Here is a 103,161-nt window from a genome sequence, read left to right on the forward strand (position 1 = left end):
ATTCAGGAATGATTTTGATTTTCCAATATATACTTATGCAAAAGTAGTAGGAGACAGAGTTAATATATATATATATGGAGATACAAAGACAAAAAATTATAATGTAAAGATAACTCCAGAGATTATTGAAACTATTCCTCCTAAAACTGAAAAAATATATGATGCAAAATTATCACCAGGTACTACAATAGATATACAAAAAGGCAGAACAGGATATAAAGTTAAGACTTATAAATCTATAATAAAAAATGGGAAAGTAGTATCTAGAACACAGATTACTGTAGATCATTATAGGAAAAAAGATTATATATATAAAGTTGGGCCTGCCTTACCAGCTAGTACTATAATAGAGGAAGAAAAAGATATAATAGAAAGGTGAGTTGCAAATTGACAGAACAAAGTGAACTATTTGACAAAAAGGTAGAGTGCCCAATCTGTAAAAAAGAATTTTCGACTAAAAAAGTAAAGACATCTAGACTAAGGCTTTTAAAAAGAGATGAGGATTTTTTAAATCATTATAGTGCTGAAAATCCCATAAAATATAGTATATTCGTATGTCCTAACTGTGGATATGCTGCATCCGAAAATAAATTCAATGATATAAAAAAAGATCAAATTGGAATAATTATAGATAACATATCATCAAGGTGGAATAAAAGAGACTTTGGTGGAATAAGAGATTTAGACGAGGCAATAGAATCCTATAAATTAGCATTACTTGCTGGAACATTACTTAAAGCTAAAAATTTGGAACAAGGGAATATTTGCTTAAGTTTAGGTTGGCTATATCGTCTAAAGGAAGAAAAAAATGAAGAAGTTAGATTTTTAAAATTAGCTAGAGACCAGTTTATAGAAGCATATAATACAGAGTCCTTGTCAGGTACAAATATGGATGATAGTAAGCTATCTTATTTAATAGGAGAATTATCAAGAAGGTTAAGCGAAAAAGAAGAAGCTTTATCTTGGTTTAATACATGTTTAAACCTTGCTTCCACAAGGATGAATCCTGCATTAAACGATATGGCTAGAGAACAATGGAGATTAGTAAAGGAGATGTAGTGGACAAGTCAGTTATAAATAGAACAGGAAATACAATAAAAGTTACTTTTAGAGAATATAAAAGTAACTTTTATATTTATATGTTATAATAGGAGTAATCACTTTATATCATTCAAAATGGAAAGTGATATTAGGAAATACAATAAATATCGATATTAAAGAATTTTTTAGCAAGAATAAACAACAAGAAATAAGGAGAGGTAAATATGAGCCCTAAATATTACTCATTTGAATCACCCATAGGTAAATTAACAGTATATTTTACTGAAAAAGGAATAATAGCTCTTTCCTTTCAAGAAGAGGACAACCTTAAATATATAGAAAGATACTATGATACTCCTATTAAAGTAGAGGAAAAAGACTATAATTATCATGAGGAAATAATTAAATACCTAGAGGGAGAATTAAAGGAATTTACTATGCCAATTTCCTTTAAGGGAACTCCTTTCCAAGAAAGCGTGTGGAAGGAATTATTAAATATACCCTATGGAGAGACAAGAACATATAAGGAACTTGCTGAAAAAATCGGGTGTCCTAAAGGACCGAGGGCAGTTGGCGGAGCATTAAATAAAAATCCAATAGCTATTATAGTTCCGTGTCACAGGGTCATAGGTTCCAATGGAAATTTAGTAGGCTTTGCTAGTGGAGTTGAACTAAAAGATAAACTATTGAAATTAGAAATGAATAACACCATATAAGTAAATTGAATATCCTGATATAAAAGCAGAAAGGAGAATAAACATGGACTATCCTATTGTTTTTATACCAGGACTTTTTGGTTCTATGGGTGATGATATAATAAAGGGGACTGGGGATTTTTCTTTTGGATTGGCAGAAAGGGTTTATAGACCATTTATTGAAATATTAAACTCTATGGGTTATGAAGAAGGAGAAAACTTATTTATTTGCTATTATAATTGGAAAATCCCTGTATTGGAGGCAGTAGATAGGTATCTAGTTCCTAATATAGAAAAATTAAAATTGAAGACAGGTGCGAGAAAAGTAATACTCATCGGCCATAGTTTAGGGGGACTGTTAGGGAGGGCATATATTAATTATTTTAATCCTTCCTATATTGATAAGCTAATTATGTTAGGAACTCCGAATTTAGGAAGTGTAGATGCGTATTGCTTCTGGAGTGGAGGAAAGCTTCCCTATCCGAAAATAGAGGATAATATTCTTTACAATGGACTAAAGCTTGGCTTTATACTTTATTATTATTTGTTTGAAAAAATACATTATATAGAGGCTTTAAGAAACATATTTCCTGTTGCTAAGGATTTATTGCCAAGTTATAGATATGGAAATTATTTATTTTGGAAAGATAAAGGAGTAAAAAAAGAAATTTCCGTAGAAAATATGTCTATAAATAATTCATTTTTAAATACATTGGAAAAGGAATCTATAAATGAAGATAAATTATTTATTATAAGTGGAAAAGGGATTTATACAAATAAAGAATTTATAGTAGAACTAAAGGGAAAAGAAAAAATCAAATGGGCAGATGGAAAGCCCATAGAGGCATTTAAAACAAATTATGGAGATGGTACTGTAACTACAGCTAGCACATTAGGATATTTGGGCGGAAATAATATAATATTAGAAGGAAATCATACAGAAATTTTATATAAGTCAAAGGATTATCTATCATCAATTCTAAGCAAACCTATAACTAGGGAATTTAAAGACAGAGAAGTAGAAAAGGTATATATTATTTTAGCCGATAACTGTAACAAGATAAATATTAGGACTTCAATATCCAATGAGATATCCAGTGAGTATATGAAGATTAACGATAATAGAGTTCAAGCAATAAATCTATCATACAATAGATACTTAGTAATGGTTGCAGGTAATAATAATTTAGATATTAAATTAGATATAAGTCCTACTGAGGTAAAAAAGCCAAAGGTATTTATGGCAATTATCGATAAAGACGGATTTATATTTGAGGATAACCCCTTGAAATATAAATTTTAATTTGATATTATTATTTTACAAAAGAATAGATTTATAGGTGTTCCATATTAATGGAACTTAAAAGGGAAAGTGGTGAGATCCCACTACAGCCCCCGCTACTGTGATTGGGTACGAAACCAGCAAAAGCCACTGGGAAACTGGGAAGGTGCTGGGATTAGGATGATCCATGAGTCAGGATACCTGCCTATATTTAAGCCTCGGAGGGAGGGATGAGATAGATTATAAACTTATCCTTTATAAAAGGCATAAGTTTTTTTATTTATCTTTATAACTAAAAGAAAAAACGGGAGGTAAAAAATGAAGAAGTTTAGAAATATCGCATTATTTTTATCATTAATGCTAATAGCATTTACAATTGTTGGATGTACACCAAAGAAGGATTCAAATGAAGGATTAAAAGTAGAAGGTGTAGAATCACAAAATAAAGATGTAGGAGAAGAAACTCAAGAATTCCCAATAGAAATAGAAGATAACTTTGGTAATAAGGTTACTATGGAAAAAGAACCTATGAAAATAGTATCATTAGCACCAAATAATACAGAAGTTTTATTTGCCTTAGGCTTAGGAGATAGAATTGTAGGGGTGACATCTTATTGTGATTATCCAGAAGAAGCTAAGACAAAAGAAATAGTAGGTGATTTTACGGCTACTAATTTAGAGAAAATTGTAGAGTTAAATCCAGACCTAGTATTGGTATACGGTGCTGGCAATGAGGAAGATAATAAGGTATTAAAAGATGCAGGGATTAAAGTTCTTGGATTTATGCCCGAAACCATAGATGCTGTGATGGAAGATATTGAAACCGTTGGAAAAGTAACAGGAAAGAATAAAGAAGCAAAAGAACTTGTTGAAGCTATGAATAATAAGAAAAATGATATATTGGAAAAAATAAAGGGGCAAGAAGAAGTGAGAGTATTTTATGAAATATGGCATGATCCACTACAGGCAGCTGGTAAAGGTTCCTTCATGAACGAGCTTATAACATTGTCAGGTGGAATAAATATTGCAGCAGATGAAAAAGATGAAAAGGGTGTAGAAATAGCTTATCCTCAATACGATTTAGAAAAATTAATTGAAAAAGACCCAGAAGTCTATTTAGCATCTCAAGATATGCCAGATAAAACTATTGAATCTATAAAGATGAGACCAGGATTCGAGACTATATCGGCTATAAAAGATGACAGAGTATATGTATTTGAAGGTAATGAAGCAAATGTAGTGTCTAGACCTGGACCAAGAATAATTGAAGCATTGGAATTAGTGGCAAAGTCTATTCATCCAGAATTATTTAAGTAAAGTTGGGATTTTAATGAAAAAAAGCATAAATAAGGATAAATATGGTTTTATCCTAATAGTGTTGTTCTTAGTATTAATATTATCAATAGGTTTTTTTGCAGTAATAGGTACTGCCAATATTAGTTCTATAGATACCTTTAGGATTGTAGGCTCAAAACTACCTATTATAAAAAAATATATAGATGTTTCAGATATAGAGAAATCTCATCAAACTATAATCTGGTCAATAAGACTTCCTAGAGTGTTATTGGGGATTTTAGTCGGTGCTAGTTTATCTATGGCTGGTACTGCATTTCAAGGAATATTTAAAAATCCAATGGCTGATCCTTATGTAATAGGCATATCATCGGGAGCAGCCCTTGGTGCAAGTATTGCAATAATATTAGGAGTTAATATAGCATTTATAAATATATCCACTATTTCGATTTTTGCCTTTATAGGTGCCTTGGGAGCAGTATTTACAGTATATAATATTGCTAGAATAAAGAACAAGGTTCCAGTTACAACCTTACTTCTAGCAGGTATTGCCATAGGCCAATTTTTAACAGCTATAATGTCCTTTCTAATGGTTATATATAGTAAAGATATGGCAAAGATTATATATTGGACCTTAGGTAGCTTAGCAGGTAAGGGGTGGGAGCCTTTAATTAAGATATCAATTCCTGTAATTATTTCAATGATTTTTATAAATTTTTTTGCAAGAGATTTAAATATTATGCTGACTGGAGAGGAGTCAGCTCAAAGTTTAGGAGTAGACGTAGAGAAAACAAAAATATATATATTAATATTGGGAACTTTTATGGTTTCCATGGTAGTATCTATAGCAGGAATTATAGGATTTGTAGGACTTATAATTCCTCATATAGTGAGGATTATACTTGGACCTGATAATAGAATAATTCTTCCTGCATCAGCATTTGTGGGCGGAATATTTATGGTATCAGCAGATACAATAGCAAGAACGATTATCTCACCTGTTGAAATTCCAGTAGGCATTATAACGGCTTTATTTGGAGGACCATTTTTTTTATATTTACTTAGGAAGAGTAAAAGATAGTGAAAATCAATTAACAAATGACAATTAACAAAGAACAAAAATCAATTAAAAGATTAATGATTTCAATCGTTAATCGTTAACTGTTAGTTGTCAATTGAATGGAGTGTTACCATGTATGCATTAGAAGTGAAAAACTTAAAATTTGGATATGCAAAAGATCTAATACTAAAGGATGTATCCTTTAGTATAGAAAAGGGGAAATTTATAAGTATAATAGGACCCAATGGCTCTGGAAAATCAACACTTTTAAAAAATCTCAATCGGATATATACTCCAAAAGGAGGAGAGATTGTTGTAGAAAGTGTTGATATTAACATGATAAAGGCTAAGGAATTAGCTAAGAAAATTGCATTGGTACCACAAAATACCATTATTGATTATGAATTTACCGTAGAAGATATAGTATTAATGGGTAGGCATCCATATAAGGGAAGGTTTCAAAGAGAAGATGATAATGATTATGAAATTGTAAAGGAAGCCTTAGAGATGACTAATACATTTCATCTAAAAAATAGAATTATTACAGAGCTTTCTGGTGGTGAACGACAGCGAGTTATCATAGCTAAAGCTTTAGCCCAAAATCCCTCTATTATCCTTTTAGATGAGCCGACTTCTCACTTAGATATAAATCATCAAATAGAGATATTAAACCTTTTGAGAAAATTAAATAGAGAGAAAGGGACTACTATAGTGGTTGTAATCCATGATATAAATCTAGCATCTAGATACTCTGATGAGGTAATTATGTTAAATGAAGGACAAATTGTTGGCATAGGAAGTCCAGAAGAGGTCATAACAAAGGAAAATATAGAATTTGCATATAATATAAAAGTTGTTATAGAAAAAAATAAATATACTGATGCAATTTATTTAACTGCATTGTAATAATTATAATAAAGTGAAAAATCCTTTTTATTTAATTAATAGAAAGGGTTTTTTATAATTATAGGCAAGCTCTAGCTTGTTTTTAATATTTTAAAAAGAATTTTATATAAATAAATTTCAGAAAAGCTATTTCATATAGAAATTCTTTATTAACATCAAAGGAGATTTTGATATAAAATAACAATAAAGGTTGTTATTATTTAAATTTGTATTTTATTATTTTATTTTTTATGCTATATTAAGTAGTTGAGGAGTGAGAAAAATGAAATATAAATTAGTTGCTATAGATATGGATGGTACACTTTTAAATAGTAATAATCAGGTATCGGAAAGAACAAAAGTAATAATAGAAAAGGCAAAGAACAAAGGTACTCACATTGTTTTATCAACGGGAAGAGTATTAAAATCAGCTTTATCATACTCTAGGTCTTTGAATTTAAAAAATCCGATAGTTGCATGTAATGGAGCAATAATCGTAGATGAGAATGCTAATATTATATATAAAAAGCCTATAGATAATAGTTTAGTTAAAGAAATAGTAAATCTTGCTATGAAGAAAAATATCTATTATCATTTCTATGATGAGTCTAGATTTTATTCTCATGTTAAGGTTGATGAAGTGCTTCAATTTTATAATGAAGGCAATGGAAATACCATTATAGATATAAAGGTATTTCAAGATATAGAGGAAATAATCAAACTAAAGGATTTAAATGTATATAAGTTCTTATTTATTGATGATAATAGAGCGAAACTTCAAGATTTAAGAATGGATCTAGACAAGTTAGGAAATATAGGTACTTCTAGTTCCTGGGCTAATAACATAGAAGCTATGGGCTTAAATGTGTCTAAGGGAGAGGCTTTAAGGGAGTTATGCAATAGACTCAAAATTATGCCGGAAGAAGTTATAGCTATTGGAGATAGCGAGAATGATTTATCGATGTTGACATTTGCAGGATTAGGTGTGGCTATGGGAAATGGTGATGAATTCATAAAGAAAGAAGCAGACTATATTACAGACTCAAATGATGAAGATGGTGTAGCTAAAGTAATAGAGAAATTTGTATTAGAATAGGAGATGGTGACTTAATTATGGCACTACATATAGTACTTGTAGAACCAGAGATACCTTCAAATACAGGAAATATTGCTAGAACTTGTGCCCTTACAGGGACAGTGCTTCATTTAGTAAGACCTTTAGGATTTTCTGTAGATGACAAAGCTCTTAAAAGGGCAGGACTTGATTATTGGAATTTAGTAGAAATACATTATTATAATAGTTTTTTTGAAGTATTGGAAAAGTACCCTAATGGTGAATTTTATTATGCTACTACTAAAGCAAAAAATAATTATGCTGAAAATTGCTATAAGGATGAATCTTTCTTTGTATTTGGAAAGGAAACAAAGGGATTATCTAATGAAATACTAGATGGGAATCTCCAGAAGGGTATTAGAATACCAATGAAGAGCAATATAGCGAGATCACTAAATTTAGCAAATTCAGTTAATATTATATTGTATGAAGCTTTAAGACAGTTAGATTTTCCCAATATAGAATAATATTTTATTTGATGATAATAATTGAATAAAATATGATATTATGTATTTAGAATAAATAGTTCAACAAAAGAATAAATAGGTCAATAAATTTGTCTAGGAGGTTAATTATGGATATAGCACTACCAGTACTTGGTGGACTTGGATTATTTTTATATGGAATGAACTTAATGGGAACAGGTCTTCAAAAAGCTGCAGGTGAAAAACTAAAGAAATTGATAGAAGTACTTACTAACAATAGATTAATGGGTGTTATAGTTGGTACATTGGTGACTATGGTTGTTCAAAGTAGTTCTGCTACTACAGTTATGGTAATAGGATTTGTTAATGCAGGTCTTATGTCTTTATATCAGGCAGTTGGTGTTATTATGGGTGCAAATATAGGTACAACTATAACTGCCCAGTTGATTGCATTTAATTTAACAGATTATGCACCCTTAGCAGTAGCTATAGGCGTGGGAATTTGGATTGCAACTTCCAAGAAAAAAGCTAAAAACATGGCTGAAATACTTATTGGGTTTGGTATATTATTTATTGGTATGGATATGATGGGGAGTGGATTGAAACCTTTAGCTGATTTACCAGCCTTTAGTAATATTATGGTTAGTTTAGAAAATCCTGTTCTTGCTATGTTAGTAGGTTTAGGTCTTACAACTATTGTTCAAAGCAGTAGTGCCTCTATAGGTTTATTGCAAGCATTAGCTGGGCAAGGCTTACTAAATATTAATGTTGCTTTTCCAATCCTTTTCGGTGACAATATTGGTACAACTACAACTGCTATGATATCGTCAGTTGGGGCAAATAAGACAGCAAAAAGAGCAGCTATCATACATTTTTTATTTAATTTAGTTGGTACAATTATATTTATGACTGTTTTAAAGACACCAATTCAAAATATAGTAACTAAATTGTCTCCAAATGATGTTCAAAGGCAAATAGCTAATGCTCATACTTTATTTAATCTAATAAATGTATTAATTCAATTGCCTTTTGCTGGACTACTAGTTAAGGCAGCTAAAGCTATAGTTCCAGGGGATGATAAGCTAGAAGGACAGGAAGCAAAATTCCTTGATTTCAGAATCATAGAAACTCCTTCTATAGCATTAGGTCAAGTAAGAAAAGAAATTGCTAGAATGGGTAGTTATGTAGAGAATAACTTAGGAAAAGCCCGAAGAGCCTTTGTGGAAGGGAAATATGATGAAATAGAACCAGCACTAGAGCAGGAACAAAAAATAAATAAGTTGCAAAGAGAAATAACTGATTATCTAGTAAGACTTTCAAATGCACCATTATCAGATGAAGAACATAATCAGGTCAATGTATTCTTCAATAATATAAATGATATAGAGAGAGTTGGAGACCATGCTGAAAATATAATTGAACTTGCCGAAGAAAGAATGGAGGGTAATCTTCAATTTACAGAGGAAGCTATAGATGAGCTACATGAGATATTTGGTAAGTGTCAGCAGGGATTTCAGAAGGCAATGGAAGCATTTAAGACAAATGGCGAAGCTTTAGCTAAGGAAGTTTTAGTTATAGAAGATGAAGTGGATGCATTGGAAACAAAAAATAGAACTAATCATATAGATAGATTAAATAAAGGTTTATGTTCAACAGGACCTGGAATAATATTTTTAGATGCTATATCTAATCTAGAAAGAGTATCAGATCACTGCTCTAACATAGCATTATATGTACTTGATAACTATAAAACAAAGCCTAGGAATATATAAAAAATATTAATATAAAAAGGGGTTGTATAATTATATTTTATATATTATAATGTTAATGAACTGTGAAAAAAGTATCAAAATATTACATTATCTGGATGACTAATGCGGAAGAGACCATGTTATATGGCGCCGAAGGAACAAGTTGATGGGTAGCCGATCCACAATGAAACTCTCAGGCAAAAGGACCGTATTGTGACAGAACTCTGGAAAGCGAAAAGCACCGAAGGAGCAATCCAAATATTGGAGAATCTCTCAGGTAAATGAACAGAGTAAGTAGGCCTACTTAGACCTATTTATTCTGTTTTTTTTATTCTTAAATAATTAAAAGAATTATTTTAAGCTACTACAAATATTTAAATTTTATATTGATTTTCTTAAATCGTTGAGTTTATAATTAGATTTGTGTAATTGATAAAAATTATACTAGTTCTTCAATGAAAATGAATAATATTTTAAAATGGAATATTATCAATATAATTTGGCAAAAATGCCATATTAGAGAACTACATAAAAAAATATTTTCAAGGGAGGAAGACAAATGATTTATGATGTAATAATCATAGGAGCAGGTCCAGCAGGTTTAGCAGCAGGTCTATATGCATCAAGAGCAAGACTTAATACTTTGATTATCGAAAAAGAAGGCGAAGGTGGACAAATAAAGACAACTGACGAAGTTGCTAACTATCCAGGTTCTATAGAGCATGCTAGCGGACCATCTTTAATAGCTAGAATGGTAGATCAAGTTAATGAATTTGGTGCAAAAAGAATAATTGATGAAATCAAATCCGTAGAACTAGAAGGCAAAATTAAGGTTTTAAAAGGTGCAAAAGAAGAATATCAAGCAAAAACAGTTATTATTGCAACAGGTGCAACTCCAAGACCAATAGGATGTCCAGGAGAAAAGGAATTAACTGGCAGAGGAGTTTCTTACTGTGCTACATGTGATGCTGCTTTCTTCGAAGACTTAGAAGTGTTTGTAGTAGGTGGAGGAGATTCAGCAGTTGAAGAAGCTATGTATTTAACAAAATTTGCTAGAAAAGTAACTATCGTTCATAGAAGAGATGAGTTAAGAGCAGCTAAATCAATTCAAGAAAAAGCATTTAAAAATGAAAAAATGAATTTCATGTGGGATTCAGTTATCACTGAATTAAAAGGTGATGGTATACTTGAGTCAATGATAGTTAAAAATGTTAAAACTAATGAAGAAACAGAAATATTTGCAGATGAAGATGACGGTACATTTGGAGTATTCGTATTCGTAGGATATAATCCAGCAACAAAATTATTTGATGGAATAATTAATATGGAAAATGGGTATATAAAAACTGATGATGATATGAAGACTAATATACCTGGAATTTTTGCTGCTGGAGATAACAGAGTTAAGTCACTTAGACAAGTAGTTACAGCTACTGCAGATGGAGCTATAGCTGCTGTTCAAGCTGAAAAATATATAAACGAGCATTTTGAAGACTAATAAATAATGGCAGACTAGTAATGCTTAAAAATAATATTAGGAGGTATAATAAATGTTAGAACTTAATAAGGACAATTTTGAAGCAGAAGTATTACAAGCAGAAGGATATGTATTAGTAGATTACTGGGGACCAACATGTGAACCATGTAAAGCACTTATGCCACATGTTCACGCTTATGAAGAACAATATGGTGATAAAATCAAATTTACATCATTGGATATTACAAAAGCAAGAAGACTTGCAATTGGACAAAAGGTTATGGGATTACCTGTAATCGCTATCTACAAAGGTGGAGAAAGAATAGATGCAGTAGTAGCTGATGAAGCTACAAAAGAATCAGTTGAAGAATTAATTAAAAAATATATTTAATTAATTAAGGTTTTAATTCTGGGCCTTGAGCCCAGAATTGAGATATAGATACTTGCTAAAATAAGAGGAGGTGAATTTATGCGTCTGGAATTAGGCCATGTGCTAATTAAAGATGTTCAATTTGGTAATGAAACCAAAATTGAAAATGGGGTGCTAACTGTTAACAAAGAAGAGTTAATCAGTTTAATTAAAGAAGATGAGCACCTTACATCAGTAGACGTAGATATTGCAAAACCTGGTGAAAGTGTTAGAATTACACCTGTTAAGGACGTAGTAGAACCAAGAGTTAAAGTGGAAGGTCCAGGAGGTGTATTCCCAGGAATATTATCAAAGGTTGATGTTGTAGGTTCAGGAAAAACCAATGTATTAAAAGGTTGTGTTGTTATGACAACTGGTAAAATCGTTGGTTTCCAAGAAGGTATTGTGGACATGACAGGACCTGGAGCAGATTTTACTCCATTCTCTAAAACAATTAACTTAGTATTAAAATGTGAACCTGTAGAAGGATTAAAGCAACACGATCATGAGAGAGCAGTAAGATTCGCAGGATTTAAAGCAGCAGCTTATCTTGCAGAAACCGCAAAATCATTAACACCAGATACAGTAGAAGTATATGAAGTAGACCCATTCTTAAAAGGAATTGAAAAATATCCTAATCTTCCAAAGGTTGGATATGTTCAAATGCTTCAAACACAAGGATTACTTCATGACACTTATGTATATGGAGTAGATGCTAAGCAAATTGTACCAACTATAATGTATCCAACAGAAATTATGGATGGTGCAATTGTAAGTGGTAACTGTGTATCTGCTTGTGATAAGAATACAACTTACCATCAAATGAATAACCCAGTTATTCATGATCTTCTAGCTCAACACGGAAAAACGCTTAACTTTGTAGGTGTTATAATCACAAATGAAAACGTTTATTTAGCTGATAAAGAAAGATCATCAAACTGGACAGCAAAACTTGCTGAATATCTAGGACTTGATGGAGTTATAGTTTCACAAGAAGGTTTCGGTAACCCAGATACTGACCTTATAATGAACACTAAGAAGATAGAAGCAAAAGGCATTGATACTGTAATAATTACTGACGAATATGCAGGTAGAGATGGTGCCAGCCAATCTCTAGCAGATGCTGATCCTTCAGCTAATGCAGTAGTTACAGGTGGTAATGCTAATGAAATCATTGTATTACCAAAGATGGACAAAGTAATCGGGACTTTAGATTATGTTGACATTATAGCTGGTGGATTTGATGGAAGTTTAGCAGCTGATGGTACAATCACAGTTGAGATCCAAGCTATTACAGGTGCAACTAATGAAGTTGGTTTCAATAAAATGTCAGCAAAAGGTTTCTAATTTTATATAAAAATATATGCAAAAAAATTAAAATATAATACAAAAGATTAAAGAATATAACAAAGAAAGGAAGTGGCTAGATGTCAATTTTTAATGAAAACTCAAAAGTTATCATTATTGGAGACAGAGATGGTATACCAGGACCAGCTATGGAAGAATGTATAAAGACCACTCCTGCAGAAGTAGTATTTTCAGCAACAGAATGTTTTGTCTGAACGGCTGCAGGTGCAATGGACTTAGAGAATCAAAAAAGGGTTAAAGATTTAACTGAAAAATACGGTGCAGAAAATATGATCGTATTAATCGGTGGTGCAGAAGCTGAATCAGCAGGATTAGCAGCTGAGACAGTTACAGCAGGAGACCCAACTTTCGCAGGTCCATTAGCAGGAGTTCCGTTGGGACTTAAAGTATATCATGCAGTAGAACCAGAATTCAAAGAATCAGTAGATGCTGATGTATATGATGAGCAAATTGGTATGATGGAAATGGTTCTAGATGTTGATTCAATTATTGAAGAAGTTAAAGCTATGAGAGATGAATTTACAAAATTTTAATGATTAAATAAAATCCCGATACGAAATATATGAGAGGAGGGGAACAAATGGGGAAATTAAAAGTTGTTCATTATATCAACCAATTCTTCGCTGGTATAGGTGGAGAAGAAAAAGCTGACCACAGACCAGAAGTAAGAGAAGAAGTATTAGGGCCAGGTCTAGCTCTTCAAGCAGGATTCGGAGATAATGCTGAAATAGTAGCTACAGTTATTTGTGGTGATAGCTATTTTGGTGAAAATCTAGAAGAGGCTAAAAAAGAAGTATTAGCGATGGTTAAAAAATATAACCCAGACCTATTCATTGCTGGACCAGCATTTAATGCAGGTAGATATGGTGTTGCCGCAGGTACTATAACAGAGGCAGTGCAAAACGAATTAGGTATACCAGCTTTAACTGGTATGTATATAGAAAACCCAGGTGCTGATATGTTCAAGAAAGCAGTTTATGTAGTTTCCACAAGGGACTCAGCTGCTGGAATGAGAGACGCAGTTAAGAAAATGGTTCCATTAGCACTTAAACTAGCTAGAGGGGAAGAAATCGGTTCTCCAGAAGAAGAAGGATACTTAGAAAGAGGTATCAGAAAGAATTACTTCACTGATAAGAGAGGTTCTGAGAGAGCGGTAGAAATGCTTCTAAAGAAAATGGCTAAGGAAGAATACAAAACTGAATTCCCAATGCCAAACTTCGATAGAGTAGATCCTAACCCAGCAGTAAAAGATATTACTAAGGCTACTATTGCTATAGTAACATCAGGTGGGGCAGTTCCAAAAGGAAACCCAGACCATATAGAATCATCCTCAGCTCAAAAATATGGCAAGTATGATATTGAAGGTATAGATGATTTAAATGAAACAAACGGAGAAACAGCTCATGGTGGATATGACCCAGTTTATGCTAATATAGACTTAGACAGAGTTATCCCTGTTGACGTTCTACGTGACTTAGAAAAAGAAGGAAAAATTGGAAAACTACACAGATACTATTATTCAACTGTAGGTAATGGTACAGCTGTAGCGAATTCAAAGAAATTTGCTGAAGAATTCAGTAAAGAACTTAAAGCTGATGGCGTGGATGCAGTTATCTTAACTTCTACCTGAGGCACCTGTACACGTTGCGGTGCAACAATGGTAAAAGAAGTTGAGCGTGCTGGTATTCCAGTAGTTCACATGTGTACAGTAGTTCCAATTTCATTAACAGTAGGAGCTAACAGAATAGTTCCAACAATAGCTATTCCTCACCCATTAGGAGATCCAAAACTAGATCCTAAAGATGAGAAAGCTCTTAGAAGAAAATTAGTTGAAAGAGCATTAGAAGCTCTAACAACTGAAGTAACAGAGCAAACTGTATTTGATGTAAAAAAATAATTAATAAAATTTATAAAAGGGTGATTCTTCTTATCACCCTTTTATAAGCAAAGTTTCTAATAAGCATTAAAAGGAAACTTTGCTTAAAACTCATTTACGAAAAGTTTAAATTTAAAAATAATAAAGAAAAACTTTTCTATTCGTTATAAGCAAAGTTTCTAAAAAACAAAGTACATACCAAAATTTATGGAGGTGGACATATGAATTATTCAGTAGTAAAAGGAACATCTTATGTTTTGATGCAAGCACCAGATATGATTATTCACAATGGTACAACTCAGACAACAGAAAGATTATTACATCCAGATTCAGAATATTTAAAAGAGCTACCAAATCATATACGTAGTTATGAAGAATCAGTTAACTATTTACCAAACCAAGTATATATTGGAAATCATAAGCCAGAGGAACTTAAAACAGTTGAGCAACCATGGTATGATAAGGATGTAGCAGATGCAAAAAGAGATGGAAAATTTGGTGAAATAATGCCACAAGATGAATTTATAGGTCTAATTAAAATAGTAGACGTATTTGATCTTGTGTTATTATCCAAAGAATTTACAGCACAAATTAAACCAAAATTAGAAGCTCATCCATTAATTAAAGATGAGTTTGTTGCAAAATTAAAAGATGGTGCAGAATTAGCAGATATTGAAAAATATATTAACGAGCAACATGCAGAACCGCTATATAATGATAAAAAAGTAGTAGGTTGTGTAAAGAGAGCTCATGATGTAGATGTTAACTTAACAGCTCATGTTATGTTTGAAAACTTAGTTACAAAGGCGTCAGGAGTATTAGCAGCATTACATTGCTTAGCTAAAAATGATTTACAACCTGAAGAAGTCGAATATGTAATTGAGTGTTCAGAAGAAGCATGTGGAGATATGAACCAAAGAGGTGGCGGTAACTTTGCTAAAGCAGTTGCTGAAATGGCTGGTCTTACAAATGCTACAGGTTCTGACCTAAGAGGTTTCTGTGCTGCACCTGCTCATGCTATTGTGTCAGCAGCTTCATTAGTTCAAGCAGGAACTTATAAAAAGGTAATGGTAGTTGCAGGCGGATGTACAGCTAAATTAGGTATGAATGGTAAAGACCATGTGAAGAAAGGTATGCCTATATTAGAAGACGTTATAGGTGGATTTGCAGTTATAATAGCAGAAAACGATGGAGTAAACCCAGTTCTTAGAACTGACTTAGTTGGTAGACATACTGTAGGTACTGGTTCATCACCACAAGCAGTAGTTACTTCATTAGTTACAGCACCACTTGATAAAGCAGGATTAAAAGTAACTGATATAGATAAGTATTCAGTAGAAATGCAAAATCCAGATGTTACAAAACCAGCAGGAGCAGGAGACGTTCCAGCAGCTAACTATAAGATGATTGCAGCTCTAGGAGTTAAGAGAGGCGAAGTAGAAAGAACTGGTATAGATGGATTTATTCAAAAACATGGTATGGAGGGATGGGCACCAACTCAAGGACATATTCCTTCAGGAGCACCATATATTGGATTTGCTAGAGAAGCTATGTTAGCAGGTGAAATAAATAGAGCGATGATCGTAGGAAAGGGAAGCTTATTCTTAGGTAGAATGACTAACCTATTCGATGGTACATCAATAGTTATGGAAAAGAATACTGGAAAGTTAGATGAAGGTAAAGGTGTATCACAAGAAGAAGTTAGAACACTTGTAGCAGAAGCTATGAGAGATTTTGCTTCTCATCTACTTCAAGATTAGAGGTGATAATATGGCAGATAATAATATAAAAAGCATGATCGGTAAGGTATTTAACGATATCGCTGATGCTATGCAAACTGGCCAATTTGGAGAGAGAGTAAGAGTAGGTATTACCGTAGCTGGCTCAGAGCTAGGTATTGACAATATAGTTAAAGGTGCTGAAATGGCTCAAGCTAGAGACAATAGCATTGAAGTAGTACTAATTGGACCAAAGGTTGATTCTAAACTTACTCAATACAATGTTGAAGGCGAAGATGCTCAACATAAGAAAATGGAAGAATTACTTGATAGTGGAGAAATAGGAGCATGCGTTACTATGCACTATAACTTCCCAATAGGTGTATCTACTGTTGGTAGAGTAATAACTCCAGGTAGAGGTCGTGAAATGTTCTTAGCTACAACCACTGGAACATCATCACCACACAGAGTTGAAGCTATGGTTAAGAATGGTATCTATGGTATTATAGCAGCAAAAGCTATGGGAATAGAAAATCCAACTGTAGGTATCTTAAATGTAGATGGTGCAAGACAAGTAGAGAGAGCTTTTAAAGATTTAAGTAGTAAAGGATATCCAGTTAACTTTACTGAATCAGGAAGAGCAGATGGTGGCTCAGTAATGAGAGGTAATGATCTATTAACAGGTACACCAGATATAATGATAACTGATACTTTAACAGGAAATCTTTTAATGAAAGTATTCTCTTCATTTGCAACAGGTGGAAGCTATGAAGCTCAAGGCTTTGGATATGGACCTGGTATTGGAGAGGATTATGATAGAACAATCCTTATTCTTTCAAGAGCATCAGGTACTCCAGTAGTTTCTAATGCAATTGGTTATGCTGCATCATTAGTAAGAGGGAACGTAACTAAAATTGCTAAGGAAGAATTTGAAAAAGCTAACAAAGCTGGACTTAAAGATATATTAAAAGGTCTTACAAAGGACACTAAAAAGGCTGAGGCTAAGGAAGAAGAAACTGTAGAAGCACCACCAGCTGAAACCGTAACTGGTACTATTAATGGTATAGATATTATGGAATTAGAAGATGCTGTTCAAGCTTTATGGAAAGCAGGTATCTATGCTGAGTCTGGAATGGGTTGTACAGGACCAATAGTAATGGTAAACGAAGCTAAGTTAAACGAAGCTACCAAAGCATTAGCAAAAGCTGGTTATGATGTAGGCGAAGCTGATCCATGCTAGGACTAAAAGCTCCAAGGAAACTTGGAGCTTTTTCTTGCGAAATAATTGCAATTAAATAAAAATTTACTTATCAACATAAATTATCAGAAAACATTGATAAACATTTCTCAATGGACTATAATATAACACAATAGCATTAACTAATGGACAAAACATAGACTAAAAGATATAGTCTCGATTAAATTTTAAATTATAAATTGTTTACATTGAGGACATAAATAATATTCTTTGTGATTATTTAGATAGATATTTAATAATAAATAAAATTAATTGGGGAATAGTAGAAATTAGAGATTAATTATTATGGAAGTAAATATGATATAATTGAGTCCAGAACTATTAACATTTCTAGGGTAGTTTTAGTTTGATGACTTATTTATACCATAAAAAAGGATTAGAGTTTTTATTTTAAAACTATTGAAAGCTTTACAAACACAGAGTTTAAATCTATTTAATAATATAAATGGGTTTATACTAATTTAAAAAAGGGGGGATACCATGAAGAAGAATGTCAACAAGGTAATACTATGCTTAACGTTAATTGCGATACTAGCTGTAAGCTTTGCAACGTCTTCAATGTATAATGTTGTAGAGGCAGCCGCAATAAACAGTGAGGTAGAAGTAGCTTCAACTTGTAGTAAACATCTTTATTCAACAAAAGTAGTAAGAGATTATAAAGATCACTATGAAAACGGAAAGCTAGTATATACTTTGGTAACCGAATATGTATATAATCGTTGCACTAGATGCGGTTATGAAGAATTTGTTGATGCAAGAACTCATATTATTTATCCCTAGAGATTGACAAATTAATGAATTAACAAATAAATTTTGTTAGTTTTAGATTTGTGTACATGACATCAAAAAACCCTTTATATATAATTATATATAGAGGGTTTTAGTTTGTTTACGCTAGAAACTTGTAGAGTTAAATCAGACCTTTTAATGAACAGAGGTAGACTTTACTTTTACAATTAAATATATAAAATAAAAACAAATTGAATACAAAACACTTGACTTTTAGTAACTATTTTTTATATAAGAAAATCACCTTCATAGCAAGTTCAATATTTTCTATATTAAGCTATTGCTTCAGAATTAGAGGTAACCTGAAGCTTTTTATGTTGAAATAATTAATAGTATACATTATAATTATATTGTAGTTAATCTTGTTTAAAAAGGTAATTATATAGTACTATTTTTAATAATACTATATGAGTTAATAAAAATTAAGAGGGGGAATAAAAAAGTGAAGAGAAAATTATCAGTGTTATCATTAGTATTAATCTTAGTTTTATCTCTTACATTAACAGCATGTACAGGTGGAGGTAAGTCATCAGCTCTTAAAGTAGCTATGGTTACAGATGAGGGTGGAGTTAATGATCAATCATTTAACCAATCAGCTTGGGAAGGCTTACAGCAAGCAGAAAAAGATTTAGGGGTAAAAGTAAGCTACCAAGAATCAAAGCAAGATGCAGACTATGCTCCAAACTTTGAAACATTATTAGATGCGAGTAACAACATGATTTGGGGAGTAGGATATAAACTAGCAGATGCTACTTTAGCTGCTGCTAAAGCAAATCCAGAGATTAAATATGGTATCGTTGACTTCGATTATGGTGATGAGACTCCAGATAACGTAGTAGGAGTAGTATTTAAAGCTGAGCAACCTTCTTTCTTAGTTGGATATATTGCAGCTAAAATGACTGAAACTAATAAATTAGGATTTGTAGGTGGAATACCAGGAGATGTTATTTGGGGATTTGACTATGGATACCAAGCAGGAGTTCAATATGCTGCTAAGGAATTAGGAAAAGAAATTACAGTATTATCTCAATATGCCGACTCTTTCTCAGATGCAGCAAAAGGTAAATCTATAGCTTCTAATATGTATCAACAAGGCATGGATATAGTATTTCATGCAGCAGGTGGAGTAGGTGACGGTGTTATAGAAGCAGCTAAAGAACAAGATAAAAAAGTAATAGGTGTGGATAGAGACCAAAACTATCTAGCTCCAGACCATGTTATAACATCAGCTATGAAACGTGTAGACGTAGGTATTTATAATGTAGTCAAGGATTTAAAAGATGGTAAATTTGCTGGTGGTACAACTGTAAAATATGGTTTAGAAGATAATGGTGCTGTAGATATAGCTCCTACATCAAATAAACATGTGCCGCAGGAAATTCTTGATAGAGTAGAAGAACTTAAGAAAGATATCATAGATGGAAAAATCGTTGTTCCATTTAACGAAGAAACTTATAATGAATTCATGGAAGGTCTAAAATAATAAAAATTAGCAGCTCAGGCTTTAGTCTGAGCTGCTTAAGTCTAAATGGGAGGGAGACCTGTTGACCACTGGAAAAATGGATATGAAAGTAATAGAAATGAAAAACATAATTAAAAAATTCGGCAGTTTTACAGCCAATGATAATATTGATTTATCAGTCCATAAAGGTGAGATCCACGCCCTATTAGGAGAAAATGGCGCAGGGAAGAGTACGTTGATGAATATTCTCTATGGCCTTTATACACCAACTTCTGGTGAAATCTATATAAATGGCAAAAAAATAAATATTACTAATCCTAATGTAGCTATAAAGCATGGTATAGGAATGGTACATCAGCATTTCATGCTAGTAGATACCTTTACAGTAGTAGAAAATATTATATTAGGTATGGAAACAACTAATGGACCAGTATTAGATATTAAAAGAGCAACGAAAAAGGTAGAAGAATTATCTAAGAAATATGGATTATTTGTAGACCCAAATGCAAAAATACAAGATATATCTGTAGGCATGCAGCAAAGAGTTGAGATATTGAAAGCTTTATATAGGGGTGCTGATATCTTAATATTGGACGAACCAACTGCTGTACTTACACCTCAAGAGATTGATGAATTAATTAACATTATGAGATCTTTAGCTAGTCAAGGAAAGACTATTATTATAATTACTCATAAGTTGAAGGAAATAAAAGCTGTGGCGGATTACTGTACAGTTATTAGAAGAGGTAAAAAAATTGATACGGTAAAAGTTGAAAGTGTAAATGAAGAAGAACTTGCTGAAATGATGGTTGGCAGGCAGGTAAGTTTTACTGTAGATAAAAAAAATGTAAACAGAGGTAAAAAGGTATTAGATATTAAGGATATTGTTGTGAAAGATAATAGAAAATTAAATGCAGTAAATAATTTATCTTTAGATATTTATTCAGGTGAGATATTAGGTATTGCTGGAATAGATGGAAATGGTCAATCTGAATTTATAGAAGGAATTACGGGACTTAGACCTATTGAATCTGGACAAGTAATCTTTGATGAAAAGGACATAACAAATAAATCTCCTTTTGAAATTATAAATGCTGGGTTAAGTACTATTCCAGAGGATAGACAAAGAAGAGGTTTGGTATTAGATTTTACAATAGCAGAAAATATGATATTAGAAAATTACCATAAAGAGCCTTTCTCTAGAAAAGGCAGGTTGAATCATAAAGCGATAGAAGATTTTTCGGAGAAATTAATTGAGAAATTTGATGTAAGACCAAGAAATCATGGACAGAAAGCAGGAGCATTGTCTGGAGGTAATCAACAGAAGGTGATTATTGCTCGTGAAATCACGAATAATCCAGAGGTATTAATAGCAGCTCAGCCTACTAGAGGGCTAGATGTAGGTGCCATAGAATACGTTCATAAGTATCTAATTGAACAAAGAGATAATGGGAGGGCAGTTCTTTTAATATCTTTTGAGCTTGATGAAGTAATTAATCTATCCGATAGAATAGCTGTTATTTATGAAGGTAAAATTGTTGATATAATAGATGCTAAGGATGCAGATGAAAGAACGTTGGGGCTATTAATGGCCGGAGGAGGTGCAAATAATGAAGAAGATGAAGAATAGCAAATTTTTAGTTACCCTATTCTCTGTATTACTAGGTTTGGTAATAGGAGCAATAATTCTACTGATATCAGGATTTAATCCTATTGAGGCTTATTGGATAATGTTTACAGGGATATTTGGAAATATTAAATATATTTCTTGGACTATTATTAGATCTACTCCCATAATAATAACTGGTATATCAGTTGCATTTGCATTTAAAACTGGATTATTTAACATAGGTGCAGAGGGGCAGTTTATTATTGGTTCATTATTTGCAATGATGGCAGGATATTTACTAAATTTACCTCCAGTAATCCATGGATTAGTTGCTATTTTAGTTGGCGCATTAGCTGCAGGTATATGGGCGGGAATTGTTGGGATGTTAAAGGCAAAGTTTGGAGTTAATGAAGTAATTTCATCTATAATGCTCAATTGGATAGCGTTATATCTTAACAATTATTTCCTTACTTTTCCACTTTTAAGAAGACCGAATTCTGATGCTTCGTATAAAGTTTTAGATTCTGCTAAAATCAATGTTTTAGGACAATGGAAGGCATCGGAGGCAGGGCAGGCAGTTTTGAGCAATAATAAGTTTTTAAGAGATCTTCTAAATCCACCAGTAAATTACGGATTTATTTTAGCAATTTTACTAGCCATACTAATATGGTATATATTAAAAAATACTACTTTAGGTTATCAATTAAAAGCTGTGGGATATAATAAGGATGCAGCAGAATATGGTGGAATAAATATTAAGAAAAATATTGTAGTATCTATGATGATAGCAGGAGGTTTATCAGGTATTGCAGGAGCAACACAGGTCCTTGGAGTAGAACATCAGGTAGGAATTCTTGCAGCATCTCAGGGTTACGGTTTTGATGGTATGGCAGTATCCTTAATTGCAGGAAATAGTCCTTTAGCTGCTATACCAGCAGGACTTTTGTTTAGTGGATTGAAATATGGTGGTGGAAAACTTAATTCAACCATACAAGCTCCATCAGAGGTAATAAGCATAGTATTAGGTTCTATAGTATTTTTCGTAGCAATGCCAAAATTATTTGAAATGGCAAGTAGCTTATTGGCTAAAAAGAAAAGAGGTGAGAGTGTTGAATAGTATATTTGATAATATAGGTATTATAATAGGAATATCACTAATGTATTCAGCACCGCTTATATTTACAGCCTTAGGTGGAGTTATATCAGAAAATGCTGGAGTAGTAAATATTGGACTTGAGGGCATGATGACAATAGGTGCACTTATAGGTGCTACAGTAGGATATTACTCTGGGAATCCTTGGCTAGCTTTTTTAGCAGCAGGGCTTGCAGGAGGGGTTTTAGCTCTTCTTCACGGTATAGCTTGTATTACCTTTACAGCAGATCACATAGTGTCAGGTATAGCTATTAACTTTATAGGTCCCGGACTCTCCTTATTCCTTTCTAGACTTTTCTTTGAAGGAGCTGCGATGACAAAGCCTATACCTTTAGATAATAAAATGCCAAGACCATTTAATGATATTCTGCCAGAAGGAACTATATTAAATTCAATATTTAATCAATATGCCACAGTTTATATGGCATTTATTCTAGTATTTATAGTATGGTTTTTATTATATAAGACTAAATTAGGTCTAAGAATTCGTTCAGTAGGAGAACATCCAAGAGCAGCAGACACCTTAGGTGTTAATGTATACAAGATAAGATATATAGCTGTAATTCTTTCAGGAATATTTGCAGGATTTGGTGGGGCAGCCATGAGTATTGCAGTAGTTGCAAATTTTAGATCTACCTTAATATCAGGTCAAGGATTTATAGCACTTGCAGCTATGATTTTTGGAAGATGGAAACCTCAAGGTGCTATGTGGGCTTGTTTATTATTTGGTGCAGCTCAAGGATTAGCCATATATTTAGGAAGTACATCTTTAAAAGTACCATCAACATTATTAGCTATGACCCCTTATGTAATCACATTACTTGCTTTAATATTTGTAGTAGGAGAAGGTAATGGACCTAAGGCAAATGGATTATCTTACGAGAAAAATCAAGGGTAGATAAGGCAATTGACAATAAAAATCTAGTACTGATTAAATTATTATGAAAATAAAAGCTTATAATAAAATATTTGATAAAAGGCAAGGTTCACAAAAATTCCTTGTCTTTTTATTTTGTACTTTGTCGAATATTTGGTATAATATAGTTAAGACTATATATTAGGAAGGTTGAGCTGGATGAGACTTAGCTATGATTTAACTCTTGAACAGTCACAAAAATTAATAATGACACCAGAACTAAGGCAGGCTATAGAATTGCTTCAATTTAATAGTCTGGAATTAAAGGAATATATAACTAACGAAATGGAACAGAATCCTATGCTTGAGTCATTAAGTTCTTCTGAGGAATTTGAAAACTTAGATAAATATGCTAATGACAATGATGTAGACTGGAAGGAATACTTAGAGAAGTACGACGATATTAGCTATAGACCCCAAGTTGATAAAAATATAAAGGAATATAATTATGAATCCTTTGTTTCTTATGAACCCACATTAAAAGAGCATTTAATGTCACAGCTAAGTCTTATTCCTCTGGATAATAAGGAACATAAAATTGGCGAGAACATTATTCAGAATATTGATGAAAATGGTTATTTAAATATTTCAACAGAAGAAATTGCAAGCTTTATGAAATGCGAGAAAGATGAGGTTGAAATAGTATTAGATATTATTCAAACATTTGAACCAGCAGGAGTCGGTGCAAGAGATTTAAAGGAATGTTTATTAATTCAAGTAAGAAATAAAAAGGATGCTACTAACTATATTATTATAATAATTGAAGACTATTTAGAAGATCTTGGCTATAATAGAATACAAAAAATTGCTAAAGAACTGAATCTTGACTTACAGCAAGTTCAGGATGCCTGTGACTATATAAAGCGATTAGAGCCTAAGCCTGGTAGGTCTTTCAGAGGAAACAATGAAGAAGTAAGATATATTATTCCAGATGCTGAGATCCAATTAATAGATGGAGAATTTGTTGTGGTCATAAATGATGTTACAGGTCCTAGGCTTAACATAAACAATTACTATAAAGGATTAATGAAGTCAGGTGGAGATAAAAACACTATAGATTTTCTTAATGAAAAATTTAACTCTGCAATGTGGATTATTAGAAGCATAGAGCAGAGGAGAAACACGATTAAAAGGGTAATAGAATCTATATTAAAATTTCAAAAAGATTTTTTTATTGAAGGAGAAAAGGCACTAAAGCCTTTAACATTGAAAGATATAGCTGACGATATTGAGATGCATGAGTCAACCATATCTCGAGCAACCAATGGAAAATACGTGCAAACTCCTAGGGGACTGTTCGAACTAAAGTATTTCTTTTCCTCTGGGATATTAGGGGAAGAGGGAGATATATCATCCACTAGCATTAAGGTTACATTAAAAGATATTGTAGATGGTGAAGATACTAAGAAACCTTATAGTGATCAAAAGATATCAGACTTATTAAAAGAACAGGGTATAAACATTTCAAGAAGGACTGTTGCAAAATATAGAGATGAATTAGGCATACCTTCATCTTCAATGAGAAGAAGATATTAATTTGAAAAAAGGATATTTACTTATTGCATAAAAAATAAATATAATATATACTATAGGTGGTGGAATTTATATTCTACCATTTCTTTAATACAACCGGGACAAATAATACATATGTGGGTCAAAAAATGACCAGTTAAGCAATTAAAACTTCTTACTATGAGGTGATTTAATGGAAATACTAGAATTATTGAAAAAGATAACACCAGAAATTATTGAAATAATTGAAAAAAGATATCTTATTTTAAGGGCTATTTCCTATAATCAACCTATAGGGAGAAGAGCTTTGTCAGGAGAATTAGGATTTAAGGAAAGAACTATAAGGGATGAGGTAAGTATACTCAAAAATCAAGGGCTGTTAAATATAGATTTAATGGGTATGTATATCACTGATGATGGAAAAAAAATATTAGAAAATTTACACTCAATCTATGGTAACCTAAAAGGTATCCCAAAGCTAGAAGAAAGATTACAAGAGATATTAGGAATAAAGAAAATGATTATAGTACCTGGAAATTCTACGGAAAACAGTATGGTTCTGAAGGATATGGGTAAAATTACATCTAGAGTACTGAAGAATATCATTCAACCTAAGGATATAATTGGTATAACTGGTGGAAGTACAATGGCAGTAGTAGCTGAGGAGATTACTCCTGATAATAAATCCAGAGACATAATGGTTATACCTGCAAGGGGAGGTCTGGGACGTGAAGTAGAGACTCAATCCAATTCCATAGCAGCAAAATTAGGACAGCAGTTAGGTGGGTCATATAGATTATTATATGTACCAGATGGATTGGAAGAGAAAGCCCTAGAACTTATGTTAAAAAATGAAGAAATCAGAGAATCTATGGAAATGATAAATAATATGAATACTCTTGTATTTGGAATTGGCAGAGCAGATACCATGGCTAAAAGACGAAATCTATCTGAAGAAAGAATAGAAGAATTAATTAATAAGGGAGCAGTAGCAGAAGCTCTTGGTCATTATTTTGATATTAAAGGAAACGAAATTTGGGAATTTAAGACCATTGGATTATCTCTTGAAAAATTTAAATCATTAAATAATGTTATTGGAGTTGCAGGGGGAGAGGAAAAGGCAGAATCCATAATCTCTGTATCTACTTTAAACTCAAATATGACATTGATAACAGATGAATCTGCTGCAGAAAAGATATTGGAAATTGTGAATGAAGCTACAAAGTAGCTAAAAATATAAGAACTAAAAAATACAAATAAATAGGAGGAGTTTTTTATGGCAATGAAAGTTGGATTAAGTGGATTTGGTAGAATTGGTAGAGATGTATTAAGAGCTTATGCAGAAAATGGTGTGGATGAATTTGAAATAGTGGCAATAAATGCATCAGGTAGTTTAGAAGATTTAGCCCATTTATTTAAATATGATACTATGTATGGAAAATTTAATGGTACATTAGAAGTGGCAGAGGATGGATTTATTATCAATGGTAAAAAGATTAAGGTTGTAGGTCATAGGGACCCAGCTGAGATACCTTGGAAAGACTTAGGCGTTGAATTAGTAATTGACTCAACTGGAGCATTTAGGGATAGAGCGGGCTTATCTAAACATATTGAAGCAGGAGCTAAAAAAGTAATTATAACTGCTCCAGCTAAGGATGAAGATATTACTATAGTATTAGGTGTTAATGAAGATAAATATGATCCAGCTAATCATCATATTATTTCAAATGCATCTTGCACAACAAATTGCTTGGCACCAGTAGCTAAGGTAATATTAGAGAAATTTGGTATTAAAAAGGGTTTAATGACTACAATCCATGCTTATACAAATGATCAACAAATATTAGACAAGAGACACAAGGATCTTAGACGTGCAAGAACAGCAGCACAAAATATTGTTCCTACAACAACAGGAGCTGCAAAGGCTGTAGCATTAGTGCTTCCAGAACTAAAAGGAAAGCTTAATGGTTTCTCAGTAAGAGTACCAGTGCCTACAGTTTCCATGGTAGACGTAGTATTTGAAGTAGAAAAATCAGCTACAGCAGAAGAAATCAATAAAGCATTAAAAGAAGCTAGTGAAGGTGAATTAAAGGGAATATTAGGTTACTCAGATGAGCCATTAGTATCCTCAGATTATATTGCTGACCCTCGTTCATCAATAGTAGATGGTTTATCAACTATGGTTATTGACAATATGGTTAAAGTAATAGCATGGTATGATAATGAGTGGGGATATTCTGAAAGAGTAGTAGACCTTGCAAAGTTAGTAGCTAACAAATAGATATTTCACAAAATATAATAAGTAACAATAATGGTGCAACTCTAATCTCTAGCAAATTGATATGCTAGGACGGCTACCATTATTGTTATTTATTGAATAATCTTGGTGATGGGGGAATTTAAATGCTAAATAAAAAATCATTAAAAGATTTAGACTTTACAGGGAAAAAAGTATTGGTTAGATGTGATTTTAATGTGCCAATGGATGGAAATGGTAAAATTACAGATGATATAAGAATAACATCTTCACTACCAACTATAAATTATTTAATTGAAAAAGATGCTAAGATTATACTTATGTCACATTTAGGTAGACCAAAGGGAGAAGCAAATAAAAAGTATTCATTAAAAGCAGTAGCAGATAGACTGACAGAACTACTTAACAAAGAAGTCATATTTGCAGAAGATGATAATGTTGTATCTAGTGCAGTGAAAAGACAAATAGATGCTATGGAAGATGGAGATGTTTTATTACTTGAAAACACAAGATTTAGAAAAGAAGAAGAGGAGAATGAAGAAAACTTCGCAAAGGATTTAGCATCATTAGGAGATTTATATGTTAATGATGCTTTTGGAACTTCTCATAGGGCCCATGCATCTAATGTAGGTGTATCTACCTATTTACCTTCTGCTGTAGGCTTTTTAGTGGAGAAGGAGATATCTGTAATGGGTAAGGCTTTAGAGTCACCTGAAAGACCTTTTGTAGCCATATTAGGTGGTGCAAAAGTATCAGATAAAATAGGAGTAATAGAAAACCTCATAAATAAGGTAAATACCATAATAGTTGGTGGCGGAATGGCTTATACTTTCTTAAAGGCACAGGGACATGAAATTGGTAAATCCTTACTAGAAGAAGATAAGATTGAGCTAGCAAAGGAACTATTGCAAAAAGCAAAAGATAATAATGTCAAATTGATGTTGCCAGTAGATGTAGTAGCTGCAAGAGAATTTAAAAATGATACTGAATTTAAGACTGTTAAAATAGATAATATACCTGAGGATATGATGGGATTAGATATAGGTGATGAATCTATAAAATTATTCTCAAACCTAATCAAAGAAGCAAAGACAGTAATCTGGAATGGACCTATGGGAGTATTTGAAATGGAAAACTTTGCAGGGGGTACAGATGCCATTGCAAAAGCTATGGCAGAATCAGAAGGTATAACTATAGTTGGTGGTGGAGATTCAGCTTCAGCAGTTGAAAAATCAGGCTATGCAGAAAAAATGACTCATATTTCAACAGGTGGAGGAGCTTCCTTAGAATTTCTTGAAGGAAAAATTTTACCAGGAATTGAGGCAATATCAGACAATTAACAATGCACAATTAGGGAAGCAGCCGAAGGTCGCAAATAAAAGACCCAAAAGCTAGACCCCAACAATTGTGAATTGCGAACCGTGAATTGTGCATTGAATAAAGAGGGGGTAATGTTAATGCGAACTCCTATAATCGCAGGAAATTGGAAAATGAATAATACGATAAGTGAAGGACTACAATTGGTGGAAGGAATAAAATCCCACAATTTAAATCAGGACGTAGAAGCAGTTCTTTGCGTACCTTTTACTATTATCCAAGATGTAAAAAAAGCTATAGAGAACACTAATATAAAATTGGGTGCTCAAAATATGCACTGGGAAGAAAATGGAGCCTTTACAGGTGAAATCTCTCCAAAGATGTTAAAGGAACTAGGGGTTGATTATGTAATAATTGGCCATTCTGAGAGACGCCAATATTTTAATGAAACAGATATTACAGTAAATAAAAAAATAAAAGCTGCTATTTCCCATGATATTAAGCCAATAGTTTGTGTAGGAGAGACTTTAGAGGAAAGAGAAGCAAATACAGAAAAAGATGTGGTCAAATCTCAAATCTTAAAAGCTTTTGAGGAAATAGAAGAAAAAGACCTAGATAATATCGTAATTGCATATGAACCGATCTGGGCTATAGGTACAGGCAAGACTGCTTCATCAGATGATGCAAACGATATGATCCTTTTTATAAGGGAAACCATAGGGGAAAAATATGGTGAAAAGAAAAATGTAATTAGAATTCAATATGGTGGATCTGTGAAGCCAAGCAATATAAAAGAATTAATGGATAAATCTGAAATAGACGGTGCCTTAGTTGGAGGAGCTAGTCTAGTTGCTCAAGATTTTGTAGATTTAATAAATTTTTAATTGGAGGATAATATGGTTAAAGCACCAGTTATGCTAATAATACTTGATGGTTTTGGTATAGGAAAGGAATATAAAGGCAATGCCGTTACATTAGCTAATACACCAAATATAGATAGGTTATTTAGAGAATATCCAAATACTATTCTGGAAGCAAGTGGCTTAGCAGTTGGTCTCCCAGAAGGACAAATGGGTAATTCAGAGGTGGGGCATTTAAATATTGGCTCAGGGCGTATAATATATCAGGATTTAACTAAGATATCTAAGTCTGTAGCAGATGGCGATTTCTTCGAAAAAAGAGAATTCTTAGAAGCAATAGAAAATGCTAGAAAGAATAATTCTAAAGTTCATTTAATTGGATTAGTATCATCAGGCGGAGTCCATAGTCACAATACACATTTATATGCGCTGTTGAAACTAATGAAAAAACAGAATTTTAATAATGTTTATATACATGCAATATTAGATGGCAGAGATGTATCACCAACTGCAGGTAAAGCAGATATAAAAGAGCTAATGACCAAAATAGATGAAATAGGTGTAGGAAAAATAGCGACTATATCTGGTAGATACTATGCTATGGATAGAGATAAGAGATGGGATAGGACGAAGCTAGCCTATGATGCTTTTACTCTAGGCAAAGGTAATGAAAATGATAATCCAGTATCAGCCATAGAGAAATCCTATAATGAAGATATTACAGATGAATTTATTATTCCGACTATTATAAAAGAGAATGATGAGCCTGTTACAACTATAGATAATAATGATTCAATTATATTCTTTAATTTTAGACCAGATAGGGCTAGACAAATTACTAGAGCTTTTGTAGATGAGAATTTTGAGGGATTTGAAAGAGAGAAAAAAGTAAATACCTTTTATGTCACCATGACAGAATATGATAAAACCATAGAAAATGTAGAAGTGGCTTATACAGATGAATCACCTAGAAACACTTTGGGAGAATATATTAGCAATAAGGGATTATCTCAACTTAGAATTGCTGAAACTGAAAAATATGCTCATGTAACATTTTTCTTCAATGGAGGCATAGAAGAACCTTATGCAAACGAAGATAGGGCATTGATTCCATCTCCAAAGGTGGCGACCTATGATTTGCAGCCAGAAATGAGTGCCATAGAAGTAAAGAATGAAGTATTAAATAGATTAGGAATGGATAAATATGATTTAATCATATTAAACTTTGCAAATCCAGATATGGTAGGTCATACGGGAGTAGTATCTGCCACAGTAAAGGCTATAGAAACGGTAGATAGCTGTTTAGGAGAAATAATAGAGCTCCTTATAGAGAAGGGTGGTAAGGCACTAATTACAGCAGACCATGGAAATGCAGAAATGCTAATAAATGAAGATGGTAGTCCTGTAACATCTCATACAAGTAACAAGGTACCATTAATTCTTGTGGGATATAAGGATGTAGAACTACAAGAAGGTATTCTGGCAGATTTAGCACCAACTATATTAGAACTGATGGGGTTAGAAAAACCAGAAGAAATGACGGGGAAATCACTTGTAAAATAAATGCACAATTCACAGTTCACAATTCACAATTATGAAAGCGGTGAATGAAGGTCATAAAGACCCCAAAACATTCCTTAGCAATTGTGCATTGTGCATTGATAATTGTGAATTAACTAAAGGAGGAGTTAAATTTGAGTATAATAGTAGATGTTTATGCAAGAGAAGTATTAGATTCAAGGGGTAATCCTACTGTAGAGGTAGAAGTATGGACAGAAGATGGTGCTTTTGGAAGAGCTTTAGTTCCATCAGGAGCATCTACAGGTGCATTTGAAGCCGTAGAGTTAAGAGATGGAGATAAAGAAAGATTTTTAGGTAAAGGTGTTATGAATGCTGTAGATAATGTTAACAATATAATAGCAGAAGAAGTAATAGGTATGGATGTATTTGAGCAAGGTGCAATAGATAAATTGATGATTCAATTAGATGGTACACCAAACAAAGGGAAATTAGGTGCTAATGCTATCCTTGGAGTATCTTTAGCAGTAGCTAGAGCAGCGGCAGATGAACTAGGAATGCCTTTATATCAATATGTAGGTGGAGTTAATTCTAAAACATTACCAGTTCCAATGCTAAATATTTTAAATGGTGGGGAACATGCTGATAACAATGTTGATATTCAAGAATTTATGGTAATGCCTGTAGGAGCAAAAAGTTTCCGAGAGGCTCTTAGAATGGGTGCAGAGATATTTCATAGTCTAAAATCTGTTCTTAAATCTAAAGGGTTAAATACAGCAGTAGGTGATGAAGGTGGATTTGCTCCAAATTTATCTAGTAATGAAGAAGCATTAAAAACTATAGTAGAAGCTATAGAAAAAGCAGGCTATAAACCAGGAGAAGAGATAATGTTAGCCTTAGACGTAGCAGCTACAGAAATGTATGATGAAGATAAAAAGATTTATAACTTAACAGGAGAAGGTAGAACACTTACGGTAGAAGAAATGATAGATTATTATGAAGAATTAGTGAATAAATATCCAATTATTTCTATAGAGGATGGTCTAGCTGAAGACGATTGGGATGGTTGGAAACTGTTAACAGAAAGATTAGGTAGTAAGATTCAATTAGTAGGAGACGATTTATTTGTTACAAATACTGAGAGATTGAGTAAAGGTATAGAACTAGGTATTGCGAATTCAGTATTGGTTAAATTAAATCAAATAGGTACATTAACTGAAACATTAGATACAATTGAAATGGCAAAGATAAATGGATATACTGCAGTAATATCTCATAGATCAGGAGAGACAGAAGATACTACTATAGCGGATTTAGCAGTAGCAACAAATGCGGGACAAATTAAAACAGGAGCTCCTTCTAGAACAGATAGAGTAGCAAAATATAATCAATTACTTAGAATAGAAGATATGCTAGGTGAAGAATCTGTTTATAAAGGAAGAAAAACATTTTATAACATAAAGAAATAGTAGTGGGGGGCATGAATTCTTTAAGTATAGGTTTATCTATGCTATTGATTTTATGCTCCTATTATGTTAAAATAGTAATGTTTTAGGGGATATGTTACTATCTACTATATTTGTAGGAGGTGTAAATATGACAACATTCTTTTCAGTATTAGTTCTTGCGTCAAGCTTATCTTTAATAGTTTCTGTAGTATTACAAGAGGGTAGCGAACAAGGGATGGGTACTTTAGCAGGTGGTTCAGCGGATTCATTATGGGGTAAGTCAAGAGGAACAAGCCGTGAAGACATGCTTAAGAGAATAACAGTAGTGTCAGCTGTTATTTTTATAATATCTACTTTAGTTTTAGCAGCTAAATAACAAAGGAGGAATAGGAGATGAATTTGGCATTAATTGCTGCGCCAGTAGTTGGTATATTGGCGTTGTTATTTGCTTTGTATAAAGCAAGCAGTATCGATAAAGTTAGCCCTGGAAACGATAGGATGAAAGAAATATCAACCTATATTCAAGATGGTGCCATGGCTTTCTTAAGTAGGCAATACAAATCTTTAGCAATTTTCGTAGCAGTACTTTTTATTATTTTAACAATTGTTCCTGGTCTTGGTTTTAAAACAGCTATTTGTTTCTTACTTGGAGCGCTATTTTCAATATGTGCAGGTTACTTTGGTATGAAGGTAGCTACAAAAGCAAACGTAAGAACTGCAAATGCTGCAATGGAATCAGGTATGACTAAGGCATTGAATGTAGCATTCTCAGGTGGAGCAGTAATGGGAATGTGCGTTGTAGGGTTAGGGATTTTAGGAGTAGGAGTACTTTACATAATATTTGGTGATGCAAATATTATAACAGGTTTTGGATTAGGAGCTTCATCCATAGCATTATTTGCTAGAGTAGGTGGAGGTATCTATACTAAGGCAGCAGACGTAGGTGCAGACTTAGTAGGTAAAGTAGAGGCAGGAATTCCAGAAGATGATCCAAGAAATCCAGCAGTTATCGCAGATAACGTTGGAGATAACGTTGGAGACGTAGCAGGAATGGGTGCGGACTTATTTGAATCATATGTAGGAGCAATTATATCAGCTATTACCTTAGGACTTGTAGCATATGGAGAAAAGGGAGTTTATTTTGCACTTGCACTTTCAGCAGTAGGAATTATCGCTTCAATCATCGGTGTTTATTTTGTTAGAGGAGATAAAGATCCTCAAAAGGCATTAAATAATGGTACATTAGTTAGTTCATTGATTACAGTAGTTGCAGGTTTCTTCTTGAGCAATTATATATTAGCATCATATAAGCCATTTATAGCAATATTATCTGGACTTGCAGTAGGACTTATCATAGCTAGAATAACAGAATATTATACATCAGGAGATCATAAACCAGTACAAAGAATAGCAACTGAATCAGAAACGGGAGCATCAACTAATATTATTGGTGGACTTTCAGTAGGTATGATGTCAACGGCTGGACCTATTATTATAATAGCTATAGGTATTTTAGTAGCTTATTATGTATCAGGTGGATCAACAGATGCTGCTCAAGGTTTATATGGAATTGCTTTAGCAGCAGTAGGTATGCTATCAACAGCAGGTATGACTATAGCAGTAGATGCTTATGGTCCAATAGCTGATAATGCTGGTGGTATTGCAGAAATGTGTGAATTACCAGATAACGTTAGAAATATAACAGATAAATTAGACTCAGTAGGTAATACTACAGCAGCTATAGGAAAAGGATTTGCAATAGGCTCAGCAGCACTTACAGCTCTTGCATTATTTGCTTCCTATACTCAAGCAGTAGGACTTTCTAGTATAGACATGACAAAACCAACTGTTATAGCAGGTGCATTTATAGGTGGTATGCTACCATTCCTATTCTCAGCAATGACTATGGATGCAGTAGGTAAAGCAGCTTTCTCTATGATTGAAGAAGTAAGAAGACAATTTAGAGAAATTCCAGGTATCATGGAAGGAAAAACAACTCCTGAATATGCTACTTGTGTAGATATCAGTACAAAAGCAGCACTTAGAGAAATGATAATCCCTGGACTATTAGCAGTAGTTGTACCTGTAGCTGTAGGTTTATTATTAGGAGCTGAAGCTTTAGGTGGGCTATTAGCTGGTTCATTGATTACAGGAGTATTAATGGCTATATTCATGTCAAATGCTGGTGGAGCATGGGATAATGCTAAGAAGTATATTGAGGAAGGAAATCATGGTGGCAAAGGTAGCGAAGCTCATAAAGCAGCAGTTACTGGAGATACTGTAGGAGACCCATTCAAAGATACTTCAGGACCATCATTAAATATCTTAATAAAACTAATGACAATAGTAGCATTAGTATTTGCACAAATATTTGGAAATGGAATTTTATTCTAATTAAAAAGGATTCTATCGAAGAATTATACGGATTATAAAAAGTCCCTCTTTTAGAGGGATTTTTTTATGCTGGAAAAATATATAATGAATAAAAATGTTTTAGTAGAAGAGCTTGTTTTACTGTAAATATATGTGTTTATATGATATAATCATATAGTTAAGGGCATAATAATATATAAAAGAGTTGAGGTATATTAGTATGAATATTGAAGGTATAAATCTAAATTATATAGTAGAAGGTGAAGGGAAAGATGTACTCGTACTTCATGGCTGGGGTGCAAATATCAATACGGTACTTCCAATAGTTAATATACTAAAGGAAAAATTCAAAGTACATGCACTGGATTTACCGGGTTTTGGTAAATCTCAAGAACCAAAAGAACCTATTGATTCTTTTAAGTATGCAGATATAGTAAAAGCATATATGGATAGTATGGAAATTAAAAATGTGATTCTAATAGGTCATTCCTTTGGGGGAAAACTATCAATTATTTTAGGAAGCAAATATCCAGAGATGGTAGATAAGATTGTACTTGTAAATAGTGCAGGGTTAATACCAAGGAGAGGGTTTAAATACTATATAAAGGTTTATAGCTTTAAAACTTTAAAATTCTTATATAAAAGTCTTTTCTTTTGGATAAAAAATGAAGAAAAGATGGAGAAGTTTTATAAGAAATTTGGGTCAACAGATTATAAAGATTCATCAGGTATCATGAGGAAAATATTAGTTATAGTAGTCAATGAAAATTTATTACCTTTACTAAACAAAATAAAAGCACCTACGCTATTGATATGGGGAGATAAAGACACAGCTACGCCTTTATATATGGGAAAAATAATGGAAAAAGAAATAAAAGACTCAGGTTTAGTAGTACTAGAAAATACAGGACATTATTCATATCTAGATGATTATCAAAGATTTACATTAATACTAAGAAATTTTTTGCAATATGAAAATATAGTGAATAGTTAAAAGTGAATAGTGAAGAGGTAAATGCAGTGACTAGTTAATGGTGAATAGCTAATAGATGAAAAGATTAAAAAAACTAAGTTCTAAAATTGTTTACCATTAGTTATAAGTTAAGTTAAACTATTCACTTTTAATTATTAGTTATTCACTAATTTTGTGGGGGGATTATTTTGTTAATTATAGTAATTATAATAGGTATTATGGCTTTAGTTTTTATAGCAAATAGATCAAAATATTTTTTACATATGCTCCAACTTGAGGGATATAACTCAGAGCAATTTCAGAAGTGGATAAATAGCAATAAGAAAAAAGTTTTTTCTCTAAAAAATGATAATAACGAAATTAAAAAACCATTAGTATTTACTAATAGAGCAAAGAGATTATATCTAACTAATATGATATTTAATATAATATTAGTAGCATTATTTGTCTTGAAGACTCGTAATTTTCTTGAAGCTCCGCCTGCCTATGCATTCTTTGCATTAGTAATATTAATTGTCTTATTAGGGATACTCTATTATCTTCAAGCATTTCTTATGTTAATATCAAACAATTCACTGAAACCCATAGAAAAAAGAATTAATATGGGTTTTTATGAACAGGCTCAGGAAAAGATAAAAAGTAGAGCAGATTTAATCGTAGTAGGTATTACGGGAAGTTTTGGAAAGACTAGTACAAAGTTTATAGTTGGAAATATATTGGAAGAAAAATTTAAAGTACTTAATACTCCTGAATCTTATAATACTCCTATGGGACTATCAAAGGTAATAAATAATGATTTAACTCACGAACATAATGTGTTTATTGCAGAATTAGGAGCAAGAAATATTGGAGATATAAAGGAGGTAGCAGAATTAGTTCAACCTAAAATAGGAGTTATCACATCCATTGGGCCAACACATATAGAGACATTTAAAAATATAGATAATATAATGAAAACAAAATACGAATTAATTGAAGAATTGCCTACAGATGGAGTAGCCATATTTAATTACGATAATGAATATATAAAGAAATTAGCTGATAAAACATTTAAAGAAAAAATCCTTTATGGACTGGAAGATATAGAGAATCTGGATTTATATGCAGAGGATATAGAGGTATCCGAATTTGGATCTACTTTTACAATAAAAGACAAAGACGGTAATTCTATAAGATGTACTACTAAACTCCTAGGAAAGCATAATGTCTATAATATCTTAGCAGGTGTTGCAGTGGCTAGATTATTAGATTTATCCTTTGATGAAATAAAAAATGGAATAGAGAGTCTAGAACCAATACCACACAGATTAAATATAATAAATCCAGGTACGGGTGTTATCATAATAGATGATGCTTTTAATTCCAACCCAATAGGGTCTAAAGCAGCCTTAGAAGTATTATCACAGTTTAAAGAAGGGAGAAAGATAATAGTAACACCTGGCATGGTAGAATTAGGTGCAATGGAGATAGAAGCCAACAAAGAGTTTGGTACAAATATAGGGAAGGTCTGTGATTATGTAATACTTATTGGAGAAAAGAGGACTAAACCGATATATGATGGATTAATGGAAGTGAATTACAACAAGGATAACATATTTATAGTAAATACTTTAGATGAAGCGACATCTCATATTCAAAAATTGGCAAGACCAAAGGATATTGTTTTATTTGAAAATGATTTGCCAGATAATTATAGTGAGTAAAGTAAAGAATCGGAAGGGGGTTATCTCTTGTGAAAAAAATCGGGGTAATATTTGGAGGACTAAGTGTAGAGCACGAGGTATCTGTAATTACAGGAATGCAGGTAATGGAAAATATTGATAAGACAAAATATGAAGTGATACCGATTTATGTAAACAAAGATGGAAAATGGCTGACAGGAAATAGCTTAATGGATTTTAAAAACTACAAGGATGGTAATTTTAAGGATGCTAAAGAGATTATACTATCTCCTAACCATGGAGATAACAATATCTATTCACATCCTAAGACAGTAGGATTATTTGGAAAGAAGATTCTTGGAGAGATAGATATAGCGTTTCCAGCATTTCATGGAATGAATGGAGAAGATGGAACAGTGCAGGGAATATTTGAACTTATGGATATACCCTATGTAGGTTGTGGTGTATTAGGTTCATCAGTAGGTATGGATAAGATATTAATGAAAGATGTATATAAGGCTAATGAATTGCCTGTAGTAGATTATACCTGGTTCTATAGATCTAAATGGTTGAAAGATAAAGATTTAATTATAAAAGATATAGAAACAAAACTATCCTATCCATTATTTGTGAAACCAGCTAATTTAGGATCAAGTATAGGGATATCAAAGGCAAAAAATAGAGAAGACCTTGTTGATGCTATAGAGGTAGCTATTAGATATGATAGAAAGATAATAATAGAGCAAGCAGTGGAAAATTTAAGAGAAATAAATTGTGCAGTCTTAGGATTTGATGATGAAGTAATTACATCTTTATGTGAAGAACCAATTGGTTGGGAAGAGATTCTAAGTTTTGAAGATAAATATGTAAAAACTAATGAAAAAGGTGGAAAATCCAGTGGTGAAAGAAGAATAATACCAGCTGGAATTGAAGATAATATTAGACAAGAAATAGAACAATTAGCAAAGAAGGCGTTTATAACTATTGATGGTAGAGGAGTATCGAGAATAGACTTTTTATTAGATGCCAATAATAATATATATATCAATGAAATAAATACTCTGCCTGGTTCAATTGCATTTTATTTATGGGAAGGCAAAGGATATTCTTTCAAAAAATTAATAGATGAATTAATATCTATTGCAATAAAAGTTCATGAAGAAAAGAAAGAAAATATGTACTCTTACGAGGCAAATTTATTTAATAGGACACAATATGGTTCAAAAGTAAAAAAAGTGTAAGATATTTTTAATATCTTACATTATTTTTATATAATATGGGTAAATACTAATGATAAAGAAAGAATATATAAAAATATAAACCCCAGATAGGGAGGAATAAAGATGAGTATTAGAGAAATGATTATAGAGTTTATGGAAGAAAAGAAATATAAACCTATGTTAAAAGAAGAATTAGCCGTACAATTTGATATAGAACGTAGGGATTTAGAGAGTTTTTATAAGATATTAGAGGGATTAGAAAGAGAAGGTATAGTAATTAAGGCCAAGAATGATAAATATGGTTTAATTGATAATGATTACTTAGTTGCTGGTATTTTAGAAGGAAATGAAAGAGGATTTGGATTTGTTATTCCTAATGATAAAATTAGAGAAGATATATTTATTCCTGCTGAGAATATGAATGGAGCAATGCATGGAGATAGAGTAATAGCCAATATTACTAGAAGGCAAGAAACGGATAGACGAGAAGAAGGAGAAATAATCAGAATTCTAGAAAGAAATAATAAAATCATTGTAGGTACCTTTGAAGACAATAGGAATTTTGGCTTTGTGGTACCAGATGATCATAAGATTAGATACGATATATTTATCCCAAAGGCAAAGACTCGCAATGCAAAGACAAATCAAAAGGTGGTTGTGGAGATAACTACATGGCCAGAGCCTAGGAGAAATCCAGAGGGCAAAGTAATAGAAGTTCTTGGATATTTAGATGAAAAGGGAACAGATATTTTATCAATTATTAGACAATTCAATTTGCCAGAGGAATTTCCAAATAAGGTACAAGAAGCAGCCAAGAATATTGAACAAGAGGTAGATCCTAAAGAAGCGAAGCGTAGAGTTGATCTAAGACATTTAAATACTTTTACAATAGATGGAATCGATGCAAAGGATATAGATGATGCTGTATCTATTGAAATGAAGGATAATGGAAACTATTATCTTGGAGTTCATATTGCAGATGTTGCTCACTATGTAAGAGAGAAATCAACTTTAGATAAAGAGGCATTGCAAAGAGGGAACTCAGTGTATCTAATAGATAGGGTAATACCTATGTTACCAAAGGAACTATCTAATGGAATATGTTCATTAAACCCTAATGTAGATAGACTTTCATTATCTGTATTTATGGAAATAGATAAAAAAGGTAAAGTAGTAGACCATGAAATAGTTGAAGGATTAATAAATAGTAAACAAAGATTAGTATATGATGATGTTTCTGATTTCTTAGAAAATGATGATGAAGTGGCTAAGGAAAAATTGTCTAAGGTTGCAGAGGATTTAAAGCTAATGGAAGAATTATGTCATATATTATATGAAAAGAGAGAAAGAAGAGGAAGTATAGACTTTGATTTTCCTGAAGCAAAGATTATCTTAGATGAAAAAGGAGTACCTATAGAAATAAGAAAAGAAGAGAGAAGAATAGCAAATAGATTGATAGAGGAATTTATGTTAGTTTGCAATGAAACAGTGGCAGAACGATTTTTCTGGTCACAAACTCCATTTTTATATAGAATACACGAAGAACCTTCAGCCGAAAAAATAGCTACTTTTAGTAAGCTAATACACAATTTTGGATATACATTAAAAGGGCAGCAAGAAGTCCATCCAAAAGAGTTACAGCTATTGACTAAGGAAATAAGAGGCAAGAAAGAAGAAACGCTAATTAGTACATTAATGTTGAGGTCATTGAAAAAGGCTATATACAGTAATGAGCCAGGTATACACTTTGGTCTTGCTGCGCAGTATTATTCTCATTTTACAGCACCTATTAGAAGATACCCAGATTTAGTAATACACAGAATAATAAAAGCATATTTAAATGGGAAACTAAGTAACCAAGTTCAAGGAAAACTAGAAGCAAACCTACCTGAGATAGCAGAACATACTTCTATGACTGAGAGGAGAGCAGAAGAAGCGGAAAGAGAAGTTGAAGATATGAAAAAAGCTCAATATATGACTAAACATATAGGAGAAGAATTTGAAGGTATAGTATCTTCACTAACTAATTTTGGTATGTTTGTGCAGCTGGAAAATACCATAGAAGGATTAGTTCATTTTAATAATATGCTAGATGATTATTATCATTTTGATGAAGAAAAATACTATATAATAGGAGAAAGAACAAATAAAATATATAGATTAGGAGATATGGCTAAGATAAGAGTAATAGATGCTGATGTAATGAGGAGAAACATTGATTTTGAATTGCTATAGGAGATTGACATCACCATATATATTTGTTAAACTTAATCATAAGAAATTATAATGTGGTGATAGAATGAAAAAAATAGGAACTAAGGTAGTTGCAACTAATAGAAAAGCAAGATTTGAATATTTCATAGAGGATACTATGGAAGCTGGACTAGTATTAACTGGAACAGAAGTAAAGTCCATTAGACAAGGGAAGTTAAATATTAAAGATAGCTATGCTTCCATAGAAAAGGGAGAATTATTTATAAATAATCTCCATATTAGCCCATATGAGCAAGGGAATATATATAATGTAGATCCTCTTAGAAAGAGAAAATTATTATTGCATAAAAGGGAAATCAGGAAGTTAATGGCTGCCATAACGCAAAAAGGCTATACCTTGGTTCCTTTGTCTGTATATATAAAGGATGGGCTAGTTAAAGTAGAACTAGCGACTGCAAAAGGAAAGAAGCTATATGATAAGAGAGATGATATAGCGAAGAAGGATGCAGAAAGAAGAATGCAACAACATTCATCTGAGAAATACAAGTAGACAATTCACAATTAAAAGGACTAGAAGATTATAAGTTTTGTGGTATTAATTGTGCATTGATAATTGTGAACTATGCATTGGTTAATGGTTGACATAATTCAATAAATTTGCTATAATTAATTGCTAATTAAATATGGGGGCGAATTTGGTTTCGACGGGGATGTGGAATCAGGAGTAGCGAGTCGTTGTCGCCAAGCAACGCTAAAAGTGGCAAACTAAATTAAACGCAAACGATAATTACGCATTTGCAGCTTAATTAAGCTGCTCGTCCTACTCGAGTAACCCACGGCTTGAGATAGGGCGTCAATCTAGTGGGGCACCGCACTTAGCAAAGCTTTGAGCTAAGGACGGAACTTATGAAGCTACTGAAACTTGAATCCTGTCAGTAGGGGTCAAGTAGAGGGAATGTCAAATTACTGACTGCACTCGGAGAAGCTCTTGTGGAAATGTTTTCGGACGTGGGTTCGATTCGTATGGAGTCGCCCTATAGAGTGATCTATAGGTGATAATCTGGCTTTATCGGTGAAGGCTGTAAAATGCTAATACCGAGGGGTATGTGGAGAAATCCAACAGCCCTGTATCGACTTATAGGCTGCTAAGTCATATGATATGCAGTACTAGGATGGAAGGAATAAACTATAATTAACTTTCATAATACGCCAGAGGGGTTAATGACCTCAAGATATAGTCAGTGCCTTTAGGAAACTATTGGATATCATGTCCCACCGCCTCCACCATACATATTATAGAAAAAATAATAGGAGTGATCATATGAATAAAGAAGATCAGATATTTGACCTATTAGAGAGACTATATATAGAGTTACAAGATACAAAAAAAGAATTAAAAGAAGAAATTTCTAACGTAAGAACTGAACTTAAAGAAGAGATTTCTAACGTAAGAACTGAACTTAAAGAAGAGATTTCCAATGTAAGAACTGAACTTAAAGAAGAGATTTCCAATGTAAGAACTGGGCTAAAAGAAGAAATTTCTAATGTAAGGACTGAATTAAAAGAGGATATAGGAGTTCTTAATGATAATCAAATGATTATATTTGATAAGCTAGAGAAAATGGGATCGGATATAGAGGGTATAAAAGAAGATATGTCAGATGTCCAGATGATTACTGCCAATAATTATAAAGATATAGTTAGACTTAAATCAGTCAGATAAAATAAAACTCTAATGAATAAAATCATTAGAGTTTTTATAATGAAATAGTTTTAGCACTATATTCACGATAACTAAATTGTAAGAAGCCTACTAAAAATCTTTAATTGACTTTTCGTAGTACATAATATAAAATCTTCATTAATTAATAAAATTGGAAATTCTAGGAAGAGAAAAGTAGCCATTTAAATTTCTAACAGCGAGCGAGAACAGAGTGAGAGTCTTGTAAGAAAGCTGATGGTGAAGAGGGCCTCGGAGAATATGTCTGAGCAATTGCGAGGATAATACGTTAACTGCGTTAAAGTATTTAAGTGGACTTATGTCAATTTGAGTGGTACCGCGGATTTAAACCCGTCTCAGTTTATGAGGCGGGTTTTTTATCATTATGTATATTTTGATGTTTTAGTAATAGTATAATTTACTGAAAGATCCAATATAGTTGAATTTAAGGAGGGAATCCATGGAAAAATTAATTAAAATATTAAGTAGGATAGTTGAGGATGCTTTTGGGCAATGTGGATATGAAAGAAATTTTGGTAATGTTACTATATCCAATCGTCCTGATTTATGTCAATTTCAATGTAATGGAGCTCTACCTGCATCTAAGAAGTATAAGAAGTCACCTATACAAATTGCTAATGAGATATTAGAAATATTGAAGAATACTAATGTTTTTAAAGATGTTTCTTCTGCTGGACCTGGTTTTATAAACATAAATATAAAGGATAACTTCTTGGTTGATTACCTAAATGATATGAGTAAAGATAAGAAATATGGTTGTTCTGAGCCAGCAAAACCTATGACAATTATAGTAGATTATGGTGGAGCAAATGTTGCGAAGCCTCTTCATGTTGGTCATCTTAGAGCTGCAATTATTGGTGAAGCAATAAAGAGAATTTCTAGATTTCTAGGGCATAATGTCATAGGTGATGTTCATTTAGGTGATTGGGGCTTGCAAATAGGAATGGTAATATCTGAGCTTAGAAGACGTATGCCTAGGCTGCCTTATTTTGCTGAGGATTATAAAGGGGAACATCCTGAAGAAGCCCCTTTTACAATAGATGAACTTGAAGAAATATATCCAGCGGCAAGCTCCCTAGCAAAAAGCAATATTGAAGCGATGGAAGAAGCTAGAAAAGCTACCTTCGAGTTACAAAGCGGGAGAAAAGGATATATAGCACTTTGGAAGCACATTTTAAATGTTTCTGTAGAGGATTTGAAGAAAAATTATAGCGCTTTAAATGTAGAGTTTGACCTTTGGATGGGTGAAAGCGATAGTCAGAAGTATATTGATGAAATGATAAATTATCTAAAGGAAAACAACTATACCTATGAAAGCAAAGGAGCATTGGTTATAGATGTTGCCAAGGAAATTGATACTTATACGATTCCCCCAATAATAATATTAAAATCAGATGGTGCTATATTATATAGTACTACGGACCTTGCTACTATTTGGCAAAGAGTAAAGGATTATAATCCAGATCAGATAATATATGTTGTTGATAAAAGACAGGGGTTACATTTTGAGCAGGTTTTTAGATGTGCTAAAAAAACAAGAATTGTAAATGAAAATCTATTTTTTGATTTTATTGGCTTTGGGACAATGAATGGTAAAGATGGGAAACCTTTCAAGACTAGAGAAGGTGGTGTTATGAGACTACAGGATTTGATTAGAATAATTCAAGATAATGTAGTGAATAAACTCGATGACAATAAAGGTTTTAGTGAATCTGAAATATATGATATAGTAAGAAAGGTCGGACTGTCTGCATTAAAATATGGTGATTTATCTAATCAGGTTACTAAAGACTATATATTTGATATGGAAAAATTCTCATCCTTTGAAGGAAATACAGGGCCATATATTTTATATACTATTGTAAGAATTAAATCTATTTTGAGAAAAGCTAGTGAGGAAAAAATGAACAATATGGATGCAATACATGAGCCATATAGCCAAAGTGAAAGAGATTTAATGCTAAAGCTTTCAAAGTTTAATGAGGTCATAGAGTTTAGTTTCTTAGAAAAGGCACCAAACAAATTATGTGAATATATTTATGATTTATCTAATCTATTCAACAAATTTTATCATGAAAATAAAATTATAAGTGAGGAAAATATTGAAAAGAAAAATTCTTGGTTAAGTCTTATTACCTTAACAAAAAATATTTTAGAAACTTCCCTTGATTTACTTGGAATTGAAGTACCTGATAGAATGTAAATGAAAAAGGTGGGAATTAAATAAAACTTTAGTGATAATAAACAAGTTAAAAAATATAGCAAAATATCAAACAGGGAAGTCCAACTTGACTTCCCTGTTAAAGTACTTAACTAGATTAATATCTATCCCTTTATTTTTAGCAATTTTATAAAGTTAGATTTTGATAGCTCATTTAAACGTGTTTTTTATTAAGAATAGTATGAAACTTATAAAGAAATCTTATAAAAGCAAGCTAATATCAAGAGATTCTTGGTAACTTTATGGTTAATAAACTATTCATGGTAAAGATATGATTTATATTAAGATATAAAAATATTAAAATCAATACATCTTCTTAACATATTTATGATAGTAATATTTTATTTTACCCCAATACTTTTTTAGTCGATTTTCCATAATGTCTTTATATTTTTCTAGTTCTAATACATCTTCATTCGAAGAAGGAAAGCTACTGTACTTACTTTTTACAAAGATTTCTGTAATTTCTTTTATTCCTATTTCATCATAGGAATAGAATTTATACGCAATACGATTTGCATATTCATAGTGAGTTTCTCCATATAGTTGGGGATAACCCATTAATTCCTTGATCCTTAGAATTTGTCGATATAGATAAATAACCCTTTTATTATTGGATAACTTTTTAGCTTTAGCTTCGCGATAGCTATATTGTAAAAATCCTACTAAAAATCTTAGAGGGATTATTAATAATAAAATGATTATAAATAAGTCAACAGTATTACTTGTTAAACCAGTAGATGTATCTTCATAGTCTTCCTCATAGTTTGGTTTCCTTCCATCGACAGTAGTTTGGTCGCCATCAATATTTTGATCATCAATATCATTTCTAGGACCTCTAATATTTTCCCTAGCTTCATTTAACTCCATATCCTTGTCGGATTCATTTAGATGATAATTTTCTAATCTAGATTCTACAGGGTAAGCAGGTGTAGGCTCAAAGGTCATCCAACCAACTGGTTCAATAAATGCTTCTACCCATGCATGGGCATTTTCATGTTTTACCTCATATACACCAGTTTCAATAGAATCCTTAGCTAAATAACCTTCTATATATCTGCTTGGTATTCCTGATAGACGAAGCATCACAGCCATGGATGTTGCATAATAGGTGCAGTAACCCTCCTTTTTTTCAAATAGAAAATAATCTATAAACTCTTGATTTTCTGGTAAATATTCCACATCTAAGCTATATTTATAATTATTTCTAAGATAATTCTCAATAGCCACTGCTTTTTCAAAATCATCTTTAGTATCCTTTACTATTTCCCTTACTAGATCTTTTGTCCGTTCAGTTATTTTATCTTTAGGTATTTGTAGATATATATTTAAGTCAGTCATATCTTTCTTTTTTTGTTCTATACCTAGAGATACTAACATCCCATATGGAAGAGGTTTTTGTACTAGGACAAAATAGCTTTCACCATTATAAACTCCATTGGAGAATACCAAAACATCATCACGGTTTACTTTTAGCATATGATTGTCTGAGAAGCTAACTTTAGCTGGTTTATAAGGACTAAAAAGGGTAGTTGATGCAAAATCATGATAGGTAATAGTAATATATTCTTGCTTGTAATAAATTTTCTGTTCTTCCTGCGAAAGATCACTGAAGTCTTGTTTCAATCCATAGTTTGCTGAAGGTTCAATTATAGTATCCCAAGAATTCCCCGTATAAACTTGCTTTACATTTCCCCTTAGATAAGTACTATCACTTACACGTACTGTCATAATTCTCTTATCACTTAAGTTTACAGGACCTCCTAATTTTGAGTTTTCACTTTGATATCCTGTAATTGAAAAATTGAATAGTGTAGCGTTTCCAGATTTCCGGCTATAGATATCATAGGAACGTAAGTCTTTGATAAATGGGAAGATGGTATAAACTTTTCGCTGCAACCAAGGCCATTCGATATAATTGTAACTCTTTGGCAATAGTAAAGCTATGAAAACAATTAATATGCTATAGGTAGTTAATGTGTGGAGCCATGGATTGTAAAGGTTCTGTATCTTTTTCTCATAATACTTATTTAATCCTATGAGAATAAAAAAGGCTAATAGAAATATGGAAATCATCCAATATGCTTGATTAAAAAAATTATACCAATAGTAAAGGAAGAAAACTATATAAATAGGAAGCAATAGATAAATATTTTTATTCCTAAATAAGATGAAAGCAGTAAACAATGATACTAAAATTATAAGTATTGCCCAAAATAACAACATATTATCTGATGCAATACTTTCTTTCCCTTGGAGATGAGCAATTATGTTACTGAATAAAGAAAGAATTCTTTCTATTATGTTAAATAAAATGGGAGAAACGAAACGGTGTATCAAGATAGTGATTAGAGAACTAATAGCTAAAAGTCCATATAGAATTAGTGGATTTAGTAGAAAGAATTTAACTATCATACTTCCTAGCAATACTATTAATATTTGCAGCATAATATTTAGTTTTAGACCCATCCCCAAACCAAAAAGATATACTAGACAAAATACAAAAGAAGCATAAATCAGGTTAAAAAGTAATTTTTGACTTTTATTAGATGTTCTATCCATGATAAACCTCCAATGCTTCCTTGATACTATTGTTATAATCTAATATATATATGGGGATTCCTTCCTGTCTTAATCTTTTTTCAACTATTTGGTCTATATATCCTGTTCTGTTATCTAAATCAGTTATAACTATAAATAATGGATTAAGATTTCTGATTTTTAATTGAATTCCTTGTGCACCAATAGCCTTATCTAAGTTTGGAGTAATAATTATAACTGTTGAACTTTTATTTAAAGTCTCAATCTTTGACGCGACAATAGATTTAAATTCAAGAGTTCCGTTACCCTTAAATCTAGCTAAGGTTTCCAAAAAAGGTTTTAAGTCAGATTTTTGTTGACCTTTTACTTCTACTTGGTTTTGATCATTCTGAGTTTCCAAGTTTATTTCTATATTTTGACTTAAACAATAATTTACTATGCTAAGAGCAACATCAGCAGTCTTATCTTCAAGACGACGATCTACATCACCTTTAAAGATATTTGCTTCATTGTCTAGGAAAATGATAACATATGTATCTCCTCGATTTTCATAGTCTTTAACTATAGGAATATCCTTTTTTGCAGATAGTTTCCAATGAATGGCTTTAACGGAATCACCTTCTCTATATTCCCTCAAAGAAGTAACTCGGCTTTTATCTTGAAAATCTGAGGTCTGCACTAGAAGTTCTCCAGATTGATGGCTGGCAGTTATTTTGAAAGTAGATAGGATAATGGTTTCTGGATAGACTAGTAGAGAGGCAGGGCTTGTAATTTTTTTCTTAAAAGAATAAAATCCAAAAACATCTCCCACTGTTACCTCTATTTCTCCAAACTGGTAATAACCCCTTCTTCTTAGGATTAGAGATTCACTACTGCTGTAGGATTCCTTTTTTTTCAGTGCTAATGTCACTTTAGGAGAATTAATCCCTGTTAATTGTTTTGAAATATCAGATTGAATTTCTAAATAGGGTATGTGAAGAATACTATTATTTTTTACTTGATAATTTATATTGAGCATTTCGCCAGTGAATAGAGATTCCCTTGGAATCTCTATAGAACCTTTTAGCCCTTTAAGGGTAACTAAACAGTGAATTAAAGGAAGAATAAATGTCAGCAATAGTATATAAAATAAAAAGTAAGGCAAGGTTCCTCCAACCAACAATACAAAGGCAATTATAATCATAAGGAAGATTAATGGAAGACCAATTTTTATATTATTCATTTGTCATCACCGGTACAAATACACGACTAAGAACTTCTTTTAATATATCTTCAATACCCTTTTGCTCTATTCTGGCCTCTGGGGAAAGAATTAGCCTATGTCCCAATACAGGTACTACCATTTTCTTTACATCATCATGAATAACATAGTCTCGACCTGCTAAAAATGCCTTTGATTTTGCAGCCTTCAACAAATCAATAGAAGCTCTAGGACTAGCTCCTAAACGCAAATCTTCATAAATTCTAGTTGTATTAGAAATATTAACAATATAATCTATAATATCACGGTGAACTGTTATTTCATCTACCATGGATTGCATTTCTAATATATCTTCCTGAGATACAACAGGCTCTATAAGATTAAGATTTTTTATGGACTGATAATTTTGGAGTATTTCTATTTCAGACTGTTTTTCTGGATATCCCAGAGATAAACGCATTAGAAAACGATCTAACTGTGCTTCTGGTAGAGGAAAAGTTCCTTGGTATTCTAGTGGATTCTGAGTTGCCAGTACCATAAAAGGTTTCTCTAAAATATAATGACTTTCTTCTGTAGACACTTCCCCTTCCTCCATAGCCTGTAATAAACTAGACTGAGTTTTGGGAGAAGTTCTGTTGATTTCGTCAGCTAAGAATACTTGATTAAATATTGGACCTTTTTTGAAAAAAAAGGCTCCAGTATTTTTATCATAGACACTAATACCTATAATATCAGAAGGCATCAGGTCTGGTGTAAACTGGACCCTTTTATATGATAAATCCATACTTCTAGCAAGTGCTTTAACTAAAGTAGTTTTTCCAACTCCAGGTACATCTTCAATTAAAAGATGGCCTCTGGCAAATAATGCTATTAAAACCTTCTCTAGAACTTCATCTTTGCCCATAATTACCTTTTTTAAGTTTTCTAAAATATCTAATGCTTTTTTATTATCCATATTTACCTCCATTACTCTTTTATAGAGATTAAATTTATTAATAAATTTTATGGCTGCAGATAATTTATATGTTACATTAATTATACCATTAAAACTATTATATAATCTACAAAATATAAGGTAAAATATAATTTCAAAACTAAGCAAATAACTATTTTATAAACAGTAGAGAATACTATCTATAAGAGAGTAATGGGATGAAGAAAAAATGTAAGTAATTAACTGCGAGGTAATTAGTGTTTTCATATTTTTGCTGAAAAAGCCTTGATTAGAATCATATCCTATCAAGGCTTCTATTATTTTTGCAATCCATATTCATTAATTTTATTAAAAAGCTGACGAGAACTAATATCAAGCCTGCGAGCTGCTTCAGCTACGTTTCCATTTACTTGATTTAGAACCCATTGTAAATATTTAGATTCAGTATTTTTTCTAAACTCTTTCAAGCTAATGATTGATTGAAATGTATTACTGGTCGAACTAGGTTTCATTCTAGCAATAGAATGTAAAATAGGAAGATTGTCTTTTTTAATAACACCATCTTCTGACAATATCACTAATCTATCGATAGTATTTTTAAGTTCCCTGACGTTTCCAGGATAATCATAATTATACAGAAATTCATTAACCTCAGGTTCAATATAAGTGATTTCACGTCTATTTTCAATGCAGGACTGTTCTAGAAAAAAATTAATCATATCCATAAGATCCTCTTTACGTTCACGGAGAGGTGGGATTCTAATGGCGATAGTGCTAATCCTATAAAAAAAGTCTTCTCTAAAAGTAGCATTTAAGATGTTTTCTTCAAGATCTTTATTAGTAGCACAAATTAGTCTAAAATCTATTAGCATAGGTGTGTTAGAACCAATTCGTTCAAATTTTTTAGTTTCAATGACTCTTAAAAGCTTCACTTGAGTAAGTAGACTGGTATCTCCAATTTCATCTAAAAATAAAGTACCTTCATGTGCCAGTTCGAACTTCCCCTTTTTTGCTTTTAAAGCTCCTGTAAATGCTCCCTGTTCATATCCAAAAAGTTCAGATTCTAAAAGGGTTTCAGTGAAAGCACTGCAATTAACTGCTACCACATCATTAGAAGCCCTTTGGCTACATAAATGAATATATTTAGCAGCAACTTCTTTTCCAGTTCCAGATTCGCCTATCAAAAGAACATTGGAATTAGAATTTGCAACCTTTTCACAGTATCTTAAGGTTTCTGCAAAAACTGGACTTTTAGTATTCAATAAAAACTTTTTATGCATATCATCTATATCTTTAACATCCATAGGTTCAATTGCTATGTTTTTTTTATTAAAGGCTTGGTTCATATACAACATCTCCTGACTATATTATAGATACATAATAAATGAAATTTATTTCTTAGTCAAGAACTAAATTTCACTATAATATAGTTAACAGTGTAAGATTAAGAGTTAATAAAAAGTAAGAAATCAATACTTTAAAATATGAAAAATACTTTTTATTACTATAATACTAAGAACTATAGCCTATATGTAAAAGATAGATTAAATTTAAATAAAAAGCAAAAGCTGGCAAGGTAATTGCAATTATTAATTGTGTAACAAAAAAACTGACAAATAGATTGATATTATTTAATATATAGGAGGGATACGTATGAAAGGTTTTGCAATGCTTGGATTAAATAATGTAGGGTGGATTGAAAAAGAAAGACCAGTGGCAGGACCTTATGATGCAATACTTAGGCCTTTAGCTTTAGCTCCTTGTACTTCTGATATTCAAACAGTATATAAAGGTACATTAGGTGATAGGCATAATTTGATTTTAGGTCATGAAGCTATAGGTGAGATTGTAGAAGTTGGCCGTAAGGTTAAAGATTTTAAACCAGGTGATAAAGTAATAGTACCAGCTGTAACACTTGATTGGAGAAATATTGATATGCACAGTAGCAGTCAACAATTAGTAGGAAGAAAATACTCAAATATAAAGGATGGAGTTTTTTCAGAGTATTTTCATGTAGATAATGTAGATATGAATGTTGCGTTACTTCCAGAGGGGATTTCATTAGAATCAGCTGTTATGTTGACAGATACAGTATCTACAGGATTTCATGCTGTAGAATTAGCAGAAGTAGAATATGGAGATACAGTGGCGGTTTTAGGCACTGCTTCTATAAGTTTGATGGGAGTTGCAGGTGCACATTTAAAGGGAGCAGAAAGGATTATTGTAGTTGGCTATAGTCCTGATTTAGTTAAAGCAGCTAAATTCTATGGCGCAACAGATATAATAAATCATAATGATGGGCCCATTGTGGAACAAATTTTAAAAATCACAAAAGGTACAGGAGTAGATAAAGTATTGGTTGCAGGGACTGATTCAGATGCAATTACTGATGCTGTGAAAATTGTTAAATTAGGTGGACGTATTGGAAATGTAAATCACTTTGGTAGCGGGGAGACATTTTCAATTCCAAAGATTGAATGGGGAGCTAATACAAGTCATGATAACACCATTAATAAAGAAATTCCCGGTGGCAGAGCTAGAATGGAAAAACAAATTGAATTAGTTAAGTATGGTAAACTTGATCCGAGTAAGATAGTTACACACGTTTTTCATGGATTTGAAAAAATAGAGGATGCATTAGTAATGATAAAAACTAGACCATTTGATTTAATTAAACCAGTAGTAATTATGTAGCAAGAAAATAAAACTCTAATGATAATTTATCATTGGAGTTTTATTTATTATTTTTGCATATCATTAACGTATCTTTGAACTCTCAACAAAAAGCCTACTACTTATATATATTTTACATTGTCATTTTATACTATTTATCAAATTTATTAACATATCTCTTTTAATTCTAATATGTTATAATTGTAAAGAATAATTTGTCGAAATTTAGCGAATTATGACTATAAATAAAGTGAGGGAATTAAATGATCAAGATAATGGCTGATTCTACTTGTGATTTATCAAAAAAAATAGTCGACAAATATAATATAGGAGTTGCACCCCTTAATATTATCATAAGTGGTACAACCTATAGAGATAAAATAGATATTGAGACAGATGAGTTTTTTAAAATTTTACCAACTTTAGAGGAATTACCTACTACATCAATGCCAAGTCCAGAAGAATATTTAAAAATAATAAATAAAGCCATTGAAGATGGATATAAGGAAATTTTATGCATTTGTATGTCTAGTGGTACAAGTGGCTCTTACCAATCAGCAGTTTTAGCAAAAGACTATTTTTTTGAAAATAATCCAAATTCAACTGTGAAAATATATGTAGTAGATTCATTATCTATGAGTCATGGAAGTGGATGGCTGATATTGAAAAGTGCTATGCTATTGGAATCGGGTTATAGTTTTGATGAATTAATTCAATTCAATGAAAATTATAAGACTAAGGTAAAACATTTTCTTTGTGTAGATGATTTAAATAATTTGATTAAAAGTGGTAGGTTGACCAATGCTAGTGCATTTATTGGTAAACTACTAAGGGTAAAACCTATTATGTCCATGAAAAAAGGTAAGGGAGCCATAGTTGCTAAGGAAAGGGGACGAAATAGAGTACTAAAATTTTATGTAGATGAGTTTATTAGAAGGGTAGATAATAAGATTACAGATTTTGTCATTATTGGATATACTTCAGATATGAATATTGCTAAGGATTTAGCAGAAAAAATTAGATTAGAGACAGATTTTAAAGATGAAATTTATATAATGCAAATGGGTGCGGCAGTAGGTACTCACGTAGGATTGGGAGGACTATCCATGTTCTTTGTAGAAAAAGAGAATTTGAAAGATGGTTTAGTTAAAAATGAAATAAGGAGTATTAGAAACAAGAAAGATGAATTAATTGAAAAGATAAGAGGTTAATACTAGTATTATTAGGAGACATTTAATATATATAGCAAGTTGTTTTATAGAAAATACTAAAGTTAGCTCTAGTGAGGAAAGTCATTGGGGCTTTTATTGTATTATGATATAGATAAACAACAAATCTTGAAAATAGAATAGAAGATTGATAAACTATTAATAAATTATCAGGTGTGTTGTAAGTGCCTATTATTAAAGAAATTCTAGAGATGAGTAGAGTCAATAAGTGAGGGGTGGAAAATGAAATATAAAATAAGTGATGTAGCTAAACTATTAGATATAACACCAGAGGCAATACGTTACTATGAATCTAAAGGAATTATAGCTCCAGAAAGATCAGAAGCTACAGGTTATCGTTATTATGGTGGCTGGGAAATTCATATGTTAATCAGGGCAAGGATATATCGTCAATTAGGATATACACTAGATGAAACAGCTAAGCTTCTTAATAATTATGAAAATGATGATATCATTTCTAATTTATCTGATAGAAAAGAAGATATTAAGAAAGAAATAGAATGGAAGAGCAATATTCTCAAACATATAGAGAAAGAGGAGCAAAGCATGATAGCTTCCAATGAGTTAATTGGAAAATATCGAGTTGAATACCGGCCTGATATTTACCGTTTAGAGATGCAGGATGGATATGTATTGCATCCAGATAAAGGTATACAGAAAATAATTTTTGATTGGCTAAACAAAATTCCCTTTGTATTTACAAGTACTTTATTCTCATTAGCAGAAGTGGAAAGTAGCGGAAAGAATTTTTCTGTTGGACTTGGTGTTTATAAAGAATATGCAGAGTTATTAGATATTGAAGAGTCTGATTATGTGAAATTGTATCCTTCTAGATTATGCATACAAACAGGAATTCAATCAAAATCTAATCGAACTATTACTCCAGAACTCTTAGCACCTGCAATTGAATATATGAATTCACAAGGAATGGAATTATCAGGAGATGTTTTAACTAAAAGTGCTTTGATGCGTAAAGTAGGTGACGACTATATAAATTGGCACCAAGCTTGGTTACCATTTAATCACATTGAATGATAAAAAAATATCATTGACTTTAAAGCTCCTTTAGACCTTATACTTATAAATGTAGATGAATTCAGCATTTATATAAAATAATTGAAGGGAGCATGAAATATGAAAAGAGTAATTGTTTTTGTTTTAATTTTGGCAATGATGACATCTGCATTAGTAGGATGTAGTCAAACTTCAGAACCGATGATTTCAGAAAAAACAGAGATGGCTTTTACTCCAGGTGTATACGAGGGTGAGGCTAAAGGAATGAAAAGCATTATTAAGGTTCAGGTTACTGTTGACGAAGAAAAGATAACAGAAGTAAAAGTAATTGAACAAGCTGAATCGGAAAGATTATTTAGTTATGCAAATGATTCTGTACCAGCGGCAATTGTTCAGCACCAAAGCGTTGCTGTTGATACTGTAGCTGGTGCTACGATGTCAAGCATTGGTATTATCCAAGCTACAAAAGATGCTTTAAAAAAATCTGGTGCGAATATGGATTTATTAAATATTAAACCAGAGAAACCAGAATTAATCGAAGGTGAAGATGAGGAATATGATGTGGTAGTTGTTGGTGCAGGAGCTGCTGGACTATCAGCAGCTATCGAATTAGGGAAAAATGATAATATAAGTATTTTAGTTCTTGAAAAAATGCCATTTACTGGTGGATCACTTGCTTTATCAGGTGGATTATTTTGGACAGGTAATGGCTCTAAATATGTAACTGAAGAAAGCTTTACTTCCGAATCACTTCTAGAGTGGTTTGAAATGAGATCTGAAACAAAGTCAAATGAAGCATTAGTTAAACATATAGCAAATATAGCAGGAGAAACATTTGACTATTTAATTGATAATGGTGCACCATGGGATGTTGAAAGTGCAACTGAAACATACCCTGATTCAGGAATATATAGATTTGAAACCAATAGAGGAGCTAAATTAACAAAGTTTAGAGATGATGCTGCAGGTAATCAAGCTGCTGAATTCTTATTAAATTTTGCTAAAGAGAGTGGGGCTGAAATAAGAGTGAATTCAAAAGTAACTTCTCTAATAGTTGATAATAATGACGTTATCAAAGGTGTAAATGTTGAAGATAGAGAAAAGAAATATACAGTAAATGCTAAAAAAATTATTTTAGCAACAGGAGGATTTGGAAATAATCGTAAATTACTTGAAGAATTTGATCCAGATTCAGCTGGAAAATGGCCATTCCTTGCGGCAGGTTCTACAGGAGATGGAATAGAAATGACTAGAGAACTTGGTATAGAAATAGTAGGTAATGGTGTAATGTCCTATGAAGCACTTACTCCAAATATGGGATATAAAGGTGAGGTAGGAAGTCTTGTATGGGTACCAGAATTATTTGTAAATAAAGATGGTAAGAGGTTTGTAGATGAAACTGGACAAAGTACAGATATTGCGTTACAAATATATTTACAGCCTGAAGATATTGGATATGGTATAGACGATTCTAAGAGTGATAGAGTTGAAGATTATGAAAAAGGTGTTGAACAAGGACTTATACTTAAAGGAGAGACCTTGGAAGAACTAGCTGATTTAATGGGAGTAAATAAAGAAAATTTCCTAGCAACTGTCAAGAAATACAATGAAACTGTTGAGAATGGCACTGAGGATGAATTTGGAAGCATTATCGAAAAAATGAAGCCACCAACTAAAGGGCCTTTCTATGCAGTTCCAACACGTGCATGTATTATTGGTACAATGCCAGGATTAATGGTAAATGAAAATTGTGAAGGACAGCCTATTGAAAATCTTTTTGCTGCAGGAGAATTAGTTTTCGGTAATATATTTAATAGAGTATATCCTGCAACAGGAACAGCTATAGCACAAGCAATATATACAGGTAAGATAGCTGGAGAAGCTGCAAATGATCAATTAAAATAATTAGGAAAAATCAAAGATTAAGATAGATAGGCATTCTTATTTCAAATAGGTTATTAAAGATATTTTTTAGAAGCATGATTAAAAGTAGAAAAGGCTTTAATTAGGATAATTAAGGTCTTTTTTCTATTTAATAGAATATAATTATAAAAATTAAGAATATTATTAATTATTCGTTAAATAACTCACGAAGACTGTTAAAAACTAAACTTTCCTCGAAACTATTGACATATATATAAAGTTGTAATAAAATTTACAAGACTCAGAAAATATTGCATAAGGAGGATTTTTAACGTTGAAAAAGACAGCTCGAAAACCATATCTTTGGGAGGCGTTGCTATCATTCGCATTCTTAATTATTGTCATGGGGGTTAGTATTTCTATATACGAAGCTGATCCGCATATTCCAATGCTTGTAGGTACATTATTTGCGGCACTTATAGCAGTTAAGATTGGATTTACTTGGAATGAAATTGAAAAAGCTATGTTCGATGGTATTTATCAAGCTTTACAAGCTATAATTATTTTAGCAATTATTGGTGTTCTTATTGGATTATGGCTATTATCTGGTGTTGTTCCAAGTATGATTTATTATGGATTAGGGATTCTAAAACCTGGAATTTTCCTAGTTGCTACTGTTATAATATGTTCAATCACCTCTTTAGCTACGGGGACTAGCTGGGGTACTGCAGGGACTATTGGTATTGCATTAATTGGAATAGCTAAAGGATTAGGCATACCTGCTCCAGTGGCTGCAGGAGCTATTATTTCAGGAGCATATTTAGGGGATAAGATGTCTCCGTTATCAGATACGACAAACTTAGCACCAGCAGTGTCTGGAACTGACGTATTTACACATGTTAAAAACATGGTCCCAAGTACATTTACTGCATATGGTATTACATTGGTAATATTTTTAATTATGGGATTCAAATACGGTGGAGAGAGTGTTGATATATCGGCTATAAATGCTATTAGAGATGGAATTACATCTTCATTTAATGTGTCACCACTGTTACTAATACCGCCTTTGGCTGTAATCGTAGCAATAGCCTTTAAGATACCTGCTATACCAGGAATTACAATCGGTATAATATTAGGTGGAGTTTTTGGAGTAGTTATGCAAGGTGCAAATTTAGGAGATTTATTAACTGCTGGTGGATTGGAGAGGATGATGTTTTCTATTTCACTTACAATTATAGCCATGATGTTTGGTGGTATAATGGAAAAGACTGGGCAACTTGAAGTTATAGTGGGAGCACTGTTAAAGAGAGTAAAGCGTGTAGGTACATTAGTTACTACTACAATATTAACCTGTATATTTAGCAATGTGACAATGCCTGAGCAGTATATTTCAGTCGTAGTGCCTGGCAGAATGTATGCTAAGGCATACAAGGAAAAAGGTCTTCATCCTAAAGTATTGTCCAATGCTTTAGAGGGTGCTGGAACTATTACTTCTGCTCTAATACCTTGGAATACATGTGGTGCCTTCCTTTACAGCGTTCTTGGAGTAGCTACTCAAGATTATGCTAAATATGCTTTTTTTAACTATATAACTCCAATAGTAATTATTATATTCGCATATATAGGGATTAATCTACCTAAGATAGAAGATGACCCTGATACTGTAATAGGTTTAGAAAACTAAGATATTGAAAATTATATTATATATATGATAAATAAAAGCTCTGATAGGGAAACTTATCAGAGCTTTTTAATACAAAAAATTATTTTTCACATTTCTAAATGATAATGTTTATCATTTAGAAATGTGGGCATATATATAATAAGCTGATAATAATAAAATTAATATAGATAAAAAAGGAGAGATACAATGAAATTTTTACTACCAGAATTAAAATATTCATATGATGCATTAGAACCACATATAGACCATTTAACAATGGAGACTCATCATTCAAAACATCATCAAACTTATGTTGATAATTTAAATAAGGCCTTAGAAGGTCATGAGAAATTCCAAGAAATGAAAATAGAAGATATATTAAAATCTTTAGATGATTTACCAGAGAACATTAAAACTGCTGTAAGAAATAATGGTGGAGGTCATTATAATCATACATTATTTTGGGATATGATGTCACCAAATGGTGGAGGTAAACCAGAAGGAGAACTTGGAAAGAAAATTGACGAAGAATTAGGAGGATTTGATAAATTAAAAGAAGATTTCAAAAAAGCTGCATTAGGTCAATTTGGTAGTGGTTGGGCATGGTTAGTACTTGATAATGGAAAACTTGCAATACTTTCTACACCAAATCAAGATAATCCAATCTCACAAGGAAAGATACCTCTTCTTGGAATAGATGTATGGGAGCATGCATATTATCTCAAATACAAAAATAAAAGAGCAGACTATATAGATTCTTGGTGGAATGTAGTTGATTGGAACAAGATAGAAGAAATATATAATAAAGCTAAATAATGAATAATAGGCCCTGCATATGCAGGGCCTTTAAATTTAAAAATTAAATTTGTAATATTTAACTAGATTGATAATATTGAAAAAACAATGTAATATATTACTTAGGTACTGGAACAAATATGGAGTTATAGAGAATAGTAAAATAATAGGTATTACAGATGGAGGGATATATGGAAAAGATTAAATTACTATTGAAAAAAAATGGAACAAAGATTTCAAGATTAATATTTATAATATTCATGATGGGAATTATAATCGCTGGAGGAGCGAAGGAATTAAAATCAATAGATTTTGCTAAGACAATATCTCTAATTAGGGAATTTCCTATGTCTCTTTTATTTATATTTACTATTTTAGGAATAGTAGCAGTATCATCAATGAGCTTGTATGATTTTGCAATAATAAAATATTTAAATCTTAATATTAAAAAAATAACTATATTTAGCATTACTTTTGTAGCTAACACAATAAATAATATTTCAGGACTAGGGGGATTGACAGGAGCCTCTATTAGGTCTGTACTATTTAAAAAGAGCACCAACAATAAAGGGGATATTATAGATTATAATTTATTATTGATTCCAGCAACGGGTATAGGACTTTCACTTATGACGATTATTGCATTGTTTAGATATCAATATATAGCTCCCCTTATAGAGAAATATAGATGGATAATTATAACCATTGTTGCTTTCATAATATACTTCATTGTTTATTTTTTAATAGATAGGATTTTTAGTACTTTAAGAAAAAATTCAATAGAAACAAGTGATCATAATAAGATTATATTGAGAGTGAAACTATTATTTTTATCTTTTATAGAATGGATGGTTGCTTTCACTTTATTTTTTGTTATCGTGAGACAATTTAGTCAAGGTGTAGATCCTTATATTATATTTATCGTATTTACCTTAGGTTCCATAGCTGGTATTCTAAGCTTATTGCCTAGTGGAGTTGGGTCTTTTGATTTAGTTGTATTACTTGGATTTCAATATTATGGTATAGGAACTGAAAATGTTTTAGCCATATTGATATTATATAGAACTTTTTATTATATATTGCCTTTGATAATAGGAATAGTTTTTACTTTGATAGTACAATCTCAAAATGAAAATAAATTAATTCAATTTATTGGTTTTTCAAAGATAAAAGATTTTATCAATAAAACATCTAGCATTACAAACCTATTGTTAGCTATATTGATATTAGCATCTGGAGTAACCTTATTATTATCTGCATTAGTTCCGGGAGTAATTGAACGAATTAAAATAGCTTCAAGACTTTTATCATTTCCAATTTTACAGTTATCAAGGCAGTTATCAATATGTATAGGAATACTATTGATAGTTATTTCTAGGGAAATAAGAATGAAAGTAAAACGCAGCTACAAAATTACTATGTGGTTATTGTTTTTTGGTGCTATATTTGCTTTCGTTAAGGGGTTCGCCTATGAAGAAGCAATTTTTTTGATTTTAGTTCTGATAATATTAAAAATGTCTAAGCATAGCTTTTATAGAAAAAGTTTACCAATTGATTGGTTTAAAGCCATTATGACTTTGCTATTGGCCTTTATCGGAATTTTAGCCTATATGAAAATGTCTCATATAATATTGAGAGATTTTATAAAAATTAAATATTTCAAGTCCTTGATCTCAAAGGGAATTTCTTGGCCTATACCTAGTGGTATTATTGCTTATGGTTTTCTCATTGTTTTTGTTATCTACTATGAACTAACAAAGGAAAAGATAACAAATGATAAGATGTATGAAAGTATTAATGAAGAAAGGGTAAGTAAATTTCTGCAAGAATATGATGGGAATTTCTTAACTCACCTTATATTTTTAAAGGATAAACATTTATTTTGGTCTAAAAATAATAGTGTTTTGATTCAATATGAGATAAGTCATGGCCTTGCAGTAGTTTTGGGAGATCCTATTGGAGATCCAAAATACTTCGGAGAAGCTTTAACAGAATTTCAGATATTCATAGATGAATATGGATATAAATCAGTTTTTTATCAATCCAGTGAGAAATTATTACCTTTTTATCATGATCATGGGTATTATTTCTTTAAATTAGGTGAGACAGGATTAGTGGAACTTGATAATTTTGATATAAATAGTTCAAAAAGTAGAGATTTTAGAAATACACTTAGACGATTTGAAAAGGATGGTTTTACTTTTGAGATGTATTGTGATAACTCTATAGATGAAAATCTATTTTTAGATCTAAAGAAAGTTTCTGATGAATGGTTAGCTGATAGAGAGGAAATGGGCTTTTCACTTGGATGGTTTAGTAGGGAATATCTAAATAAATCTAAAATAGGAGTTGTAAAGAAGGAAGAAACAGGAGAAATAATAGCATTTGCTTCTATAAGTCCTAGTTATGATGATCATAAATCAGCTTCTATTGATTTAATGCGTTTTAAAAAGGAAGTACCTAATAATACCATGACTTTTCTTATACTTAATTTGATTTTGATATTTAAAGAGGATAATTATAAAATATTCAATCTGGGAATGGCTCCACTCTCAAATGTAGGAATATCACAGAATGCACATATTCAAGAAAAGATTGCACATTTAGTATTTAAATATGGTAAACATTTTTATAGCTTTGATGGACTAAGGAAATATAAAAATAAATTTGATCCAAAGTGGGAAGGAAAATACTTGGTTTATGAGGATCTTATGTTGCTTCCATCCTCTCTAATAGAAGTAACTTGGTTGATTCATTCAAAGAAGAAAAAATCTTAAAGAAATGAGTGAATATATGAAGAGAAAAATATTAAAAACTATAAGCACCATAGACAGCTTAAATATAGAAGAGTTTAAAAAGCTCAATATAGGTATTGAGATACAGGATTTTACAGAACCTAATTTATCCTTGGATGAAATTAATATAATAATTCATAGATATAAAGCTAAACTTAAAGGATTTGAAAATGTCAAAGCTTTGCATGGACCTTTTTTAGATTTAAAGCCTTCGAGTCCTGATAAATTAATTAGAGAAGTAAGCTATAATAGATATTTATATACTATGAATGCGGCTAAGGAATTAAATATAGATTACTTAATATTTCATAGTCAGATTAATCCATATTTAAATCAGCCATCATTAATAAAATTAAACAATAAGCAAAGTAGGGAATTCTGGGAACAGATACTAAAAGAAGTACCAGATTATAATGGAATAATACTTCTGGAAAATATATTCGAAGAAACTCCCAACATGTTAAAAGACCTAATAGAAACTATAAACTTGCCTAATATTAAAATTAATTTAGATGTAGGACATGCTAAATTAGGGAAAGTGAAATTGGAAGAATGGATAAAAGAACTTAAAGATTATATTTTCTATATTCATATCCATTCTAATAATGGTCTATATGATAATCACCAAGCTCCAATTAGAAATGAAATCGAAGATTTATATTATTTATTGGATAAATACAATCTGGATCCAGTATTATCCTTAGAATATAAAGTAGATAATTTAGAAGAAGAAATGGAAAAATACAAATAGGGGGAAAATAATATGACAAATATCATGATACAAGGCACCACATCTTCAGCAGGTAAGAGTCTTATGTGTACAGGATTATGTAGAATATTTAAAGAAGATGGATATAAGGTATACCCATTTAAATCTCAGAACATGTCCTCAAAATATTATACTACTAGTGAAGGATATAAGATAAGTACAGCTCAAACTTTGCAAGCAATAGCTGCGGGACTTAAACCACATCCAAATATGAATCCAATCTTACTTATACCGAAGTCAGATAAAGGTTCTATGGTTGTTATAAGAGGTGAAGATAAAGAGGATATGGAAGCAGTGGAATACTTCAAGTATAAAAATACTCTTAGACCAATGATATTAGACATATATAAAGAGATAGAGAAAGAAAATGATATCGTAGTTATAGAAGGTGCAGGAAGTCCAGCAGAAATAAACTTGAAACAAAATGATATAGTCAATATGGGAATGGCTGAAATGGCAGATGCTCCAGTACTTTTAGTAGCAGATATAGATAGGGGAGGAGTATTTGCTTCTCTTTATGGTACTGTAATGCTGTTAGAAGAACATGAAAGAAAAAGAATAAAAGGGCTCATAATCAATAAATTTAGAGGAGATAAAACTTTATTAGATCCAGGAATTAAAATGATTGAAGAAATATTAAATATACCAGTTGTAGGAACAATACCTTTTGCACATTTAGAATTAGTAGATGAAGATAGTTTAATAGACTATGACAAGGAATGTAATACAAATCCACAAACAGAAGAAGAATTGGAAAGAGAATTAAACAAATTAGCAATAATACTTCGTGAAAATATGGATATGGATTATATTTATAAAATAATGGGATTGGATAATCAAGTATGCTAATTAGTATAATACTTGCAGTTATAATAGATTTTATTATAGGGGATCCCTATAGTTTTCCTCATCCTGTGAAACTTATGGGAAGAATGATTGCTTTTGAAGAAAAATTAGCAAGAAAAATTGCTAGATCAAAAAAAGGACTTAAGTTTGCTGGATTTATTATTGTTATAATTAATATTTCACTTGGCTTTATTACGCCATATTTGTTATTAAAGCTTATAAAAGAATATAAAGTTCTTTATATTATAGTGAATACTTACTTAATCTATACATGTATAGCTGCAAGATGTCTGCATTATGAAGCCATGAAGGTATCAAAAGCTCTAGACATAGGTATAGAAGAAGCTAGGATAAGACTTTCTTATATTGTTGGAAGGGAAACTAAAAATCTTTCAGAACAGGAAATTATAAGGGCAACAGTAGAAACTGTGGCAGAGAATACATCTGATGGGGTCATTGCTCCACTATTTTATATAATCCTATTTGGAGCATCTGGAGGACTAGCATATAAATTTATCAATACTATGGATTCTATGTTAGGTTATATGAATGATAAATATATTGATCTAGGATATTTTCCTGCAAAGGTAGACGATATATTTAATTATATTCCATCAAGAATTACAGGAATTCTTATGTGCTTAGGTTCATTAGGGAGATTTCATATAAAAAATGGTTTTAAGATAATGATCAGGGATAAAAAAAATCATAAGAGTCCAAATTGTGCATATCCAGAGGGTGCTGTTGCAGGGCTTCTAGATATTCAATTAGGTGGAAATAATTATTATCATGGAAAGCTTGTAGAGAAACCTACAATAGGTGATAAGGTTGAGGAAATTAGAAAAATAGATATAAAAAACACTATAGAAATTATGTATCGTAGTGAAGTATTATTATTAATAATCTATATTGTGATCCAATTAGTTAGCTAAGTAAAAGATGGACATAACAACCTTTGGTATAATATTATATCTTTTAGTTGCAAAAATATCTTGTATTAAATATTATTTTATGATAGCATTAGAATGAAAATTGAATATAGTACATTAGGTTCTATAAGAATAATAGGGAAATGGGTGAAAATCCCATACAGCCCCCGCTACTGTAAGTGATGATAGAATCAGCTTATGCCACTGGAGAAATCTGGGAAGGTGCTGAGAGTAAAATGAGTCACAAGTCAGGAGACCTGCCTAATAGTATTGAAGTGACCTTCGGAGGGAAGGAAAAACTTATAATTGTACTATTATATAGTTAATATTAGTATAAGTTCCATCCCTAATCTATTTCAGGTTAGGGATTTTTATTTTCCTTTTAGGTCACCTAGTTTAGATATAAAGGAGTATTCCTTTAAAAATAAATGTGAGGTGATTTTATGAAAAAGAAATTATTAATGTGGGGTATATTATTGACTTTAATTATAACTCCACAGCTTGTACAAGCAATGCATATTATGGAAGGTTTCCTACCTATTAAATGGGCAATTATTTGGTCAATATTAACTTTACCATTTTTAGTCATAGGATTTAGAAAGGTAGGAAAAGGTTTGAAAGAAGGACAGGATCATAAAATGATTCTAGGATTAGTAGGAGGATTTGCATTTGTTTTATCTGCCCTTAAGATTCCATCTGTTACTGGATCTTGCTCTCATCCAACGGGAGTAGGATTAGGTGCAATACTATTTGGACCAACGACTATGACTGTTATAGGGACTATAGTATTGTTATTCCAAGCCTTATTATTAGCCCATGGGGGGATTACTACATTAGGAGCTAATTCCTTTTCTATGGCTGTAGTAGGTCCACTTGTTTCCTATGGCATATATAAAGCTATGGGTAAAGAAGGGAAAAATAAAAGCCTGACAGTCTTCTTAGCGGCAGCATTAGGAGATTTAGCTACTTATGTAATTACATCAATTCAGCTTTCTTTAGCATTCCCAGATGCCACAGGAGGAGTTGCCGCATCTCTTGCAAAGTTTCTATCTGTATTTGCAGTTACACAAATACCGCTAGCAATTGTTGAGGGAATTATAACGGTAATGGTATTTAATCTTATTCAAGAATATAGAAAAGAAGGAGTGATTAAACTTGAAGAGTCTATTTAAGCAAAATATTATTCTTTTATTTTTGATAATTGTAATCGTAATTACTCCATTAATTATTAAAAGAGATTCTGAATTCGGCGGAGCAGATGGAGAGGCTGAAGGAGTTATTCAGGAAATAAATCCAGATTATGAACCATGGTTTGAATCATTTTGGGAACCACCAAGTGGTGAAATAGAGAGTTTATTATTTTCTCTTCAAGTAGCTATAGGAGCAGGTCTTATAGGGTATATCCTTGGTGTATTAAAGGAAAGACGCAAAATTGTTGCTGATAGATAAATATGCATATACTAACAAATTAAGAAATTATCCTCCACAGGTAAAGATTCTTCTTTCCTGTGGAGGCATAGTATTGTCAAGATTAATCAATAGTTATTATCTTGATTTATTGATTACTATTCTTATGATCATATTAGTTATTGGAATAGCTAAAGTTCCCTTTAGAACCTATTTTAAGATGCTTCTATTACCTGCATCATTTCTTTTAATTAGCATAATTACCATAATGATTTCAGTAAATGGTGATGGTTATCTTTACCATTTTAAGATTATGAATATCTGTATTGGTGTAACTATGGAATCTTTATTTAAGGGAACAAAATTGTTTACAACAGTATTATCATCTTTAACATCAGTATATTTTCTGATATTAACTACCCCAATAATTGATATTATTAGGGTTTTAAAGAAATTAAAGGTACCTAAGCTGTTTATAGAGTTGATGGTACTTATTTATAGGAGTATATTTATCTTCATTGAAGAAGCTAATAATATTTATCTAGCGCAAACCATGAAATTTGGTTACGAAAACAAAAGAAATTCGTTAAGGTCTATAGCACTACTTATTAGGAATCTTTTTACTAGAGTATTTATAAAACATAATGAAATGAATATATCCTTGGAATGTAAGTTATATGATGGAGAATTTAAATTAGGTGATTAAATGTTAAAAACAGACAATCTATATTATAAATATGAAGATGGAACAAAGGCGTTGAATAATATAAATATAGACACATCAAAGGGAAAAGTAATAGGGATTATTGGAGCTAATGGTTCAGGAAAATCAACCTTGTTTTTAAATATAATGGGAATTTTAAAACCAAGTAAAGGCTCGATAATATATAATGATACTCCTATAAAGTATGATAAAGCCTATTTAAAGGAATATAGAAAGCAAGTCAATATTGTATTTCAAAATCCTGACCAACAATTATTCTATTCAAATGTATTCGATGATATAGCTTTTTCCTTAAGAAATATTGGTATCAGCGAAGATATAATAGGAAAAAAGGTAGCTAATGCACTTGAGTTAGTTGCTGGTTCTGACTTAGTAGACAAGCCAGTACATTTTTTAAGCTATGGTCAGAAGAAAAGAATTGCTATTGCTGGAGTTTTGGTTATGGAATCTAGTATACTCCTATTAGATGAGCCAACATCTGGACTTGATCCTTATATGACTAAACAAATGAAAGAAATAATCAATGAAATAAGTAATGATAAAACCATTATAATATCCAGCCATGATATGGATTTAATCTATGATATTTGTGATTATATCTATATACTTAGCAAAGGTAGTATCATTGGGGAAGGCGAAACACAAAAGATTTTTTGTGAAGATAAATTAATAGAAGAAGCTTGTTTAACAAAACCTTGGCTTGTTAGAATTCACGAAAAGTTTAATACTGTTTTATTTAGAAATGAAGAAGAATTTTTATTGTATAGGAGAAAGGAGATTTTATGAAAAAAGGAATAATAGTAGCTAGCTTTGGAACTACATATGAAAGCACACGAAAATTATGTATAGAAAGCATAGAAGATATAATTAGAGAAAGGTATGGAGACTGCTTAGTTTTAAGGGCTTTTACTTCCAAAATGGTTATCAACATATTAAAGAAAAGAGATAATATTCATGTATTTAATCCTGAGGAAGCAATAAGAGAAATGAGAAATCAAGGTATAGAAGATATATATATTCAACCTCTCCATATAATCCCAGGCCATGAATATGAGAAACTTACTAAATATAATTTAAAAGTAGGATTGCCATTATTAAGTTTAGAAGAAGATTATATGAAAATTGTTGAAAACATTGGAATTAGTGAATTAGGAAGTAATGAAGCTTTAGTCTTTATGGGACATGGCTCTAATCATGAAGCAGATGAAGCATATGAAATACTAGAAAATCTTTATCATAAAAAAGGTTTTACAAATGTATTTATTGGTACAGTAGGAGGGAGCAAAACCATAGAAGATATAATAAAGGAACTAAAAGAAAAAAATATAAAAAAGATAAAACTTAAACCATTTATGCTAGTAGCAGGAGACCATGCAATAAATGATATGGCATCTGAGGATGATGATTCTTGGAAATCAATACTTGAAAAGGACAGATTTCAAGTTGAGATATGTCTCAGAGGCTTAGGTGAATATAGGATTATCCAAGAAATATTTTTAGAACATCTTGAACAAATAATAGGAGAGAAATAATGAAAAAATTATATGGCATTGGTACAGGTCCAGGAGATAAGGAACTATTAACCCTTAAGGCTGTTAAGGCAATGGAAAATTCATCAGTTATATTTGCTCCAAATAACAAGGGGAAAAATATGGCTGTGGATACTGCAAGAGATTTTATTGGAAACAAAAAAATAGTATTTATAGATTTTCCTATGGGACATGTACTGAAAGAAGATTATAAAAAAGCCGCAGAAGCTATATTCAAAGAGATACCTGAAGGTGAGATAGGTTCATTTCTTACAATAGGGGACCCTATGGTATATAGCACATTTATATATATCATGGAAGAATTAGAAGGAAGAGACATAGATATAGAAATAATATCAGGGATTCCATCTTTTGTAGCAGCAGCTGGTGAAAGTAAGACTCCCCTAACTGTAAAGGGAGAAAGTTTTTTATTATGTGATGAGTTGAACGAAGAGTTACTAGAAAAGATAACCTCTATAGCTATATTGAAAACTTTCAAGGGAAAAGAGAAGATATTAAACATATTAGATAGTAATGACTATTGCTACAAATATATTAAAAGAGCAACGTTAGAAGAACAAGAAATCATAATAGATAAAGAAGAAATATTAAACGATAAAGATTATATATCATTAATTATAGCTAGAAAGAATTAGGAGGATTACAATGAAAAGCAAAAAGATATTACCACTACTACTAATACTTGTATTGATTGCAACAACATTGGCAGCATGTAAGACTAAAGAAAATGATAAGCCAGTAGTACAAACAGAAGATACTTCACAACCAATAGAAACAAATAAAGATATAGATGAGGATGCAAAAGAAGAGTATGGGATAAAAATTACTGATAAAACTGTATCTTTTATAGATAGTAGAGGAGAAGAAGTTACTTTAAATAAGAATCCTGAAAGAGTAGTAGTACTATTTAACTCTTATTTAGATATCTGGATGAAAAATGGAGGCAGTATCGTAGGTAAATTGGAAGAATCTATAGGTCAAGATGAAATATCTGGAACAGAAAATGCTGAGATAGTAGGGGCTCTTGGATCTATAAGTGCAGAAAAAGTATTGGAATTAGAACCAGATTTAGTAGTTTTAATCTCAACACAAAAATCTCAAATGGAATTAGTGCCTATTTTTGAAGAAAATAAAATACCATTTATAGCATTAGAATATTATGGTAAAGAGGATTATTTTAAATTAGCAAGATTATTTTCTGCTCTTAATGAAAGAGAAGATTTATATGAAGAAAATGTTTTAAATGTTAAAAATCAAATAGACAGTATAATTGATAAGGCACCAAAAGATAAAGCGAATAAAGTACTTATAATGATGGCTAGTGCAAAATCTGTTACTGCCAGAGGTTCTGATTCTACAGTTGGAGAAATGTTAAAGGATTTGCATACTATAAATATAGCAGATACATCAAATGATATGCTAAGTGATAAAAACTTTAGCATTGAAAAGATTCTAGAAGAAGACCCAGATTTCATATTTGTACAAACTACAGGAAATGATATGGACAAGGTAATAGAGAGAATAAAGGAAGACGTAGAATCTAATCCCGCATGGTCATCTCTTTCTGCAGTAAAAAATGATAGATATATAATTTTACCAAAGGATCTCTATATGTTCAAAGCAAATCATAGATATGCAGAAGCATATGAAGGGTTAGCTAAGATTCTATATCCAGAAGTATTTAAATAAAAAGGAGTAGGCTATGATTAAATATATAAAAGAAGGACCTAAAAAAAGTACAATGATTACTATCTTTATTATCTTATTCATAGCCAGTTTTTTCTTTAGTGTTGGCAATGGAGCGGTAAAAATAAACCCTTTACAAATAATTAAATCTATTTTATATGAGAAGGATACTGTAAAATATCAAATAATATGGAATGTAAGATTACCAAGAACTATAGTCGCAGCCTTAGTGGGCATATGTCTGTCATTATCTGGTGCTATACTTCAAGGAATAATGAGAAATCCTTTGGCAGGACCAAATATTATAGGAGTTTCCTCTGGAGGAGGCTTCTTTGCTCTTATTATTCTTATAATTTTTCCAAAGTATTATTATCTAGTGCCAATAGGTGCATTTATTGGTGCTTTATCTGCGACCTTATTTATATATTCTTTGGCATGGAAAGAAGGTGTACTTCCCACAAGGTTAGTCTTAGCGGGAGTAGCAGTATCATCTTTATTTAGTGCAGGTACTAATGGTCTAATGACATTTTTTCCTGATAGAGTCCATGGAGTTTTAGGATTTATGGTTGGAGGCCTTTCAGCTATAACTTGGAAGGATGTAAGAATAATCTTACCATATGCAGTGTTAGGAACGATACTAATATTATTTCTACCAGATAAATTAAATATCCTTATGCTGGGAGATGAGGTTGCTACAGGATTAGGTGTGAAGGTTGAAAGAACTAGATTTGTTTTTATAATAATTTCCTCCTTATTAGCAGGAGCAGCAGTATCTGTAGTAGGATTATTAGGTTTTGTTGGACTTATTGTACCTCATATGACAAGATTGTTTATTGGTTCAGATTATAGATATCTTTTTCCTGGAACTATATTTTTTGGTTCATCGATTGTTATGATTTGTGATACTCTGTCAAGAATATTATTTGCACCAATGGAGATTCCAGTAGGTATTATAATGTCAGCACTTGGAGCACCGTTTTTTCTTTATTTATTAAGAAAAAAGGAGGCAATGAAATAATGGGTATGGAAACCAAAAATTTACAAGTTAAATATGGAGATAAGGTAGTATTAAAAGATGCCAATTTTAAGGTGAATAATGGTGAGATAGTTGCTATCATTGGACCAAATGGATCAGGCAAAACTACACTCATTAAGGCATTGTCAAGGTGTATCAAATCCCATTCAGGGGATATATATCTTGATGGAAAAGATATATATCAAATACCTACAAAGAAAATAGCAAGGGAAGTGGCTATATTGCCACAAGTAAAGAATGTATCAGCTGATGTTACTATAGAGAATCTTGTATCCTATGGAAGATATCCCCATTTAGGATTTGGAAAAAGAATAAAAAAAGATGATAGAGATATTATCCATTGGGCAATTGAAAAAACTGGGCTGATAAAACTTAGAGATAGATATATAGCAACTCTATCAGGCGGAGAGAGACAAAGAGCTTGGATAGCAATGGCACTAGCACAGAAACCGAAGATACTAATTCTTGATGAACCTACTACATATTTAGATATATCCTATCAATTAGAAGTATTAGAGTTGGTAAAGGAGTTAAATGAATCTTTAGGTATTACAGTTATAATGGTTTTACATGATTTAAATCAAGCTGCCAGATATTCAGATAATATCTATGTATTAAGAGATGGACAGATATGTGAGTGTGGAAAGCCGAATAATATATTACAAACTAAGATGCTAAAGGATGTATTTAGAATAGAGGCTCATATATATCAAGATGAAATAAACGATTGTCCATATTTTATACCACATAAGTTAAAAGATAGTGAATAATGAACAACTAATAGTGAATAGTTGAAAAGATAGTGAATAATTAAAAGACCTAAAAACTTTACTAAAAACTATTCACTCTTAACTATTAGCTATTCACTATTATACAAGGAAGGTGATAAAATGGAGCATGGAGGAGATTTATTATCCTATGAAAAGTATTATGATGGAGAATTAATAGATTATAGTAGTAATATAAATCCATTGGGACCACCTAAAGGATTAGAAAAAGTCTTAATAGATGGTTTTAAGAATATTCAATCATATCCAGATATTAAATATAGAAGACTAAAAAAATCTATAGCTAACTACCTAAGCTGTAGTGAGAATAATACTATAATAGGGAATGGAGCAGTAGAATTAATAGATAACTTTATAATTTTAGCTAATAGAGTATTGGTTTCCACCCCTTCTTTTTCGGAATATGAAAAAAGGGCAATCATACATGGAAAAGAAGTAATTAGAATTCCATATAATCTTGATTTTACAATAGATATTTTAACTATAGGAAACAAAATACAAAAAGGTGATTTAATAATATTGGGTAATCCCAACAATCCTACTGGGCTTAGGATAGATAAAATAGAATTAATAATGTTATACAATGTTATTAATAAATCTGGAGCATATTTACTATTAGATGAAGCTTTTTTCGAGTTTTGTCCTATAGATTATGACAGTATAGAATTGTTTAGGCAAACTAATTATGAAAATTTAGGGATTATAAGGGCTGCTACAAAATTTTTTGCACTACCTGGGATTAGACTAGGATATGGATGTACATCTATAGAATTGGTAGAAAAAATATCTAAGATAGAACTGCCATGGAGCATAAATTCCTTTGCGGAGGCAGCAGGTAATTTTATATTTAGTGACAAGGGATATATAGAAGAAAGTAAAAGATATGTTGAAAAAGAAAGACAATATATGCACAAAGAGTTATCGAAACTTTCTAATATAAAAGTATTTTTGACAGAGACTAATTATATTTTGATTAAATTATTAAAATGGGATGAAGAATATGTATTTAATTTTTTTCTTAAGAGAGGAATAGTCATAAGAAAATGTTCGAGTTTTATAGGACTTAATCATCATTATATTAGAGTTGCCATAAAGAACAGAGAAAATAATAAGAGACTTATAGAAATCTTTAATGAATTGGAGTGTATGTAAATGAAATCCATAATGATTACAGCTCCATCTAGCAATACTGGAAAGACAACAATTACACTTGGTATTATTAGGGCAGTTAAAAATAGGGGATTAGATGTATCTGCATTCAAAACAGGACCAGATTTCATCGATACTAAATATCTGGAACTTGCGTCAGGAAAGAGATCAGGAAACCTTGATATTCACTTAATGGGAAGGAAGGGAATAAGAGAATCCTTATCCATGAATTGCGGAGAATATGGAATTATAGAAGGTGTTATGGGATATTTTGATGGTATATATAACACCTTTGAAAATTCCAGCTTTGATATATCAAAGGAATTAGATATTCCTGCAATATTAGTATATAAACCTCAAGGTGAAATGTTTTCAGCTATACCCAAAATAAAAGGTATGGTAGAGTTCCATAGTTCAAAGATAAAGGGGATTATACTTAATAAGGTTAGTAAGGATATATATCAATTACTAAAGGAAAAAATAGAAGAGTATATAAATATTGAAGTATTAGGATATCTACCTCAAGATACATCCTTAGAAGTAGAAAGTAGATATCTGGGACTAATGCAAATCTATGAAAATGATGATTGTGAGGAATTAATATCTAAAGCAGCAGAAGCTGTGGAAAAAACAATAGATATAGATAGAGTAATTGAATTAGCTAGTTCAGTTGATATTTCCCCCTATGAATATCAGAAGAAAAGAGATATAGAAGTAGCAATAGCCTATGATGAGGCATTTAACTTTTATTATAATGAAAATCTAAATTTATTAGAGAATATCTGTAAAGTAAAATACTTTTCTCCAATTAGAGATAAAAATATTCCAAAGGCAGACCTTATATATATTGGTGGGGGATATCCAGAGCTATATAGAGATGAACTATCATCAAATATAGATATGATAAGCTCCATAAGAGAAAGTGCTATGAAAGGAAAAACCATTATAGCTGAGGCTGGAGGACTTATGTACTTGGTATCTTCAATAGAAAATTGTCCTATGTGTAATCTATTTAATGGCAATGCTATTATGACAGATAAATTACAGAGATTTGGATATGTGAATATGGAATTAAATCAGGATACTATATTGGGAAGACAAGGTAGTATAATCACTGGAAATGAATACCATCGTTCTACAATAGATATAAATGAGGAGCCAGTATTTCGTATTACAAAGCCAATGAATGATAAAAAGGTTTGGCAGTGTGGATATACCTATAAAAATGTTTTAGCATATTATCAGCATATTAATTTCCTTGGAAATATTGAAAATTTTAATTATCTACTTGATATTGTAGAGAAAATAAGAAAAGAGGGATAAAATTGTATATTAAAAATCCTATGGAAATAGAGAATAAAAGTATGGATATTATAGATGAAGTTATGGGGGATACTAATTTTTCAGAAGAAGAAAAGATAATAGCGAAGAGAATGATACACACAACTGGAGATTTTGATTATAGGAATATAATTATATTTAAAAATGATTTTATTGGAGAGGCTAAAAAATCTATTTTAGAAAAAGTAACTATATTTACGGATACTAAAATGGCATATACAGGGATTAATAAACCTGCCTTAGAAAAAGCTGGTTGTGAGCTAAAATGTTATATAGATGATGAGAGAGTATTTTCATTATCTAAAGAATTAGGAACTACCAGATCAGCTTGTGCAGTAGACTTAGCTATTCAGGATGGTATAGATATATTTGTAATAGGCAATGCACCTACTGCATTGTTTAGAATACTAGAACTAGTCAAGGAAGGTAAAGCTAATCCACGATTTGTAGTAGGAGTGCCTGTAGGGTTTGTCGGGGCTGCAGAATCTAAGGAATATTTAAGAGAGTTTGATATACCATCTATATCCACAGTAGGTAATAAAGGTGGAAGTAATGTAGCTGCCTCTATTATTAATGCCTTATTATATATGGTGGTAGGTAGATGACTTTAGATTTATATGTAATAAAAGAAGGAAAACATCTAAGATGTGGATATACTACGGGTTCTTGTGCAGCGGGAGCAGCTAAGGCGGCAGCTACTATGCTTGAGACAGGTGAGATAATAAAATATATAGAGATAGATACACCAGCAAATATTAGATTAAAACTTGAGGTGAATAATCCATCGATTGAAGGGAATAGAGCAACATGTTCAATCATAAAGGATGCTGGAGATGATCCGGATAATACAGACGGGATAGAAATATATGCAACGGTATCTAAACGAGATGATGGACAAATCTTTATAGAAGGTGGTAAGGGGATCGGAAGAATAAAGAGAAAAGGTTTATTTGGAGAAATTGGTGAAGCGGCCATTAATCCTATACCAAGAGAAATGATTGAAAAAGAAGTAAAAGAGGTTTCAAATAGTGGATATGATATTTTAATATTTGCACCTCAAGGAGAAGAAGTAGGGAAAAAAACTTTTAATAAAAATATTGGCATTGAAGGTGGAATATCTATTATAGGCACAAAAGGGATAGTATATCCAATGTCAGAGGAAGCCCTTGTAAAAACCATATATATGGAAGTGGATATGCTGGCTCAAAGTCAGGGGAAAGATAATATAATCTTAGTACCAGGAAATTATGGGGAAAAGTTATCTGAAGAATTGAGGCTAAAGGGAGGAAAAGTAAAGATATCTAACTTTATAGGGGATAGTCTACTGTATGTATATAACAAAGGCTTTAAGTCTATGACCTTAATAGGACATATTGGCAAATTTGCAAAACTATCTATAGGTGTTTTCAATACCCATAGTAAAGTATGTGATGGAAGAATGGAAGCTTTTATATATTATTTGGCTCTGATGGGTGCACCAATGGAATTACTCAATAGAGTAAATGATACCATTACGGCAGAAGAAGGATTAAACATCTGTATAGACTCTGGTTATGGTGAAGTTATAAGACATATGGAAAAAGGGGCAGAGGATAGGATTAGGAAATATCTAAAGGATGAAAATTATAAAGTAAAGGTAATCATATATTCCATGGAAAAAGGGGTGGATATATGTTAATTGTAGCAGGAGTAGGACCAGGGAATCCAAAGTATTTAACCTATGATGTCAGAACGAAAATAGAAGAAGCAAGGCATATTTTAGCCTTTGGGAGAGTGGCAAATTCCCTTAAAATCATTAGGGAGGATATTATAGAAGTAAATAAGGTAGAAGAAATATTAAATTATATAGATGGGAAAAAGGAAATATTATTACTTGCTTCTGGAGATCCAAACTTTTTTGGAATAGTCGATTTTCTAAAGAAGAAAGGTCTGGATATACAAGAAGTACTACCTGGACTATCTTCATTTCAATATATGATGGGAAAGCTTCAGAAGTCATGGCATAATGCAAATTTTTTATCTCTTCATGGAAGAGATGAGAATCTAGAAAATATCAAATCACATAAGCTTAGTATATTGTTAATAGATAAGGAAAATACCCCAAATAAGATATCAAAGGAGTTATATGAATTAGACATTAGAGGAAAGATTTATGCAGGATTTAATCTGTCCTATGAGAATGAAAAAATAATTATGAAAAATATTGGAGAAGAAATAGAAAATATTTCATCTCTTGGAGTGGTGGTAGTTGAAAATGAAATGGATTAAAGATGAAGAGTTTATAAGAGGCAATATCCCTATGACTAAGTTCAATATTAGGCTACTTACATTGGGATATTTAGCCATAGAAGAAGGAGATAGATTATTGGATATAGGAGCAGGGACAGGATCTATATCTATAGAAGCATCACTTCATGGTGCTAGAGTGTGGGCAATAGAAAGAGAAGCTGAAGGCATAGAATTAATAAGAACAAATAGTGAAAAATTCAACGCAGGAGTTAATATAATCTATGGACAAGCTCCAGATAGCCTTCCAAATGAGAGCTTTAATAAATGCTTCATAGGAGGATCTGGAGGAAAACTAGAAGACATATTTTTGTATCTGCAAAAAAAATTAGAGAATAATGGGATAATATGCGGAAATTTTATAACCTTAAAAAATGTAACTCAGTTCATTCAACTATTAAATAAATATAATTACAAAGATATAGAAGTACAATTAATTCAAGTGTCATCTATGGATAAAATAGGACTTTTAAAAGGGCAAAATCCAATTTTTATAGCAAAAGGAGTGAAGAAGTATGATTAGCTTTGTAGGGGCAGGACCAGGAAATGTTGACTTAATAACAATTAAAGGTAGGAGACTTTTGGAAGAGGCTGATGTAGTCATATATGCAGGATCATTGGTATCTAAGGAACATTTAGAATTTTGTAAAGAAGAAACTGAATTCCATAATTCAGCTTCAATGACTTTGGAAGAGGTAGTTGAAGTAATAGAAAGATCTGTAAAAGATAATTTAAAGGTAGTTAGATTGCATACTGGAGATCCTACAATATATGGAGCAATAAGGGAACAAATGGATTTATTAGATGCTAGAGGTATTTCCTATGAAGTGATACCAGGTGTTAGTTCCTTTACAGCGGCTTGTGCATCTATTAAGAAAGAGTTTACACTTCCAGATGTAAGTCAAACCATAATCTTGACTCGAATAGAAGGACGTACTCCTGTGCCAGAAGAAGAAGATTTAGAATCTTTGGCTAAGCATAAAGCTTCAATGGCGATATTTCTGTCAGTGCAAGAAATAGATAGAGTAGTAGAAAAATTAGTAAAAGGGTATGGAAATGACAATGTACCAGTTGCTATAGTATACAAGGCTACTTGGGAAGATGAAAAAATAATATTTGGCACACTTAAAGATATTGAAGAAAAGGTAAAAAAGGAAAACATTAATAAGATGGGTCAAATTTTAGTGGGTAATTTCATAGAAGGTGAATATGAAAGGTCAAAGCTATATGACCCAAGCTTTACCCATAAATTCAGGAGTGCATCAAAATGAAAATAGCTTGTTTATCATTTACTGAGAGTGGAAAAAAACTAGGTGATAAACTAAAAAATTTAGATAAAGAAAGTAAATCATATATAATCCACCATTATGCCAATGAAGATATATATGGTGGAATAAAAAACTTATTAAATTATGCTTGGAAAGAATATGATGGGTTTGTATTTATTTCGTCTACTGGAATAGCCATAAGGATGATAAATCCATATATAAAGCATAAAACAATAGATCCTGCTGTTGTTGTAGTAGATGACTATGGAAGATTTTCCATATCATTATTGTCAGGACATTTAGGCGGAGCAAATGAATTGTCTAAATGGATAGGAGAAAAAATAAATGCAGTACCAGTTATTACTACAGCCTCAGATAATAGGAGAATAGAATCCATTGATTTATTTGCGCAAAAAAACAATTATTATATAGAAGATATGAAATCAGTGACAAAGATTACGGCAATGATGGTAAATGAAAAAACTATAGGATTCTATTCAGAGGATAATGCAATTATAGATTATCCTAATATTATAACCTTAGAAGATTTAGATTATATACATCCTAATGTAGAAGGAATAATTATAGTTAGTTCACAAAATTTTAAATTAAAGGGTGCGGATATTCCAGCTACATATTTAAGGCCAAGAAATATTAATATTGGTATAGGATGTAGAAAAGGGATAGAAGGGGTACGGATTATAGAGGCTATAGAAACAGCTCTTATGGAAATAAATCTATCTAGTAAGAGTATAAAAGCTATTGGTACAGTTGAAGTAAAAAAGGATGAAGATGGAATTATCGAAGCAGCAAAACATTTCCATTGTCCAATGAAGATATTTACTATAGGCGAAATACAAAAAGTGGAGGACAAATTCGATAAATCTCAATTTGTTAAAGACACTATAGGTGTTTATTCTGTATCAGAGCCTTCTGCATATTTACTGGGAGGAAGGTTAATCACAAATAAATCAAAACATAATGGAATTACAATATCAATATCAAAGGAGATGAAAAATGGCTAAATTATATGTAGTAGGAATAGGACCAGGTGGAAGAGAGCATATGACTTATAGAGCGGTAGAAGCAATTAAAATTAGTGATGTAATAGTAGGATATACACCATATATAGAATATATTGGAGAATTAGTAGAGGATAAAGAATTATTTTCTACAGGAATGAAGGGTGAAATAGAAAGATGCAAAGCAGCCATAGATATGGTTAGGAGTGGAAAAAACACAGCGATTATAAGTACAGGAGATGCAGGGCTTTATGGAATGGCGGGACCAATACTGGAATTAGCAGAAGATATAGAGGTGGAAATAATACCAGGAGTGACAGCATCATTCTCAGCAGCAGCAGAACTAGGATCTCCAATTATGCATGATTATGCTTCTATAAGTTTATCAGATTTACTTACACCTTGGGAAGTAATCGAAAATAGATTAGAAAAAGCGGCAGATGCAGATTTTGTTATTGCTATATATAATCCAAAATCAAAGGGAAGAAAAGATCATTTAGAAAAAGCAGTGAATATAATTTCAAACTATAGGAAAGGAGAAACACCTGTAGGTATAGTCAAGAATTCTGGTAGAGTAGGCAGAGAAATAATTATCACTACTTTAGATAATATAGACTATAAAAAGGTGGACATGTTATCAGTACTTATTATAGGAAACTCCAATTCCTATATAAAAAATAATAAAATTATTACACCGAGGGGATATAATATAAAATGATTTGGATAATAGGTGGTACTAGTGAAGCTAGGGAAATAGTAGATAGGATAAAAGATCTAAATAACTACATTGTAACTATAGCTACAGATGGCGGAAAAGAGTTTGTAAATAGTGACAAGCTACTGGTAGGTAGAATGAGTTATAAGGATATGGTTAAATTCTGTGAAGAAAATAAAATATCACTAATAGTAGATTTAACCCATCCCTATGCTAAGATAGTATCAGAAAATGCAAAACAAGTAGCAAAGGATTTAGAAATATATTATATTAGATATATGAGGGACAAGATAGAGTTGAAAATAAATGCTATTTATTTAAATAGCTATGATGAAGCTTATGATTATTTATCAAAAACTTCAGGGACTGTATTTTTTACAACGGGATCTAAAAATATCGGTGATTTTGAAAAGGTACGAGGCGAGAATAGATTTATCTATAGAATACTTCCAGCTATGGAAAGCATAGAGGAGTGTAAAAAACATCATGTTCATATGAAGGATATAGTGGCAGTATTAGGTCCATTTTCTAAAGAATATAATAAGGTTATGCTTGACGAATATAAAGCTAAATATTGTATAATGAAAGATAGTGGACATAAGGGTGGCACTCTAGAAAAATTACAAGCCTGTGAGGAGTTAGGTGTAATACCAATAATAATAGGAAGAGAAATTGAAAATGGAATTAAGGATTTAGATTTAATTGAGAAAATAATCAGAGAAAGAAATAAGGGGGGAAAATAAATGGAACATTCATATAGATTTTATAGAAATACAGCTTGTGACTATTTTCCATGTCATAAAGTGAATAATGAAGAAGAATTTAATTGTATGTTTTGTTATTGTCCATTATATTTCTTAGAAGATTGTGGTGGCAACCATATAGATAACCGTGGTATAAAAGACTGTTCAAACTGTCTTGTACCCCATAAGCCAAATGGTTATGATTATATAAATAAGAAAATAATGGAACATAATGACAAAAAAATTAGAGACAACAAATAGGAAAGGCGGAATACAAATGAATTTATTAAAGGAAACTATAAATTTAATAACACCTCCAAATGAGGAAACAAAAAAATTAGCAAGAGATAAATGGGATGGCTTAGTAAAGCCTGTTGGTAGTTTAGGCACATTAGAAGAAGCTACTATAAAAATAGCAGGTATGACTGGTAAAGTGACTAATAAAATAGATAAAAGAGCTATAGTTGTAATGTGTGGTGATAATGGAGTAGCAGACGAGGGAGTAAGTTCAGCACCTCAAATTTTTACAAAGGTTTTAACGGAAAGTATGACAAAAGGATTGACAGGAGTTGCAACTTTAGGTAAATATGCAAATACAGACATTGTTACAGTAAATGTAGGAGTAATAGGAGAAATAGATGATCCGAAGATAATAAATAGAAAAATTGCAAATGGAACAAAAAACTTTGTAAATGGACCTGCAATGACTTATGAGGAGGCAATTAAATCTATAGAGATAGGTATTGAAATAGGGGATAAACTATACGGTGAAGGATATGATATTTTAGGTACTGGAGAAGTTGGTATAGGTAATACCACTACTTCAGCAGCAGTTCTATCAGCTTTGACAAATTTAGATGTAGATATAACCTGTGGAAAAGGAGCAGGCCTTACAGATGAGCAACATTCCAATAAAAAAGATGTAATAAGAAGAGGAATAGAAATAAATAAGCCTAATAAGGAAGATCCTATTGATGCAATAGCAAAGGTAGGGGGATTTGATATAGGTGGAATGTGTGGATTGTTTTTATCAGCTGCTAAAAACAAAAAGCCTATAGTAGTAGATGGTTTTATATCTGGGGCTGCAGCTCTTTGTGCTGTTAAATTAAATCATTTAGTTAAAGAATATATAATCCCATCTCATCTATCAGGAGAACCAGGGGCAAAATATGTAATGGATGAACTACAATTAAAACCTATGCTGAATCTAGGAATGAGATTGGGAGAAGGAACAGGATGTCCACTGGCATTTCAAATCATAGAAGCTGGAATGTATACATTAGAGCATATGGGAACCTTTGAATCATTATCATTAGATGGTGGTGCATTAGTAGATATAAGAGAAGAATAAAAGGTCGTGATAAAATGATTACATTAGTCACAGGCGGGGCTAGATCAGGAAAAAGCCGATTTGCAGAAAATCTATATAAAGATGAAAAAGATGTAGTATATATAGCCACATCTAAGGCAACAGATGCTGAAATGAGAGAAAGGGTAAAACTTCACCAAGAATCTAGACCAAGTGAATGGAGAACTTATGAGGGGAACTATGATCTTCAGAACTCCATAGGTAAAGAAAGGAATTACTTACTTGATTGTATCACTGTCCTTACATCTAATATAATGTTCGATATATCAAAAGATGTAGAATATATAGATTATGATATGCAAAGGCGAATAGAAGATACAGTAATTCGAGAGATGCAAAATTTAATCAACGGTATTAGTCTAAAAGATTACAACTTGGTCTTAGTAACAAATGAAGTAGGAGATTCTATAGTCCCAGAACACCATATATCTAGGGTTTTTAGAGATATTCAAGGGAGGATAAACCAAAAAATCGCTTCATTAGCAGATGAGGTTTATTTGGTATGTTGTGGCATACCAGTGAAAATCAAATGATAAAAGGGCTCATACTTTCTTTACAGTTCTTTTCAAGAATACCTATTAATATTAATGTAGATTTTAATGAAAAGAATATTAGATACAGTATATTCTTTCTTCCTTTAGTTGGAGCTATAATAGGAGGCTTTGGAGGATTAATCTATTATTTGATTTCTCCATACAATAGACTTGTTGCTTCCTTTTTGGCACTACTCGCCACTATAATATTAACAGGCGGTCTACATTTAGACGGCCTTTCCGATACCTTTGATGGATTTTTATCCAATAGAGATAAGGAAAGGACATTAGAAATAATGAAGGATAGTAGAATTGGTGCCTTTGGAGTTCTGATCCTTGTACTTCTGATTCTATTTAAATTTATATTGATATATAGCATTGAAAACCTGCCTCTAGCTATAATCCTATCCTTTGCGAATAGTAGATTGGTGGTTGCAAGAATAATATCATATAAGAAGAATGCTAGACCTGGTGGATTAGGTGACTTATTTCATAAAAGTAATCCTAAGAGTTTAATGATTGCAAGTGGGATTATTTATATGGCTATTTTGATATTATTAGACATAAGGTATTTAGTTCCATTACTAATTACATTTTTAGCTGGAGAATACATATCAAGCATATCCTATAAAAAGATAGATGGGTTGACTGGAGATGTATATGGTGCGATTATAGAATTAGGAGAGGCTGTTTCCTTACTTAGCTTTTGGAGTGTGATGTTATGGATATAATTATGATACGCCATGGAGAATCAGAGGATAATATACAAAGGATTTTTAGCAGGAATGATACTAGGCTTACAGAGAAGGGTATAGAACAGATAAAGAAGACTAAGGAATTAATAAATAAATTTAGCTATGACAAAGTATATTATAGTCCGTTAAAAAGAACGGTGGAGACATTGGAGAACCTAGGATTAATAGGCACTGAGGATATAAGAATTAGGGAAATTAACTTTGGAATATTCACTGGAAAAACCTTTGAAGAAATATCAGAGATTTATCCTGATGAAACTAAATCCTGGTTAGATGATACACAAAGCTATATTATTCCTGAAGGGGAAAGCTTATTAGATGTATATAATAGGGTAAGGGAATTTTTAGATGAAGTATCTCAATATAAGGAGAACATATTACTCGTCACCCATGATTGTGTTATTCGCTTGGCATTATCTTGGATATTCGATAATCCAGATTATTTCTTTAAGTTTAAAGTAGATAATGGAAGTATAAACATAATATCAATAGAAGATGGATTTAAATATATAAAGAAAATAAATTGACATAAGAGGATAGTTTTTTTGTGCGGTTGTACAGAAGGGCTGTCCTTTTTTACATATAAGATAACTTTCATTTTAAGATATTAAAATTATTTTTAATTTTTGGACAAAAGTTAGCTGACTTTAAGATTTAAAGATTATATGATTAGTATAAAAAATTTAATATATTTGTTTTAAATATTAAAGGAGGCGAATCATATGCAAATTAAAGCATGGATAAAGCGTACATTAATTTATACTCTTATTTTAGCATTTGGTTTTTCATTAGGATTAGCAGGCCAGGTATCAGCAAATTCATATCTTAATCAAAGTTTTATGCCAGCACCGGAATATCCTAAGAACGAGTCCGGCGAGACATACGGCTCTGCGTTAAAAGCAACTTCGCCCGCTAACGAACCAGATCTTATTCAAGCAATTGGCGAAGATGGAACTGTTGGATATGTGAGAAATTCAGATCTTATTGATAAACAGCCTAAGACTCCAGAAGAGGCTCTAAAAATGAATACAGAAACTTGTGAAAAAGAGATTACTCTTTATGCTTCAGACGGTAAGACAGTCATAGGTAATTTTAAAATTACAAAAGGAATAGTAGTAGAAAGGTAGTAAAATACCATAACTCGGCGCATGTCGATTTGAAGTGAACCCTTTTTGATAGATAGAAAAACAAAATCTAATGAAAAGGGTTATTTTTATTCCAAAAGCAATTTATACTACGGGAAATAATATAACCTCGGCTAATGTCAAAGTATTTGATGTGCGGTATCCACTTTCCATTTATGAATTTGTTAATAATCTAACAAGTGGTGGAGAATTAGAATGTGGAAAGATAAAAAATATATGTTGCTTCACGATAAGGAACATATGAAGAACTGTATTAATAAAAAACAAAATAAACCTGACAAGCCTCCTGTGAATTTAGTCCTTATCTTCTCTTAGCTACATAGATTTTTGAAGTCAATCATACCTATGGTGAATGTAAACAGAAAAAGTTGTAACAATGGAATAACAATTTATCGTTTACATTTTGTCCCATCCCACCTCTCTATCATATAGAAAGGTGGGATGTTCTATGTTGAAAGATATAATTCTCAATGCGCAGGCTTCGTCATAATTGTGAAGGGGGCATAGTTTCATACATATGTAAATCCGTATATTCGAGCTATATTAATAAATCTAAGACTAACTGCAAATATTTCCAATCAACAATTCCATTTTCAGGACTAAATGAGAATGAAAAGTATTACGCAGAACTATCTTTGTCAACAGTTGATAGAGACGATGCTTTGTTAGTATCCAGCCTTAATGAAATTTTGAACCAGCATGAGTTTTGTATCATATATACGATTTATTTTTTGGGATACTCATCAGCGGATATTGCTCAATCAAGTGGTACGTCACGTCAAGCAGTTAACCAAACAAAACGTAGGGCTTTAGAAAAATTACGAAAAGCCTTTGTTGTTTAGTATCTATTTGTGTGGACTAAACCCACCCGCCTTTAGCTGTATACACTTTAAGCCTTACCTTTGAATTGAAATATTTCTTTATAAGTTTACAAATTACAAACATTTTTCTCCTTATTTTTTGTATTCAACCCAAGTTTTCCAGACTTTCGACGCCGTCAACCTTCCTGGGTTACTCTTTTCGAGGCTCAGTTACTTTCAGGCCTACTACCTGACTAGCTACGCTTAGTGGCTGCGATTACTCTCAGACACCCAAGACTCGCTATTGGTGACTCGGCTGGTGTCTTCTCAAGCAAGGTTTCCACTTGCTAAACTTCACAACATGGGCTTAGTCGCATAATTATTTGTATAGCGTTTACAAATCATTTATCGGGATCTCTTTAGTAAGTAAGCTTGCAAGCCAACATCATTAAAGTGGGGGAGACTTTATCGAATACTCAGCGCAGGGTCCCGGCTGAACTCGACCCACAGGAAGAAGACGCAAAATACGAGATGAAAGGGGGTAATTCCAATGTTTCCATAAATGCGCTCATACACAGTAGATTTATAACACTTCTATCATTATCCAAATAAAAAGAAAAGGAGAATTACAATGAAAAAGTCTATTAAATCAATCATGACTCTGGCCCTGGTCATTACCATTCTGTCCGTAAGTGCGATGTCAGCTTTCGCTGCTTCAAGTTTTTCTACCTCTACTCAGAAAAACGGCACACTTAGTGGAGGAACGTATTGCGGAGTTGGAGGCTCACCTAATCTTAGTTTCTCAGAAACACTTCTAGCTTCCCCTACCTCAAGCTCCTATATCAAAGCATCTCACCAAGTGGTAAATTATTCTACTGGAGCTACTGTTGCAACACCAAGTTCTGGTTCCGGGTATAATACGAGCTACGTTTCGTCATATGTCTATTTGAACGCTGGAAAATACACTTCTTACGGTACGCATGATTTCTATAACGGCTCTGAGACAATATCCAAATATACAAATCTTGTCGGATTTACCGTCTATTAGCATTTATGTAGTCTGGCAGGAACGCGCAACGCGCGTTCCTGCCAAATAACCAAAAGAAGATATTCCGCATAGATAATCCAGCATACAAAAATCTTCATAATTTGAAAGGAATGATCATTAACATGAGAAAGATAGCAGTATTTCTGGTGATAGGCATATTATTTTTGTTTTCATCTTGCGCGAAGGAACCCATTCCGGCGGAATCACTGCCGACGGGTATAGATCCCCTTAATACTTCGGAGAGTAGTAATTATGGTCAATTATCGGCAATAGGAAAACCACTGCCGGAGGGTACGATATCGCGTAAAAGGGTAAACTCTCCGCATACCTTGGGATACGATGTATACAACGGCGAGCCTATCGAAGTTTCACTCGAAGTCTTAGCAAGCGAAACTCCAACTTATACAGAGGGTTACATGGTTTTTGTCGAGGGTATACCTGTACTTTCCAGAATTAAGGTAGACGGTGTTATGCACGAAAAAGAGAAATATATGCACATTGTTGACCATCGCGAGGAAACCACGACAAATGTGAATTTATATTTTGAGCCGCTTGGATTTCAAAAAGAAGAAATTGTGGAGTTTTATATTGCGTATATATTTACTCCTTCCTATATTCCATACGAGTATTATCCTTTATATGGAAACACACATAAGATAATGAACGCTCCTTCGAGCCCTGTTAAAATAGAAAGAGGAAGCGATTCCACAACGAAAAAAATGGCATTGTTCCCCTCAAGAACATATGAGATTCCTAATGAAATATATAAAATGTATGAGCATGAAGATGGGACGAATTATTTAGACTCAGACCCAATTGTCGAATTATACGATGGCAGCGGGAATCAGATTGTACAACAAATGGGTGCAAACGGCTATACAGATTTAAAGATCAAACTATATGGAGGAAATTCAACCCAATATAGACTTACACTATTAATCGACCAACAGCCGGTTTTGATTTCGGGTAAAGACTATCTTGAGGTTACGCTTGAGAAAGGCACGACGGCAGAATTTGATTTTACGATAGACATATCTGAACTTGATAGAAAAAGTACAATTATGGCAGTTGCTCTTCCTTATGGAGATACATTTCAGAGGTATATTACACATTCTGTTCCGGTGTTGCTGATAAATCTGGACAAACCACAAGCAGAAGAGGACATCGTCCCGCCTGAATATAAATATGCTGAATGAGACGACTGAGCCAGTTGTGATTTGAAAGCCCGTCACACCAATGTTACTGAGACTTCTGTTCAACCATTCTACAACGTACGCCCGGCTTCGCTATCAACAGCTCCCAATCGTAGTTATTATTCTACGATTGGGAGCTTCTTCGTGATGGTCGTTTTTTACGACGCAGTGTAAGATTACCGCAGGCTTTCTGATTGTTATATTGAAACTAAGCAGAAACTGCTTGTGGGGATCAACCGTTTTTTTAATGCCTATGAATATCGAGTAGTGGACCAATAAACCCATGCCTGCAAATTTCTGTATTATTTCTCTTGACATCACCACGCGTTTGTAGTAATATGAGATTACTACATAAGTGTAGTAAAGTTGTCGCAGACGTACGGCAATAAACGGAGGTGTACACCATGACCAATTTTCAAAAACTATCGGAAACGGAAATGGAAGTGATGCAAATTATCTGGGCATCCGGCCATCCCATGACTTCCAGCGAACTGCTTGACATATTTGCGCGGAACAAAGGTAAGGAATGGAAAGGGCAGACAATGGCAACCTTTCTGGCAAGGCTGGTTGAGAAAGGCGTCCTGATTTCCACAAAGCAGCAGGGCCGCACGAATATCTATGAGCCTTATATGTCGCCGGAGGAATACCGGAGCCGGGAAGCAAAAAGCCTGCTGGAAACACTGTATGAGGGTTCGGTCAAAAACTTCCTGGCAACACTTTATGACGGCAAAGAACTGACAAAGGATGAAATAGCTGAATTGAGGTGCTGGTTCGCGGAAAAGGCAGGTGTAAAGAATGAGTAATCTGTTTTCAAATCTCCTTGCCATGTCCATTGCGGGAAGTGTGGTTGTCGGGTTGATGCTGTTACTTCGGCCTGTAACTGCAAAAATCTTTCCTGCCAAGTGGCAATACGGAATTGGGAAAATGGCAATTGCTTTTTTTCTCTTGCCTGTTTCCCTTATTGTGGGAAAGGTTTCTTTTGTTTTGCCAAAGACAATAACGCCAAGGCATCCTTCTGGAACGCCACCTATGGCTATCCCTGAAGCATTACAGCCAAACGGTTTTGTGGATGCAGTAGATACCCTGATGGAGAAACATCTTCCTGCTGCTATGGAAAAACACCTGTCTTTAGAAGTAATGGGAGCCGTTTTGCTCATTTGGTTTGTGGGCACGATGGTATTTGCCGGATGGCATTTCTATTGCTACCGCAGATTTAGCAAGCGGCTTCTGGAAAACAGTATTCCCATACCGGAGGATACGGCCGCCGCCCTGCTTTCCTCACGCAAAGTGGCTTTGGGCGTCCACGGTGATGTAAAACTGATGCTGAACCACAAAATTACAAGCCCTATGCTTGTGGGGCTGTGCCGCCCCATGATACTGCTGCCAGCATCCAACATATCGGAAACGGACTTAAAGCTGGTCCTGACCCATGAACTCATGCACCTGAAACGGAAGGATTTATGGGTGAAAGTGCTTGCGCTGATTGCGGGAACGCTGCATTGGTTTAACCCCTTCGTCCATGTTCTCCGCAAGGATGTAAGCATATGGGGCGAGTTGTCCTGCGACGAGGCGTTGGCATCCGAAATGTCCCATGAGGAAAGAAAGCATTATGGCGAAGCCATTTTGAACACGCTGGACAACCATTCCGGCATGAACACGGCTTTTTATTCTCCCTTATGCGAGAGTAAGAAGCACATTAAAAGGAGATTGATAAGAATGTTGAACGTTAAGAAAACGAAGAAGTCTATTACAGTTTTAGCCGTTGCAGCAATCCTGGCAATCGGCGGTATAGGATTGGCATTGGCTGCCAGTTCGACAGGGAACGACATTAACAATGTTATCGATACCAGTTCGACAAGGAACGACATTGACAATGTTATCAATGTCAGTGCTGATAAACAGAACGATAGCAATATCGACATGAAATATCTGTGGCCAGTAACGGGGTATAATCATATTACCGCTGCATATGGTACCCGCATGCATCCCGTGAAGAAGGAAATGGTGTTTTGTAACGGGATTGATATTCCGGCACCTGAAGGCACACCTGTACTTACTGCCGATAAGGGAACAGTCGCTGAGATAGGAGATAATGAAACGGATGGTAATTATGTCATTTTGAATCACGGCGGGGGTATTCAGACTTTTTACTCGAAATTGTTTGGATTTGCAGAAGGACTTGCAGAGGGAGATACGGTGCAGCAAAGTGACGTTATCGGCTATGTTGGCTCGACAGGCGAAGCAACAAGCCCTCATCTACATTTTCGCCTGATTATTGACGGTGAGTACATTGACCCGACGAGCGTTTTTGCATCGGAAGATTGGTCGGATGGCAGGGGGTCGAAGGCCTGGGATGATTGATTTTTCCGTAGTGTCATGGATGGTGTATTTACCTGATGACCATTCTTGAAGACATTCTGGCGATGTGGTAGTTGTTAAATATGTGTGGGTTTCGTGAAAATGCGGAGCCCACATTTTTGTGTGCCCAGCATCATGTGATTTAACAAATTTTAATCAGCACCAAAAACAGTTGAAACCCCCAAGCCATCACAGTTTTTCTTCACGGTGCTGATTAAAAACTCTTGATGATAACCGGTATAATCATCACGTGCTGATTATTGTGGTTATCAGGAAGAACAACTTATCAGGAATTTTAGAAAAAACCTTAGAACAAGTAGGTATTCGCAGAAAAGTTCCTGATAAGTTTTAGTGTATTTAGGCTTGATTTATACAAATCATATATTAAGATAAAAATGTTTTTCCTGATAAGTTGGAGCAATGATTTTTAAAGTTAGTTGAAATTCCTGATAAGTTTAGTTATACCGACTTTTTAGTTAGCCCGATAAATTTAAAAATGGTTGTAAATATAACAATTACAGATATAAAAATCGGGATAACTTTTATCTGAATTTTGTTGAATGGCAATACATTTTGCTTCTATATCTAAAAAAGTCGGGATAACATTACTTTAATCCATATAATCGTTTTAATACCTCATCATCACTCACATCAAACTGAGGAACAGCAGACCTATCATTCAATGGGCTTTGCATAGAAGTTGCTTTTTGAATAGCTTTTCGTTTGAGTTCTGCATCTGCATGGGCATAAATCATTGTGGTTTCTAAATGAGCATGCCCCAACCATTGAGATACAAGTGTCAAATCCATGAAATTTAACAATTGGAAGGTAATAGCTACCATAACTATTCCAGACGGTATGAGTAGCCAACCCCAATTCCAGTAACTCTTCTGCTGTCTTTTTAATAAGGTTACTGATTATTATTTCTTCTGTCATATTGTTCACTCTCCAATAGATAAAGTCGGGATTAACACCGTTATATCTATTGTTGCCATAATGCTAATAAAATAGAAATATTTTGATGATGTTATACCGACTTTTTTAGATACAGATTAATAGTTCATCTAAACTAGTCTAATTTATTTTAAAAGTTATCCCGATTTTCTCAGCATCAATACCCTAGTTTTTTGGGAATTTATCCTACAGTCGGGATAACTAAAAAGTCGGTATAACCAATAGTATCCAGAATTCCTGATACAAGTGGCAAGTGGAAAGCAGGGCAAGGTGGTACACACCTTGCGATTTCGCTCAAAATTCCCTTACGGGAGTTTTGGCAAATCTGCTTGTTGGGGAGTATCCCCAATCCCCATTGAACGCACAATAAATTGTACGGCTACGCTCCCTTTGGGAGCTTATAAATCACATGAGAAATCATCTCTGATCCTGTGATTTTTCTTTTCAGAAAGTAGTACAGAATATTCCGTTTGCAGAGCCTTAACAGTAGGTAATTTCTTACTGTCTAATTCATCAAAAGCTGCCTTTGCTGCTTTATGCAAAAGCAATCAGAAGTATGTTTTTCATAGAACTTTTTAGAGTATCCCGCCTTACGGTAAGGGGTGTAAACCTCACGAGTTTTTGAATAGTTTATGATATGATTTTTAAGTTTTCCTATCTCCGTCATACGCTTTTCGGCAGTTTTAATTTGAGCCGATAGCTCATGGAAATTATCACTGACAGTCTGTGCTTTTTTCTCTAAATCTTCATAGAAAAGCAGATTATTTTCCGTCAAAAAATTGATAGTCTGTGCCATTTGTTTTAGGTTAAAAATCTTTGCCCACCGTTCATAGCCAGCACCTTTTCCAGCCTGTAATTTTGCCTGTATATCCACTAAAAGATTGACATGGGATTGTGTCTTTTCAGTTGCTTTTTTTCTGTTAGCAAAAGGCTTTTTACCGTCAATAACTGCCTTGATTTCTTTCTCAGAGTATCCACTCCCCAAAGAACGTAGGCGAATGAATTTTTTTTGCTCTTTGCTTTTAAAGGCAAGATATTTTCCTTGTTTAATAGAGTAACCTGCCTGTTCCATTTGCAATAAGAAAGTATCAAAATCGGCAGGCTTTTTTCTAAGGATTTCATCTATGGCAATCCTTAATTTTTCAGAATGAGAAACAGGTTTTTTATCTCCAAGCCATTTGCCATAATGGTTTTTCCCACGCTTTGGATTTTCAACAATAGACAGTCCGTTTTCAAGACAAATACGGTCAGATATTTTACGGACAGCTCTACCTGAACCTAAGAAATCACGGAACTTTTTGGTGCAGTCCAGTGATGTAGAATTAAAAATGATGTGGTTATGAATATGAGCCTTATCTATGTGAGTAGCAACGAAAAAAGCATGATTGCCTTTTGTAAACCGCATACCCAATTCATAGCCTACTTGATTGGCAAGCTCCGGGGTAATCTCTCTCGGCTTAAAGGACTGGCGTATATGATAAGCTATCACATCGTTTGTTTGTTCTCTGCCTGTAATGTCGAGATAAATTCTCTTAGATAAAAGAAATTCTCCCTGTACGGTTTTAGGGTCACACTCATAAGAGCTGATGTATTCGCCATCATTTGTTTTATCGGGATTTTTTGCGTAATCAGTTCGATCTGCAAGGCAATCTGCAATGGATTTTCCTTTGTTCTGGTGCATGGAAATTAATCGTGTAGTTGCCATGAAAACCTCCTTTCCAAATATTGACACAAGGGAACGGTTCTTCTGTGCGGTTGTACAGAAGGGCTGTCCTTTTTTACATATAAAATAACTTTCATTTTAAGATGTTAAAATTATTTTTAATTTTTGGACAAAAGTTAGCTGACTTTAAGATTTAAAGATTATATGATTAGTATAGTATAAAAAAATTAATATATTTAATATAAAGAAAATTAAAATTCTGGATTTAGGGCATCAAATAGATGAAGATGAATATGAGGGGTATGTAACAAATGATAATATAGTAGAGTCTATTAAATAAAAATAGATTCTAATTGATATCAATCTGCGTTATTTTAATAGAATTTATATGTTTAGTTGTATTTAGATTCGAAAGGAGTGATTATATGAATAAGAAAATATTGATGTTGGTTATTTCAATTGTATTATCTTTTTCTTTATTAGGATGTGAGAAAAAAAGTCAAATAATAACAGAAGAATTCAATAATACAATTTGGGAAGAGGAAAATGGGAAAACATCTCTATTATTTATTGACAATAATTTAACCGTAAATTCCGGAGAAATTAAACCTGATATGGAACTAGAAGATATAGAGAATGTAAAATATGAAAGTGGAAAATACGAAGATATTGAAATAAATTTGAAGGATGAAACAATATCAATTAAAAATGAAGATAATATCATAATGGAATTTAAAAAAATATCTGATACTAAAATAGAGAATGAAGATGGAATCATTTTTATAAAAAAACAGATATAGATAATCCATAAAAATAGAAAAAATTAAGTCCAATAATTCAGAAATAATACTTCGTTCTGTAAGAACTTAATTTTTTAAATTATTTTAAGATTTTGGACAAAAGTTAGCTGACTTTAAGATTTTAAAATTATATAATTAATTTATCGAATATAAGATTACAAAAAAAGGGATGTAAATATTGAAATAATTCATCGCTAAAGTTTGATATCCATGGAAAACCAATGTATGCCTTAGTCTATAAAGGAAATAATTTAATCAACATAACGGGGATTTGAAACAAATGATTATACCCTATGCCTTACTTAAATAACAGATAGAGAGATTATGGATAGGGTGTATAAGAAAAAAAGGGGGGATACCATGAAACTGAAAAAGACTAAGAAGTTTAATACAGTAGAGTCTTATGCAGCATGTATCTGCATTGCTACTACTTGTACTTGTAGTTGTGATTCAACATCAGTATATTCATCAAACGGAAGTAGAGTATTCAATAATAAGCACTATGATTCCAACAATTCAGCAGTGAGAGGTTAATCAGTGCTAAGGCATACAGGTTTAGTGAGCCTAGGTAGTTAAACTACCTAGGCTTACAATTAATTAAAGCTAGACGAATAATTGTTTTTTAGATAAAGGTTAGATGACTTTCAAATTTTAAAACTATATAATTAAATTATCGAATATAAAATTACAAAATACTTTATGTATAGAAATGGGTGTAGATATTGGAGAAATATAAAAAAAATCAATTTGAAGGTTATGTAAGAAGCTATTTAGATAAATATCTGGAAGGACAGAGTAAGGAGGATTTTAGTGTAGAGTTTTATGATTACTTATTAAACGAAATCCTTTCTAACTCCATAAAAACATTGTTAATCCTATTTTTCGCATTTAAAAAAGAAAGCTTATTAAAGGGTGATTCTTCGGAAGAAAGATATAGGTATTTCGATAATTACTCATCTACAGAGGAATTTCATGGTTTGGTCAATAGGATGTATCCTCTACTTAAGCAGAGATTAGATAGCATCCTCCATAACCATATAATAAATTATAATGATTTAAATATTAGAGTAAAAAGAGATAAGGAAGAAATCCATAAAAAGTTTGGGTTCAATATGGAAGATTTAACAGATTGTCATATAAAATATGGGGTTTCGGATTATCATAGAGGATTAAAATCCATTTGTATAATTGAAAAAGATAATAGAAGAATAATTTATAAGCCTCGCTCCGGTAAAATAGATATATATTGGAGAACTTTTATCGATTGGTTCAATTCCAAAGAACCATCCTTAAGGCTTGCTAATATTGAAATATTAGATAAAGGAGAGTATCATTGGCAGGAATTTGTGGATAACAAGCCATGTAAATCAGAGCGGGAGATTCAAAAGCTATATTATAGAATAGGTATTTTAGCTGCCATATCCTATATTTTTAAGATAGAAGATTTACATATGGAAAATATTATAGTTAGTGGAGAATTTCCCTATATAATAGATTTAGAAACAATTTTTCAAGTGGATGGGTTTCAAAATTGTCATTTAGAGCTAAAAAGTGCTACTGATATCTTGAATAGGAACATAAATCAATCAATCCTAAGAACACAGCTTTTTCCTACATCTGTCAAATTCCATAATTCAAATATGGATATTTCAGGTATAACGGGAAAAGGTGGACAAGTAATAGAGAATGGTAAAGTTAAGATTAAGAATCAATTTACTGATGAAATAGAAGTCGTTAAAGAAGACGCTATTATAGAGAATAAGTATAATATTGGATGTATAGAGGATATTCTTGTTGACCCTAAAGATTATATTAAAGAGATAATAGCAGGATTTGAAGAAGGATACCTCTTACTTAAAAACAATAAAGAAGAGCTTTTGAAGCTAATAAATTCAGGTGAATTATTTTATGATGTTCGTCCAAGATATCTTTTTAGAAATACAAATTTATATGCTATGATTCTTGAAATGGGTAAGAATCCTAAATATTTAAAGGACAAATCAGAATTAAATAGATTGTATCATCTTCTTTTCAAGACAGCTAACGATCATAATATTAAAATGATATATCAATCAGAACTGGAAGATTTATTTAATGATGATATTCCCTATTTCTATGGAAATATCAATGATAAGACTGTATATAACTCCAATGGAGATAGTTGTTTTGTACTGGATAAAACCCCTTTGATGGAAACAAATGAAAGGATAAAAAATTTAAATCAAAGGGATTTGCGTACCCAAATATATCTTATAGAAAAGGTAATGGCAAAGCAAAAAAAGACTTGGAACACAGTTAGAGAAAAAAGAGATTATAATATGATAAAAAATGAAAGGGATTCATTGACAAAGGCAGCAGAGGGAATAGGAGATATTCTGATTGATAAAGCCATGATTGATGAAAAAACAGAGACCATTAGTTGGTTAGACTTGCAAAATACATTTCCTACTTGGACTATCAAAGCTCAAGATATTTATCTATATGGTGGATTAACAGGTAATGCTATATTTTTTTCCTGTTTATATCAGGAAACGAAAGATGTAAAATATAGGAATATATTGCAAAAAATATTAAATACCATAAAGATTGACCTTCAGGGGACAAATAATAAATCTTCATCAGCATTTAATGGAATGGTTTCATTAGCATATTTATATGCTTTCTTATATAATCAAACAAAAGATAAGGACATGCTTTATCAAAGTCTTTCCATTATAAATAATTGTAAAGCTGAGATATTTCAAAATACATCATATGATATAATCGATGGATTATCAGGTGTTCTTGTAGTCACTTTAAATATATTTGAATTAACTAAAGATAGAGAGCTGGAAGACTTATCAATAGGTATTGGAATAGATATAATAAAAAATATTCATATAGAGAAAGACAGAGCTTACTGGAAGAAAAATAATGGCAATGAACTTATAATAACTGGATTTGCCCATGGTTTAGCGGGAATATCCTATGCACTGGGTAAATTATACAGGCTGACTAACTATAAAAATCATATATCTATAATTGAAAATCTCATAAAGATAGAAAATAACTATTATAGTGATAATATTGAGAATTGGATAGATTTGAGAAGTGAAGAAGTTACAAGCTTAGATACTTCACCTATACATTGGTGCCATGGAGCAACTGGTATAGGGCTATCAAGGTTAAAAGGTAAGGATATAATAGATACTTCCAATGATATGGCTAAAGCATTGAGAGCTGTGGAGAAAAATGGTCTATATCGTGATAGTGACTGCTTATGTCATGGAAATCTAGGAAATATAGAATTATTGTTAGAAGTCTATAAAGAAAATGGTGATTTAAATTTATATAATAAAGCTATTGCCAGAGCAAATGAAATAATTGAAAATGGATATATAAATGGTGTAGGACAGGAATTTGACAGTTCTGGATTTATGTTAGGATTATCAGGAATAGGATATGAAATGCTTAGGATATCAGACCCAAGCAAATATCCTTCTGTATTGCTGCTGGAGGTTTAAGATGAAAAAATCAGTATTAAAATTTTTTGGTACATATATTGATAAGAAAGTAGTTCTTACAAGCTATATTTTTATTCAGATGCTGCTGCATTTTTTAGCATTTAAAGTATTAAACAGGCGTGAATACAATATAATAGAATATTTAACTATATTTTCAGCCTTAGTCCACAGCTTTATCGTTTATGTGGTTCTATTATTAAATGATAAAAGTAAATTGATGATATACTATTATTCTATATCAGCTACTATGTTAAATTTTTTTCTGATAATTGATATAGGTTACTTAAAATATAGTGATATAAGATATATATATGCTCAAAGCATAGTTATGTTTATTATACTGGATATAACTCTGAAGATTTCAACACAGAATATTAGCAGAAAGTTGTTTTATAAGTATATTGTAGTTGCTTTATGGGCTGTAGGGATAATGTTTGGAATATTTAAAATTGAGATTTATATGTTAGTTTATCAGATTACATTTATAATCATTATTATTTATCCGAGTATATTCTTAGTATTAAATTATAAAAAGCTTAGAAATTATGGCAGGCATTTGCTTCCCATAATTTCATTATTTGCTATTGTAAATATTATATATTTTATATTGACTTTCGTTATTTTTCAGGAATATAGCGGAATGCATAACTACGACTTATATATATACCTAAATTTAATAGAAATGTTTCTGAGCTATCTAGTTTTATCGGCTATAGGATTTTGGAAGCTTGTAAAGAATAAAAAAAGTACCATAAATAGAAGTATAATAATTAATTGCATTTTTATAATAGGATATTTATATTGCATCAAGGATAATAAAGAGAATTTAAAATTAATTATCTTTTCACTCCTTAGCTTTTTTACGATATTAAAGCAATCTCAGCTATTAAATCATTATATAAAGCTCAAAGATAACAGAATAAATCATAAACAAAATGGATTGGTATCTCCCAGTATATTTAAAGAAATATTAGAAACCAGTATATCAGACTTCAGAAAGGAAGAAATATATAAGGAACAGGTGGCGGATTTTTTACATGATGAGATTTTACAAGATGCCATATATATAAAGAAGGAGCTTCGTGACAACTATGAAATATCAATAAATGATAAAATATTTGAAATCGTGGATAATATGATAAATACGACAAGAGGACAAATTAGTCTGCATAGACCCTATATAAATTATAATATAAGTTTGGTGGAAAACTATTACAATCTGATACAATCCTTAAAAAAGAGATTTGGAAATGATAATATACTGGTAGATTTTATATGTGACGACAAATTATTTTTAAGTTCACCATATGATTTAGTAATTTATAGAATGATTCATGAATTAATTACCAACATTTTCAAACATTCAAAAGGATATTTTTCTTCTATAGAATTGAAGATTCAAGATAAAATAATTTCATTAACAGTAACTAACTATGGAGACTATTTGAGCAATGAAAATAGTAACAATACCGATAGCAGAGGTCTTAAGATTATAAAAAGAGAAGTCGATAGGTTTGGTGGTACATTGGATATAAATTCATCAATAGATACTGATATGTTAATGAATACAGATATATTTAATAATTCCATAGTTAACATAAGTATTAAAATACCAATTAAGGGGGAGATAACCTATGAACATTTTATTAATAGATGACCATGGAATGTTTTGTGAAAGTCTAAAGCTCACTTTGGAGAGAGATGAATGTATTGAAAATGTTCATATATTACAGGACGTGGGTGAAGCAAAACGAAAAATACTAAATAAAGAATATGACATTATTTTAATGGATATCAATATCAAAAAGATTACAGGGAAGGAAGACGGTCTTACAATAGCAAAAGAACTTTTAAAGAGAGATAATACATTGAAAATAGTAATGCTAACAGGATTTGATATGCCGGGATATGAAGCAGAAGCGCAACAAATAGGAGCTAAAGGCTTTATATGTAAAGATGAGTATACAGAAGTATTAATTGAAAAGCTTAAAAAGGTATATAATGGAGAAACCATATTTAGAAAAGTAACTAGCCATATAAATGAACTGACGGAAAGAGAAAAGGAGATATTGCAATTATATAGTTCAGGATGTTCAAGAAAGGAAGTTGCAGATAAATGTAATATATCAGTTAGTTCATTAGCAGTAGCCTTAAATAGAATTTATGAAAAATTAGATGTAAAAAACTATCAGGAAATGATAAACAAAGCACTGGAATTGGGATATATAAAGCCAAATTTTTTTTGAAATATTAAAGCATAGAATAGATAATTCTATGTTTTTATTTTTTGGAAAATTTTAAAATATGTACAAAAGTTAGCTGACAAGAAATTTATTATAAAATATACTTTAATTAAAATAATAAAGGGGGTAGACAAGCATGAATATATTATTAGAAAAAATAGACAAGACTGTGGATGAAATGATTGACAAAAATTTAATTATGGACATGACTGAGCAACAAATGATGAACCTAATTTATGAAGATGAATTATTCACAAGAACTATAACAAGCCCATGTCCTACAAGCTTTTTAGTATGTTGCTAGTAAAGTATATAGAATAATAACCAGAATATAAATACCATAAAGAATATTTTATGGAGGTGATTGGATGAATAAACCGATAATACAGTTATTTAAAACAATCAACAATTATTATCTCCTAGATGGAGTGAAATGTGAAATTCTTCCTATAAATAAAGAATCATTTCAATATTTAGATGGGGTACTAAAGGGGAAAGATGATTTTTCAACAGAAAAATTGCCTACAGAAGAGTTAATTCAGCTTCATCATCATGGATATCTGTCAACAAAAAATAACGTAGAAAAACTTCAACATTCCTATGCAAATTACTTACCTTATTTTATGCAGCGTAAACTAAATAAAATAACATTACAAGTTACTCAAGGCTGCAATTTTCGATGTAAATACTGCGTATATTCCGATGAAACAAATAAGAAGCAAAGAACCCATAGTCAGGAAAGTATGTCCTTAGAAACAGCAAAAGAAGCAATAGATTTTTTGTTAGCTCATTCAATTGATAGCAAGCATATAAATATAAGCTTTTATGGAGGAGAACCGCTATTAGCCTTTGGTTTAATTAAAGATGTTGTTGATTATGCAGAAAAGATATTTAAAGGAAAAAAGATTTCATATAATATGACCAGCAATGGTACTCTTTTAGATGAAGAAAAAATTGAATTTTTAATAGAGCATGATTTTAGTCTAATGATAAGCCTAGATGGTCCAAAGGAAATCAATGACCTAAATAGAGTATATCCAGATGGCAGTGGTACCTATGATTCTGTTATGAAAAAAATTCAGCTTATTCAAGAAAAATATCCTGATTTTGGTGAGAAGCTAAGTATCAGTATGGTTATGGATCCAAGTAATGACTTTGACTGTATAAACTCAGTCACATTAGGTGGCAGGGATTTTAAGCCTCTAAACCTAAACGCAACTGTAATAGATACTGATTATGACTATGATAAGCCATTAAACTATTCAGAAGATTATATTTGGAAATTTGAATATAATATATTTCTAGCCCTTATGTCCTATTGGAAAAGATATCCAATAGAGAAGATATCCTCAATATCAAAGTCAGTGATACAGAAAACAGTAAATGATTTATATAAATTTGAAGAATCACCGGCTATAAAAGCCTATGATGCACCTTCAGGACCTTGTATTCCAGGACAAATGAGATTATTCTCCGATATAAATGGAAATTTATTTCCCTGTGAGAGAGTAAGCGAAACCTCAGAAGCAATGAAAATAGGGACTCTAAAAGAGGAATTTGACATTAAACAAATAGAAAGATTACTCAATTTTAGTCAATTAACGGAGGAAGAGTGTAAGGGTTGCTGGGCTTTTAGATATTGTAATCAATGTGCAAAAAAGGCTGATGACGGAACTAAGAATATGTCTAAGGAATTAAAGCTGTCACATTGCAGAGCCTCTAAATCTACTGCTTATTCAGAGATAATGGAGTACTTAATAATGAAGGAAATTCCTGAATATTATGGGGAGCAAGTACGGAATGTATAAAAAAGGAGAAGATATAAATGGGAGAAAAAGCTGCTATATATCCATTTTATCCTAGACTATTACCATATATTAAACATTATAACAAATTGCAGGACAGGTATGAAATAACCGAGGTCTATGCTCCGCAAGGGCTGGGATTGAAGGATAAGGATTTGTCCTTCGCCTGCAATCATCCGTCAATAGGGAAAAAGGGGAACTTAATAGATAATATAAATAAATCTGATGCTGATATACTTGTATTGGTTGACGATATAGAAGATGATTTTGACAATGAAGATTTTTTTGATATTGCAAATATTGCTTTGCAGAAGGGAATGAAAGTCAATTATTATGCCAAATCAATATTTGCAGTAAGGGATGAGATGAGAAGACTATCTGAAGACTATAAAGATAATATGAAAATAATCATAGAAGAGCATAAGAATAATGAACTGGGACAGACGAAGGGCTCTTTGCAGACTCCTGTTATCTTAGTCGGAGGGATGCTTGATGAGCCGGATGTATTGGAGGTTTTACTTCAGTCTTATTTAAATCTAATTGAATTGGGATTGAAAGTAAGTGTATTTACTAAAACACCATTTTCATTAGGTACAAATTTTCACAGCATAAATGCTTTGTTTAGCAATGGACTTGATGAAAAGACAACTATATCATATTTAAAAGAAACATTAAAGGAAGTAGAACATATAGAACAACCGGATATTATATTAATAGAAACACCTGATCCAATTATGGAATACAATGAATTTGCACATAACGGATATGGCATAAGGACTTATATGTTGTCCTTGGCAGTAATTCCAGATTCTATGATAAATGTTATACCTGTTGAATTATGTGTAGCTGAGTATGTAGAGATGGTCAGTAAGTTTGTTGAGGAAAAATATAATACCAAATTAGATGGTGTTCATGCCAGCAATTCTATAATAGATTCCTTATATGTGGTTCAGTCACAAGAACTTTCATGGGTTCATATACCTACTGAAGAAGTAAATAAAAGTTTACAATTTAATCAGGGTCAATCTAAGATTCCAATTATCAATGTAATACAGGCTGGTACAAATATGATTACAAATAATATCATCAATAGATTATCTTATTGAAGGAGATGAATAGATGATTACAAAAGAATTAACCACAGTATTATTGGAAATCTTAGAGGAAGATTATTTGATTTCACATGATAGACTAAAAGAAGAATATTGGGATATGCCATTGACAGGAAAACACTTCAGATTATCAGGATTTGAACTAGCAGCCTTAGTATTAGAATTTGAAAAGAGATCGGGAATTATGATTGATATCAATGAAAAACCAATGTATGCCTTAGCCAGCATAAATGACATACTTAAATCAATATCACAAGGGGAGTTTGCAACAAATAATTGACATTGGATTATGGATAGGGTGTAAAAAAAGAAGGGGGGATACTATGAAACTTCGTAAAGCTAAGAGATTCAATACAGTAGAATCATATGCAATATGTGCATGCCCAATGGCTTCATGCTCTTGTTGGTGTAGTTGTAGCTCAGATTTAGCATTCACAACTCCATATAATAGAAATGATCAAAGTATATACGACAGAAATCGCTATGATACTGTTGCTTTATCCATATGATGCCAATGCTGCATCTATGAAAAAGTAATCATTGCTAAGGCATACAGGTTAAGTAAGTCTAGGTAGCTTGACTGCCTAGACTTACAATTATATTGAATTATTGAGAAATTATACATATATATTATAATAGATTGGTTTATTCATATAATTAATAGTAAATAAAGTATAAGGAGAGTGAAATCCATGAAAAATCCAATAAACAAATCCAACCTAAGAAGACCTCTGAAGGGAATACTCCTTCTAAGTATACTGCTAATAGCATCAAATCTCTTTATATCGAGCATTAGTCAGTTTTACATAGTTAATAGGGAGATTGATAATATTGGAAAATATTATAGAAGTATCGGAAAAATACTACCATTAGATGAAAATAACTTTGATGTAAAAGAAGCTCAGGAGCTAATCACTGGTGACCCAATGATAGATTTTGAAGATAATAAAAGATATACTATTGGAGTGATAGATGGGTTATATAGAAATAAAAGAAATAATCCTGTTTTTTTCCATATACCAGGTTCAAATGCACTTGATCATATATTTATTGGAGAAATGCGAGAAGTATATAAATATCAACATGCTGAGAGCATTTATGAAGGTTCAGCATTAGATGTTAAGGTTACAAATATATTGGCAGGAAATCCAGACTATATAGAAGGAGATTTTCGCTATAAAAATGAGCAGGAACATCGATTCCTTTTTTTATCCCATTCCATAGTAACGGGAGAAAAACTTGAATATATCAATGATGATGTAATAGATGAGCTATTCCAAATGAAACCTGGAAAAAAGTACTTATTCAGAACATTTCTTCATGCATCTGGTGAGATTGGCTTCTTTGCTAAACCGCTTTATAATGATGGACCTCTCTATATAGAGCTAGATGATAATGGGTATATAGATTGGGAGGCTCCACAGTTTAAAATCATCAAAGAGGAAATGGACTTTATAAATGAAAATATTATTTCATATTTTCTTACAGGCATTAAGGATATGACAACAATGCCGGAAGTACAAGATAGTGCAAAGGATTATTATCTAGTAGAAGGACGTTGGTTTAACAAGGAGGATGATGAAAATCAAAACCATGTAGTTATAATACATGATACCGTTGCCAAAAATCATAAAATAAATATTGGAGATAAGATTAATATTAAAATGCGGGATTCTGACTATGGTTTTTCAGAATTATGTTCAGAAAAGGATAAAAGAGAATGGAAGACATATTATGTCAGTGAACCTAAGCCCTTTGAAGTAATAGGTATATTTAATTTCAACGTTTCCCCTCGATTTCAATACGTTTATATGTATGTTCCGAATAGTACCATACCTGTAGAACTTGGCAGATATACTAAAGGGTTAGATGAGTCAATACCTATTGATTCTTACTCATATACTTTTGTTTTAAAAAACGCAAGTGATGAATCAGCTTTTATAGAAAAGTATAAAGAGCCATTAAAAGAATTAGGATATGAGTTATCTTTTTTAATAAATAATGTGGAAAGCTT

The 103,161-nt window shown here is 32.0% G+C and carries 95 protein-coding genes, 1 other RNA gene, 3 riboswitches and 1 other annotated feature (1 of these 100 running past the window's edge); of the genes, 90 read left to right on the forward strand and 6 right to left on the reverse strand.

Annotated features, from left to right (window positions below; translation table 11 throughout):
- The 39 genes from RDK80_RS02200 to argS form a co-directional block, all read left to right on the forward strand.
- On the forward strand, positions 1-379 hold the 3' portion of the coding sequence (locus RDK80_RS02200; RefSeq protein WP_308523361.1) for a VanW family protein. It extends 1,001 nt beyond the left edge of the window; 379 of the gene's 1,380 nt are visible here — the last part of the coding sequence; its start codon lies beyond the left edge, outside the window; the stop codon is at positions 377-379.
- Between the two features lie 8 nt (positions 380-387).
- Positions 388-1,059 carry a DUF2225 domain-containing protein gene (locus RDK80_RS02205; RefSeq protein ID WP_308523362.1) on the forward strand — a complete coding sequence of 224 codons (672 nt, stop codon included), beginning with the start codon at positions 388-390 and terminating at the stop codon, positions 1,057-1,059.
- A 206-nt stretch (positions 1,060-1,265) separates the two neighbouring features.
- On the forward strand, positions 1,266-1,757 hold the full coding sequence (locus tag RDK80_RS02210) for a methylated-DNA--[protein]-cysteine S-methyltransferase (RefSeq protein WP_308523363.1): 492 nt from the start codon (positions 1,266-1,268) through the stop codon (positions 1,755-1,757).
- Positions 1,758-1,800: 43 nt separating this feature from the next.
- Complete coding sequence (locus RDK80_RS02215; protein WP_216559277.1) at positions 1,801-3,039, forward strand: triacylglycerol lipase; 1,239 nt, start codon at positions 1,801-1,803, stop codon at positions 3,037-3,039.
- An 18-nt stretch (positions 3,040-3,057) separates the two neighbouring features.
- A riboswitch (cobalamin riboswitch) is annotated at positions 3,058-3,242 on the forward strand.
- 94 nt (positions 3,243-3,336) lie between these two features.
- Positions 3,337-4,335 (forward strand): ABC transporter substrate-binding protein, encoded by a 999-nt coding sequence (locus RDK80_RS02220; protein WP_216559274.1) that lies wholly within the window; start codon positions 3,337-3,339, stop codon positions 4,333-4,335.
- A 13-nt stretch (positions 4,336-4,348) separates the two neighbouring features.
- Positions 4,349-5,392 carry an iron ABC transporter permease gene (locus tag RDK80_RS02225; RefSeq protein WP_216559271.1) on the forward strand — a complete coding sequence of 348 codons (1,044 nt, stop codon included), beginning with the start codon at positions 4,349-4,351 and terminating at the stop codon, positions 5,390-5,392.
- A 111-nt stretch (positions 5,393-5,503) separates the two neighbouring features.
- Positions 5,504-6,277, forward strand: coding sequence for an ABC transporter ATP-binding protein (locus RDK80_RS02230; protein WP_216559268.1), 774 nt, complete (start codon positions 5,504-5,506; stop codon positions 6,275-6,277).
- 262 nt (positions 6,278-6,539) lie between these two features.
- Complete coding sequence (locus RDK80_RS02235) at positions 6,540-7,352, forward strand: Cof-type HAD-IIB family hydrolase (RefSeq protein WP_216559265.1); 813 nt, start codon at positions 6,540-6,542, stop codon at positions 7,350-7,352.
- 17 nt (positions 7,353-7,369) lie between these two features.
- Positions 7,370-7,837, forward strand: coding sequence for a tRNA (cytidine(34)-2'-O)-methyltransferase (locus RDK80_RS02240; protein WP_216559262.1), 468 nt, complete (start codon positions 7,370-7,372; stop codon positions 7,835-7,837).
- A 107-nt stretch (positions 7,838-7,944) separates the two neighbouring features.
- Complete coding sequence (locus RDK80_RS02245) at positions 7,945-9,567, forward strand: Na/Pi cotransporter family protein (protein WP_308523364.1); 1,623 nt, start codon at positions 7,945-7,947, stop codon at positions 9,565-9,567.
- A gap of 95 nt (positions 9,568-9,662) precedes the next feature.
- Positions 9,663-9,765, forward strand: a riboswitch (glycine riboswitch).
- A gap of 340 nt (positions 9,766-10,105) precedes the next feature.
- Positions 10,106-11,044: a thioredoxin-disulfide reductase gene (gene trxB, locus RDK80_RS02250; RefSeq protein ID WP_094900463.1), complete on the forward strand. Its 939-nt coding sequence runs from the start codon at positions 10,106-10,108 to the stop codon at positions 11,042-11,044.
- 52 nt (positions 11,045-11,096) lie between these two features.
- The gene (locus tag RDK80_RS02255; protein WP_094900464.1) at positions 11,097-11,414 is read left to right on the forward strand and encodes a co-chaperone YbbN; all 318 of its coding nucleotides are present in this window, start codon (positions 11,097-11,099) and stop codon (positions 11,412-11,414) included.
- Between the two features lie 78 nt (positions 11,415-11,492).
- Positions 11,493-12,779 carry a glycine/sarcosine/betaine reductase component B subunit gene (locus RDK80_RS02260; protein WP_216559259.1) on the forward strand — a complete coding sequence of 429 codons (1,287 nt, stop codon included), beginning with the start codon at positions 11,493-11,495 and terminating at the stop codon, positions 12,777-12,779.
- 80 nt (positions 12,780-12,859) lie between these two features.
- A complete protein-coding gene (gene grdA / locus RDK80_RS02265; protein ID WP_094900466.1) occupies positions 12,860-13,333 on the forward strand; it encodes a glycine/sarcosine/betaine reductase complex selenoprotein A in 474 nt (157 codons plus the stop codon).
- Between the two features lie 47 nt (positions 13,334-13,380).
- Positions 13,381-14,697 carry a glycine reductase complex selenoprotein B gene (gene grdB, locus RDK80_RS02270; protein ID WP_246565771.1) on the forward strand — a complete coding sequence of 439 codons (1,317 nt, stop codon included), beginning with the start codon at positions 13,381-13,383 and terminating at the stop codon, positions 14,695-14,697.
- Between the two features lie 200 nt (positions 14,698-14,897).
- Positions 14,898-16,436 carry a glycine/sarcosine/betaine reductase complex component C subunit beta gene (gene grdC, locus RDK80_RS02275; RefSeq protein ID WP_216559253.1) on the forward strand — a complete coding sequence of 513 codons (1,539 nt, stop codon included), beginning with the start codon at positions 14,898-14,900 and terminating at the stop codon, positions 16,434-16,436.
- Between the two features lie 10 nt (positions 16,437-16,446).
- Positions 16,447-17,634, forward strand: a complete 1,188-nt coding sequence (gene grdD, locus RDK80_RS02280) for a glycine/sarcosine/betaine reductase complex component C subunit alpha (RefSeq protein ID WP_216559251.1) — start codon at positions 16,447-16,449, stop codon at positions 17,632-17,634.
- Between the two features lie 498 nt (positions 17,635-18,132).
- The gene (locus tag RDK80_RS02285; RefSeq protein WP_216559248.1) at positions 18,133-18,432 is read left to right on the forward strand and encodes a hypothetical protein; all 300 of its coding nucleotides are present in this window, start codon (positions 18,133-18,135) and stop codon (positions 18,430-18,432) included.
- 451 nt (positions 18,433-18,883) lie between these two features.
- A complete protein-coding gene (locus tag RDK80_RS02290) occupies positions 18,884-19,924 on the forward strand; it encodes a BMP family ABC transporter substrate-binding protein (RefSeq protein ID WP_308523365.1) in 1,041 nt (346 codons plus the stop codon).
- A gap of 76 nt (positions 19,925-20,000) precedes the next feature.
- The gene (locus RDK80_RS02295) at positions 20,001-21,533 is read left to right on the forward strand and encodes an ABC transporter ATP-binding protein (protein ID WP_276515575.1); all 1,533 of its coding nucleotides are present in this window, start codon (positions 20,001-20,003) and stop codon (positions 21,531-21,533) included.
- Positions 21,523-22,629, forward strand: a complete 1,107-nt coding sequence (locus tag RDK80_RS02300; protein WP_216559378.1) for an ABC transporter permease — start codon at positions 21,523-21,525, stop codon at positions 22,627-22,629. The genes RDK80_RS02295 and RDK80_RS02300 overlap by 11 nt, the downstream gene beginning before the upstream one ends.
- Positions 22,622-23,563, forward strand: a complete 942-nt coding sequence (locus RDK80_RS02305) for an ABC transporter permease (protein ID WP_276515574.1) — start codon at positions 22,622-22,624, stop codon at positions 23,561-23,563. The genes RDK80_RS02300 and RDK80_RS02305 overlap by 8 nt, the downstream gene beginning before the upstream one ends.
- Before the next feature lie 177 nt (positions 23,564-23,740).
- Positions 23,741-25,117 (forward strand): RNA polymerase factor sigma-54, encoded by a 1,377-nt coding sequence (gene rpoN, locus RDK80_RS02310; protein ID WP_216559374.1) that lies wholly within the window; start codon positions 23,741-23,743, stop codon positions 25,115-25,117.
- 169 nt (positions 25,118-25,286) lie between these two features.
- A complete protein-coding gene (locus RDK80_RS02315; protein WP_216559243.1) occupies positions 25,287-26,321 on the forward strand; it encodes a sugar-binding transcriptional regulator in 1,035 nt (344 codons plus the stop codon).
- Between the two features lie 48 nt (positions 26,322-26,369).
- Positions 26,370-27,374, forward strand: a complete 1,005-nt coding sequence (gene gap, locus RDK80_RS02320) for a type I glyceraldehyde-3-phosphate dehydrogenase (RefSeq protein WP_308523366.1) — start codon at positions 26,370-26,372, stop codon at positions 27,372-27,374.
- 122 nt (positions 27,375-27,496) lie between these two features.
- Positions 27,497-28,690: a phosphoglycerate kinase gene (pgk, locus tag RDK80_RS02325; RefSeq protein ID WP_308523367.1), complete on the forward strand. Its 1,194-nt coding sequence runs from the start codon at positions 27,497-27,499 to the stop codon at positions 28,688-28,690.
- Positions 28,691-28,807: 117 nt separating this feature from the next.
- On the forward strand, positions 28,808-29,551 hold the full coding sequence (gene tpiA / locus RDK80_RS02330; RefSeq protein ID WP_308523368.1) for a triose-phosphate isomerase: 744 nt from the start codon (positions 28,808-28,810) through the stop codon (positions 29,549-29,551).
- Between the two features lie 12 nt (positions 29,552-29,563).
- Complete coding sequence (gpmI, locus tag RDK80_RS02335; protein WP_256310973.1) at positions 29,564-31,090, forward strand: 2,3-bisphosphoglycerate-independent phosphoglycerate mutase; 1,527 nt, start codon at positions 29,564-29,566, stop codon at positions 31,088-31,090.
- 131 nt (positions 31,091-31,221) lie between these two features.
- Positions 31,222-32,514 (forward strand): phosphopyruvate hydratase, encoded by a 1,293-nt coding sequence (eno, locus tag RDK80_RS02340; protein WP_256310972.1) that lies wholly within the window; start codon positions 31,222-31,224, stop codon positions 32,512-32,514.
- Positions 32,515-32,641: 127 nt separating this feature from the next.
- Positions 32,642-32,869 (forward strand): preprotein translocase subunit SecG, encoded by a 228-nt coding sequence (gene secG, locus RDK80_RS02345; RefSeq protein WP_094900494.1) that lies wholly within the window; start codon positions 32,642-32,644, stop codon positions 32,867-32,869.
- Between the two features lie 17 nt (positions 32,870-32,886).
- The gene (locus tag RDK80_RS02350) at positions 32,887-34,887 is read left to right on the forward strand and encodes a sodium-translocating pyrophosphatase (RefSeq protein WP_308523369.1); all 2,001 of its coding nucleotides are present in this window, start codon (positions 32,887-32,889) and stop codon (positions 34,885-34,887) included.
- A gap of 199 nt (positions 34,888-35,086) precedes the next feature.
- Positions 35,087-35,860: an alpha/beta fold hydrolase gene (locus RDK80_RS02355; RefSeq protein WP_216559177.1), complete on the forward strand. Its 774-nt coding sequence runs from the start codon at positions 35,087-35,089 to the stop codon at positions 35,858-35,860.
- Between the two features lie 197 nt (positions 35,861-36,057).
- The gene (gene murF, locus RDK80_RS02360) at positions 36,058-37,542 is read left to right on the forward strand and encodes a UDP-N-acetylmuramoyl-tripeptide--D-alanyl-D-alanine ligase (RefSeq protein WP_216559372.1); all 1,485 of its coding nucleotides are present in this window, start codon (positions 36,058-36,060) and stop codon (positions 37,540-37,542) included.
- A gap of 29 nt (positions 37,543-37,571) precedes the next feature.
- On the forward strand, positions 37,572-38,741 hold the full coding sequence (locus tag RDK80_RS02365) for a D-alanine--D-alanine ligase family protein (RefSeq protein ID WP_308523371.1): 1,170 nt from the start codon (positions 37,572-37,574) through the stop codon (positions 38,739-38,741).
- A gap of 102 nt (positions 38,742-38,843) precedes the next feature.
- Positions 38,844-40,955, forward strand: coding sequence for a ribonuclease R (gene rnr / locus RDK80_RS02370; protein ID WP_308523372.1), 2,112 nt, complete (start codon positions 38,844-38,846; stop codon positions 40,953-40,955).
- Positions 40,956-41,019: 64 nt separating this feature from the next.
- Positions 41,020-41,484, forward strand: coding sequence for an SsrA-binding protein SmpB (gene smpB, locus RDK80_RS02375; protein ID WP_216559168.1), 465 nt, complete (start codon positions 41,020-41,022; stop codon positions 41,482-41,484).
- Positions 41,485-41,628: 144 nt separating this feature from the next.
- Positions 41,629-41,957, forward strand: a transfer-messenger RNA (tmRNA) gene (ssrA, locus tag RDK80_RS02380).
- A 298-nt stretch (positions 41,958-42,255) separates the two neighbouring features.
- Positions 42,256-42,657, forward strand: coding sequence for a hypothetical protein (locus RDK80_RS02385; protein ID WP_308523373.1), 402 nt, complete (start codon positions 42,256-42,258; stop codon positions 42,655-42,657).
- A 153-nt stretch (positions 42,658-42,810) separates the two neighbouring features.
- Positions 42,811-43,016: a binding site (T-box leader), on the forward strand.
- A gap of 98 nt (positions 43,017-43,114) precedes the next feature.
- Positions 43,115-44,878, forward strand: a complete 1,764-nt coding sequence (argS, locus tag RDK80_RS02390) for an arginine--tRNA ligase (protein WP_308523374.1) — start codon at positions 43,115-43,117, stop codon at positions 44,876-44,878.
- 321 nt (positions 44,879-45,199) lie between these two features.
- Here argS and RDK80_RS02395 read toward each other — a convergent pair whose 3' ends face one another.
- From RDK80_RS02395 to RDK80_RS02410, 4 genes are all read right to left on the reverse strand, one after another.
- Complete coding sequence (locus RDK80_RS02395; protein ID WP_308523375.1) at positions 45,200-47,458, reverse strand: transglutaminase domain-containing protein; 2,259 nt, start codon at positions 47,456-47,458, stop codon at positions 45,200-45,202.
- A complete protein-coding gene (locus RDK80_RS02400; protein ID WP_308523376.1) occupies positions 47,451-48,659 on the reverse strand; it encodes a DUF58 domain-containing protein in 1,209 nt (402 codons plus the stop codon). The genes RDK80_RS02395 and RDK80_RS02400 overlap by 8 nt, the downstream gene beginning before the upstream one ends.
- Positions 48,652-49,593, reverse strand: a complete 942-nt coding sequence (locus RDK80_RS02405) for a MoxR family ATPase (RefSeq protein WP_308523377.1) — start codon at positions 49,591-49,593, stop codon at positions 48,652-48,654. The genes RDK80_RS02400 and RDK80_RS02405 overlap by 8 nt, the downstream gene beginning before the upstream one ends.
- A 296-nt stretch (positions 49,594-49,889) precedes the next feature.
- Complete coding sequence (locus RDK80_RS02410; RefSeq protein ID WP_216559150.1) at positions 49,890-50,918, reverse strand: sigma-54-dependent Fis family transcriptional regulator; 1,029 nt, start codon at positions 50,916-50,918, stop codon at positions 49,890-49,892.
- 307 nt (positions 50,919-51,225) lie between these two features.
- On the opposite strand from RDK80_RS02410, the gene RDK80_RS02415 reads away from it, so the two are divergent.
- The 40 genes from RDK80_RS02415 to RDK80_RS02610 all read left to right on the forward strand — a co-directional run bounded on the left by RDK80_RS02415 (position 51,226) and on the right by RDK80_RS02610 (position 89,070).
- Positions 51,226-52,266 carry an alcohol dehydrogenase catalytic domain-containing protein gene (locus RDK80_RS02415; RefSeq protein ID WP_216559147.1) on the forward strand — a complete coding sequence of 347 codons (1,041 nt, stop codon included), beginning with the start codon at positions 51,226-51,228 and terminating at the stop codon, positions 52,264-52,266.
- A 242-nt stretch (positions 52,267-52,508) separates the two neighbouring features.
- Positions 52,509-53,456: a DegV family protein gene (locus RDK80_RS02420; RefSeq protein WP_216559144.1), complete on the forward strand. Its 948-nt coding sequence runs from the start codon at positions 52,509-52,511 to the stop codon at positions 53,454-53,456.
- Between the two features lie 240 nt (positions 53,457-53,696).
- The gene (locus tag RDK80_RS02425) at positions 53,697-54,509 is read left to right on the forward strand and encodes a MerR family transcriptional regulator (RefSeq protein ID WP_216559141.1); all 813 of its coding nucleotides are present in this window, start codon (positions 53,697-53,699) and stop codon (positions 54,507-54,509) included.
- A 99-nt stretch (positions 54,510-54,608) separates the two neighbouring features.
- A complete protein-coding gene (locus RDK80_RS02430) occupies positions 54,609-56,393 on the forward strand; it encodes an FAD-dependent oxidoreductase (RefSeq protein ID WP_216559138.1) in 1,785 nt (594 codons plus the stop codon).
- Between the two features lie 292 nt (positions 56,394-56,685).
- Positions 56,686-58,038 (forward strand): Na+/H+ antiporter NhaC, encoded by a 1,353-nt coding sequence (nhaC, locus tag RDK80_RS02435; protein ID WP_216559135.1) that lies wholly within the window; start codon positions 56,686-56,688, stop codon positions 58,036-58,038.
- A 186-nt stretch (positions 58,039-58,224) separates the two neighbouring features.
- Entirely contained in the window at positions 58,225-58,833 is a 609-nt protein-coding gene (locus tag RDK80_RS02440; protein WP_216559131.1) for a superoxide dismutase, read from the forward strand.
- A gap of 170 nt (positions 58,834-59,003) precedes the next feature.
- Complete coding sequence (gene mprF, locus RDK80_RS02445; protein WP_216559129.1) at positions 59,004-61,589, forward strand: bifunctional lysylphosphatidylglycerol flippase/synthetase MprF; 2,586 nt, start codon at positions 59,004-59,006, stop codon at positions 61,587-61,589.
- A 16-nt stretch (positions 61,590-61,605) separates the two neighbouring features.
- Positions 61,606-62,358, forward strand: a complete 753-nt coding sequence (locus RDK80_RS02450) for a sugar phosphate isomerase/epimerase (RefSeq protein WP_308523378.1) — start codon at positions 61,606-61,608, stop codon at positions 62,356-62,358.
- 12 nt (positions 62,359-62,370) lie between these two features.
- Positions 62,371-63,225, forward strand: coding sequence for a cobyric acid synthase (locus RDK80_RS02455; RefSeq protein ID WP_216559122.1), 855 nt, complete (start codon positions 62,371-62,373; stop codon positions 63,223-63,225).
- The gene (gene cbiB / locus RDK80_RS02460) at positions 63,219-64,154 is read left to right on the forward strand and encodes an adenosylcobinamide-phosphate synthase CbiB (protein ID WP_308523379.1); all 936 of its coding nucleotides are present in this window, start codon (positions 63,219-63,221) and stop codon (positions 64,152-64,154) included. Before RDK80_RS02455 ends, cbiB begins: the two co-directional genes overlap by 7 nt.
- A 99-nt stretch (positions 64,155-64,253) precedes the next feature.
- Positions 64,254-64,431, forward strand: a riboswitch (cobalamin riboswitch).
- A 163-nt stretch (positions 64,432-64,594) separates the two neighbouring features.
- Positions 64,595-65,323, forward strand: coding sequence for an energy-coupling factor ABC transporter permease (locus tag RDK80_RS02465; protein ID WP_308523380.1), 729 nt, complete (start codon positions 64,595-64,597; stop codon positions 65,321-65,323).
- Positions 65,307-65,600, forward strand: coding sequence for an energy-coupling factor ABC transporter substrate-binding protein (locus RDK80_RS02470; protein WP_216559113.1), 294 nt, complete (start codon positions 65,307-65,309; stop codon positions 65,598-65,600). Before RDK80_RS02465 ends, RDK80_RS02470 begins: the two co-directional genes overlap by 17 nt.
- Positions 65,587-66,264, forward strand: a complete 678-nt coding sequence (cbiQ, locus tag RDK80_RS02475; RefSeq protein WP_308523389.1) for a cobalt ECF transporter T component CbiQ — start codon at positions 65,587-65,589, stop codon at positions 66,262-66,264. The genes RDK80_RS02470 and cbiQ overlap by 14 nt, the downstream gene beginning before the upstream one ends.
- The gene (locus tag RDK80_RS02480) at positions 66,265-67,068 is read left to right on the forward strand and encodes an ATP-binding cassette domain-containing protein (protein ID WP_308523381.1); all 804 of its coding nucleotides are present in this window, start codon (positions 66,265-66,267) and stop codon (positions 67,066-67,068) included.
- The gene (locus RDK80_RS02485; RefSeq protein ID WP_308523382.1) at positions 67,065-67,814 is read left to right on the forward strand and encodes a sirohydrochlorin cobaltochelatase; all 750 of its coding nucleotides are present in this window, start codon (positions 67,065-67,067) and stop codon (positions 67,812-67,814) included. Before RDK80_RS02480 ends, RDK80_RS02485 begins: the two co-directional genes overlap by 4 nt.
- Complete coding sequence (locus tag RDK80_RS02490; RefSeq protein ID WP_308523383.1) at positions 67,814-68,467, forward strand: precorrin-2 C(20)-methyltransferase; 654 nt, start codon at positions 67,814-67,816, stop codon at positions 68,465-68,467. The genes RDK80_RS02485 and RDK80_RS02490 overlap by 1 nt, the downstream gene beginning before the upstream one ends.
- A 10-nt stretch (positions 68,468-68,477) precedes the next feature.
- Positions 68,478-69,521, forward strand: coding sequence for an ABC transporter substrate-binding protein (locus tag RDK80_RS02495; protein ID WP_308523384.1), 1,044 nt, complete (start codon positions 68,478-68,480; stop codon positions 69,519-69,521).
- Positions 69,522-69,534: 13 nt separating this feature from the next.
- On the forward strand, positions 69,535-70,536 hold the full coding sequence (locus RDK80_RS02500; RefSeq protein WP_094900517.1) for an iron ABC transporter permease: 1,002 nt from the start codon (positions 69,535-69,537) through the stop codon (positions 70,534-70,536).
- Positions 70,536-71,324 carry an ABC transporter ATP-binding protein gene (locus RDK80_RS02505; protein WP_308523385.1) on the forward strand — a complete coding sequence of 263 codons (789 nt, stop codon included), beginning with the start codon at positions 70,536-70,538 and terminating at the stop codon, positions 71,322-71,324. Before RDK80_RS02500 ends, RDK80_RS02505 begins: the two co-directional genes overlap by 1 nt.
- 120 nt (positions 71,325-71,444) lie before the next feature.
- Positions 71,445-72,494 carry a histidinol-phosphate transaminase gene (locus RDK80_RS02510; RefSeq protein ID WP_216559088.1) on the forward strand — a complete coding sequence of 350 codons (1,050 nt, stop codon included), beginning with the start codon at positions 71,445-71,447 and terminating at the stop codon, positions 72,492-72,494.
- The gene (locus tag RDK80_RS02515) at positions 72,495-73,814 is read left to right on the forward strand and encodes a cobyrinate a,c-diamide synthase (RefSeq protein WP_216559085.1); all 1,320 of its coding nucleotides are present in this window, start codon (positions 72,495-72,497) and stop codon (positions 73,812-73,814) included.
- A 2-nt stretch (positions 73,815-73,816) separates the two neighbouring features.
- Entirely contained in the window at positions 73,817-74,437 is a 621-nt protein-coding gene (locus RDK80_RS02520) for a precorrin-8X methylmutase (RefSeq protein WP_216559082.1), read from the forward strand.
- Entirely contained in the window at positions 74,434-75,510 is a 1,077-nt protein-coding gene (gene cbiD / locus RDK80_RS02525; protein ID WP_256310959.1) for a cobalt-precorrin-5B (C(1))-methyltransferase CbiD, read from the forward strand. The genes RDK80_RS02520 and cbiD overlap by 4 nt, the downstream gene beginning before the upstream one ends.
- Positions 75,504-76,100, forward strand: coding sequence for a precorrin-6y C5,15-methyltransferase (decarboxylating) subunit CbiE (cbiE, locus tag RDK80_RS02530; RefSeq protein WP_246565765.1), 597 nt, complete (start codon positions 75,504-75,506; stop codon positions 76,098-76,100). The genes cbiD and cbiE overlap by 7 nt, the downstream gene beginning before the upstream one ends.
- A complete protein-coding gene (gene cbiT / locus RDK80_RS02535; protein ID WP_216559076.1) occupies positions 76,087-76,641 on the forward strand; it encodes a precorrin-6Y C5,15-methyltransferase (decarboxylating) subunit CbiT in 555 nt (184 codons plus the stop codon). Before cbiE ends, cbiT begins: the two co-directional genes overlap by 14 nt.
- A complete protein-coding gene (gene cobM / locus RDK80_RS02540) occupies positions 76,634-77,389 on the forward strand; it encodes a precorrin-4 C(11)-methyltransferase (RefSeq protein WP_216559073.1) in 756 nt (251 codons plus the stop codon). The genes cbiT and cobM overlap by 8 nt, the downstream gene beginning before the upstream one ends.
- A complete protein-coding gene (cbiG, locus tag RDK80_RS02545) occupies positions 77,386-78,411 on the forward strand; it encodes a cobalt-precorrin 5A hydrolase (protein ID WP_216559071.1) in 1,026 nt (341 codons plus the stop codon). Before cobM ends, cbiG begins: the two co-directional genes overlap by 4 nt.
- Positions 78,404-79,126, forward strand: a complete 723-nt coding sequence (cobJ, locus tag RDK80_RS02550) for a precorrin-3B C(17)-methyltransferase (RefSeq protein WP_216559068.1) — start codon at positions 78,404-78,406, stop codon at positions 79,124-79,126. Before cbiG ends, cobJ begins: the two co-directional genes overlap by 8 nt.
- A complete protein-coding gene (cobK, locus tag RDK80_RS02555) occupies positions 79,123-79,866 on the forward strand; it encodes a precorrin-6A reductase (RefSeq protein ID WP_216559065.1) in 744 nt (247 codons plus the stop codon). The genes cobJ and cobK overlap by 4 nt, the downstream gene beginning before the upstream one ends.
- Positions 79,867-80,127: a cysteine-rich small domain-containing protein gene (locus RDK80_RS02560; protein ID WP_216559062.1), complete on the forward strand. Its 261-nt coding sequence runs from the start codon at positions 79,867-79,869 to the stop codon at positions 80,125-80,127. It abuts the gene before it with no gap.
- A 16-nt stretch (positions 80,128-80,143) separates the two neighbouring features.
- Positions 80,144-81,217, forward strand: a complete 1,074-nt coding sequence (gene cobT, locus RDK80_RS02565) for a nicotinate-nucleotide--dimethylbenzimidazole phosphoribosyltransferase (protein ID WP_216559060.1) — start codon at positions 80,144-80,146, stop codon at positions 81,215-81,217.
- A 14-nt stretch (positions 81,218-81,231) separates the two neighbouring features.
- Entirely contained in the window at positions 81,232-81,768 is a 537-nt protein-coding gene (cobU, locus tag RDK80_RS02570; protein ID WP_216559058.1) for a bifunctional adenosylcobinamide kinase/adenosylcobinamide-phosphate guanylyltransferase, read from the forward strand.
- Entirely contained in the window at positions 81,738-82,499 is a 762-nt protein-coding gene (gene cobS, locus RDK80_RS02575) for an adenosylcobinamide-GDP ribazoletransferase (protein ID WP_256310955.1), read from the forward strand. The genes cobU and cobS overlap by 31 nt, the downstream gene beginning before the upstream one ends.
- Positions 82,490-83,050, forward strand: coding sequence for a histidine phosphatase family protein (locus RDK80_RS02580; RefSeq protein WP_216559052.1), 561 nt, complete (start codon positions 82,490-82,492; stop codon positions 83,048-83,050). Before cobS ends, RDK80_RS02580 begins: the two co-directional genes overlap by 10 nt.
- Before the next feature lie 195 nt (positions 83,051-83,245).
- A complete protein-coding gene (locus tag RDK80_RS02585) occupies positions 83,246-83,650 on the forward strand; it encodes a hypothetical protein (protein WP_094900532.1) in 405 nt (134 codons plus the stop codon).
- A gap of 488 nt (positions 83,651-84,138) precedes the next feature.
- The gene (locus RDK80_RS02590) at positions 84,139-84,510 is read left to right on the forward strand and encodes a sigma factor-like helix-turn-helix DNA-binding protein (protein ID WP_216559046.1); all 372 of its coding nucleotides are present in this window, start codon (positions 84,139-84,141) and stop codon (positions 84,508-84,510) included.
- 589 nt (positions 84,511-85,099) lie between these two features.
- Positions 85,100-85,516, forward strand: coding sequence for a hypothetical protein (locus RDK80_RS02595; protein WP_094900534.1), 417 nt, complete (start codon positions 85,100-85,102; stop codon positions 85,514-85,516).
- Positions 85,517-85,638: 122 nt separating this feature from the next.
- The gene (locus RDK80_RS02600; RefSeq protein WP_308523386.1) at positions 85,639-86,712 is read left to right on the forward strand and encodes a hypothetical protein; all 1,074 of its coding nucleotides are present in this window, start codon (positions 85,639-85,641) and stop codon (positions 86,710-86,712) included.
- A gap of 401 nt (positions 86,713-87,113) precedes the next feature.
- On the forward strand, positions 87,114-87,512 hold the full coding sequence (locus tag RDK80_RS02605; protein ID WP_216559040.1) for a BlaI/MecI/CopY family transcriptional regulator: 399 nt from the start codon (positions 87,114-87,116) through the stop codon (positions 87,510-87,512).
- Positions 87,505-89,070 carry a M23/M56 family metallopeptidase gene (locus tag RDK80_RS02610; protein WP_216559037.1) on the forward strand — a complete coding sequence of 522 codons (1,566 nt, stop codon included), beginning with the start codon at positions 87,505-87,507 and terminating at the stop codon, positions 89,068-89,070. The genes RDK80_RS02605 and RDK80_RS02610 overlap by 8 nt, the downstream gene beginning before the upstream one ends.
- A 602-nt stretch (positions 89,071-89,672) precedes the next feature.
- Here the strand turns inward: RDK80_RS02610 and RDK80_RS02615 are convergent.
- The gene (locus RDK80_RS02615) at positions 89,673-89,909 is read right to left on the reverse strand and encodes a hypothetical protein (RefSeq protein WP_308523387.1); all 237 of its coding nucleotides are present in this window, start codon (positions 89,907-89,909) and stop codon (positions 89,673-89,675) included.
- A 617-nt stretch (positions 89,910-90,526) separates the two neighbouring features.
- Positions 90,527-91,726, reverse strand: a complete 1,200-nt coding sequence (locus RDK80_RS02620) for a relaxase/mobilization nuclease domain-containing protein (protein ID WP_216559031.1) — start codon at positions 91,724-91,726, stop codon at positions 90,527-90,529.
- Positions 91,727-92,109: 383 nt separating this feature from the next.
- On the opposite strand from RDK80_RS02620, the gene RDK80_RS02625 reads away from it, so the two are divergent.
- The 11 genes from RDK80_RS02625 to RDK80_RS02675 form a co-directional block, all read left to right on the forward strand.
- Positions 92,110-92,484 carry a hypothetical protein gene (locus RDK80_RS02625; RefSeq protein WP_216559029.1) on the forward strand — a complete coding sequence of 125 codons (375 nt, stop codon included), beginning with the start codon at positions 92,110-92,112 and terminating at the stop codon, positions 92,482-92,484.
- Between the two features lie 360 nt (positions 92,485-92,844).
- On the forward strand, positions 92,845-93,018 hold the full coding sequence (locus RDK80_RS02630; protein WP_216559026.1) for a hypothetical protein: 174 nt from the start codon (positions 92,845-92,847) through the stop codon (positions 93,016-93,018).
- A 188-nt stretch (positions 93,019-93,206) separates the two neighbouring features.
- Positions 93,207-95,987 carry a type 2 lanthipeptide synthetase LanM family protein gene (locus RDK80_RS02635; protein WP_216559023.1) on the forward strand — a complete coding sequence of 927 codons (2,781 nt, stop codon included), beginning with the start codon at positions 93,207-93,209 and terminating at the stop codon, positions 95,985-95,987.
- A 1-nt stretch (position 95,988) separates the two neighbouring features.
- Complete coding sequence (locus tag RDK80_RS02640; protein ID WP_216559020.1) at positions 95,989-97,644, forward strand: hypothetical protein; 1,656 nt, start codon at positions 95,989-95,991, stop codon at positions 97,642-97,644.
- Complete coding sequence (locus tag RDK80_RS02645) at positions 97,622-98,233, forward strand: response regulator transcription factor (RefSeq protein ID WP_216559017.1); 612 nt, start codon at positions 97,622-97,624, stop codon at positions 98,231-98,233. Before RDK80_RS02640 ends, RDK80_RS02645 begins: the two co-directional genes overlap by 23 nt.
- A 133-nt stretch (positions 98,234-98,366) precedes the next feature.
- Positions 98,367-98,534, forward strand: a complete 168-nt coding sequence (locus RDK80_RS02650; RefSeq protein WP_158220068.1) for a hypothetical protein — start codon at positions 98,367-98,369, stop codon at positions 98,532-98,534.
- Positions 98,535-98,598: 64 nt separating this feature from the next.
- Entirely contained in the window at positions 98,599-100,038 is a 1,440-nt protein-coding gene (locus RDK80_RS02655) for a radical SAM/SPASM domain-containing protein (protein WP_216559014.1), read from the forward strand.
- Between the two features lie 17 nt (positions 100,039-100,055).
- A complete protein-coding gene (locus RDK80_RS02660) occupies positions 100,056-101,141 on the forward strand; it encodes a hypothetical protein (RefSeq protein ID WP_216559011.1) in 1,086 nt (361 codons plus the stop codon).
- 13 nt (positions 101,142-101,154) lie between these two features.
- The gene (locus tag RDK80_RS02665) at positions 101,155-101,427 is read left to right on the forward strand and encodes a hypothetical protein (protein ID WP_216559009.1); all 273 of its coding nucleotides are present in this window, start codon (positions 101,155-101,157) and stop codon (positions 101,425-101,427) included.
- A gap of 43 nt (positions 101,428-101,470) precedes the next feature.
- Positions 101,471-101,656, forward strand: a complete 186-nt coding sequence (locus tag RDK80_RS02670; RefSeq protein ID WP_216559008.1) for a hypothetical protein — start codon at positions 101,471-101,473, stop codon at positions 101,654-101,656.
- Between the two features lie 183 nt (positions 101,657-101,839).
- On the forward strand, positions 101,840-103,161 hold a 1,322-nt coding region (locus RDK80_RS02675; RefSeq protein ID WP_308523388.1), incomplete at its 3' end, for an ABC transporter permease.

This window comes from uncultured Tissierella sp. (genome assembly GCF_902479755.1).
GTDB lineage: Bacteria > Bacillota > Clostridia > Tissierellales > Tissierellaceae > Tissierella > Tissierella carlieri.

What these genes read in the sequence shown, in the direction of transcription:
- RDK80_RS02670 (WP_216559008.1), top strand. Translation starts at nt 101,471, where the DNA reads ATGAAACTTCGTAAAGCTAAGAGATTCAATACAGTAGAATCATATGCA.
- RDK80_RS02665 (WP_216559009.1), top strand. Translation starts at nt 101,155, where the DNA reads ATGATTACAAAAGAATTAACCACAGTATTATTGGAAATCTTAGAGGAA.
- rpoN (WP_216559374.1), top strand. Translation starts at nt 23,741, where the DNA reads ATGAGACTTAGCTATGATTTAACTCTTGAACAGTCACAAAAATTAATA.
- RDK80_RS02505 (WP_308523385.1), top strand. Translation starts at nt 70,536, where the DNA reads ATGGGTATGGAAACCAAAAATTTACAAGTTAAATATGGAGATAAGGTA.
- RDK80_RS02600 (WP_308523386.1), top strand. Translation starts at nt 85,639, where the DNA reads ATGAGAAAGATAGCAGTATTTCTGGTGATAGGCATATTATTTTTGTTT.
- RDK80_RS02455 (WP_216559122.1), top strand. Translation starts at nt 62,371, where the DNA reads ATGACAAATATCATGATACAAGGCACCACATCTTCAGCAGGTAAGAGT.
- RDK80_RS02590 (WP_216559046.1), top strand. Translation starts at nt 84,139, where the DNA reads ATGCGCAGGCTTCGTCATAATTGTGAAGGGGGCATAGTTTCATACATA.
- RDK80_RS02410 (WP_216559150.1), bottom strand. Translation starts at nt 50,918, where the DNA reads ATGAACCAAGCCTTTAATAAAAAAAACATAGCAATTGAACCTATGGAT.
- RDK80_RS02405 (WP_308523377.1), bottom strand. Translation starts at nt 49,593, where the DNA reads ATGGATAATAAAAAAGCATTAGATATTTTAGAAAACTTAAAAAAGGTA.
- RDK80_RS02420 (WP_216559144.1), top strand. Translation starts at nt 52,509, where the DNA reads ATGATCAAGATAATGGCTGATTCTACTTGTGATTTATCAAAAAAAATA.
- cbiB (WP_308523379.1), top strand. Translation starts at nt 63,219, where the DNA reads ATGCTAATTAGTATAATACTTGCAGTTATAATAGATTTTATTATAGGG.
- cbiG (WP_216559071.1), top strand. Translation starts at nt 77,386, where the DNA reads ATGAAAATAGCTTGTTTATCATTTACTGAGAGTGGAAAAAAACTAGGT.
- RDK80_RS02560 (WP_216559062.1), top strand. Translation starts at nt 79,867, where the DNA reads ATGGAACATTCATATAGATTTTATAGAAATACAGCTTGTGACTATTTT.
- RDK80_RS02385 (WP_308523373.1), top strand. Translation starts at nt 42,256, where the DNA reads ATGAATAAAGAAGATCAGATATTTGACCTATTAGAGAGACTATATATA.
- cobM (WP_216559073.1), top strand. Translation starts at nt 76,634, where the DNA reads ATGATTAGCTTTGTAGGGGCAGGACCAGGAAATGTTGACTTAATAACA.
- RDK80_RS02645 (WP_216559017.1), top strand. Translation starts at nt 97,622, where the DNA reads ATGAACATTTTATTAATAGATGACCATGGAATGTTTTGTGAAAGTCTA.
- argS (WP_308523374.1), top strand. Translation starts at nt 43,115, where the DNA reads ATGGAAAAATTAATTAAAATATTAAGTAGGATAGTTGAGGATGCTTTT.
- tpiA (WP_308523368.1), top strand. Translation starts at nt 28,808, where the DNA reads ATGCGAACTCCTATAATCGCAGGAAATTGGAAAATGAATAATACGATA.
- RDK80_RS02450 (WP_308523378.1), top strand. Translation starts at nt 61,606, where the DNA reads ATGAAGAGAAAAATATTAAAAACTATAAGCACCATAGACAGCTTAAAT.
- RDK80_RS02480 (WP_308523381.1), top strand. Translation starts at nt 66,265, where the DNA reads ATGTTAAAAACAGACAATCTATATTATAAATATGAAGATGGAACAAAG.
- RDK80_RS02395 (WP_308523375.1), bottom strand. Translation starts at nt 47,458, where the DNA reads ATGGATAGAACATCTAATAAAAGTCAAAAATTACTTTTTAACCTGATT.
- cbiT (WP_216559076.1), top strand. Translation starts at nt 76,087, where the DNA reads ATGAAATGGATTAAAGATGAAGAGTTTATAAGAGGCAATATCCCTATG.
- RDK80_RS02625 (WP_216559029.1), top strand. Translation starts at nt 92,110, where the DNA reads ATGAATAAGAAAATATTGATGTTGGTTATTTCAATTGTATTATCTTTT.
- RDK80_RS02220 (WP_216559274.1), top strand. Translation starts at nt 3,337, where the DNA reads ATGAAGAAGTTTAGAAATATCGCATTATTTTTATCATTAATGCTAATA.
- cobS (WP_256310955.1), top strand. Translation starts at nt 81,738, where the DNA reads ATGTTGTGGCATACCAGTGAAAATCAAATGATAAAAGGGCTCATACTT.
- RDK80_RS02650 (WP_158220068.1), top strand. Translation starts at nt 98,367, where the DNA reads ATGAATATATTATTAGAAAAAATAGACAAGACTGTGGATGAAATGATT.
- RDK80_RS02215 (WP_216559277.1), top strand. Translation starts at nt 1,801, where the DNA reads ATGGACTATCCTATTGTTTTTATACCAGGACTTTTTGGTTCTATGGGT.
- gpmI (WP_256310973.1), top strand. Translation starts at nt 29,564, where the DNA reads ATGGTTAAAGCACCAGTTATGCTAATAATACTTGATGGTTTTGGTATA.
- RDK80_RS02415 (WP_216559147.1), top strand. Translation starts at nt 51,226, where the DNA reads ATGAAAGGTTTTGCAATGCTTGGATTAAATAATGTAGGGTGGATTGAA.
- RDK80_RS02510 (WP_216559088.1), top strand. Translation starts at nt 71,445, where the DNA reads ATGGAGCATGGAGGAGATTTATTATCCTATGAAAAGTATTATGATGGA.
- cobU (WP_216559058.1), top strand. Translation starts at nt 81,232, where the DNA reads ATGATTACATTAGTCACAGGCGGGGCTAGATCAGGAAAAAGCCGATTT.
- RDK80_RS02300 (WP_216559378.1), top strand. Translation starts at nt 21,523, where the DNA reads ATGAAGAATAGCAAATTTTTAGTTACCCTATTCTCTGTATTACTAGGT.
- RDK80_RS02500 (WP_094900517.1), top strand. Translation starts at nt 69,535, where the DNA reads ATGATTAAATATATAAAAGAAGGACCTAAAAAAAGTACAATGATTACT.
- RDK80_RS02210 (WP_308523363.1), top strand. Translation starts at nt 1,266, where the DNA reads ATGAGCCCTAAATATTACTCATTTGAATCACCCATAGGTAAATTAACA.
- murF (WP_216559372.1), top strand. Translation starts at nt 36,058, where the DNA reads ATGGCTTTAGTTTTTATAGCAAATAGATCAAAATATTTTTTACATATG.
- RDK80_RS02620 (WP_216559031.1), bottom strand. Translation starts at nt 91,726, where the DNA reads ATGGCAACTACACGATTAATTTCCATGCACCAGAACAAAGGAAAATCC.
- RDK80_RS02315 (WP_216559243.1), top strand. Translation starts at nt 25,287, where the DNA reads ATGGAAATACTAGAATTATTGAAAAAGATAACACCAGAAATTATTGAA.
- trxB (WP_094900463.1), top strand. Translation starts at nt 10,106, where the DNA reads ATGATTTATGATGTAATAATCATAGGAGCAGGTCCAGCAGGTTTAGCA.
- RDK80_RS02610 (WP_216559037.1), top strand. Translation starts at nt 87,505, where the DNA reads ATGAGTAATCTGTTTTCAAATCTCCTTGCCATGTCCATTGCGGGAAGT.
- RDK80_RS02295 (WP_276515575.1), top strand. Translation starts at nt 20,001, where the DNA reads ATGGATATGAAAGTAATAGAAATGAAAAACATAATTAAAAAATTCGGC.
- RDK80_RS02585 (WP_094900532.1), top strand. Translation starts at nt 83,246, where the DNA reads ATGCAAATTAAAGCATGGATAAAGCGTACATTAATTTATACTCTTATT.
- smpB (WP_216559168.1), top strand. Translation starts at nt 41,020, where the DNA reads ATGAAAAAAATAGGAACTAAGGTAGTTGCAACTAATAGAAAAGCAAGA.
- RDK80_RS02355 (WP_216559177.1), top strand. Translation starts at nt 35,087, where the DNA reads ATGAATATTGAAGGTATAAATCTAAATTATATAGTAGAAGGTGAAGGG.
- RDK80_RS02240 (WP_216559262.1), top strand. Translation starts at nt 7,370, where the DNA reads ATGGCACTACATATAGTACTTGTAGAACCAGAGATACCTTCAAATACA.
- RDK80_RS02350 (WP_308523369.1), top strand. Translation starts at nt 32,887, where the DNA reads ATGAATTTGGCATTAATTGCTGCGCCAGTAGTTGGTATATTGGCGTTG.
- grdD (WP_216559251.1), top strand. Translation starts at nt 16,447, where the DNA reads ATGGCAGATAATAATATAAAAAGCATGATCGGTAAGGTATTTAACGAT.
- RDK80_RS02425 (WP_216559141.1), top strand. Translation starts at nt 53,697, where the DNA reads ATGAAATATAAAATAAGTGATGTAGCTAAACTATTAGATATAACACCA.
- secG (WP_094900494.1), top strand. Translation starts at nt 32,642, where the DNA reads ATGACAACATTCTTTTCAGTATTAGTTCTTGCGTCAAGCTTATCTTTA.
- RDK80_RS02235 (WP_216559265.1), top strand. Translation starts at nt 6,540, where the DNA reads ATGAAATATAAATTAGTTGCTATAGATATGGATGGTACACTTTTAAAT.
- RDK80_RS02660 (WP_216559011.1), top strand. Translation starts at nt 100,056, where the DNA reads ATGGGAGAAAAAGCTGCTATATATCCATTTTATCCTAGACTATTACCA.
- grdC (WP_216559253.1), top strand. Translation starts at nt 14,898, where the DNA reads ATGAATTATTCAGTAGTAAAAGGAACATCTTATGTTTTGATGCAAGCA.
- RDK80_RS02515 (WP_216559085.1), top strand. Translation starts at nt 72,495, where the DNA reads ATGAAATCCATAATGATTACAGCTCCATCTAGCAATACTGGAAAGACA.
- cbiD (WP_256310959.1), top strand. Translation starts at nt 74,434, where the DNA reads ATGACTTTAGATTTATATGTAATAAAAGAAGGAAAACATCTAAGATGT.
- rnr (WP_308523372.1), top strand. Translation starts at nt 38,844, where the DNA reads ATGAGTATTAGAGAAATGATTATAGAGTTTATGGAAGAAAAGAAATAT.
- RDK80_RS02630 (WP_216559026.1), top strand. Translation starts at nt 92,845, where the DNA reads ATGAAACTGAAAAAGACTAAGAAGTTTAATACAGTAGAGTCTTATGCA.
- RDK80_RS02400 (WP_308523376.1), bottom strand. Translation starts at nt 48,659, where the DNA reads ATGAATAATATAAAAATTGGTCTTCCATTAATCTTCCTTATGATTATA.
- cobJ (WP_216559068.1), top strand. Translation starts at nt 78,404, where the DNA reads ATGGCTAAATTATATGTAGTAGGAATAGGACCAGGTGGAAGAGAGCAT.
- mprF (WP_216559129.1), top strand. Translation starts at nt 59,004, where the DNA reads ATGGAAAAGATTAAATTACTATTGAAAAAAAATGGAACAAAGATTTCA.
- RDK80_RS02485 (WP_308523382.1), top strand. Translation starts at nt 67,065, where the DNA reads ATGAAAAAAGGAATAATAGTAGCTAGCTTTGGAACTACATATGAAAGC.
- RDK80_RS02260 (WP_216559259.1), top strand. Translation starts at nt 11,493, where the DNA reads ATGCGTCTGGAATTAGGCCATGTGCTAATTAAAGATGTTCAATTTGGT.
- RDK80_RS02255 (WP_094900464.1), top strand. Translation starts at nt 11,097, where the DNA reads ATGTTAGAACTTAATAAGGACAATTTTGAAGCAGAAGTATTACAAGCA.
- RDK80_RS02495 (WP_308523384.1), top strand. Translation starts at nt 68,478, where the DNA reads ATGAAAAGCAAAAAGATATTACCACTACTACTAATACTTGTATTGATT.
- RDK80_RS02655 (WP_216559014.1), top strand. Translation starts at nt 98,599, where the DNA reads ATGAATAAACCGATAATACAGTTATTTAAAACAATCAACAATTATTAT.
- RDK80_RS02580 (WP_216559052.1), top strand. Translation starts at nt 82,490, where the DNA reads ATGGATATAATTATGATACGCCATGGAGAATCAGAGGATAATATACAA.
- RDK80_RS02465 (WP_308523380.1), top strand. Translation starts at nt 64,595, where the DNA reads ATGAAAAAGAAATTATTAATGTGGGGTATATTATTGACTTTAATTATA.
- RDK80_RS02615 (WP_308523387.1), bottom strand. Translation starts at nt 89,909, where the DNA reads ATGGTAGCTATTACCTTCCAATTGTTAAATTTCATGGATTTGACACTT.
- RDK80_RS02245 (WP_308523364.1), top strand. Translation starts at nt 7,945, where the DNA reads ATGGATATAGCACTACCAGTACTTGGTGGACTTGGATTATTTTTATAT.
- RDK80_RS02440 (WP_216559131.1), top strand. Translation starts at nt 58,225, where the DNA reads ATGAAATTTTTACTACCAGAATTAAAATATTCATATGATGCATTAGAA.
- RDK80_RS02595 (WP_094900534.1), top strand. Translation starts at nt 85,100, where the DNA reads ATGAAAAAGTCTATTAAATCAATCATGACTCTGGCCCTGGTCATTACC.
- RDK80_RS02225 (WP_216559271.1), top strand. Translation starts at nt 4,349, where the DNA reads ATGAAAAAAAGCATAAATAAGGATAAATATGGTTTTATCCTAATAGTG.
- cobT (WP_216559060.1), top strand. Translation starts at nt 80,144, where the DNA reads ATGAATTTATTAAAGGAAACTATAAATTTAATAACACCTCCAAATGAG.
- RDK80_RS02605 (WP_216559040.1), top strand. Translation starts at nt 87,114, where the DNA reads ATGACCAATTTTCAAAAACTATCGGAAACGGAAATGGAAGTGATGCAA.
- cbiE (WP_246565765.1), top strand. Translation starts at nt 75,504, where the DNA reads ATGTTAATTGTAGCAGGAGTAGGACCAGGGAATCCAAAGTATTTAACC.
- RDK80_RS02285 (WP_216559248.1), top strand. Translation starts at nt 18,133, where the DNA reads ATGAAGAAGAATGTCAACAAGGTAATACTATGCTTAACGTTAATTGCG.
- RDK80_RS02640 (WP_216559020.1), top strand. Translation starts at nt 95,989, where the DNA reads ATGAAAAAATCAGTATTAAAATTTTTTGGTACATATATTGATAAGAAA.
- RDK80_RS02230 (WP_216559268.1), top strand. Translation starts at nt 5,504, where the DNA reads ATGTATGCATTAGAAGTGAAAAACTTAAAATTTGGATATGCAAAAGAT.
- pgk (WP_308523367.1), top strand. Translation starts at nt 27,497, where the DNA reads ATGCTAAATAAAAAATCATTAAAAGATTTAGACTTTACAGGGAAAAAA.
- RDK80_RS02430 (WP_216559138.1), top strand. Translation starts at nt 54,609, where the DNA reads ATGAAAAGAGTAATTGTTTTTGTTTTAATTTTGGCAATGATGACATCT.
- gap (WP_308523366.1), top strand. Translation starts at nt 26,370, where the DNA reads ATGGCAATGAAAGTTGGATTAAGTGGATTTGGTAGAATTGGTAGAGAT.
- cobK (WP_216559065.1), top strand. Translation starts at nt 79,123, where the DNA reads ATGATTTGGATAATAGGTGGTACTAGTGAAGCTAGGGAAATAGTAGAT.
- RDK80_RS02490 (WP_308523383.1), top strand. Translation starts at nt 67,814, where the DNA reads ATGAAAAAATTATATGGCATTGGTACAGGTCCAGGAGATAAGGAACTA.